Origin of the sequence: Flavobacterium sp. DG2-3 (assembly GCF_030730925.1) — a bacterium.
Lineage (GTDB): Bacteria > Bacteroidota > Bacteroidia > Flavobacteriales > Flavobacteriaceae > Flavobacterium.
Genome location: NZ_JAVAMB010000018.1, coordinates 1 through 96,239 on the forward strand (window position 1 = coordinate 1; position 96,239 = coordinate 96,239).

The window sequence follows — 96,239 nt, forward strand, 5'->3', positions numbered from 1 at the left end:
CCTTCGGATTCTTTTATATATGGACTTCTAATGAGCGGTTTTAATTTTTAAGATTTAAAAAATCCGTTTTTATCCGCGTTTTTGCAAAGCAAATCCGTTTTATCCGTGTTCCAATAAGCTAAAGTTTATTTCTCATCTTCAGGCAAAATCACTTTATTAAATTCCGCCTTTTCTTCGGCTCTTTTCTGTGCAGCTTTTCCTTTGCCAATCGGAATTCCCGCAGTAACATACAGTGATCGGTTATATTGGTTATTTGGACCATCTCCTTTCATTACCGTTACAAGCCCATAATAATACTGAACGGTAAGATTTAAGCCGTTTCCAACGTTTAGATGATAACCAGTTCCTACTGCAATTCCGGCATCAATTACATGAATCTGGTCTCGGATTTTCTTTTTGTAAATAACATCGTTATCGTTTATTTCGTTCTTAAACTCGTCAAAAGCTTTCGCAAGCAAACCAAACTGAGGCCCCGCTTTAAGATAAATATTGTTTTTAAATTGGTATTTAATCAATATCGGAACATTAAAATACCGAATTTCACGATTTACCCTTCCGCCCGCAAAAGTATTGTCCAGATTTTCATCATTCAAAGAATAAACAGGAATACCTTTCGCTCCCATAGGTGATTTTACAATTACTCCTGTATTAATCATCCAAGCTGGATTTTTTCTTGATCGAATATCAAAATAAAACCCAAGATTAAACCCCGGATTGGCCGCAGAAGAACCCATGTTAGAAATGGTAGAAAAGTTAACGCCGCCCTCAAGACCAAATTCCAAAAACTCCGAATTGAGTTTGTCTCCAAATATTAAGGAAATCAATACTTGAGACTGCAGCTGATTTATCGAAAACAGCATGAAAAGTACAAATAGAGCTTTTTTCATATCATTCGATTATAGTCCAAAACGATACTGAATGCCTCCTAAAGCTTGCGTACGGCTTCCTAAGAAACCAGCTTCAACCCTAAACATAATGTGTTTGTTGTATTGGAATTGAGATCCGATGATGAAATTCCACATATCTTTCGGCCTTTTCTGAAGAGAATATTGCACAGAAGAATTACCTGCAGTACTTAAAGCGCCATCTAAAGTAGCTAGGAAATTTCCAGCGCTTTCTAAAGCTCTATTGGCAGTATTATGTTTGACAACATTTGCTGGATTTTTTTGTTCTGTCGGCGTAAGTCCATCCCACCAAGTATCAACTTTCTGCTGATTTTCAGAAACTTTTTCTAAACCATCATCCACTTTTGTCTGGGCATTTGTCAAGTCAAAAATTTCAGAAAGCGGAATATTTCCGTTTGTATCACCATTAATGTGCACTCTGAATGCTCCAACCCAAACAGCAATATTTTTTTCAGGATCATGTAATTTAAATGTCTTTCCTAAACGCGGACCAAAAACATAAGAAAAAGCAGGTTTATCGAGTGAACTAATATCTGTCCATGCCATATTCATATCCAAAGCCAGCCAGCCACCGCCAATACCGACCGTTGGAGTCATTCCGAAACCAAATGTGGTAGCATTAAAATTGGCTTTTGTGCTAAAATGTGCAATCTGCGACCAGTTATTGTCTGCATCAGGAATATAGATTCCAGCATTAATTTTTGTAGCGGTATTCGCTTTTCCAAAAATTCCGTAGATGTTTAAAAATGGAAGCAGCCAAATATCAGGGCGAATCGTTAATGCACCGGCTTCTACAGAGGATTTATCGAAACGAACAATTTCATCCAGATTATAAAGTGGTCCATTGTTAAAACCAACTTGCAAATCGTTGATTACAATTTCAGAATCCTGCCAAAAATAATTTATTGAGAGTCCCGCAGAATAGGGGAGTTTATATCCTTTTTGAGCCACTTTTTCTCCCCAGATCGGTAAAGCGTAGGGATAGTTGGCAATTTTTAAACTGTCTTTTAATTCTTCATTTTTTTTGCCCACAATTTTATCGGTGTAAACCTGTGCGGAAATTTGCAAGCTGCATAAAAATAATAAGGCTGATATTAGTGGATTACATTTCATTATTATACTGTTATAAAATTAATTAATAAAACTGCGTAAATAAAATCTGTACTAATGTATTCTGAGGAAATTCGGGCTTATTTTGATTTTACAGGTGTATAGGAAATTTTAAAATTGAAAAAGAATTTGGAATAAATTTATCATGTTTATAGTGTTAAAGTTAATTCTTTTTTTTTAACATTTATATTTTTTTTGAAGAAAGTGAAATTGTAATAAAAAGCAAATCAGTTGGTTTGGATAAATAGAAAACTTTTTTCTTTTTTTATTCATTTCAATAATAATTGTGATGTCAAAAGAATAAAGTAGTATTTTTACAGCTGTGAAATGGATAGCAATTATATTATCAATTTACCTGATGGCACTTTCTAATATGCCTTGCGCAGATTTGGAAGTGAATAGCGCTATGCATAAAACGGCTCAGTTTGCTTCAGAAGACAATCATTCACACGATAAAGACAACGATTTATGTTCTCCGTTTTGCGCCTGCAATTGCTGTGGCGTGCAAGTCTTAAGTTATCAGACTGCAATAAGTTTTGAGTTTCCAAAAGCCTATACTCAAATTTCTATTCCTTTACCAAATTACAATTCTGTTTTTATTTCCAATTTCTACGGAAGTATCTGGCAGCCCCCTCAAATAGCATAATGATTGTGCCCGTTCCTGGTTAGGAATACGGGCGAGAGAGTTGTGGACTTTCCACACGTTTACAGACAATTTAATTGTCTCATTTCTCACGTCATTATAGATCCAAATGTTAGATAAAATCATTCAGTTTAGTATAAAGAACAAATTCGTTATACTATTATTTACCCTCGTGCTTATTGCATGGGGAAGTTATTCGCTTAAAAAATTACCGCTCGATGCACTGCCAGATGTAACCAACAATCAGGTGCAGATAATTACCACTGCGCCAACACTGGCGAGTCAGGAAGTCGAGCAATTGATTACGTATCCCTTAGAAAGAGCTGTAAAGACAGTTCCTGATGTTATAGAACTCCGCAGTATTTCCCGATTTGGACTTTCGGTTGTTACTGTCGTTTTTGAAGAAGATGTTGATATTTACTGGGCTCGCGAGCAGATTTTCCAGCGCTTAAAGCAAGCCGAAGAAAACATTCCAGATTATGTAAATTCTCCTGAATTGGCACCAATTTCTACAGGATTGGGAGAAATATACCAATATGATGTGTATGCCAAAAAAGGCTACGAAAACAAATACAGCGCAGTAGAACTGCGAACCATTCAAGATTGGATTATCATTCCGCAATTGCAGGGCATAAAAGGTGTTGCCGAAGTAAGCACTTGGGGCGGAAAACTAAAACAGTTTGAAATCGCCGTCAATCCAAATATGCTCAATAGTCTTGGCGTTACGATTACCGAAATTTTTGATGCTTTAGAAAAAAACAATCAAAATACAGGAGGCGCTTATATTGAAAAAGATCAATATACCTACTTTATTCGCGGTGTCGGAATGGCAAAAGGCGTTAAAGACCTTGAAAATGTAGTTGTAAAAAACCGAAATGGTTCGCCCGTTTTGGTTCGAAATGTGGCACAAGTTCGCGAAGGCGTGGCATTGCGCTACGGTGCATCAACAAAAGACGGAAAAGGCGAAATTGTTTCGGGAATGGTTTTGATGCTGAAAGGCGAAAACTCCAGTGCAGTTGTAGATCGCGTGCACGAAAAAATGGAACAAATTAACAAAAGTCTTCCAGAAGGAGTGGTTGCCGAAGCTTTTATCGACAGAGGGAAATTGGTCGATAATTCTATTAAAACCGTTGCTAAGAATTTATTAGAAGGAGCATTAATTGTGATTTTTGTTCTGATTTTATTTTTAGGAAACCTTCGTGCGGGACTAATCGTCGCTTCTGTAATTCCGTTAGCCATGCTGTTTGCCGTGATTTTAATGAATGCTTTTGGCGTAAGCGGAAACCTGATGAGTTTGGGCGCCATAGATTTCGGAATTATAGTCGACGGAGCCGTCATTATTGTCGAAGCTACGATGCATCATCTACAGCAATTCAAAAACAAAAAAGAATTGACTCAGGAAGAAATGGACGCTGAGGTTTATAATTCGGCTTCTAAAATCAGGAACAGTGCCGCTTTTGGCGAAATTATTATTCTGATCGTATATCTTCCTATTTTAGCACTAATAGGAACTGAAGGCAAAATGTTCAAACCAATGGCAATGACAGTCGGTTTTGCGATTATTGGCGCTTTTATTCTTTCGCTCACTTATATTCCAATGATGAGTGCTTTGTTTCTTTCGAAAAAAACAGAACATAAAGAAAACTTCAGCGATCGCATGATTGCTTGGCTCGAAAGCCGTTATACTCCTTTATTGAAAAAAGCGCTAGAGTTTAAAAAAGTAGTGCTTTCTATTGCCGTTGGATTATTTGCTTTGGCATTTATTGCTTTCCAAAACATGGGAGGCGAATTTATTCCGACAATCGAAGAAGGAGATTTGGCTATAAATGTGACTATTATGACAGGAAGTTCGCTTACGCAAATGGTAGAAACAACCACAAAACTGGAAAAGATTTTGAAAGATAAATTTCCAGAGATCAAAACAATTGTTTCTAAAATTGGAAGCGGTGAGATTCCAACCGATCCGATGCCAATTGAAAGCGGCGATTTGATTATTGTTTTAAAAGACAAAAAAGAATGGAAGGGCAAATACCGTAATTGGGAAGCGCTGGCCAATGCTATGAAAGAAGAAATGGAAGTAATTCCAGGTTCTAATATTGAGATTTCTCAGCCTATTCAGATGCGTTTTAACGAATTAATGACGGGAAGCCGATCTGATATCGCGATTAAGATTTTTGGTGATGATCTGGAAATTCTAGATGCGAAAGCGGCAGAGTTAATTTCGAAAATAAAAGGAATCGAAGGAATTGGAGATTTGAAAGCCGATAAAGTAACGGGGTTACCGCAGATTACAATTAAATACGATTACGATAAAATTGCCCTTTACGGATTGAATATTTCAGATATCAACCAGATCATCCGTTCTTCTTTTGCGGGAGAAGTGGCTGGAAAGATTTATGACGAAAGCAAAAGGTTTGATGTCGTAGTCAGAATGGACGAAAACAATCGAGGAGATATTACCGATGTCAGCAATTTATTCATTCCGCTTCCGAGTGGTCAGCAGGTTCCGTTGTCTCAGGTTGCTTCTGTTGAATACGAACAAGGTCCTGTGCAGGTCATTCGCGAAGACGGAAAACGTAGAATTACCGTTGGTTTAAATGTCCGCGGAAGAGATATTCAAAGTGTTGTAGAGGAGATTCAGACTAAACTCGATACAAGTTTCAAACTTCCTGCGGGCTATTATGTAACGTATGGCGGACAATTTGAAAATCTGATAGAAGCTTCAAAAAGACTTTCTGTAGCCTTGCCAATCGCTTTAGGATTGATTTTGATCTTGCTGTATTTTACTTTCAAAAGCGTAAAACAGGCTTTACTGATTTTTACTGCAATTCCGTTATCGGCAATCGGAGGTGTTTTTGCGCTTTCGCTGAGAGGAATGCCGTTTAGTATTTCTGCCGGAATTGGTTTTATCGCTTTATTCGGAATCGCAGTCCTCAACGGAATTGTATTGATTTCGTATTTCAATCAATTAAAATCAGAAGGCATTTCAGATCCGTTCCAGAGAATCTTAATCGGAACTAAAACACGTTTGCGTCCAGTTTTAATGACCGCAGCCGTAGCTTCTTTAGGATTTCTACCAATGGCATTGTCCACCAGCGGCGGAGCAGAAGTACAGAAACCACTAGCAACGGTAGTTATCGGGGGATTAATTTCAGCAACTTTATTGACGTTAATCGTATTGCCGATTTTGTATTTACTATTGGAGAGGTTTAATCGTGGTAGAATTAGTTAATGAGAAAATTTGATAATTAGATAATTTATTACTGTGCGCATAATAATTTCTCTCGCAGATTTAGCAGATCTGGCAGATTAATTTGAAAAGAAAAAAATTTGCTTAATCTGCAAAATCTGCGGGAGACAAAAAATAAATAAAATGACAACACAATATAAAACCTTTGCGAACTTAGCGATAAAAACCTTGCGAACTTTGCGGTTAAGCACGTTTCTATTAGCAGGAACAGCAACATTTGCACAACAGCCAATCAGCCTTGAAAAAGCAATAGAACTTGCCAAATCCAACAACATCGACTTAAAAATTGCTGATAAAGAAATCGAAAAACAAACCGTACTCAAAAAAGCTGCTTTTCAGCCCGATCCGTTACAAGTACAGTATCAGGGCGGACAATTCAATAGCGTTGATTTTGATCATAATGTTTCGGTGCAGCAGTTTTTTCCGTTAGGGAATATTACAAAAGCTAACAGACAATTGCAGGAAGAACTGGCAAAACTAGCCGAAAAACGAAAAGCATTGTCGGCTTATGAAATTGAAAAAGCCGTGACTTTGGCCTATTATCAATATTTATACGGCGTTTCGATTCAGAAACTTAATTCAGAACTCAATGCCATTTATACCAAATTTTTAAAGAATGCCGAATTACGTTTTAAAACCGGAGAAAGCGGCAACATAGAAGTAATTAGTGCCAAAGCCAAAGTAAAAGAGATTGAAACACAGAAAGCGCAATTAGAATACGATTTGGCAATTTATCAGAAACAATTGCAATTTTTCATTCAGACTGATGAAAATATTGTTCCAGATTCTAAGACCGCTTTGCAGTATACTTTTCTAGAAAATCAGGAAAATACAAAAGCGGAAAGGGTAATGACCGATTTGTATCAGCAGCAGATTTCAGTTTATCAAAAAGAAGCTGGAACCTTTAAAGCTTTGCGTACGCCAAAAGTCGGTTTGGGGTATTTTGCGCAGACCATCAATACCGAGTCTCTGTTTCAGGGTTTTACGGCAGGATTGCAGATTCCGTTGTTTGGAGGCGTTAATACCACCAAAGCAAAAGCAGCTGAAATCGGTATTTCGCAGTCGCAAATGGCTTTAGATAAAAACAAACTGATGCTGAATCTCCAAAGAGAAGAATTACAGAATAACTTCAAAAAACAGCAGCAAAACTTGGCTTATTTCCAAAATGAAGGTTTGCATTATGCCGATCAGATTATTGAAACGGCTCAGAAAAGTTATGCTAATGGCGATATGAGTTATTGGTCGTATATCAGTTTTTTAAATCAAGCGATTGACATTAAAAAGCAATTTGCAGAAGCTACGCACAGCTACAATCAAAGCGCTATCGAGCTTCAATTTCCAACCATCAAAAATTTCTAAAAATGAAAAATACATCTAGTTATTTAACCGCAAAGAGCGCTAAGGTTACGCAAAGAGCGCAAAGTTTAATTTCCCTGCGTGCTTTGCGTTTTGTCTTTGCGTGCTTTGCGGTTATTTCGGCAGTAAGTTGCAACGAAAAGAAAACCGAAGAAACACACGAAGAAGAAAAATCAACAACAGAAGTTGCTTTAACCGTTTCTCAGTACAAAACAGTCGGTATTGAAACAGGAATTGTGGAAGATCGAAATCTGAATAAAATCATCAAAGCAAATGGCTATACGACCGTTCCGCCACAAAATTCGGCTGAGGTTTCGACTTTAATTGGCGGAACTGTAAAAGATATTTATGTTTTGGAAGGCACTTTTGTAAATAAAGGAAAAGTTTTGGCAACCATTCAAAATCTGGAAGTAATTGAAATGCAGGAAGATTACCAGTCAGCTGTTGCTAATGTTGAATATTTACAGTTAGAATACAATCGCCAAAAAACGTTGAGTGATGAAAATGTGAATCCGAGAAAAGTGTTTCAGGAAGTAAAAGCAAAATTAGCAGCCGAAAGAGCCCGCGCGCAGGCAGCAAAAAACAAATTGGATGCTTTGCATGTTTCTACTAAAGGAACTACATCGGTTGTACCAATTGTTTCGCCAATAAATGGTTATGTGGGTAAAATTAATATTGCGAAAGGTGCTTTTGCCAATACAGGAGTTTCGCTTTTTGAAGTTGTTGATAACAGTCAGATGCATTTGGATTTGAATGTGTATGAGAAAGATTTAGGTTCGATTTCGATCGGTCAGGTAATTGACTTTGTATTGACAAATCAGTCGAATAAATCAATTAAAGGAAAGATTTTCGGAATCAATAAATCTTTTTCTAACGAAAGTAAAACCGTTGCTGTTCATGCCAAAATCGATCCTGCTGATGCAAAAGGTTTGATTCCAGGAATGTACGTTTCGGCCAATATTAATATTACGAATGCAACAGTTCCTGCTTTGCCAAAAGATGCTGTAGTGAGAAACGCCGATAAATATTTCGTTTTTATTCAGGAAGAAGATCACGCAGAAGAAAAACACGAACACAAGGAAGGGGAAAAAGAAGAAGTTCACGAAGAGGAAATTCATTTTAAAGCCGTAGAAGTGATTCCAGGAACAACCGATTTGGGTTTTACAGAAATTAAGTTCGTAAATGATGTTCCTGCTGACGCTAAAATTGTTACGAAAGGCGCATTTTATTTGCTTTCAGCGATGAAGGGCGGAGGAGAGCATACGCACTAGTTTTTTAAAGGTGCTAAGATGCTGAGCTACTAAGATGCTGAGTATTATGCTGGCAAAGAAGTGAAGTCGCAAAGTTTTTTTAGCCACGAAGGCGCTAAGACTCTAAGTTTTTTTGTTGCATTTGGTTTAATCTCGCAAAGACGGAAAGACTCGAAGTTTTTTTTATTTTTTAATCTCGCAAAGTCGCAAAGTTTTTTTGCCACGAAGTCGCTAAGAAGCAAAGTTTTTTATCATTTTTTGTCTTCCTGAGCGAAGTCGAAGGACAAGTAAGAAACTCTACAAAGATTGGCGATTTTGTTTGCGGAGCTACTTGCGGAGATCCTTCCTTCGTCAGGATGACAAAAACGAACAAAAACTTTGCGTCTTAGCGACTTTGCGAGCAATTTACAGCGCAACTTAAAAAACTTTGTGCCTTCGCGCCTTCGTAGCAAAAAAACTTTGAGGGAGAAAAAAAACTTAGAGTCTTTGCGACTTCGTGACAAAAAAACAACACAAAATGCTTAAATTTAGGACATTATTTTAAACAAAGTTTCAGAGAAACTAAAACCTGAAACTTGAAACCTGAAATTATAAAATGATACATCAAGATAAAGAAGTAAAAAGCACTAAAAATAAAGCCAAGCCTTCCTGCTGCTGTTCGCATGACGAGCCTGTTCATTCCCATAATGACGGTCACGATCACGAGGGGCACGATCATGAGCATAATGTCGAAGGAAGTTTCTTTAAACTGTTTCTGCCATCCATCATATCTTTCGTTTTACTGCTTATAGGAATTGGGTTTGACAATTATTTCCCGCAAGAATGGTTTTCAGGTTATGTTCGAATCGTTTGGTATGCTGTTGCGTATCTTCCGGTTGGACTTCCGGTTTTGAGAGAAGCTTATGAAAGTATTGTAAAAGGAGATGTTTTCTCAGAGTTTTTTCTAATGTGCATCGCCACAATTGGTGCTTTTGCCATTGGCGAATATCCTGAAGGTGTTGCGGTTATGCTGTTTTATACTATTGGAGAAACCTTTCAAGGGATGGCAGTTAACAAAGCAAAATCAAGTATTAAAAGCTTATTGGATCAGCGTCCAGATGAGGTTCATGTTTTAGAAAATAATGTTGCAATAAAAGTCAAAGCCAAAGAGGTGAGGATTGGAGCGATTATTCAGCTTAAAGCTGGAGAAAAACTGGGTTTGGATGGTGAATTGCTGTCAGATTCTGCTTCGTTTAACACAGCGGCTTTAACGGGAGAAAGCAAACCCGATACTAAAAAGAAAGGCGAAACAGTTCTGGCAGGAATGATAAACGGAAACACGATTGCCGAAGTAAAAGTAACAACAGCTTACAATGACAGTAAATTGTCTAAAATTCTGGAATTGGTACAGAATGCCACAACCAAAAAAGCGCCTGCTGAATTGTTTATTAGAAAGTTTGCTAAAATTTATACGCCAATTGTAGTGTATTTAGCAATTGCGATCTGTTTGATTCCGATGCTTTTTGTTGATAATTATGTTTTTAGCGATTGGTTATATCGAGCTTTGGTTTTCTTAGTTATTTCATGTCCTTGTGCATTGGTTATCAGTATTCCGCTTGGTTATTTCGGCGGAATTGGCGCTGCAAGTAAAAACGGAATCCTGTTTAAAGGCAGTAATTTTCTGGATAGTATTTCGACAATCCAAAATGTTGTGGTAGACAAAACGGGAACCATGACAGAAGGTGTTTTTAAAGTTCAGGAAGTCATTATAAAACCTGAATTTAATAAAGAAGAGATCCTGAAACTTGTTAATGCTTTAGAAAGCAGAAGCACGCATCCTGTTGCCACAGCCATTCACAATCATGTTGGAGTAATTGATTCTTCTATTGAATTGAAAAATATTGAGGAAATATCTGGACATGGTTTAAAAGCTGTTTATAACGGAAAAGAATTGTATGTCGGGAATTTCAAACTTCTAGATAAATATTTGATTTCATACGATATTGATCCTTCTACAATAGTTTACACCACAATTGCGATTGCTTACGATGGAAAATTCGCTGGCTATTTAACAATTGCTGATGAAATTAAGGAGGATGCCAAAGAAACGGTTTCTAAACTCAAATCGTTAGGCGTAAAACTAACCATGTTGAGCGGCGATAAGAACAATGTGGTTCAGTTTGTGGCTGATAAACTCGGAATTACAAAAGCTTTTGGCGATTTGCTTCCAGAAGATAAAGTCAACAAAGTCAACGAAATTAAAGCCAAAAACGAAACAATTGCCTTTGTGGGCGACGGAGTAAATGATGCGCCTGTAATTGCTTTAAGTACAGTAGGAATTGCAATGGGAGGTTTAGGAAGCGACGCAGCAATAGAAACCGCCGATGTTGTGATTCAGGACGATAAGCCAAGTAAAATTGCAATGGCAATTAATATCGGGAAACAAACTAAAAAAATTGTCTGGCAGAATATTGTTTTGGCTTTTGCCGTAAAAGCTTTCGTTTTAATCCTTGGTGCGGGAGGACTCGCTACAATGTGGGAAGCGGTTTTTGCAGATGTTGGAGTAGCTTTATTAGCGATTTTGAATGCAGTTCGGATTCAGAGGATGAAGTTTTAATAAAGAATAAATCTGCCTCATCTGCTCAATCTGCGAGCGGTAAATACTCTCACAGATTTGGCAGATCGTGCAGATAAAAAATAGATTTTCTATAAATTAAATCATGGAGATTATATCTTTCCATCTATTTTCAGAATGGAAAGTTTCAAACTCTTTGTTCGATAAAAGTACTTTCTTGTTTAAATCACCGCGAAGATAATTTAGGCTCAAAAAATCTAAAGAAATGCTTCGGTATTGTTCTTCGTTTGTCAGATTGTAAATTTTAGCAAAAAGTGCTGCCGCTTCAAAGTTTTGAGCACTTGTCATTCCCCCTAAAATCATCGAGGCATTGTTGTAGTTGTCATATACTTTCTGAAATTCTTTTGTTTGGTAATATTTTTTGGCTTCAGCAATAAGATTAAAAGTATCTTCCTGATCTTTTTTATCCTTTTTTGAAGCTTCTGCAGCTGTCGCAAGTATATATTTAAAGCCATAATTTAAAGCATAGATTCTTAAGGGAAGAAGTCCGAAAGCTACTCTTCTTTTATCGGCTTCATTTTCTTTAATGATGCCTCTAAAGCCTGAAGCTTCTCCGTTTTGTGTCCAGTTTACTTGCGTTCCGTAAAGCTGTTTATAATTTAAGTTGCATTGCACTCTATCGTACAGAAAAGCATAATTTTCCAGATCGAGTTCTTTTGTTGCTTTTAATTTTTCCATTTCGCGTAAAGCCGCTTTTTGAAAAAGAATATCCTGATCGGCATGCTGAACAAGAAGCCAGAAATTATGAGCGCCATCTTTTCCTATTTGAGATATTTTGGGCCAGCCCTTATTTTTCAGGATTTCTTTAGCAGCAGAAAGGTTTTTATAATCCAGTTCGTTAATCTTTTGCTGTAAAGCATTCAGCTCAGCAGGATCTGAAGTCTGAATTTTTAAATATCTGATTTTCTGATCTTCAATTCCCATTGCATTAACCTGTTTTCGAAGTTCGGGAAGTAACAGCGTCTTTTCGAATTCCTGTTCTTTTAAACGTGCTTTTTGCGTTATTGCATTCCATTCTTCCCGATAATTTTTTCGAATGAAATCAAAATACGGATCTATTATTAATTGCTCTGCTTCAGTCCAGCCTTTATCCAAAGAAATGTTTAGATATTTAAAAGATTGTGTTTTATTTCCATCTAAAGAATACATTCCAGCCGCTTTATAGGCATTTAACGCATCGGGTTGCTCAATTGAAAATGCTTTTTCCAGTTTCGGAATCGCTTTTTTATAGTCTTTTTGAAGATGCAGTAACGAGGCTTCTGCGATTAATGCTTCATATTCCAAATGGGTTTGTGCCTGAACAGTATAAAAACTAAATAATAGCAGTACAAACGCTTTGATATTATTTGAAATCATTTTCTGATGGTTTTGGAAGATGAAAATACAAAATTATATTTTTATATGTTTGATTTATAGCTCTTAAAAAACATATTCACATTCTAAAGTAGACCTTAAAAATGCAATTCGACTAAATTTTCATTGTTTTCCAAAGATATTTTCACAGGATTGCTTTCTGCAGGAGTTTGTGTAGGATACCAGTTTCGGTTTGGTCTAACTAAAATCAGTAAACCATTATCATCTCCAATAGCAGAGAAAAATTCACTGTTATCATTTTTAGAAAAGAAATGCAGTCCGTGTTCTTCAATTAATTGTTTTCCGAGTTCAAGCGGATTTTCGTTTACAATTCCGATTTCGCTAATATTTAAAATGGATGCCGAATTAAATTCACCAACTTGTTCGTTATTAAGATCATGTCTGGCAATGAATTCTAATAAATTTCCGTTGTTGTCGTAAAAATAAACGGCGTGTGCATTCCAGTTTTCAAAATGGGTAATAACTTTTTTATCTTCAATTAAAATCAAATCCACTTTGTTCTGGCACCATTCAATAGCTTCTTCAAGCTGGTTTTCAGGAATATTAAAGGCAAAGTGATAAATAGAATTAAACTGCGGATCTTCAACAAATTTTAGAATAGATTCTCCAGCCTGAATGGTGACGGAGTTTTTATCATTTTCTAAAATAAATAGTTCTAAAACTTCCTGATAAAATGATTTTGTTCTGTGAATATCTTTTGTGCTGATTTGAATCTGATCTATTTTCATAATGGTGTTTTTTATAAAAGAAATAACTTCTCTAGAGTGATAAACAAATTTAAAAATGCCAGTTTATATTATGAAAGCTTCGCTATTTTATGCTTCAATGAAATTATAGTAAATTACTATTTTAAAATGTATTTAGCAATAAAAAATCCGTTTCAGATAAATGAAACGGATTCTTAAATGTTTTAAAAAGAAGGGTTTAAGCCATATCGATTAATCCTCTTTTTACGACATAATAATCGTTATTTTTTTCTAGCTGAAATTGCGCAACAAATCCAGAAGGTTCGCCCATATAAGTTACGCTGACATCAAAATATCTTTTATCGTTTTCGTTTTCGTCTCCCCACATAAAATCATCCAGAATATCAAGGTTTCCAAGCCATTCTAAGTTCTTCAACCATTCTCTTCCTTCAAAGGATTCATCTTCAGCAATTTCGTGAATAAGATAATGATCACGCCAGATTACATGAATAGACTCTTCCCAATCGTCATATAAATGATCAACGCTGTTTTTAGCATTGTCTAATTCTCCTTTTTTTAAATAAGCAAAAAAATCTTCAACTGCTTTTTGGGCTTCAAGTTCGGTTGGTTTTTCTTTCCAGGTTTTAAAGGTTGCCATAAATTTTTAGTTTAAAATATTGATTTAGGGATGTTTAATAGCTATTTTGTTCTATGCAAATAAACTAATTTTTTATTGATTTAGATTATATCGAGATTCTTTTGCAATCATTTTTTTTATTCCATGAAAAAACTAACTGTTGTCTAAGTGCTAATAATTTTGAAATATTTTATTTATACGTATTTTCTTTCTTTTTGTATTTTTGCATTGAAAATGATCAGGATTTAAAATTAAAAAAGTTTCACTTTAGTGAAACTTAATTATATTTGTATGAAGAAACGAAGAGAAATTATATTTTTTAAAAACTATTTTGAAGAATTCTTTTTAAAACAAGGTGAGAAAGTTAAGGCAAAGATAATCTGGACTCTACAGCTTATAGAAGAGCTAGATAAAATTCCGGAAACTTATCTTAAGCATATTGAAAGTACTGATGGATTATATGAAATAAGGGTTCAGTATGGAAGTGATATATTTCGAATATTTTGCTTTTTTGAAGAGGGTAAATTAATAGTGTTGGCAAATGGTTTTCAAAAGAAAACTCAAAAGACACCAAAGAAAGAAATTCTGAAGGCACTTAAAATTAGAGAAGAATATGAAAATGAAAAATAATGCAGAAAGTAATATCACAAGTTTAGATCAATTTAAAGATAAGCATTACGGAAAAATTGGTTCTAAAAAACGTGATACTCTAGAGAAAGGTTATGAAAGCTTTAAAATTGGAGCGCTCTTACTTGAGGCGAGATTACAAAAGGGTATGACACAGGAGCAGCTTGCTGAGAAAACCGGAACCACAAAATCATATATTTCAAAAATAGAAAATAATGTAAAAGAAGTACGATTTTCAACACTTCAGAAAATTGTTGAAATTGGTTTGGGAGGTCAATTAGAATTATCAATCAAAATTTAATTAATAGCTAAACAAAAAAAGTCCGTTTCAATTAAGAAACGGACTTTAGCGATTTGCAGATTTTTGGGGCAATTTGCAAATCATCAACTAACTTATTTTGGCATTTCTGGAACCATAATTCTTCGTGTTGGAGTACTTAAAGTTTCAATAAAGGCTAGTAAATCGCCCATTTCTTCTTTACTCAAATCTAGTTTTCTCAACATTGGATCTGATTTAGGAATCAAAGAATCTCTTGCTGTACCTAAATATTTCTTTTGAACAGGAGACGGATTTCCTAAATTGTACAATTCGACAACATCCAATAAAGTAGGGAAGTGGCCGTGATGCATCCAAGGTTTTGTATTTACGACTTCGCGAAGTGTTGGTGTTCTGAATTTGCCAATATCTTTAACATCTTTGGTCACATTATAGCGTCCGAAATCTTCATTTTTGGTTCCGAATAAAGTCTGGCCATCATTATGAAACTGATTATCGCTGAAATACGGGGTATTATGACAGTTAATGCATTGCGCTTTGGTTCGAAACAAATGCATTCCTTTTACTTGCTGATCGGTATAAGCTTCAGATTTTCCGCTTACAAACTGATCAAATTTACTTTTCGGACTGTTAATAGATCTTTCGAAAGTGGCAATCGCATATTGAATTCTTTCTAAAGTCACTTTTTTATCTCCAAAAGCCGCTGTAAACAATGAATTGTAACCTTTAATTTTAGCAATCTTATCAACGGCAATCGTTAGTTTTTCATTCATTTCCAACGGATCTTGAACAGGAAACTGCGCTTGATCTTCTAGACTCGAAGCGCGACCGTCCCAAAATAAAGAAGTGGCATAGGCTGAGTTTAGAATTGTCATCGAATTACGTTTTCCCGTTTGACGGTCGTGTCCAAATGAACGCGTTAGATTGTCCGTCCAGCCCAACTCTGGATTGTGACAAGAAGCACAGGCAATTTGCCCGCTTCGTGACAAACGCGGATCAAAAAACAATACTTTTCCCAGACTTTCTTTTTCCTTCGAATACGGATTATAAGCAGGATAGGGAACCGCAGGAAGCACGCCAATATCTTGAAATTTAGATTTGTCGACATTTTCATGCAATTCTGCAGTGGGCCATTTTGAAGTGTCTCCGCTAGAGTACACTTTCCTCAGTTCCTGAATATCGGTATAATCAGGACCTTCAGAAGCCTTGTAAGCCGATAATCCGAGCAGGAATAAGACGGGTAAGATTAGTTTTTTCAATTCTATTTTGTTTTTGTTTTTGTTTTTTGTTTTTTTTGTTTCAGGTTTCAAGTTTCACGTTGCTCTGCAGACGTTAGATTTGAAACTTGATACGTTCTGAGCCTCCAAAAGCTTTGTCAAAGTTTAAAACTTGGACAAAGCTCTTTTAAGTTCCGCTACTGACCACTAGAAGCTGATCACTGACCACTAAAGCGTAACTTCTTTAGGACATGGAATGCTAAGAGCTGCAGGTTTTGGATACGCTCTATTGTTGTACATTCTGTATTGTGTCGAAACCGTTCCTCCAAACAGTTTGTCGTTTGTCAATTTTAATTCGAATGAAATTTCAAAAAGACCATTGCTGATTTCTTTATAAGTTCCTTCACCTGAGATTGCAATTTGATAAGTGTTGTCTTTATCTTTTCCGATGGTTAAATCTTGCGGAATTACTAAAACAGTTCCTTCCGTTTTGCTGTTTCCGTTTGCCGGGAAAAATTCTAAAGCTGAGGTAATGTTAAATCCAGGAGAAATAGCAGCTGAGTTGCTTTCGTTAGAAAACCACCTTTTTAAACCAAAAGAATTGACAGTATTGGTTCCGCTGGCAACGTTAAAACCAATTTTGAACGCATCGTGGTACACATCGTCATTTGGATTAGCAGTTCCTTTGTCGCTGTAAAGAATAGCATTTTCATTATCTTTTGAGACAATAATCGGGAAAGTTAAAGCATTAAATGTCTGCCATGCACAACCACTAGCATTACTAAACCAATGTTCGCCATAAGTCAGATAAAAAGCATTCGTCGGATCTGTAAATTTTGATGCAGGGTAGGCTTGAACATCTCTTGGAGATTTTATGGGTTTTACAATAGTTAAATTGATATTTCCCGTTGCAGTATAGTTCGGAATATTTACAAGTGTTAGTTTAGACTCGTATCGAACATCATCATTTTGAAGATCCTCTAAAAGAGTTAAATGATAGGTTACCGAAGTTCTGTTGTCACCATAATCATCATGCGTTAAAGAATATTCGAATCCGTTTTGGAATTTAAAAATAGAAGCATTTTCAATTTCTTCAGGGAAAAAACCATTCGGATAATTTACTTGAAAATCAATTTTTTCTCCTATTTCACCTTTAATATTGTATTGCGTTACCGGAAAAGTGTAATTAGTAGCAATGGTTCCTAAATCAATCGTGAAAGTATTGTTTGGATATGTAGAATTCAGGTTTCCAATATGAATATCAGGATCAGAAACGGTTTCTAATTTTAATGTAATATTTTGACTTTCAGTCCATCTTTTATCAAACGATACAAAAATAGTGTCGGTTAATCTACTGCCCTGAAAAGAAAGTTGATTGACAGGATTTACACGAAAACTGTCGCTTTCACCATTTGTTTCAGCACTAAAATTTGCTGTAACAGTTCCTTTTAATTCGCGCGCTGTTAAAGCTACAGGAACTTTTAATGTTTTGACAGATTTGTTTTCATAAGTAGACTGCGGAACTAAATTTCCGTTTACGGTAGGGTATTCTAGAGGCGTATTGTCACTTTTGACTAAAAAATTAAATCTTAAAAAAGGATCAATATCTGAGCCTAATTTGTAATCATCTTTAGAACATGAAATATATAATAAGGCTGTAAATAATATACTGAATATCTTAATACGAGTCATTTTGCTGCAAGTTTGGGTTAAGATTAGTGTTGAATGTTGGTATTGGCAGTACGTATTTTAATGACGGATAAGTCATACTACAAACCGTAGCGATACAACCGTCATTTCTAGAAATATCTTTATGCATTCTAGCAATATCAAAAAACAAGAAACCTTCAAAGCATAATTCTTTTCTTCGTTCTAAAAAGATGTTTTCTTTAAGATTGTCTGTATTGGTCAATAATGATGCATTGGCGCGCGCGCGAATGATGTTGATATCTGCCATTGCCAAATCGGCTCTGTTGGTTTCTAGCGCTGCTTCGGCACGAATCAAGTACATTTCGCTAAGTCTGAAAGCTACATAACCAGCATTGTTCTGGAATTTCTTGGTAAAATTGTACTCAAGATAAGTCTGAACGCCACTTACTAATGTAAAAAGTGATTTTGTTAAGAATAATTGCTTTCTTGAATCTGTGCTTTCGTAAAGATTAACTAAATCATTTGAAGCTGTATATTTTCCAAAATTTGAATCTGTGGTGTAACCATAAGTCTGACTCATCGATGAAGAAACACTTCCTTCAGTATCTTTTGGATTTGAAAATTCCAGTAAGATTTCAGACACTGGAAGATCTGGTTTTTCCCATTCTGAAATTAAAGTTTCTTTGCTAGTTAGCACAACGCCAGAATTGCTAATTACATCATTAGCCATTTCGTAAGCATTAGACCAATCTCCCTTTTGAAGATAAACTCTAGCCAATAATGCTTTTGTATTTTTTCTATTAAAGAAAGAATAATCGGCCCCAGAAAGCAGTGAAGAGTCTGCATAATTATCGATAGCGGTTTTTAAATCCTCAATAATTAAAGAATACGTTTCGGCAGCAGTTTTTCTGGCAGGATATTGTATACCAGATTTAATAGATTCTGCGCTGTAAACAATTCCTAAATGTGATGCATCTGGAGTATATTTATAATCTTGACTGTAAACAAGAGATAAAAGAAAATGTGTATATGCCCTTACAGCCAAAGCTTCTGCTTTTATTTGGTTTTTCTCTGCGTCGGTAGCATCGGTTAGGGCAGGAGTATATTCTAAAATTAAATTCGCCTGATTTATTATATCATAACTATTATCGTAAAATGATTTGAAATCACTCGTTAGCGCCACATCTTCAAAAGAATAAACTTGTTGAAGATTTGTCGCTGGAGAAATTTGTCCCCTAAGACTTCCCGTTGCAGTTGGAGTAAATTTTATATTACCGCCTTGCAAATCAGCATAAGCTGCGTAACGGTCTGGTCTTACATTAGCTTCTACTTCGGTGTAAAGACCAGTAAGTGCCTGCAAAACTCCTGTTTTATTCTGTAAAAGTTCGTCTATAGAAGTTTGTGTTCCAGGTTCTTGTTCTAAAAAGTCACTACAGCTTTGTAATGAAAGCATTAGAAAAAATATAGATAAGTATTTTGAATATTTCATTTTCTTAAAATTTAGCAGTTACTCCAAGCGAAATTGTTCTTGCCTGCGGATAGATATAACTATACTCTCGAATTCCGTTCATTCCTTTTGGGCTTTTTTCTTTATACCAATACGCCACATTTGTAGCATCGGCAAAAACAGAAAGAGCATCCAGAAAAGTATTTTTCAGTGGCACATTATAGCTTAAATTAATGTTACTGATTCTGATGTACGTAGCATCATAAACATATTTGGTTAAGTTGTTAAGAATTGGCGAAAGTGTTACTGCTGATTGTGAAACGTTGTCTCCAGGATTTCTCCAATAATCATATGCATTTACAGAAAGATTTCGGTTTGTTGTTACATTATATTGATCTATAAGAACACTTGAAGCCAAGAAGTCACCGCCAATTTGATAATCGCCTCTAACCGATAAAGTAAGATTATTGTAGAAAGTAAAAGTGTTGTAAAAACCTCCGTAGGCATCGGCTTGTTTATCTCCAATTGGTTCCCAGTCGGCAACAGTGAAGAGTTCGTTATAGGTTTTTGCATCGTAAATCTGACCATTTTTTTGAACCAAATCTCTTCCAGTTGCAGGATCTACACCAACCCAGTTTATTCCCCATAATGTTGTAGTACTGTAGCCTACTTTTTGTGCCAATGCAATATTAGCTTCAGAATAATCGCTTCCTAAACCTTTTAAATCGGTTACTTTACTGTCTATTGTCGAAATATTAAATGCTGTTGTCCATTTAAAAGCGTCGGTTTTTATCCATTTAATTCTTGTAGTAAGCTCAAAACCTTTGTTATACATACTTGCGGCATTTAATTGTACCGCACTATAACCCGTTTCTGTCGGAATATCTCTTCCAGCAATTAAATTGCTTTTATTGTCATAATAATATTCTAATGTCAATTCGATTCGCTTGAAAATATTAAAATCAAATCCAGCATTGAATTTTGTGTTTTTTTCCCAACTTAATCTTCCATTTGGTGCAGAACCTGTAGTTGCCCCAATAGAACCATTATATCCATTTTGGCTAATGTTGTACAAACCTTTTGATCTGTAAGAGCCAATTTTAGAATTTCCTGTTGTACCATAACTCGCTTTTAATTTCAAGAAATCAATCCAAGAGTTAGACTCTAAAAAGTTTTCATTGCTAATGATCCATCCAGCACCTAAACCTCCGTTATGAGCTACATCAGTATCGTCTCCAAAAACAGAACTCTGATCGCGACGGTAATTTGCCAATAAAAAATAGCGTTTTTTATAATTGTAATTTACCTGTGAGAATAAAGAAACTCTAGAATTGTAACTGATTTCATTTTTATAAGTCTGACCATCTTTCGATTCATCTTTTGGCGTATCCGGATTGTCATCTCTTATGGCATCTGTAACAGCATTAATATGATCAGGTTCTAAAAACCCTACACCAGATTTATAATTGAAATCGGTTTTATCTTCAGCCAATTCAAAACCTACAACACCGTCAATTTCATTGTTTTCATTCAGTTGTTTATTAAATAAAGCTTGTCCTTGCCAGTTCCATTTAGTTGAATTTCTTTCATTTATAAGACGGCGTCCCCAAGCGGAATGCGTAATTCCGTCCAAAACAAAAGTTCCATTAAACTGACCGCTTTCATTCGCCGCAGAAAAATAGCGATCTTGATCTTTATCTGTATAATCCATACCGAAAAGCGTCGAGAATCGAATGTTTTCGTTGAGTTTATAAGATAAATTTAAACTTCCTAAAAGGCCAAAAGTCTGCGCTTCGTTTTTGTTTTGTTCAATGGCCGCCAACGGGTTTCCTCTAGTTGCACCGCTTAAGCCTAAATCGGCATATGATCCGTCTGCGTTATAAACGGCAAGAGTAGGAAGGTAGGCAAAATTATAAAAAATGTTAGGCGCATCTTTTTGGACAAAACTTGGATTAAGCATTAAATTAATATCCCATTTTCCTGAGCTGTATCCTAAATTAATTCCTGCATTTAATTGCTTAGTCTCGTTTCCAATCTGCGGTTCATCAACTTTTGTGTAACTAACGTTAGTGCGGTAAGAGAATTTAGAAGTAGAACCCGAAACATTGAAATTATATTTGTTATAAATTCCCGCTCTGTTCAGAATATTAAACCAATCTGTATTTATTCCGTTGTAAGCAACAGGAACATAACCATTTGTAGTATTCTTCATGAATTCATTTCGCAATTCTGTGTATTGTTCTCCGTTTAAGTATTTAATTTGATTAATAGCAGAAGAAACCCCTAACTGATTAGAAAAACCAAATTGCGTTTTGCCCTTTTTACCTTTTTTAGTTGTAATTAAAATCACTCCATTTGCTCCGTCGGCACCATAAATACCTACGGCAGCAGCATCTTTTAAAACAGAAATGGTTTCAATGTTTTCTGGAGCAATTTTCATTAAAGGATTGGCTAGATTTTCAGAAAAATCGCCGCTTCCATTAAACAAACTGCTGTCAATTGCATATTCTTCGCTCATTACAACACCATCAACAATAATAAGTGGTTGTGATGAAGTTCCAGTAATTGCTCCGCTTAAAGAAGACAAGGTACCTTGACCGCGAATATTAATTTTTACGGGACCGCCAATGCCAGAAGTATTTTCTACCATAACTCCAGCAATTTGACCCGTTATCATTTTATCAAAACTTTCAGAAGCTTGTTCAACAGCAATGTCTTTTGCTTGTAATGTCGAAATACTTCCAACAATTTCTTCTTTTAGTTTTGTAGTTCCATAAGAAGAAGTAATAATTACTGGATTTAATTCGTCTGTAACTTCCTGAAGATAAAATACAAAATCTTTTTTATAACCAGCTGTTTGCGATTGCGATTCCATTCCTAAATAAGCAACTTCAAGAATCTGGTCTTTAATATTATTTCCTTTCAATTCATAAGCAAACTTTCCGTTAGCATCGGTTATAGCGCCCATTCCAGTTCCGCTTATGCGAATAGTCGCGCCAGGAAGAGGCTGTCTATCTTTTGCACTGTAAACAGTTCCTTTTATAACACGCTCCGTTTCTTGAGCAGCATCATTAGATCTGTCAACACGACTAGCATCTGTAAGCAAAACTTGCTTTTTCTGAATATAGTACGAAATATTGGTGCCTTTTAATAACTTCTTTAAAACAGTTTCTAAAGCCGCATTATCAACATCCAAATCGGCTAATTGTTCTGTATCTACTTTTTTTGCGTTATAAATAATTCTAAAATCACTTTGTTCTTCAATCGATTTTATGATAGAACTGATTGGTTTATTTTTAACATGTATGGTTATTAATTTATTCTGCGAAAAACCTTTAAAACCGGATATAAGGAGGGTTAAGAAAAACAAAGTTTTTCTTAAGTTATTGGGTATCATTAAAGTCATGTTTTATTTAGTTATGGAAAATTGGCGTAATTGTAATTGTTTTTTGTTTAATAGAATAATTAAAAGGCGTGTCACGTTTTAGCAGGTCTAAAATGTTTTCGACACTAGATTCGCTAATTTTAATGGTACCCGTAAAATTCTGTCTGGCCAAATCAGAATTTTCGTTGATAATCTCAACGTCGTAGGTACGCTGAATAATTTTAGCGATTGTAGAAAATGGGGTGTCTTTAAAAGCAAGTTCGCCTTTTGTCCAGGCAGCGTAAAAGGCAGGATCGACTTCTTTTAAAACCAGTTTTTTTGAATTATTTTGCCATGTCGCCATTTGGTTTGGCTCTAGCAAAATAGCGTTAGAAGGATTAATAGCTTCAGACATTCGGATACTTCCTTCAATTAATGTACTGTTAACTGTAGGGTTTTCAGGATAAGCGCTCACATTAAAAGTTGTCCCGAGAACTTCAATATCGGCCTGATTCGCATGCACGATAAACGGATGGGTTTTGTCTTTGGCAACTTCAAAAAATGCTTCACCGGTTAAGTAGACATTTCTGTTTCCGTTTAAACCAAATTGTTCCGGATAACGCAAAGTTGTTCCCGAATTTAAACTCACAACAGTACCATCTGAAAGTTTAAGTTTGAAACGTTTTCCGTATGGAACCGAAAGTGTATTGTAAATTACTTTCTCATCCTGAACTTTACCAAAATAAATAATTTGAGTCGGAAATTTTTTGGCAACCAAATCGCCTTTGTCATTTAACAAAGTAGTCTGCGTTTTTCCAGAGAAATATTCCATACGGCCGTCGCCTAATTCTAGAACAATTTCTTTTGGAGTTTCAGATTTGCTGTTAAATAAGTAAAAAGTCGTTCCTAAACCCAGAAACACTAGAAAAATCGCAGCGTACTGTAAATACGATCTGATTTTGTTTTTTGGCTTCATCTGGATTACTGGAACAGTTTCAATAGATAAATCAGAAGTAAGAGTGGTTAATGCCCAAATCTTCTTCATTTTTATAAATTGTTGCTTGTTTTCTTCTGATGCTTCGATCCAGTCAAAAAGTGCCTGAACTTCTTGTTCTGAAGCTTCGTTAGAAAGGTATTTGGTTATTATTTCCGATGTCATATATGCGTTTTAAAACTTCTCGCCATTATAAGTACACTTCAGAATTAAAATACCCTACCTTTATTCTTAATTATTATAAATAAGGATAAAAATTAAGAACAAATAATCGGATAATTTCGTCTTTAAAATCTTCAAAGCCTTTGTCATATGGGCTTCTACAGCTTTTAAAGAAACGCCTAATTCTTCTGCGATTTCTGCATTTTTTTTATTCTCAAAGCGTTTTTTTATAAAAACTTCTCTGGTTTTTGGTGGCAAATCACTGATAGATTCCTGAATTATACGTTCTAATTCGGTTAGCTCTAAAGTGTCAAACTGGATTGAATTTAAAACTTCGATATCCAATTCTCTTTCTTTGTGGTTTAAGAGGTCATTTTTGAATTTATCCTTTACTTTATTGTGGCGAATTAAATTCAAGCATTTTGATTTGGCATACGTAAATAAGAAAGCTTGGATTCCGTTAACAGATTCCACATTTTCTTTACTTTGCCAGAGGTGTAGTAAAGCTTCTTGAGCGAGGTTTTCAGCTTCGTCCTGATCATAAATGAATTGGACACTGAAAGATTGGATTCTTCTGAAATATTTATCGTAAAAAAACTTAAATGCAGTTTCGTCGCCTTCCTTAAAGGAATGGAAAAGATCTGATTCGAAACGGGCATTATTATTCATTAAACGAAATTTACTAAGGGAAAAGCAATATTAAAGTAAATTTTAAAAAATTCTCAATTTTGCTCAGAAAGCGGCAAATATAAAAGTTTATTTATATTAATTCTAAATAAAATAAAATTATTGAATGTTTCTCGAAAAATTATTCAGAAAAGGTTTGGTTTAGGTGTTTTTAAATGTTTTTTTACCGCAAAGGGCGCAAGGATTTTTGATATGCTAGGTCTATAAATAAACGCAAAGTTCGCAAAAAGCTTTGTGGGTACGTTTTGTGATTTTCTTTGGGAATAATTTTTTTTCTCGCAGATTTAGCTGATTTTTGGATTTTGTTACGGTTGAAAGATTTACGCAGATTTTCCCAGATTATGTGGATCTTTTTATTTTTTTAAGCTCAATAAATAAAGGTAGAGCAAATAAATTTTAGGAGTCAAGCAGATTTTGTTGCAGTTAAAAAAATCTGCGCAAATCTTCTCATCTCAATAAAAATCTCCATAATCTGCTAAATCTGCGTAAAAAAAAATCTAGATAAAGAGTAAAAAAATAACCGCAAATATTTTGAGTATTTTATTGCTTTTGAAAGATTTACGAAGATTTTTAAATAAACGCAGAGTAAATAATTTTTTGGAGATTAAGCAGATTTTGTTGCAGTTATAAAAATCTGCGTAAATCTCCTCATCTTAATAAAAATCTCCATAATCTGCTAAATCTGCGTGAAAAAAAATCTAGATAAAGAGTAAAAAAATAACCGCGAAGAACAAAAATTTATCGCAAAGTAAACAATGAGAAATTTCTTTGCGAACCTTGCGTAAATCTTTGCGCTCTTTGCGGTTAAAAAATAATTTAAGCAGTCGTAAGACTTTCTTTAAAAAGCTTTCACAGCTCCCAAATTAAAATGAACTTATATCACTTATATGGTTAAAAAAAAAAATTAAACAGTCTTACGATTAAAATTAAACCATCCAAAACCAATCAAAAGTAGATTGAATATCATTAATGGAAGAAACGCTTTTGCAAAACTTATTTTTGTGCTGTCGCTAAAAGTTTCCACTTTAAATTTCCCCCAATTTTCCTTTTCTACAGCTGCATTGTCAAATATTTTTGGATAGAAATACAATCTCAGTTTTTCGTGAAATTTAGAAGTTTCTTTCAAAAATAAAAGCTGATTTCCTAAATCGGCATGAGCAATTTCGTTCAGTTGCAATTGTGTGTGCAGTGTTGGGATAAATTGCGCAATGTTTTGACTGGCAAGGTTTCGCTGTTGAAGTTTGCTTTCTAGTTCTCGAGATTGCACAGCCGATTCGTCGTCACCCATTTGCTGCATGGCATAATACCAAAGCCAGGTGAATTCTTTGTCTGCCGGAATTTTATACGATCTAAACTGCGGATAATGTTTGTAAAACTTCTCCATTGTCTCATTTTTGTCCGTATCCCATTTTTCATGATACGCATTTCGCTGTTTCAAAGTCAGTTCCAAAGCTTCTGGAACTTTATATTTCGTAACGATATAAGCATTAATTCCAGCAGGAACAATAATAATTAGAAACAGCCATATCGTTAGCAAAATGACCGCATTAAAATTGGAATGCTTTTGCAGAGAAACAATAAAGAAACAAACGGCAAACCAGAATAGAATATACAAAATGGCAAGTCCGTAAAAGATAAACAAAGAGGTATCGAATGGAATATTTAAGAATAAAACCGCTATAAAAAGCAAAATACTAAGTAGTGCGATAAGACTTAAAATCCTGACATAGAATAGTTTTAAGATATAGAAAAAAGTATTCTGGCTTTGCGTTGCTACAATTTTCCAAGTGCCGCTTTCTTTTTCCTCAGAAATAAGATTGTAAGAGAAAGCAATAATCAAAAGTGGAAAAAGATAAATAAGAACAAAACTAAAATCAATATTTCCAGCCAAAAGATTATTCGGATTATTAAGCTCAGAATCATATTTCTGGCCTTCTAAACCGCGAATCGTTACATTTTGAATGGATGGATTAACATCGCGCTGTCCAATGGCTAAACTGTTTATAGGCAATGTTATATTGACTAGCGAAAATTTGATGTAATACAACAAAAGTCCGATTTCGTCTTTATGAAATGCCGCATTTCGGGCAATATGTTCTTTCTGATAAACCGATGCCTGTTCGATAGTCTGGAGCTGTTTATCCTGAAACTGTTTTCCGATTAATAAGCTGATAAAACCAATGAAGAGTAAGAAAAGCAAACCAATCTTAGTGCCTTTTGATCGAATGAAATTTTTGAATATTAATGATAACATATTAAATGGCTTTAAGTTTTTGTGCTGCAATTCGAATTAAAATGAAAAGAAGTGTAATCCATAAAAAAATAGAGATGATCGAAATGATTTCGTTTTCCAGAACTGTTCCAATTTTTTTAGGTTCATAATGAAAATCCTCAACGTCTGCCCAATGTTCCTTACTGATAGAATACGGTTTGTCTGTTGCTGAAGGCTTTTTATTGCTGATGTATTTGATTTGCAAAGCATTCATTTTCTGAGCCATCATATAACGATAATCTTCCGCTTGCTGCTGAAAATCAACATAAGATTCATAATCAGTATTCGAAAGTCCCATAGATAGATTTTTCATTGCGATGTAAGGATTCAAAAAAGAAACCGTTTTAGAAAAACTATTCTGTTTTTTGTAAATCTGAAGCAATTCGGCTAAATGTTCATTGTAAATTCTAGAACTTATTTTTTCGCCTTCGGTCATAATAAAACCAGAATAATTGAATGGAAGTTTCTGTACAGAATCGACTTTATAAACGCTTAGAAGCGAATCTTTTATCGCTTTATAATGCGGATCATTCGGATTATGACTATCGCCTTGTTTTAAAATATCTTTCTCAATATCGCTAGTAAACTGGATTTTTGAAGGCGCTTGATAAATATAAGCTCCAATGGCTTGTGTGGTTCTTGGAAGAATAATCGTAAAAAGAAGCCAGATGCCAATAAGCGTGATAAGTGCTTTTTTGGAAGTTTTGCTAATCGCGGAAACTAAAACGGCAATAACACAGAAAAATAGGAGATAAACCAAATGAAAAAGGACAAATAAAAGCATTTTAAAGGTTTGATCTACCGTGATAGAAAAGTCTTGAAGCAGTAGCCAAACGAATATTAAAATAACGATAGCAGGAACAAAAAGCATCACAATAATACTTGCAATTCCTAATGTTTTTCCAATTAAAAGCTGTTTCCAGTTGATTCCCTGCATTAAAAGTATTTTTAAAGTACCATTTTCGCGTTCGTAAGCAATCGAATTAAAACCTAGAAAAAAGATTAGCAAGGGTAGTAAAATCTGCAATACCAAAGCTATGCTGATTTCACCAAATCGGAGCATGCTGTTAGAAAAGCCAGCTTCAGAAAAATTGGCTGTATTTTGCTTGTGCGCTTCCAGAAAAATGGCATTTCCAAAAAAAGGTTCCATTCCGAATTCAAAAACACTTAAAGGCGTGCTTTTTCTGAAAGCAAAATTCCCGTAATGCGCCATTCTATGCGGATTCTTATCTGGATTTTTCAACCAGTCTTCTCTCGATTCGTGCTGGTATTTTTCGCTCGTTTCGTTTTGGCTTTTGTAGTTTTCCCAACCCGAAAATGTGGCGTATAAAAGCAAAATGCCTATAAAAATCGTGATGATAAAAACAGCGGAGTTTTTAAAAACAGAATGCCTTAAATGTTTGGCAATTAAAAGTTCTGAATGTAATATTTTCATATAAATTAGAATTTATAAGTTACGGTAAGGCTCGCATTTCTTGGACTTCCAGGAAATAATCTCAAATAGTTTTGAGCGCCTAACCAATAGGTTTTATTAAGCAGGTTTCCTGCATTTACAGCAATTTGTATATCGCTATTATTGGGTTTGTAATAAAGAGCAGCATCAAAAATGGTAAAGTCAGGAAGAGTGAAATCTCTAGTAAACCAAGGCACTTTACTGCTTTGGTACTGCATTCCGAATCCAATTCCGAAATCGTCTAGAACAGAATCTGAAGCAAAGTTGTATCGCGTCCATAAATTGGCGCTGTTTTTTGGCGTGTTTTGTTTTCGCTGTCCTATTAATGAAGCATCTGCATCATTGGTAATTTTAGCATCGATATAGCTGTACGAAACGTTAATTTGCCAATCTGGAGTAATATATCCAGCTAAATCACATTCGAAACCACGGCTTCTTTCTGAACCTCTCGTTACCAATAAATCTGGATTTACAGGATCATTGGCATTCATCAAAATATTACGCTGATTGATTTCGTAAACCGCAGCATTAAAACTTACGCTATTATTGAAGAAAACAGCTTTCATCCCAAATTCTTTTAAATCACTTTCTAAAGGTTTAAAAAGACTTCCGGCAGGCAGACTTCCCGTTTGCGGCATCAAAGTAGTGGTGTTCGATTGTGGCTGATAGCCTTCTAGATAAGTCGTGTAAACGTTTATCTCGTTGTTTATGGCATAAGTAACGCCAATTCTTGGCAATAAAGCTGATTTTTTAACGGTCAATTCATTATTGGTTTCATAATTAGTAACATCCTCAAACCATTCGCTTCTTAATCCCAATAAAAAACGGAATTTTTCCCATTGAATCTCATCCTGAATATAAACCGCATTGGTTGTTGTAAGAGCAGAAGGAAGCGCTGTACGGACATTTAAAACATAAGATTCTGTATCTCTTAAAGCGTACGAAGGATTATTCAAGTCAAAGAAATTGACATTTGGTTTTGGCAAAACAACGCCGTTTACTGTAACGGTCTGATAGTTGGAAGCATTTGCAGGAACAAAAGAACTGGCTACAGTGCCATCATTCAATAAATAGCCTCTCGCGGCATTTTGTCCGCCTCCTAGATTTTTATTCCAACTGCTTAAATCGTAACCTATCAATAGTTTATGATTGAGTTTTCCTGTCTTAAAGTCAAAGTTGAAATAAGCGCTCAAATTATCAATATCCCAATATTGTTTGCGTTGTACGTACTGCATCATCGCCAGACTTGTAACAGGCTGATTGTTCATATCTACCGCAAAGCCGTTTGTGGTGCGGTGCTCTTGAAGATCTTCTGTCCAAGTTTGTTTCATATACGAGGCATTGAAACCAATTTTTGACGAAAATTTATGCGCTAAATTCGTCATGAAAATCATTTCTTTCGACTTAAAATAATCGCCAGAAGCAGCCAGATTTAAGCTTATTGGCGTTTGTTTTAAGTTGGTTACACCAGCAACAGCGCCAAAAATAGGCTGTCCGCGATCTAGTGTTCCAGTCATGTCGCTCAGAATCAGTTCGGTGTTAATTGCTGTTTTCTCATTTGGAACATAACTGAACGATGGAGAAATTAGAAAAGACTTATTATTTACAAGATCTCGAAATGATTTCGCTTCCTGATATGCTCCGTTTACTCGGTATAAAAGTGTTTTGGATTCGTTTAAAGGGCCTGTAAAATCTAAAGTACCACGAATCGTACTGAAACTCCCAACCATCAGACTTACTTCTTTTCGGTCGGTTGCCAAAGGTTTTTTGGTCACCATATTAATGCTTCCTCCTGGATCGACAGAAGAAAACGTAGCACTAGAAGGCCCTTTTATAACTTCGACACGCTCGATATTGCTTGTTAAAGGCTGTAAGAAATAATATTGACGGGTTCGCATTCCGTTAATAATCTGGCCTTCTTCATTTTGACTAATTCCTCGAATTGTATATTGATTGTAAAAACTTGAAGGAATAACCCCGCTTGCCATTTTAACAACATCGGCCAGATAAATAGCGCCTTTATCGGCAATTAGCTCTTTTGTAATGCTCGAAATAGATTGCGGAATATCTTTATTTAAAGAAGCTGTTTTGGTTGCCGAAAACGAATAATCGCTGTTGTACTTTCGCGTCGAGCGACCAACAATTTCAACCGTTTGCAATTCATTTCGGTCAATATTTAATTCAATGTTTAAGAAATCGGAACTCGATTTTAGCTGAATGGTTTTAAAACCCGCAGCAGAAATTTGAAGCGTTCCTTGTCCGTCCAATGAAAAAGCTCCATTATGATCGGTTGTAGTTTCTTTATTCGAATTTAATAACTGAATAAAAGCATTCGGAATCGGTTCTTTAGTTTCTGCATCAATAATTTTTCCGCTGCTGTTTTGAGCATTTAGAAAAGAAAAACTGCTTACTAAAAATAGTAAGGAAAAAACATGTTTCATGGTATGGAATGGAAATCTAGGTTTCCTTTAAACCGTTTGTAAATACAAATTTTCTAATTCGTTTGCCGAAATTTTTTCCGCTTCAATTACGGTTACCAAATTTCCTTGTTTCATAATTCCGATATGAGAAGCCACTTCGCGCGCTCTGAAAATGTCATGAGTTGCCATTAAAATCGCTGTTCCGTCTGCAGAAAGCTCTTTTAAGATTTGAGAAAATTCGTTAGAAGCCTTAGGATCTAAACCGCTTGTAGGTTCGTCCAGCAAAAGCACTTTTGCTTTTTTGGCAATAGCAATCGCAATTCCGACCTTCTGGCGCATTCCTTTAGAATAACCACCCAAATTCTGATCGTGTGCTTTAGGTTGCAATCCTGCTTTGTTTAAAAAATAAGTAAGTTCTCCTGTAGTGTATTTAAAACCTGCGAGAGAAGAGAAAAATTTTAGGTTTTCCAATCCGGTCAGATTTGGGTAAAGTATTACCGTTTCTGGAATGTAGGCAACAAATTCTTTCGTTGTTTTGGCATTTAATGTAACCGTTATATCGTTGATGGTTAAAGTTCCATCGGTTGGCTCTATGAAACCTAAAAAGAGATTAATTGTAGTGGTTTTTCCAGCACCGTTTTGACCTAAAAGCGCGAATATTTCGCCTTCTTTAATCGTTAAATTTAAAGCATTCAAAGCAGTATGATCGCCATATTTCTTGGTCAGATTTTCAGCTGTAAGCATAGTGGTATTTTATTTGGATTAAATATTTGGAAATAATAATTCAGACTTCAGAACATACAGATTAGCATGCCTGAAATTCTTTTTTTTGAAATGAAAGGGAAAGTCTACAGTTGATTATCCGCGAAAGCGAAATAAGAAAACACAAAATGCTTCCTACTCTTTGCACTCAAAGCGAAAGTTTCTAAAAAAAGATAATCAAGTGACTAGAATAGAGCAGGAGGTGCCCTTAAAGCAAATAAACTGCCTTTGAAGAATGTGGAAACCGACTGCGTAAAAACATAGATCGGCTTAATGGTTATTTCTATTTTTTGAAAAACTACCGTTTGAAAAGCATTCGGAATATAAGTGCTAAAAGCAAAATGACAAATATGGCATTGCGTATCTGTCGCGTGGCTGTGCGTTATTTCCTTTTGATTTTCGCTGGTATGATGTTCACAAGGTTTTTCTGAAAACTGTTTAATAACATGCTCATAGGAATGTACGGTCTGAAACAGCATTGAGGCCAATACTATTAAAGACATTAAAAAATTAACAGCGATAATTCTTTTTTTCATTCCAGATTTTTCTATCCGTTTTTTATTATATTAAAACGCAACAGTGTTGCAAAGGTAGCGATCTAAATTTTAAAACCTAAAAAATAGGCGATAATTTTAAATTTGATAACATTGCAAAGCCTTATTCTACGCCCACTTTACAGGTTATTGTATAATAATTGAAGGGTATGAAAATCGGATGAACCGTCAAAATGTTTATGAAGGACTTCCTGAAAAATAGACTCTGAATTTTGTACGCTTGCAAACAAAGTCATGCAAGATTGCAATCTTTCTACATCAAGACTTTCGAAAATATCAGAAACATTTTCTTCTTTTTTAATAAGTTCTGAAGTGATTTCTACCAGATGCTTTCCTAAAATAGGGTGTTCTAGAAAAGCAATTGCTTCGTCGGCATTTTTGATTTCGTAAAATTTGGATGTATCGCTTGAACCCATTCCTTTTATCTGCGGAAAAATAAACCACATCCAAGGAGATTCTTTTTTGCCATTTTTGATTTCGTCCAGAGCTGTTAAATACAATTTGTTTTGAGCATCTAAAAAACGAAGTAATTCATTGTTATTGTAAGCCATTATTTACGATATTAATTTGGGGATATCAGGTGATAAATCTAGTTAAAATATGTTTACTTGTATGTGATGAAATCTTTTTTTTAAAGTCATTTTTTAACATTTTCGACGGAATAATTTAAAAGGATGATTAGATGCAAAATAGCATGTCGGAATTTTGTATTAACAGAAAAAGTAGTATTAATAATGGTTTTTATTGTTATAAAACAAAGTTTTTGTTGTCTGTTCTGTTATGATTTTCCTATTTTTATGGACAGACGTTTTTACAACTGTCGCAAAAAATAAAATTAGGATGATATTGACCTCTTTACAATATCAATATTTTCAACCGGGCATACTTCGCCTATAAAAAAATAAATGCTTATGAAAATAGGATTAATCGGATTCGGAAAGACTGGAAAATCAGTAGCTTCAATATTATTAGAAAATAACAAATTCTGTTTAGAGTGGGTTTTAAGACAAAGTACTGTTTTAGAACACAGATCGGTTCCAGAATTTTTTGGAGTGGAGTCAGAAGAACCCGGCTTAATCTATTCTAGTTCAAAAACTTCAATAGAAGAATTATTAGAAAAGCATCCTGTTGACGTTATTATCGATTTTTCGTCTCATCAGGGAATTTATACGTATGGAGAGGCTGCGGCAAAAAAAGAGGTGAAAATTATTTCGGCGATTTCGCATTATAAAGAGAAAGAGCTGGCATTTCTTAAAAAATTGGCTAAAAAAACTACTGTATTTTGGTCGCCAAATATTACGTTGGGTGTAAATTATCTTTTATTTGCTGCGAAATTTTTAAAGAAAATTGCGCCGTGGGTTGATATCGAAGTGAATGAAGAACATTTTAAAACCAAACAAGGAACGTCTGGAACAGCAGTAAAAATAGCCGAAGCACTCGATGTTGACAAAGAAAATATTAATTCGGTTAGGGCAGGAGGAATTGTCGGAAAACATGAAGTTATTTTTGGTTTTCCTTTTCAGACTGTGCGTTTAATACATGAATCTATTTCGAGAGAAGCTTTTGGAAACGGTGTTATTTTTGTTGCCGAAAATCTAAAAGAAAAAGAAAAAGGCCTTTACAATTTTGAAGATATTTTGTCTCCTTATTTTACGGTTTAGTTTTTTTGAAGGTGCTAAGGTTCTAAGATGCTGAGATGCTAATGTTTTTGCCACAAAGACGCTAAGACACGAAGATTTTATTGTAGACATTGTATTGTAGGAGACGCGCTGCAGTGCGTCTACGCAACGAGAGCAAGTACCTGAATGGTTTAAATCTCGCAAAGACGCAAAGACGCGAAGTTTTTTTATTTGTAAGGCATTAAGTTCTAAAGATGTGTGGGAAGTTAATAATCTCGCAAAGACGCAAAGTCGCGAAGTTTTTTTTTTATTAAGATTACAAATTAAACCTGACAGGTTTTAAAAACCTGTCAGGTTTATTATGGCTAATGATATGCTATGTCGAGCTACTTGCGGAGATCCTTCGTTCCTCAGGATGACAAACGTTATGTTAATTTAATTTACAAGATCTCCAAAATCAGCGAGAGAATTAAACTTAGCATCTTCGAAAATCAAAAAAAACTTTGTGCCTTAGTGTCTTCGTGGCAAAAAACTTACCACCTTCAAAAAAAAACTTTGCGACTTTGCGCGATTATAATTTTATCTCAATTCTTTACAAATTAAAAACCTTAGCGTCTTAGTGCCTTCGTGGCAAGAAAAAACTTAGCATCTCAGAACCTTAGCACCTTAAAAAAACTATTTCTCAATAATCATCGTAACCCCTTGTCCACCTGCAGCGCAAATCGAAATTAATCCTCTTCCAGAACCTTTTTCGTTGAGCAATTTGGCCATTACACCAATAATTCTTCCGCCAGTTGCAGCAAAAGGATGCGCGGCTGCTAAACTGCTTCCTTTTACATTTAATTTATTCCTGTCAATTGCTCCTAAAGCTTTCTTTAAACCGATTTCTGCACTCAATTCTGGACTTTCCCAAATTTTTAAAGTGGCTAAAGTCTGAGCTGCAAAAGCTTCGTGAATTTCGTAATAATCAAAATCCTGAAGATTTAGTTCTGCTTTTTCCAACATTCTAGAAACCGCAAATAACGGCGCCAATAAAAGATTCTGCTGATTTTTAACGTATTCTATGGCAGCAATTTCACCAAAAGTGATGTAAGCCAATATAGGAAGTCCTTGTTCTTTTGCCCATTCTTCGCTTGCCAGAAGAACACAAGAAGCGCCATCGGTAAGCGGAGTCGAGTTTCCTGCTGTCAATGTTCCGTTTACTTTATCAAAAGCAGGTTTAAGCTTTGCCAGTTTTTCTAGAGTAGAATCGGGTCGTAGATTGTTGTCTTTTGCAAGACCGTTAAAAGGAGTAACCATATCATCAAAGAAACCTTCATCGTAGGCTTTTGCCATATTCAAATGACTTTTTAATGCCAATTCATCTTGTTCTTCGCGAGGTATTTTATAGTATTTTGCAGTAATTTCGGTATGTCCGCCCATAGAAAGTCCAGTTTGAGATTCTTCATTTCTAGGAACCAAAGGCGTAAAATCTTTTGGACGAAGTTTCAAAAACGTTTTAATTTTTGCCCCCAACGATTTGGCCTGTCTGGCTTCTAATAACGTTTTTCTCAATTTCTCGCTTACCGCAATTGGCATATCGCTAATAGAATCAACACCTCCAGCAATTCCAGAATCAATTTGTCCTAATGCAATTTTGTTGGCAATATAAAGAGCGCTTTCAATTCCTGTGTCGCAAGCCTGCTGTAAATCGCAAGCGGGAGTAGCAGGATCTAGAGAAGTTTTTAGAACACATTCTCTAATAAGATTCATATCGTACGAATGCTTTATCACGGCACCACCCGCAACTTCGCCTAAAAGCTTTCCGTTCAAATTGTATTTATCAATAAGACCATTGAGCGCTGCGGTCATCATTTCTTTGTTTCCGACATTAGAATAAGCAGTATTAGCTCGTGCAAAAGGAATTCTGTTATAGCCTACAATGGCAACTTTTCTTATGGTATTTGATTTCATACAAAGTGTTTTTAAGTGGATATATTTTGAATTTTTGGAATGATAAAGATAGAAATAGAATTCGGTTTAAAACTTAATGTAGATTAATATTGGAAAGAAATAACTTAAAAAATAGGGGTTTTTAAATTTATTTCTTTGTTAAAGTATTACAAATTGTTAGATTTATTTAGAACGAATAAAAATAATTTGGAAAACCCAATATTTGAAATTACTTTTGCCGAACAATTATAAAAATCAATCCAAAATGAAAATAATTTTTAATACCAAAGCTTACTTTTTAGTGCTGCTTTTAAGTTCATTGCAAATGATGGCACAGCAGGATTTTGGGAAAGTAGCTGGAAAAATTTCGTTAAGCGGTAATACTGCTGCCGAGAATATCTCAGTGACGTTGAAAGGAACCAAATATTCTGACGTTACTACAGTTTCAGGACAATATGAAATTACAAGAGTAAAACCAGGAACTTATACAATTGTGGTTCGTGCAGTTGGTATTGCACCAATAGAAGATAAAGTTGTTGTAACAGCAAAACAGACTACAACTAAGAATTTTTCATTAAACGAAAGTCAGGAAGATCTTCAAGAAGTTGTCATTACAAAAAATAAATACAAGCAAGACAAGCCTTCCATGTCTTTACGTTTGCAGACACCAGTACTTGAGATTCCACAAAACATTCAAATTGTAAGTGCTCAAACTTTAAAAGACCAGCAGATTACAAGTATGAGTGATGGTGTAATCCGTAACGTGAGTGGTGCTGTACGTTTGGAGCACTGGGGAGATTTGTATACTAATATTACAATGAGAGGCTCTCAAATTCAGGCTTTTAGAAACGGATTTAATGTTGTTTCTTCTTTCTGGGGACCTTTAACAGAAGATATGAGTTTTGTAGATCACATCGAATTTGTAAAAGGACCAGCTGGATTTATGCTTTCAAGCGGTGACCCAGCGGGATTATACAATGTGGTGACTAAAAAACCAACGGGAGTTACAAAAGGAGAAGTTAGTGCTTTGGTAGGAAGCTACGATTTCTACAGAGTAAGTATAGACCTTGACGGAAAATTAGATAAAAAAGGAAAATTATTATACAGATTTAACGGAGCGGCTCAGAAAAAAGGTGCTGTACGTCCGTTTGAACACAATGACCGTTATGTAATTGCTCCAGTAATTTCATATCAGTTTGATGACAAAACAAAATTAACATTTGAGTACAATTTCCAATATGCAAATATGACTGAAGTTGGTTCTTACTATGTTTTTGGACCTGAAGCGGGCGGATATGCTACATTGCCACGCAGTTTTACAATGACAGCTCCTGGATTGCCAGATACTAATATTCAGGATCATAGCGGTTACTTGCAATTTGAACATAAGTTCGATGATAACTGGAAATTGACTGCACAAACTTCTTATTTCAAATATATTCAGCAAGGGTACAGCTCTTGGCCTGGGGTTGTAGGTCCAGGGCCTGCTGACAGAGATTTTGATGGTGTTCCTGAAGGAAATCTTGCTTATGGAGAAATCATTAGAAACGTTGGAATCTGGGATGCTGAAAGTAATATGTATTTAGGACAGATTTTCGTAAACGGAAAATTCAATACAGGATCTGTAAGCCACAAATTATTAGGAGGAGTAGATTTAGGAAGCAAAGATTATGCTGCAGATTGGGGACAATCTCATGATTTAGATACTGTTGACAATCCTTTTAACGTATACAATCCAAATTACGGAACGCCTTCAAACGGTTTCCCACAATTTGATCATACAACGCCGCTTTCTATTAGAGCAAAAAATGCAGGAGGTTTAATGAGTTCAGAATATGCAGCTGGATATATTCAGGATGAATTAGGTTTCTTCGAAAACAAATTGAGATTAACTCTTGCTGCTCGTTACACTTGGTTGAGCCAAGCAAGCTGGGGTGGAGATCCAATCTCAGACAGCCATGTTACGCCTCGTGTTGGTTTAAGTTTCTCTATTAACGAAAGCACAGCAATTTACGGATTGTACGATCAAGCTTTTACGCCTCAAGCTGGAATTATTAAAAACGGCGATAAAGTAAAACCGCTTACTGGAAATAATGTTGAATTTGGTATTAAAAAAGACTGGTTTGACGGATCTTGGAGTACTACTTTAGCAGCTTACAGCATTTTAAAGAAAAACGAATTAACATCTGATCCTGCAAATACTCCGGGAGAACAATATAGCGTTGTTTTGGGAGAAAAAAGAGCACAAGGAATAGAGCTTGATTTAAGAGGAAAACTTTTTGACGGAATGAATCTTATTGCTAACTACGCATTTACAGAATCTATTGTAAACAAAGTTGATCCTGCAGTATCTGCTGCAACAGGAATTAATGAAGGAGATATTGTTCCAGGATATTCTAAACATGTTGCAAATGCATGGTTAAACTATACCGTGCAGTCTGGAAAAATTAAAGGTTTTGGAGCTTCTATCGGTGGAACTTTCCTTGACGGACGCCAAACAGATACTTGGAGCGAAGGACTTCAAAGATTGCCTTCTTACTTCAGACTTGACGGAGGTTTATCTTATGAAATTGGTAAAGTGAAAGTTACAGCAAACGTATTTAATATTTTAGACAAATACTTATACAGCGGTTCATACTATTCTTGGTTAAGTGCTTACTACTGGCAAGCAGAACCAGGAACAAACTTCAGAGTTGGTGTATCTTACAAATTCTAATATGGTTTGTTTTCGTTGAAAAATTACAAATCACAAAAAAAAAGCATCTGTTAATTCAGGTGCTTTTTTTTTGAGGTTCTAAGGTGCTGAGATTCTAAGATGCTAAGGTTTTTTCCTCTTTTTTGTCATCCCGAGGAACGAGGGATCTCCATGAGTAGCTCGGCAAAGATTGTCGATTTAGATTGTGGAGTTTCTTGTGGAGATCCCTCGTTCCTCGGGATGACAAACTATGCGTAAAAATGCGTAAAACAAAATTGCCTGTTTATGTCAAAAAAACATATGACCTTAGCGTCTCAGTATCTTAGAACCTTTAAAAAGCTATCCTTTTTTAATCAACGGAATCAATTTTGTTCCAATCAATTCAATGGCGCTCATTAATTGTTTATGAGTCAATCCAGCATTATCCATTTGGAAAGTAAAACGGTCGACGCCACCAAGTGCTTCGCTGTGACGAAGGATTTTCTCTGCTGCACGTTCCGGGCTTCCGACAATTAAAACGCCTAAATCATCAATTAAGCCGTCAAATTTACCTTTGGTAACAGGAGGCCAGCCTCTTTCGTATCCTAATTTAGTCCATAATTCGGCATAACCTGGGTAATAATCGGCAACGGCACTTTCAGTTGAAGTTCCTACATAACCAGGCGAATGCAAACCAACTTTTAATTCGTCAGGCGAAAAACCTGCCGCTTTCCCAGCTTCACGATATAAATCGACTAAAGGTTTAAAACGATGTGTTTGCCCGCCAATAACAGCCACCATTAACGGAAGTCCAAGAGAACCTGCTCTAACAAAAGATTCTGGTGTTCCGCCGACTCCAAGCCAAATCGGCATTTTTTCCTGTAAAGCTCTCGGATAAACCGGCTGATTGTCTAAAGCTGGACGAAATTTTCCTTCCCAAGTTATGAATTCATTATCGCGAATTTGTAATAGCAATTCTAATTTTTCGCTGAAAAGCGCATCATAATCTCTAAGATTATATCCGAAAAGAGGATAAGCTTCTATTGCAGAACCACGTCCCGCTACGATTTCGGCTCTTCCTTTAGAAATCAAATCTAAAGTTGCAAAACTCTGATAAACACGAACAGGATCTGCAGCACTCAAAACCGAAACAGCACTTGCGAGTCGGATATTTTTGGTTCTTGCCGCCGCCGCACTTAAAATAACTGCTGTAGCAGAATCTAAAAACTCTTTTTTATGATGTTCACCAATTCCGAAAACATCAAGACCAGCCTGATCTGCAAATTCAATTCGCTGCAGTAACTGCTCCATGGCATCAACACTACTCAAAGTGTTGTTATCGCCGTACATTGCCGAAGCAAAACTGTCTATTCCTATTTCCATAAAATTTTCAATTTTATAAATTCCAATTTATAAATTCCAAATTCCAAAAATCTAAATTTATCTAATATATAATTATTTTTCAACACATAGAAACATAGAATTAGTGATGCTTACAAAGGCGTTTCACTTATTTGAATCCACATAGCTATGTGTTAAAATCTAGATTTTTTTTAATTTACTTTTTCGAAATTTAAATCTATGTTTCTATGTGTTAAAAATTGCAATTCGTTAATCTCAAATTCCAAATCCCAAGTTCCAAAAATCTAAAATTACCTGATATGTAATTATTTTTCAACACATAGAAACATAGAATTATTGATGTGTACAAAGGCGTTTCACTTATTTGAATGCACATAGCTATGTGTTAAAATCTAGATTTTTTAAAATTTACTCTTTCAGAAACCTAAATCTATGTTTCTATGTGTTAAAAATTGCAATTCGTTAATCTCAAATTCCAAATTCCAAATTTTCAATCTAAAATCTAAAATCTTCAATCTAAAATCACTAATGCGAGAATCCGAACGAAATACTCGTAATGATAATCATTATTACAATTAAAGTAATGCAGACATATAGATAATCTTTCTCTAATAAAAATGAGAAAAGCGAAAGTAAAACCCTTAAAACAGGCGTTAAAAACAAGAAAATAATTCCTGTAAAAATTAGCGATTCACCGTTCCCTTGAATTGCTCCGTTGTAGATTGCGGCGATAACTTCAAATATATTTCGGTCGTTTTCTTTGAAGACAGAATAATCTTCAATCTGATTTCCGTTATGAAGCAAATAAACAATTCCGCCAAGAAAGGCTACTGATAATGAAATCCAAACGCCATAGCGAAGCAAGTTTCCGATAATGGTTTGAAAATCTTTTTCTCCAAATTTTTCTTCCTGTACCATATTAGATTTTTCCATTTAGTCCGTTATAAATCATGTTAATTGCCAAAACAAAAATCAGGCAGGCAAAAAATATTCTCAATTTCTTCGGATTTGTTCGTACTAAAATTTTAGCTCCAGCCATTGCTCCGAACAAAACGCCAATAACAACTGGCATACAGATTCCTGGTTCGATATATCCTTTCTGAATATAAATTACAGAACTCGCCATTGCCGTAACACCCATCATGAAATTACTGGTTGTGGTAGATACTTTAAAGGGAACTCTCATAATATTATCCATTGCAATAACTTTAAAAGCACCGGAACCAATTCCGAGCAAACCAGACATCATTCCGGCAACGCCCATCATACTAAAACCGCCAATTACATTTTTGGTTCCGTATTTTACAACTTCGCCGTCGTGTGTTGGATAAGTTCCTTCTAATTTTAATTTTTTAGCCAGCGGACTCGATTCTAAAACGATATGTTCTTCTTTTTTTCGAAGCGAATTAATAGCCGAAAAAATCAAGGTTAAACCGAATAAAACGGCGATAAAAGAAGTAGGGGCAATAGTGGAAAGTAAAGCGCCGCAAACTGCTCCGATAGTAGTAGCGATTTCGAGGAAAATTCCCATTCGCATATTGGTAATTCCTTCTTTAACATAAGCAGCGGCAGAACCTGAAGAAGTAGCGATAACAGAGACTAAAGCGGCTCCAATTGCATAATGAATATCGACACCGAGAAGAATAGTAAGAAGCGGAATAATAATGATACCGCCTCCTAAGCCTGATAATGAACCAATAAAGCCTGCTAAAAAGGCACCGAGAATCATGATCAGCGTAAAGGTAAGTATTGTCATTTAAGAGATGTTTTTGTAATTGCTAATTTACGAATACATATCTGTTTTGAGAAAAATTAGGGGCTTAATAAAAGCTTAAAAATTATTTTTAGTGGTCAGTGGTCAGTTCTTTAGTATACAGTTTATCTTGGACTCTAGAACTAGAAGCTTTGTCAAAGTTTCAAACTTTGACAAAGTTTGTATTTACTGACTACTAAAAAACTGTACACTGAACACTCAAAAAGTGTTTATATTTGAAAATTCAATGGTTAAAAAATGAAGAATCAAATCCTGACTTATTCCTTAACGCATCATAAGAGTTTGTTTTCTCATGCCGATCAGAAGGAATATTTCTATATTCAGACGAGTGAGCATCCTTATATAAGCGAACCGTATCGTGCAGAAAGTTATGCGATTGAGTTTCTAAGAAAAGGAAGTATAGTGATGCATACGGGACTTGAAAAGAAATTGGTTCAAGCTCCAGCCATTATCACTTTAGCTCCGTCGGTTATTAGGAGTTTTTCTAAAAATGAAGAAGAAATTTTAATCGATATTCTATTTTTTAAACCGCAATTCTTTCTAGAAAATCAGGCCAATGTGTTTTTTCTAGCACAATACGATTTTTTCGAAAATAGTTCTAATCATTTTTCTCAGCTTACTAAAAAAGAAGAAAGCAAGTTTGAACGCATTTTTAGTTTAATTCAAGAAGTATCAGAAAAGCAGTCTAAACATCAGTCGGCTATTTTGAGAAGTTATCTTTACATTTTAATTTATGAGATTGATGCAATCCAAAAAGAAAAAGGTTCTTCAGAATTGCAAAATCCTTTATTTGAAAAGTTTAAAGAACTTCTTTTTAAAGACTTTCTGAATTTTAGAAACGTACAGCATTATGCTGACCAATTAAACGTCAGCCGAAAATACTTGTCTGAAGTCATAAAAAAGAACAGTGGTAAAACGGCAAGTGACTGGATTAACGAAATGGTAATTTTGGAAGCCAAAGTTTTACTGCAGAATAAAAATATGTCAATCAATCAGATTAGCGATATGCTTCATTTTTCTGATCAATCTATTTTTGGAAGATTTTTCAAAAACTCAGAAGGCATTTCGCCTTTAGAATATCGAAAAAAGCAGATAGACTAAAACATCAACGGACATTTTGCACAAAATTCAAGCCGTATCGCTCTTTTTTTAGATTGCGAATCTCTTCAATTTTGCTTTTTATTATTAAAGAAAAGAAATGAGTAAAATTGCAAAATTTGTTGTCATTATTAACGATAATGTCTTTTGGATGGAAGACAAAGCTGTTCAGTTTTATACCAATTTATTTGGAAAGGATTTAGGAGAAAAATATGCCGAGAAGCATTTGTCTCAAAAAGAATTGTTCAGAATTCAGAATGATTTTTCGATCGAAATTCTGATGGCATATCTCGGTGAAACTCCGCAAGCGTATTTAAAGCTGGATTCATCGAGAATACTAAATGAAAACCTTGGCGCATCAAAAGCAATCAATCTGGGTGAGATTATTTATTTTGATGAAGAAGATTTAACAGCACTTATTAAAAGAGCAGAAGAAATTGCTTTTCAGCGAAAACATGATTTAGTTTGGGTGAAAGTTTTCCCCGCAGATACTGGCTTGATCGAAAAATTACGATCATTAGATTACGAAGAATTTGACTGGACAGAAAGTGCTGAAGATCAATTTCCAGAACGAATTTATTTTCGAAAAGAAATGAAAAAGTAAGTTTTTAGTAGTCAGTGGTCAGTTTTTTAGTGTTCAGTTTAATCTAAATCTAGAAGTTTTGTCAAAGTTTCAAACTTTGACAAAGCTTAGCGAACATTAACCATAAAGAATGCAACTGAACACTAAAGAACTGACCACTGGCCACTAAGCCTATATTCTATTATCAACCGCAAAAGAGGTTTTTCCAATATTAGCAAGCAGTAAAGCAGCTGCGGCGCTTGTCCAAACCGAATAGTCTAGAGGAGCTTTTACCGAAACAGAAACTGACATGGCAAATGCAAAAGCGCACATTAAGAATGTAGTTCCAATAGCGGCAAGACGCGTTTTAAAACCAAATAACAATAACAAGCTTAGTAAAACTTCGAAGAAAGTGGCAATTCCGCCTAGAATTTCTGCTGTGGATTTGTTTGCCCATGGATTAAGAGATTGTGTGTAGATTACAAAATTTTCCCAATTTCCCCAAGCAACGGCGTTAGATCCCGGTGCGCCCCAAACTCCAAATCGGTCTGCTACGGCCGATAACATTGTGATTCCTAAAACTATTCTTAAAATTAAACCTGCTTCTAGTATTGTGATATTTTTCATTCTATAATTAATTTTTTATTTGGAGGTGTTCGAGGTTTTTTTTGACCAAGGTTTTGTTTCCAACTACTTTAAAACCAAGTTTTAAGTAGAGTTTTTTAGCACTCGGATTGTCTTCTTCAACCAATAGTCCTAAAACCTCTTTATTTTTATGAACGTATTTATCAATTAAAAATTGCAATAATTGAGAACCAATTCCTTTTCCTTGATATTTCGGATTTACGCCCAATGAATCGATATAATATTCTCCTTCACGCGTTTCAAATTCTGGATCGAACTCTGGATTATAATGTTTTCTCACGTATTCAATAATCGGATTTCGTAATTTCTCAATGTCTCCTCCGTTATAAATATTTACGGCGCCAATAATTTCGTTATTTTCCTCCGCAACAAAACAGTTTTCATACGAATATTGGTTGTTTTCCCTCTCAACAAAGTATTGCAGAAAATCTTTCGCGCAAGCGTAATCTTCCTTCGCAATAAATTTGTAGATGATATCTTCCATCGCCAATAATAATATAGGAGCGATATATACTGCGTCTGTTTTTTCTGCTTTTCTGATATTCATTTTGAAGTGTTTTTTAGCAAATTTACTTTAAATATTTTTCACGCAGATTAAACAGATAAGAGCAGATTTAATAAAGATTTTTTTATTCTCTCGCAGATTTGGCAGATCAAGCAGATTTTTTCTAATTGATAATCCTTTTTAATCAATCTAATCTGTGGCAAATAAAAATATTATTTAAATCTGCTCCAATCAGCAAAATCTGCGTGAAACAAAAGCATCTGCCGAATATCTACCAATATACACTCAATATATACCAATCAAGAGATTTTAACTACGCTTATATTTGTAGTATAATTTTAATTTAAACATTAAAAAAGAAAATGAAAGCAATAGGATTTAAAACCTCATTCCCCATAGAGAACCCAGAAAGTTTTATCGAATTTGAAACCGTAAAACCAATTCCGGGACCACACGATTTATTAGTTAAAATTGATGCGATTTCGGTAAATCCAGTCGATTTTAAAATTCGCCAGAATAGTGCAAAAGATACCGTTTTAGAAAGGCCTAAAATCATTGGCTGGGACGCTGTGGGCATTGTGCAGGCTGTCGGACAAAATGTTACTTTATTTGAAGTCGGCGATCCCGTTTATTACGCGGGAGATATTACCAAACAAGGAAGCAATGCCGAATATCAGATTATCGATGAAAGAATTGTCGGCAGGAAACCAAAATCATTGAGCATTGAAGAGTCAGCTGTAATTCCGCTAACTGCTTTAACGGCTTGGGAGATTTTATTTGACAGAATTAGAATTAGTGCCGATAAAGACAAAGGAAAATCGATTTTAATTATCGGAGGAGCTGGTGGAGTAGGTTCGATTGCCATTCAATTGGCCAAGAAGATTGCGGGTTTAACGGTAATTGCAACCGCGTCGCGCCCAGAAACAATTGATTGGTGCAAAGCGCAAGGAGCAGATTTTGTAGTCGATCATAAAGACCTAATTTCGTCAGTTCGAGAAGCTGGTTTTGAGCATGTTGACTTTATTCTAGATTTTGTAGACACCAACGCCTATTGGGATATTATGGTAGAATTGATCAAACCTCAAGGACATATTGCTTCTATTACAGGAAGCAGCGATCCTGTTGCGTTAACAAAACTGAAAAGTAAAAGTGTTTCTTTTTCTTGGGAATTGATGTACACACGTTCGATGTATCAGACCGAAGACATGATCGAACAGCATAATATTCTAAATATTGTAGCCGATTTATTGGATGATGGTATTCTAAAAACCACTTTAAATACAACATTAAACGGACTTACAGCCGAAAACTTGAAAAAAGCGCACGAACTTCTGGAATCTGGAAAAACCATTGGGAAAATTGCGATAAAATTTTAAGCATAAAACCAGTCTGTGATAGCTGTAGAAAGGTTATTTGGAATTGATTTAAATAATATTATTGTTAGATAAGAAAATTTTGTATTTTAGTCCACTTACAAGCCAAATTTGTATTTCATTTTTTTAACCTAAACAAAATTATTTATGATTTCAAAAAACACAGACCTCGGATTATTGCTATTGCGCATCAGTACTGGCGGATTAATGCTTTTTCACGGTGTTTCTAAACTGATTCACGGAATTTCGTTCTTAGTAGAAAACATGGGCGCATTTGGATATGCGGTTTATATTGGAGAAGTTCTAGCTCCAATTGCTATTTTATTAGGATTCAGAACTAGAATTGCTGCAATTCTTTTGGCTATCACTTGTGTAGTAGCAGTTGCAACGGCGCATTCTCAAGAAATTTTCTCAATTAGCGAGCACGGAGGTTATGCTTTAGAATTATTAGGACTGTACTTTTTTGGCGCTCTTGCTTTGTTTTTTACTGGAGCTGGTAAATATGCCGTTTCTAAAAACAATCAATGGGACTAATTTAAGGTTCATAATATAAATTATTAGAAAGCTCTAAATTTCGATTTAGAGCTTTTTTGTTTTCATTCCTTTCATTTTGATAGCTGGTCCTATCATTTTGATAAGCTTTTATAAAATGAATTAAAATATGATTTATTTATTTATTTATTTGCTTTATAATAAGGTTTTTACGAATGATATATTGCTCTGGCATGCCTTTTGTTTTTTACAGTTAACATAAAAAATATAAGCAATATGAAAACGAATAACAGAAGAAGCAAAGAAATCAGTAAGACCTATTTATCAAACAAATCAAGACGAAATAAAGATCGGTTTGTCAATTTAATGGTATTTACTACCGTTCTTTTTATTACTATTATGATAATTGCTAAAATAGTTTAGCTTTTACTATGAAAACCGCTCAGCTTAGAATGGAAACAGTCGTTTTTCCTTCTGATGAAAAGAGTACAGAAACTCATGATTTTATTATTGAGGAAACTAGCGTCGAACATGTTTTTTATATAAATGAAATCTGTAAAGAAACGCTATTGTCTGCAGCAGTCCGCGGAACAGGAATTTCTGGACGTCCACCTGAACTTTTGGCAAAAAAGATGAAAGAAGGCGAAGCCGTTATTGCTTTTACGCCAGATGGCAAATGGGCGGGTTTTGCTTTTATATCGTCGTGGGAAAACGGCCGTTATGTTTCTAATTCAGGACTAATTGTCGCGCCTGAGTTTAGACACACAGGTCTAGCTAAAAAAATCAAGAGAAAGGTTTTTGAACTTAGCCGTAAAAAATACCCGGAAGCATTCATATTTAGTTTAACAACGGGTCTTGCCGTTATGAAAATGAATCATGAACTCGGTTTTGAACCCGTTACATATGCTGAGTTGCCTAAAGATGAGCAATTTTGGGAAAACTGCAAAAGCTGTATCAATTGTCCAATTTTAGTAAGTAAGGAAAGAAAAAACTGTTTGTGCACTGCGATGCTTTATAATCCGAAAGAGAGGTAAATCTTCTAAAAATAAAGATTTTGTAAAATTAACAGGAAAAAATACTTTTTTATGCTATGTTTGCGCTCAAATTATTCAATCGGTTATCAAAATAGCAATGAAATCTGTATTCGCACTTATTCTTTTTGTTCTTTCTTTTTCTACTCAAGCGCAATCTGTAAATGGTATTGTTAATGACGCAGACGGAAAATCTGTCTCAGAAGTATTAATTCGTGATTTAACTTCAAAAACACACGCACATACCGATGGAGACGGAAAATTTACATTAGAAGGAGTGCAGGTTAATGACAGTTTAGAAATCACTAAAAAAGGATTTGCACCTCAAAAGATAAAATTGGCTTCTTTTAATTTTCTTACAATTTCGATAGACGAAAAACCATTTTTGCTAGAAGAAGTTAAGATTAGTAACAATTTAAAATACTTGAATACCATTTCTAAAATTGATTTGGAAATTCAACCGATTTCGAATTCTCAGGACTTATTGCGAAAAATTCCTGGACTTTTTATAGGTCAGCACGCGGGCGGTGGCAAGGCAGAACAGATTTTCTTAAGAGGTTTTGACTGCGACCACGGAACGGATATAAATATCACCGTAGACGGAATGCCTGTAAATATGGTATCTCACGCACACGGACAAGGTTATTCTGATCTGCATTTTGTAATTCCTGAAACGGTTGATAATATTGATTTTGATAAAGGAGCTTATTTTGCCGACAAAGGAGATTTTACAACTGCGGGATATGTTGGTTTTAATACCAAAAATGCGTTGCAAAACAGCTCTATTTCCTTCGAAGGCGGGCAATTTGATACTTTCCGTACTGTTGCCATGTTTAATTTATTGAATAAAGAAAACCAGTCGGCTTATTTTGCGGGAGAATACATGATGACTGATGGTTATTTTGATGCGCCTCAAAATTTTAACCGAATCAATTTGTTTGGAAAATATAGTGCTAAAATGGATAATGGAGATCGTTTGGCGTTATCGGTTTCGCATTTTAAAAGTCAATGGGATGCCAGCGGACAAATTCCAGATCGTGCTGTAAATGATGGAACGATTTCGCATTACGGAGCAATTGATTCTAATGAAGGAGGAAATACCGATAGAACCAACTTCAATTTGCAGTATGATGCCAAAATTGATGAAAATACACATATAAAAAGTAGTGCTTATTTAAGCAAATATGATTTTGAACTGTACTCTAACTTTACTTTTTTCTTAAATGATCCTGTTAATGGAGATCAGATTAAGCAGAAAGAAAACAGAACTATTGTTGGTTTTCAGTCAGAATACGACCAGAAACTGAACGATAAATGGCGTTTTAAACTTGGAGCTGGATTAAGAAATGATAATAATAAAGATGTAGAATTATCGCATACGGTAAACAGAAAAACGGTTTTAGAGTATTTGAGTTTAGGAAATGTGAACCAAACCAATCTTTTTACTTATACTAGTTTTGATTTTACATCAGGCAAATGGCTTATCAATACAGGCTTGCGTTTGGATTATTTCAAATTTGGATATGAAGATCAATTGTTAGAGACTTATGCCAATCAGACACAGACAAAAGCGATTGTGAGCCCGAAATTGAACTTTTTATATACGCAAAATGATAAACTGCAATATTTCTTAAAGTTAGGGAAAGGATTTCATAGCAATGATACCCGCGTAGTTGTGGCTCAAAAAGGAGAAAAAATTCTGCCAGAAACCTATGGAGCAGATTTAGGAATTAATTGGAAACCCTTTCCAAGAATGATTATCAATTCGGCTCTTTGGTATTTGTATTTAGCGCAGGAATTTGTGTATGTAGGCGACGAAGCGGTAGTAGAACCAAGCGGTAAAACAGAAAGAAAAGGCTTCGATTTTGGTTTTAGATACCAATTGACCAACTGGTTGTTTTGGAATACCGATTATACATATACGCACGCTAGAGCAATAGACGAACCAAAAGGCGAAGACTATTTACCTCTTGCTCCGAAAAACACTTTAATGAGCGGACTTTCGGTAAAAGATTTAAAAGGTTTTTCGGGTAGTTTGAGAACTCGTTTCTTAGGCGACAGACCTGCAAACGAAGACAATTCGGTTGTTGCCAAAGGCTATTGCATAACCGATTTTTCTGTGAATTATCAGATTAAAAAAGTTTCTATCGGCGTAAACATAGACAACATTTTCAATACAAAATGGAAAGAAACCCAATTCTTAACCGAATCTAGACTGGCAAACGAAACCGATTCTGTTGAAGAAATTCATTTTACAGCAGGAACACCTTTTAATGCGAGATTGATTTTGAAATACAGCTGGTAATTTTTAATGTGTCAATTTGATAATTAGTCAATTAGATAACTAGTTTGATTATGTGAAATTATGATCTGATTTGACAAGAATTTTCTTTTTTCACTTTGTTGAATTGATTTTTTGAAGTAATTTTAAGATTATAAATGCTAAAATTTCTTCAATATGAAAAAGATTGGAATGTTTTTAATGTTTACAGTTGCATTGTTCATAAATTACTCTTGCAGCAAGCATGATGACGAGGTAATTATAAATTGCTTTGCGGAATCTGTTTATATTAAATTGCATAATTCTACTGACGCTGCTAATCCAAAATTAATGAATTATTCCGTTGAATATTCTGGGACAGGAACGTTGACTTCAGTAAAATGGAATTTTGGAGATGGAACTACAGGGACAGGAGCTGCGGTTACCCATACTTATACCGCTGCTGGGGAGTACACAGCTACAGCTGAAGTAACGGTTAAAGTAGATGGGTCTGAATGCACCTCAATTCCGAAAAGAACTGTCACAGTGAATTAATTATTTAACTTCAAAATAATTTTGATTGATGGAATCACTGAATTAAAGTTAGAAGATTTTTTCTTTCTTTAGTTAGCCAATCATTCCATTATCTAATTTTCTAATTGGCAAATTGCCACATTAACTAATTACGCTTATCGGATAAAACAACACTTTCACAGATAAAAGCACGAGTTCTACCGACTGAACTTTAAATTGATATACTGTAGATATACTTTTGATTCAAATTAAAACTTTAAAATCAAAATTATGTCACTATTTACGCCTCTTCTGTGGATTTTATTAATTGCTCCGCTAATTGTTGCAGCTTATTTCAAATCAGAAAAAACAAATCTGAAATATTTAGGATTTTTCATTTTATACTTTTTGGGCGATGTGTTTTTGCAGGCCTCAGGAAAACAATTGATTGATCTTGATTTAAAGTTCAATTGGGTTGGAAAAGTCTTGAGTTTACTTTTGGGACTAATAATCATTTTTTCCGTTTCTAAAGAAGAAAGAATCAAAATCGGATTTACTTCTCAAACCAATTCCAAAAGCAATGTAAAATTCGGATTATTGGTTTTCTTCGGATTTACTTTTTTCGATATTATTTTCAAACTGATTTTATTTCCAAAAGGAGCACCATTTCATTTAGAAACCTTTCTTTTTCAAGCTACAATGCCGGGATTAACAGAAGAAATCCTTTTTAGAGGAATCTCTTTATGGCTTTTAGATAAGGCTTTTGCGCCAAAATGGAGCTACCGTGGCATACGATTTGGCTGGGCGTTTGTAATTGTAACGGTTTTATTTGGCGTTTCTCACGGTGCTGTTTTAGATCCAGATCTGCATTTAAAATTTGATATCATGACGATGGTTTATCTGACTTTAATCTCCTCATTTAGCGTCGGAGTTTTAAGAATGTTTTCTGGAAATCTTATTTATTCTATTCTGGGGCATAACACCATTAATTTGATCAATGCTGTTATCAGAATTCTATAAAACTTGCCAAATTAAAGTTATATTTGAAACTGCTTTATCACTCAACTAAATGCCAAATACTGCAACGACTTCAGGATATTTTTTAGATAAAATCGCTTCGCTGAATTTTGATCACTTTTTTACCAGAAGAAATCGAATTTTACTGCACGTTTTTATGTGGTCAGTGTTTTCAATACTGCTTTTTTTGAGTTATGTAATAGGTTATAAACTCCTATATTTTGATGGCGTTTTACTAACGATAAGAATGGCATTGGTCAACATGATCGTATTTTATATGCTGTTTTATCTTTTGTTGCCAAAGATATTTGCAGGAAGTAAGAGCAGAATCATAATCCTATTACTGCTTGTTTTTCCAATTTCGATTTTCGTTTGGATGGCTGCAACGTACTTTATTTCATTGGTTTATTACGCTTTAGGTCTCGAAATTACTTTCGGAGAATTAAAAGGCGTTATTAAAATGAGTGCGCAACAGACGTTTCTAGAAGCAGTTTCTCCCAAAAGAATGCTTTCGCAGACGATTATCATAATTTCGCTTCTTTCGCCTTTCTGCTTTGCTAAAATTTTAGTTAAAATCACAAAGCTTTATAATAAGAAATTTCAAATCGAAAGAGAAAAAGCGGCTTTAGAAATTCAGAACATTCAAATTGAGAAGGACTTTTTGAAAGCGCAGTTAAATCCGCATTTTTTGTTTAATACATTGAATAATCTGTACGGACTGACGGTTCGAAAAGACAATCTAGCTCCAGAAGTAATCTTGAATCTTTCGGATATCATGAGTTATACGCTCTACGAATCGAATACTGAAATTGTACGTTTGGAGAAAGAATTGGATTTCATTAAAAATTATATCGCTTTAGAAAAAATGCGTTATGATGATGAGACAGATATTCAAGTTATTATGGAAGGGCAAACCGCAGGACTTTTTATTGCGCCGCTTTTGACTTTTACTTTTATAGAAAATGCTTTTAAATATGGTTTAAAAAGCAAAAACGCCTTTATAAAACTAGATATCAAAATTGAAAACAATACATTTTGGTTTAGTTTGGAAAACGATTCGGAAGACAAGACAAATGATTCGAATTTTGGTGGAATAGGAGTAGAGAACGCCCGAAAACGCCTAGAATTGTTATATCCGAATCAATATGAATTAGAAATTAAAAGACTTGAAAATTCGTTTAAAGTCGATTTAAAAATAGTTTTACGAAAATAATGGAAAAGTTGAAATGCATTGTCGTTGACGATGAACCAATTGCAAGAGATATTATCGAATCTTTTATTGCTGAAATTCCGTTTTTGGAATTGAAAGCCTCGTTTGGAGAAGCCTCAAAAGCTTTGTTATTCTTGCAGGAAAATGAAATTGATATTATTTTCAGCGACATCGAAATGCCTAAGTTTAATGGTTTAGAACTGGCGCAATCGCTTACCAATGCTCCCGTTATTATATTTATAACCGCTCACCGTAATTTTGCTTTGGAAGGTTTTGAAACCGGAGCTGCAGATTATCTTTTAAAACCGGTTCGTTTTGATCGTTTTCTGAAGGCGGTCAATCGCGCCAAAGAATATCTTTCGTTAAAGAAAACAACTTCTGTCCATCAAATCAATTCGGATCGTATTTTTATAAAATCGGAAGGAAAATTAATTAAGATTCTCCTAAACGAAGTTCTGTATGTAGAAGCGCAGGGCGATTATCTGAAATTTGTCATTAATGGCGCTTCGTACACAACTCTCGGAACTTTAAAGTCTATGGAAGAAGTATTGAAACTCCCAATGTTCTTTCGCGTTCAGCGTTCTTTTATTCTAAATCTTGAATCGGTCAGAAGCTTAAACGGAAATATGGTCGAATTGACTGACGGAAAAACTATTTCGGCAGCTCTTAATAAAAAAGACGAATTGTATCAGCTGTTAGGAATAAAATGATCCAATTCAGTAAAAATGATGTTTCAAATTATAATTTGAAACATCATTGGCAACTTCGGGATTTTCTTATTTGGTAAATTTGAGATTGTTATTTCAAGTCCTACATTATGAGAAATTATTGTTTATGCCTTGTTTTCTTTTTTAGCTTTCATTTTGCAAATGCACAGTCTGATGATAATCAAGAATTGACTGTAGAAGAAATGAATAAAAAACGTCAAAATCCTGTTGAAGGACTTAGGAGTTTTTTCCTTCAAAGTGTTTTAATTCCAGACACAGGCGAGGGCGGAACGGCGCAATCGTATAGTATTCAGCCTGTTTGGCCATTTAAAGTTTCTGAACATGTCAAGTTAATGACATACACTATTATTCCGCTTCAATACATCCCAAAATTAGAACCCGCAGGCGAATCTGCATTTGGTTTAGGAAATATTCTTTTTAACGGATTTTTCACTCCTGTAGAAAAGAAAGGCAAATTTGTTTATGGTGCAGGGCCAGCAATTCAAATTCCGACTCGGACAGATGCCAATTTGGGTTCGAATACCGTAAGTTTAGGGCCATCATTATTACTATATTATGCTGGAGATAAAATTTCTGGCGGTGCTGTTGTGCAGAATTATTGGTCATTGGGAGGAACGGGCGCCAACAAAGTAGATCTTTTTAGTGTGCAATATATGGGATATTATAATTTCTCAAAAGGCTGGTTTGCATCTGCCAATAGCACAATCGAAGCCGATTGGCTAGCGCCTTCAGATCAGCGATGGCTGGTGCCGGTAGGAGGTGGAGCCGGAAAAACGTTTAAGCTGGGGCAAAGCAAAAAGTTTTACTGCGGCACGGCACAGCTTTTTTACAACGCTATAAAACCAGACTATGTGGGGCGTTGGGAAATTATCTTTCAGCTTCAAGTTATTTTATGATTTGAATTAACTAATTATCATTACATCAGCGATTCGCATTGATATAATCCGTTGGCGACATATTAAAATGTTTTTGGAAGTTTCGGCCAAAACTCGTTTGCGATTTATAGCCTACCATTTCTGCGATTTCATACATTTTAAAGTTCTCGTTTAACAGCAATTCTGCAGCACGTTTAAGGCGTACGATATTGATTAATTCGTTTGGACTTAAATTCGTAATGTCTTTAATTTTTCGATATAAAGTCGAACGGCTCATATTCATGATTTCGGCAAGCGATTCTACACTTAAATCCTGATCGGTAATGTTTTTAAGGATTTCATCGTCGAGTTTTTTCAAGAATTTTTCATCTGTTTTATTGTGCGCAATGCTTTTAATGTGCGAAAGCGGAGAACTGGCATAGTAATTCATAATCTGTCTTCGGTTTTCAATCAGATTATTGGCTTGCACTTTCAGATAATCCATTGAAAAAGGTTTTGCAACATAAGCATCGGCGCCGACTTCAAGTCCGTCGATTTGTGATTTTAGAGAGTTTTTAGCGGTCAATAAAATTACAGGAATATGGCTCGTTTCCAGATTGGTTTTGATTTTTTTGCACATCTCAATTCCGTCCATAATTGGCATTGTAACATCTGAAATTACAAGCTGAATGTTTTCGTTATGAATGATTTTCAAAGCTTCTTCGCCATTTTCTGCTTTTAAAATAGCATACGTTCCCGCCAATTCTGTTGTAATAAACTGCAAAAGATCTTCATTGTCTTCAACTACTAAAATCTGTGCTTTTTCGTTTTTTATTTCAACCGGCTCTTTTGGCTTTTCGTTTTCCGTCTGTTCTTTTTCAGCATCGGCGTAAAGCATAAATTCTTCTTCTTGATGCAAAGGCAAGATTAGTTCGAAAATATTATAATTTGGATCTTCGACTAAATCCAAACTTCCGTTATGCAATTGTGCGAGAGAATGCGCCAGCGAAAGTCCGATTCCTGTGCCTGAAGCCGTACTGCTGTTGTCAACCCTAAAGAAAGGCTCAAAAATTTTGTCTTTTAAATGAATTGGGATCACATTTCCGTCATTTTTTACAATCAAAGTCAGTTTCTTTTCGTCTCTAAATAAAGAAATGGATACTTTTTTGTTCGAATATTTGATTGCGTTATTAATCAAATTACTCAAAATCTTTTTGAAAGCTTCTTTGTCGACAAAAGCGTGAATGTCTTTTTCTCCTAATTCCAAATCAAATTCCAGTTTACGTTCTTCAATTAACTGGCTGAATCTCAAATGGAAATTTCGAACCATCGAAGAAATATTCGCTTCGACGAAAGTCAATTTCAAACCGCCAATTTCCGATTTTCTAAAATCCAGCAATTCATTCACCAATTTCAATAACCGAGAAGTATTTTTCTTCATAATCGAAAGATGCTGTGGTACTTCTTCCGATTCGTATTTCATTCCCAAAAGCTTTTCCAGCGGCCCTTTAATCAAAGTCAGAGGCGTTCTAATTTCGTGCGCTACATTTGTAAAGAAGTCAATTTTAGCCTGATAGATTTCTTTTTCTTTTTCGTCATTCAAATGCTTGATTTTGCGGTTATTCTTGATCTGAGTTAGATTTTGAGAATAACGAATAACATAATAAAAACCAGCGCAAATCAATATAAAATAGAGTAGATAAGCATAAGTGCTAGCGTACCAAGGCGGAAGAATTCTAATTTTCAGTTTTACTTCTTTGCTCCAAACCCCAAAGCTATTTAGCGATTTTACTTTAAAAACATAATCGCCTGGCGCCAGTTCGGTAAAGAAAACTTTGTTGTTTCTTCCTAAATAAACCCAATCGCTATTTACGTTTTCTAGCTGAAACCAATATTCCGTCAATTCTGGTGCAGTATAATTTAAAGACGCAAATTCGAGATTAAAAGACGACTGGCTGTTGTTCAATTCCAATTCGTCCAAAAAAGAAATAGACTGCGCAATAGGCGATTCTGGGCTATTTACCTCAATATCCTTATTATTAATCTGAAGATTGGTGATGTAAATAAAAGGCGTGTATTTGTTTTTACTGAAATGCTTCGGGTTAAAACTGATCATTCCGTTCAGGTTTCCAAAATACATATCGCCGTTTGCATCTTTAAAAGCCGAATTGTAATTGAACTGATCGCTCAATAGTCCGTTTGCAGTGGTAAAAATCTTGATCGATTTATGATCGGGACCAAATTTTACCAAACCTTTAGAAGTCGTCAGCCACAGATTTTTGGCATCGTCTTCTAAAATAGAATAGAAAACATTGCTTGGCATTCCGTTTTTGGTTGTGAATTTCGTGAAAGTATGGGTTTTTCGGTCAACGAGATTCAAGCCGTTTTCAGTCGCAATCCATAAATTTCGTGACGAATCTTCAAAAATGGCGTTAATCGTATTATTGCTAATGCCTTTCGGATTTTTATAATCATACGTAAAAACCTCTTTTTTCTTGGTTTTCGGATTATAAAAAAGCAATCCGTCGCGGTAACTTCCTGCCCAAAGATTTCCGTCGCTGTCTTCCCTCACATTGGTGTAATGATACGTTTCTGGAAAGAATTTCAGTATTTCAAAATTATCTGCCTGTTCATTATAACGATACAAACCAAAAGTGGTCACTACAATCAGGTCGCCATTTTTCATTTCGTAAAAAGAAAAAATAAAATTGCTGTGCAGTCCGCTTCTGCCATCGTTGGCGCTATAATGTTTGAGAACAGCACCCGAATTTCGATCTAAAACATCCAAGCCATGCTCAAAAGTTCCGACCCAGATTTTGTCTTTTCTCGGCATTAAAGCGTGAATGTTGTAATACGAAACATTATAAGAAGTGAATTTTTGCGTTTTCGGATTAAAACGATTCAAACCTGCATCTTCTGTTCCGATCCATAAATCGCCGTAATCGTCTTTATGTATTTCTCTGACTGCGCTTCCGCTAATGGAGTTTTGATTGTTCTTTGGGAAATACTTTTTAAACTGTGTATATTGTTTCTGATGGTAATTGACACCGCCAAAATAAGTTCCAATCCAGATTCCGTTTTCTTTGTCAATGGTAATAGAGTAGGCGGCATTGTCTGAAATCGCATACGGATCGTTATAGTTCTTTTTAAGATTAATAGCCGTTTTAGTTTTCAAATTATAAACATAAACCCCAGATTCGCTCGCAATCCAAAGTTCGTCGTTTCCTTTTTTTCTAAACTGGCGCACAAAAACAGGCTCTTTTATTCCAAATTGCAGTTCAGACGTAGTTTTGTTTTTTCTATTATATAGGAGCACGCCGTGATCTTGCGTTCCGATCACAATATTTTCCTGATCTACAGCATAAATAACTGTAATTCTAAAATTGATTTTATCTGAAGGCGGATTTAGCGGAATATTTTCAAAAGAAAAGTTTTCTTCAGAATAATGATAGATTTTATTGAGAGAAGAAGCCCAGATTTCTCCTTTATAATCTTTGGTAATCGAGGTGGTAACAAAATATTTGTTGGGGTTAAAAGTGGTCGTTTCTTTCTTTTTGGGTGCATACTTATACAAAATGTTGCCCGAAACAAACCAAATGTTGTCTTTTTGGTCGTGATTGATGTCGTTGATACGATCGTTTATAGCTTCATTCAAAATCGTAAAACGATCCAATTTTTTATCATAATGATACAAACCTTTATCGGTTCCGACCCAAATAGTGCCATTATGTTCGTGTAGCGATTGTATATAATTGCTCCCTAAACTATGAACGGGATCTCCATTATTTCTATATGTTTTAAATCGATAGCCATCAAAACGGTTCAGTCCATCTTTGGTTCCAAACCACATAAAACCGTCATTATCTTGTATGGAGGTCAAAACGGTATTGTTTGAAAGTCCTTCTTCAACCTGATAATGTTTGAAATAATAGTCTTGCGCATTCGAAAAATGTATCGAAAAAATGCTGGCACATAAAAAAAGAAAGAATTTACGCATAGTTGTGTTTTTTAGGCTAAAATCTAATTTTCTGCAAATCGTCTCAATATTCTACAAAATGTTGCAGCTGAATGAAATTGGGCTGTTTTTAATACAATTTGAATCATTTGAGAGAGATATTGACACAAATGAAGCATTTTATTTTGAATAAAAAGCGTCTACTTTGAATTTTCAAATAAGATATATTGATAAAATTTTAAGTATAAAAATATACTATCAATAAAATTAAGTTTGAAAAAATCAACCATTACTAATTTTGAAACAAAATGAACAATTTATTACAACTAAAGAATATTAGTTCTTTTTTTGTCCGCGTTCCGGACGATTAAATAATTCAATATTTCATTTAACCAAACCACAAAAAGAAATAAAACTATCTAAAATGCAAAAATCAATGAAAACAAAGTTCACTCACTTTTTAACGAAGAGATATTACCTCTTGGTTTTCTTTAGTTTATTACTGCAGTCCGCTTTTGCCCAGCAAATAACTGTTACGGGAAAAGTGACTACCGCAGATGGACAGGCAGTTCCTTTTGCGAATGTTTTAATAAAAGGATCCCAGAATGGTGCTGTTACCGATTTTGACGGGAGCTATAAAATTACAGCCAGTGGGAGCCAGACCTTAGTTTTTAGTTCGCAAGGCTATAAAACAGTAGAAGTTGCTATTAATAACCGTACAGCTGTAAATGTTACCATGGCAGAAGACGCCATGAAACTGGAGGAAATAGTTGTTGTAGGTTATGGGTCGCAACAGAAAAAAGACCTTACAGGAGCCGTTGCTTTAGTTAAACCTGATGAAATTCAGAAGAGACAAGTAACCACAGTAGCAGACGGACTTCAAGGTTTAGTGACGGGTGTTAAAGTTCGCGGAGGCGGACGCCCAGGACAAGAAGCGAATGTTGAGATTCGTGGTCTTAAGAATCTTCAAAATACAAATCCGTTATACGTAATAGACGGTTTAGTGACTTCTGCAAATAGAGATTTTAACCCGAATGATATCGAATCGATTCAGGTTTTAAAAGATGCTTCTGCAGCGGCAATCTATGGTTCTAGAGCGGCAAATGGAGTTATTATCATTACAACTAAAAAAGGTAAAAAAGGACCGCTTCAAGTTGAAGTGTCTGCAAAAAGCAGTTTTACCGTTATGCCTCGCTATGACTTAATGGGAACTGAAGAGTTTGCTAAATACAACAATATGGCATACGATAATGCTGGATTTACGAGACAAAACTTGAATATGGCAGTAGATACAGACTGGCAGGATGCGGTTTTTCAAACAGGAATGATTCAGGATTATAATGCGAGTTTTTCTGGAGGAAGTGAGAATTCAAGTTTCTTTATGTCTGGAAACTATTTTGGAAATGAAGGAACAGTTATCGGAACTGATTTTGACAGAATTTCATTTCGTGTCAATTCTAGCGGTACAAAAGGAATTTTCAGTATTGGAGAAAACTTAGCGATCAGTAATTCGAAAACAGATGAAATGTCTGGAAATCCAATTATTGACGTGTACAGAATGACGCCAACAATTCCGCTTTACGATCCAGCTAATCCAGGCGGATATGGCTACGGAAAACAGGGAGTTGCCGATACTTTTGGTACAAACCCTTTGGCGTTGGCTGATTTTTCTAATGTGAATAATGAAAACTTCAGAATTAGAGGAAATATCTGGTCAGAATTAAAATTTGTGCCTTGGTTGAAATACCGTTTCAATTTTGGTTATGAAACCAGTTTCGATTCGTACAAATACATGAGAAAAAAAGGAAGTTGGACATTAAACCAGCCACAAGATCCTTCTCAAACAGACCAAAACAAAGGAAGGTCAGAAACTTTGTTGTTTGAAAACACGCTAACTTTCAAAAAAGAATTTGGAAAACATGATATCACGCTTTTAGTTGGTCAAACGTATCAAAAAGACAATTACGACCAAATTTACGGAACAAAAAGAAACCTTCCGATGAACTCTGGAACGGGTGAATATTACGAAGTTTTAAATCAAGGAGATTCGCCAGTTGTTGGAGGTTTCATCAACGAAGCGGCTTTAACGTCATATTTAGGAAGGTTAGAGTACAATTACGACAATCGCTATTTGTTTAATGCTGTAATCAGACGTGACGGTTCGTCAAAATTCAGCGATGGCAATAAATGGGGCAATTTCCCTTCTCTTTCTGCGGGATGGAGAATCAGCAATGAATCATTCTTTAAATCAGAATTTATTAAAGATTTAAAAATTAGAGCAAGTTATGGAGAATTGGGTTCTGGAAATATTAGAGAATACGAATCTAAAAGCTTCATTAATAATTTCGGACAAATTGTTTTAGGAAAAGACCAGACTTTATATCCTTCTGCGGCTCAAGTAAAATTATCAAACTCGCAATTGCGTTGGGAAAAACTAAAACAAACCAATATCGGATTGGATTTAGGTGTTTTGAATAATGATTTACGTCTTACTGCAGATTACTTTATTGCACGTACGGAAGATGTATTATTCGGTTTCCCAATTTTATTGACTACAGGAAATGACGGCGGAAACCCAATTTCGAACGCTGCAACGGTAGAAAATAAAGGTTTTGAATTGGAATTGGCTTACAGCAAAAAAATCAATGACTTTTCTTTTAATGCTTCTGTAAACTTTACAAAAGTAAACAACAAACTGGTTTCTTTAGGAAACGGTCAAAACGAAAACATTATTGGAAACACCATGACTCGCAGCGGAAGTCCGGTTGGAATGTGGTATGTATTGCAAACAGATGGATTATTTCAAAATCAGCAGGAAATTAACGACTACAAAAATGCTGAAGGTAAAGTGATTATGCCAAATGCGGTTCCTGGAGATATTCGTTTTAAAGACAATAATGGAGACGGACAAATTACAAACGAAGACAAAACAATTGTGGGAAGTCCGTGGCCAGAATTTGAAATGGGTTTAAACGCTGGTGCTGAATATAAAGGTTTTGATTTTTCTATGAACTGGATTGCAGCCAACGGCGCTACAGTTTATAACGGATTTAGAAGTGTGGTTGATCGTTTTGACGATAACAGTAACTACAGAAAAGGCATTCAGCCTTGGACACCAGAGAATCCAAATACCGATTTTCCTAGAGTAACAAAAGGTTCTACTTTAAATTCAAGAGGAGATAGTGACCGTTTCTTAGAAAGCGGCAATTTCATTAGACTAAAATACATTGGTTTTGGATATAACTTGCCAAGCAGTGTTTTAGAAAAATCAGGAATTACAAGAGCAAGATTGACTTTGTCTGCACAAAATGTTATTACGATTACTAAATACAAAGGTTTAGATCCTGAGTTTAGCAACACGGGCGATAACAGAATTTTTGAAAGAGGTGTTGACAATGGTTCTTTCCCGAATCTTAAGACGTATTCTTTTGGTGTAGAATTTAGCTTTTAATTAAATAAAACAGCGTAATGAAAAAAATAATCATAATAACAGCCGCTTTTCTAGGTCTTGTTTTTACCGCTTGTGAAAACGAATTGGATCTGAACAGCCCAAATGATATCACAGTTGACCAATATTGGAAAACGGAAAGTGATGCGCAAGCAGGTGTAAACTCGATTTATGCCATGTTTTACAAAGATGGATTGTGGGCACGATGGATGTATTTCCGTTTAGATCTTACTTCTGATGAAGGTTATAGCGTGAGCCCATGGACAGAATTGGCAGATTGGACGAGATTCAACTACATCAATTATAATTTTTGGGAAGGAAATGCCGTAACGTGGAGAGATACTTATAAGGCTATTTTTAGATGCAATCAGGTTTTAGCCAATGTTCCAAATATTACTTTTCAAAATGAAGACGATAAAAAGAAAGTTATAGCACAGGCTAAATTTTTCAGAGCCTTACACTATTACTATGCAGCAGTGATTTGGGAAGATGTTCCATTGGTTTTAGATCCGTCTACGCCAGCAGATTTGCCTCAGCAGAAAAAAGTAGCTGAAATCTGGGCTCAAGTGGAAAAAGATTTGAACGAAGCCTTTGAAGATCTACCAAGAGATTGGACCGCAGACCAGTTGGGAAGACCAGATAAAGGTGCGGCAAAAGCTTTTCTTGCAAAAACATATATGCAGCAACGCAAATGGCCAGAAGCTAAAACGGCTTTGGAATACTTGATTACAGGTGCTGGAGCTAAATATTCTTTGGTTTCTAATTACAGAGACAACTTTACAGATGTAAACGAAAACAACGGAGAATCTGTTTTTGAAATCCAATTTGGAGACCAAAGAAAAGGAGGGACAGACGAAGCGCAAAATGCAGCAGTTTCTAGCAATCGTTCTCAGTTTTTTGCGCCAAGAGGAATCGGCTGGTCAGACGGACAAGCGCGTTTGTGGTTGGTAAATGCTTTTAAAGAAGAAAAAAACAAAGACGGCAATCTGGATATCCGTTTAAGATGGACTTTATATTATCCGCAATTATTGGCCGACTTTGGCGACAAAACCTACGACAGAAACTGGGAATGGAACAATGACGAAGCTTGGTTTAGAAAAGGAAGCCGCGATTATTACAGAAACAATGAAGATTACTACAGTCAGGTAAACTACAGACTGGTTCGTTATGCTGATATTTTATTGCGCTACGCAGAAGTTTTAAACGAAACTGGAAATACAGCTGCGGCGTACCAATATGTAGATATGGTGAGAGCTCGTGTAAACATGAATACATTAGCGACGACACATCCTGAAATTGGAAACGATCACGATAAATTCTTAGAGCGTCTAAAAACAGAAAGAGTTCTAGAGTTGGCAGGAGAAAGTGTTCGCTGGGAAGATTTAAAACGTTGGGGAGATTTAGATACTCAAGCTGCTGTAGATAAAATTGCACTTCGTGATTCAGATTTTAAAAACTTTACAGTTGGTAAAAATCACAGAATGCCAATTCCGCAAAGCGATGTAGATAATAATCCAAATCTAGAACAGAATTCTGGATATTAATAATCTGATAGTGTGAAAATTTAAACACATAGAAACATAGATTTTATTTTACTGTTAAAGGAATTAGAAAAAAGCTCGCTTTTCACACATAGCTAAACTATGTGAATTCAACACAAAGAAATCTATGTGAATTAAAACAAAGTGAAACGCCTTTTTACAGACAAAGAAAAACTATGATTCTATGTGTTTAAAAAAAACACTCAGCAAATTAAAAGCTATTTATTAAGGAATCGGAAAATCACCAAATTCCGATTCCTTTAATCACCAAAGAACATATGTTCTAAAATAATAAACCTATAATGAGAAAAGTAAAATTGTATCTGACACTTGTGTTGGCAGGGCTCGCATTGCTTGGCTGCAACAACAAAAAAAGTAATCCCGAAGAAAAGAAAAGCGAAACTACTTCTGTAGAAAAAAGAGAAATCTGGACTAAAGATCAAGCCAATAAATGGTACGCAGAACAGCCTTGGTTAGTAGGGGCAAATTATTCTCCTAGCACAGCTATAAATCAGTTAGAGATGTGGCAGGAAGATACTTTTGATCCAAAAAGAATTGATCAGGAATTGGGCTGGGCAGAAAATTTGGGTATGAATGTAATGCGTGTGTATTTGCACGATTTATTGCATGAGCAAGATGCGGAAGGTCTTTACAAAAGAATGGATACTTTTTTAGGAATTGCAGATAAACACCACATTAAAACGCTTTTTGTATTGTTTGATTCTTGTTGGGATCCGTTTCCTGCATTAGGAAAACAGCGTGCTCCAAAACCGCATACACACAATTCAGGCTGGATGCAGAGTCCAGGGCAAAAAGCATTGCAGGATAAAACACAATATCCTCGTTTAGAGAAATATGTAAAAGAAACGGTAGCAAAATTCAAAGACGATAACCGTATTTTAGGTTGGGACGTTTGGAACGAACCAGATAATATGACGGGGCCATCTTACGAAAAAGTGGAAATTAAAAACAAAGCGGATTTGGTTTTGCCACTTTTAAAAGATGTTTTTGCTTGGGCGAGAGAAAGCAATCCGTCGCAGCCATTAACTTCTGGCGTTTGGGTTGGCGATTGGAGTGATGAAGCTAAAATGAAACCAATGCACAAAATGCAGATCGAGCAATCGGATATTGTTTCTTTTCATAATTATGACAAGCCACAGGATTTTGAAAGAGTTATCAAACAATTACAGCGTTACGGAAAACCATTAATCTGTACAGAATACATGGCAAGACCAAACGGAAGCACTTTTGAAGGATTCTTGCCAATTGCTAGAAAATACAATGTAGGCATGATCAACTGGGGATTTGTTGACGGAAAAACACAAACCAAATATGCTTGGGACAGCTGGACGAAAATATACACTGCAGAGCCAAAAGTATGGTTTCACGAAGTGCTTCATACAGACGGAACGCCATACATAAAAGCTGAAACGGATTTGATTAAGAAAATGACGGCAGAAGCGAATCCGAAGAAGTAGTTAGATAATGTGGCAATTTGATAATTAGATAATAAAAAAATGTGCCAATTAGAAAATTATTTACCCACTCCCGATGGCTATCGGGATAAAATGATTAAATGGATTTTTTTTCTCAAGCTATAAAAACATAGCCCAAGGTTTCAACCTTGGGTACGCAACGTAAACATAACGTGATTTACAATACGTTTTCCAAGGTTGAAACCTTGGGCTATGTTTGAAAAAAAGATAAAAACAATTAGATAATGTATGTGGCAATTAGAAAATGTGCCAATTAGATAATTAGATAATTTTCGGAATGCACTAATTGACTAATTTTCTAATTGCCACATTATCTAATTATCAAATTGACTAATTGGACATTAAAAAAACAAGCTTATGAAAACATTAAAAAACATATTTTTTCTAGCAACAATAGTGATCGGTTTTTCTGCGAATGCCCAGCAGCCAGATCCGCCGGGGCAGGTAAAAGGAAACGAAAAAGCTAAAAATGAAGCCTATTTGTTTGCGCATATGACGCACAGCGATTATGGCAGATTGTATTATTCGGTAAGTCTGGACGGACTTCATTGGCAAAACCTAAACAGCGGAAAACGCGTTTTTGAAGAATACAAAGGTCATCCTGATATTTGTAAAGGTCCAGACGGAAAATATTACATCGCAGGAAATACTGGAGACGACGCTAAAGCGATCAATATCTGGGTTTCTGATGATTTGATTACGTGGAAAAAACATGCTGATTATACGCCAGATTTAAAAAGCACACCAGACTATTCAAACGCTTTACAGCGAATTGGCGCTCCAAAACTATATTATGATGAACCTTCGGGAAAATTCATTATGACTTGGCACACACCGCATTTAGAAGGAACTAAGGAAGATGGCGAGCGTTATTGGGCGAGTCAGCGAACATTATATGTTTTGGCTAAAGATTTAAAAACATTCGAAGGAACACCAAAACGCTTATTCGATTGGGATATGGGAACCATTGATGTTTTTATTCGTAAAGTCGGCGATTCCTACTACGCCGTGATTAAAGACGAAACCTACCCAACTCTGTATTGGACAACTGGAAAAACCATCCGAATTGCCAAATCAAAATCCCTTTTAGGACCTTATTCTTTGCCCCAGCAATCTATTAGTCCGAACTTTAGAGAAGCACCAATGCTGATTCCTTCTCCAGATGATAAAATATGGTATATGTATTACGAACAATATCCAGGAGTTTCATACGGCTTATCAATCGCAGATAACCTAAACGGACCTTGGTATCAAGCCTCAGGCTACACTTTTTTCTCTGATTGGGACAAATACAGTCTCCCAGAAAAAGTACGCCACGGCTGTATGATTACAATTTCTAAAAAAGAATACGACAGTTTGGTTAAGAAATTTGGCTTGACTGAGAAAAAATAAAAGTTTTGAACCATATAAGTCATGTAAGTTCATATTAAAGTTTTTTAATTGGCATGATAAATAAAAAACTTATATGCTCTTGACATAGTTTCAAGCAGCAGCTTAAATTAAAATGAACTTATATGACTTATATGGTTCAAAAAAATAAAAGAATTGGTTAGTTAAGTTAGTTTAGTTCTGCAATTATCGGGCTTATGTGGAGATGAGCCCGGTAATTCATTTTAGATTAAAAAGCATCACAGTAAATATTTTGAACCATATAAGTTATATAAGTTCATTTAATTTTATTGAGGAAATGCTTTTAAAGCAACTTAAATGGAAGTTCATATTAAGTTTTTTTGCTTAAAAATCAAAACTTATATGCTCTTGACACAGTTTCAAACATCAGCTTAAACTAAAATGAACTTATATGACTTACATGGTTTAAAAAAAAAATATTTACCATATAAGTCATGTAAGTTCATATTAAAGTTTTTTAGTTGGCGTGACAAATGAAAACTTATATGCTCTTGCCACAGTTTCAAGCTACAGCATAAACTAAAATGAACTTATATAACTTATATGGTTAAAAAAAAATAAAAAGATGAAAAGAAAAAATATACTATTTGTAGCCTTGTTTTCTGTTTTTATTGCCAATGCGCAATGGAAAGCGCAAGGAGATAAAATCAAAACAAAATGGGCTTCGGAGGTTAATCCTGCGAAAGTGTTGCAAGAATATCCGCGTCCGATTATGGAGCGAAGCCAATGGAAAAACCTGAATGGTTTGTGGAATTACAGTATTCAGGAAGCAGGAAAAGCAGCGCCTTCAAAATATGACGGTCAGATTCTGGTTCCGTTCGCGGCAGAATCCAGTTTGTCTGGCGTAATGAAAGAAGTAGGAGCTAAAAATGAACTTTGGTATGAAACCCATTTTTCGATTGAATCAGGTTGGAATGGCAAAAACATTCTGCTTCATTTTGGTGCTGTAGATTGGAAAACAGAAGTTTTTATCAATGATGTAAAAGTCGGTTCGCATACTGGCGGATATACGCCTTTTTCGTTTGATATTACACCATTTATCAAAAAAGGAAGCAATCAGAAATTGGTTGTAAAAGTTTGGGATCCTTCAAACGATGGGCCTCAGCCAAGAGGAAAACAAGTTAAAAATCCAGAAGGAATCTGGTATACTCCAGTTACAGGAATTTGGCAGACGGTTTGGATCGAACCTGTAAATGCTAAAAACATTACTTCATTACAAATCACTCCCAATATTGATCAAAACACCATTAGCATAAAAGCAGCTGTTTCGGGAGCGGAAAAAGGTGATTTGGTAGAAATCACCGTTTTGGATAACGGAAAAGAAATCGCCAAACAAAAAGCGGTTATAGGCGAAAGCAATGACATTGTTTTGAATGCGCCAAAATTATGGTCGCCTGAGAATCCGTTTTTGTATCAGACTAAAATTCGCTTAATCAGCAAAAATAAAATCGTTGATGAGGTAAAGAGTTATTTCGCTATGCGTAAAATTTCATCCAAAAGAGATGAAAACGGGATTATGAGAATGCAGCTGAACAACAAAGATTATTTTCAATTCGGGCCTTTAGATCAAGGCTGGTGGCCAGACGGACTGTACACCGCGCCAACTGATGAAGCTTTGAAATACGATATCGTTAAAACGAAAGAATTAGGTTTTAATATGATTCGCAAACACGTAAAAGTAGAGCCGGAGCGCTGGTACACACACTGCGATCAGTTGGGAATTCTGGTTTGGCAAGATATGCCAAGCGGAGACGACCAGCCGATTTGGCAAAACAGAAAATATTTTGACGGAACAGAATTACAGCGTTCGCCAAAATCTGAAGAAATTTATAGAAAAGAATGGAAAGAGATCATGGATCATCTGTATTCTTATCCAAGTATCGTAGTTTGGGTTCCGTTTAACGAAGCTTGGGGACAATTTAAAACGGTTGAAATTACAGAATGGACTAAAAACCACGATCCAAGCCGATTAACGAATTCTGCAAGCGGTGGAAACCATTTTCAAACTGGCGATATTTTAGACCTGCACAATTACCCAGGACCAGAAATGTATCTGTATGATGCTAGAAGAGTAACCGTATTGGGAGAATATGGCGGAATTGGTCTTCCGTTGGAAGGACATTTGTGGAGAGCAAATGACAACTGGGGATACATCAAATTTAAAAATCAAGGGGAAGTTACCGCTGAATACATAAAGTACGCTGAAATGCTTCGAAAATACGTTAAAACAGGATTCTCGGCTGCGGTCTACACTCAAACAACAGATGTGGAAGGTGAAGTAAACGGTTTTATGACTTACGATAGAAAAGTCGATAAAATGGATTTTAAAGCCGTGAACAAGATTAATACAGAAGTTATTAATGCTTTGAATTAAAAATAATTTTTTGTTTCACGCAGATTTAAAAAGATTTAGCAGAAAAAAAATCTGCATGATTTGCTAAATCTGCGGGAGAAAAATTAAACACATAGATACATAGATTTTTAAAGCGTAAAAAAGAGTGTAGAAAGAAACTAGTTTCTAACACATAGTATTGAAGAACATAGCCCAAGTTTCAACCTTGGGTACGCAAGATTAGCGATTATACAATTGACAGCTTTGTCAAAGTTTTAAACTTTGACAAAGCTTACCGCAAAGGGTGGTCGCAACGCTATGTTAATTTTAAACAAGTGAAACGCCTTTTGCAGACAAAGAAAAGCTATGCCTCTATTTGTTAAAAAAAATCAAGCCAAAAAATATTAAAATGAAAAAACACCTAATCCTTCTGCTACTCACAACCCTGAGTTTTGCGCAGCAGAAAACCTTCACAAATCCAATTTTGCCATCGGGAGCAGATCCTTACAGCACATATTACAAAGGCTATTATTACTACACCAATACGCTTGGCAATAAATTGACTTTGTGGAAAACAAAAGACCTTTCAGATATCAAAAATGCAGAAAGCAAAGTCATTTGGACTCCGCCAAAGAACACTAATTATTCCGCTGAGATTTGGGCGCCGGAATTTCATATCATCAACGGAAAATGGTATTGCTATTTTGCTGCAGATAATGGCGATAACAACAATCACCGCATGTATGTTTTAGAAAATAAATCATCAGATCCGTTTAAAGGCAATTTTGAATTTAAAGGAAAAATAGCGGCTAAAACTGATAAATGGGCCATTGACGGAAATGTATTCGAGCATAAAAAACAATTGTACATGATTTGGGCAGGCTGGGAAGGAGATACCAACGGACAGCAGAACATTTACATTGCTAAAATGAAAAATCCGCTTGAAATTGATGGCGATCGCGTGATGATTTCTGCACCGACATACGATTGGGAAACTCACGGAGCATTGCACGATGAGGTAAATCCGCCGCAGGTAAATGTGAATGAAGGGCCTCAGTTTTTAGAAAGAAACGGCAAAATCTTTATTGTCTTTTCTGCCAGTGGATGTTGGACAGATTTCTATGCTTTAGGCTTATTATCGTTTAATGGCGATGATAATTTATTAGATCCAAAAGCATGGGTAAAAGCGCCAGAACCGATCTTTAAACAATCAGAAAAAAACAAAGTATATGCTCCAGGCCATAATTCCTTTTTTAAATCGCCTGACGGAAAAGAAGATTGGATTTTGTATCACGCCAATTCAAATCCGGGAGAGGGCTGTGGAAATAAAAGATCGCCGAGAATGCAGAAAATCAGCTGGGATGCCAACGGATTTCCAGTTTTGGGCGAACCAGTAAGCGAAGGAACTCGCTTGGGAATTCCTTCAAAATAATTAATCAGAGGATTGCTTCGTTCCTCGCAATGACATAAAAAATGAAAAATATCCAAATAGCTGCAGTTTTGTTGCTGACAGTTTTTCAGTTTAGCTGTAAAGACGGCAAAAAAGAAAATGAAATTTCAAAAGAAACTGTTGAAATCAAATCAGATTCGATAAAAACGGTTTTAGATGCTAAAAATTTTGATACGATTATCGATGGCAAAAAAGTCAGTTTGTATTGGATCGAAAATAAAGGCATAAAAGCTGCTTTCACCAATTATGGCGGGCGATTAGTAGGTTTATGGATTGCTGATAAAAATGGAAAACAAACCGATGTAGTAGTCGGAATGAATAGCGTAAAAGGCTTTAAAAACTCAACCGAACCTTATTTTGGCGCTACAATTGGAAGAGTAGGCAACAGAGTTGCATTAGGTAAATTTACGTTGGATGGAAAGCAATATCAGATTCCGCTAAACAATGGAAAAAATGCTTTGCATGGTGGTGTAAAAGGCTTTCAAGACGTAGTTTGGAATGCAGAAAAGACAGATGGAAAGACTTTGGTTTTTACTTATGTTTCTCCAGATGGGGAACAAGGTTTCCCCGGAAACCTGAATGTAAAAGTGACGTATACGCTTACAGAGGACAAAACCGTAAAAATGGAATATGAAGCGACAACAGATAAAACTACCATTGTAAACCTGACCAATCACGCTTTTTTCAATTTGAATGGAGAAGGAAGCGGAACAATTTTAAATCACGAATTACAGATTTACGCAGATCAATTTACGCCAGTTGACGAAGGTTTGATTCCGACGGGAGAATTAAAAGCGGTAAAAAATACTCCGTTTGATTTTAAATCAAAACATACCATTGGAGAAAAAATCGAAACGAAAGACGAACAGCTGAAATTTGGAAAAGGTTATGACCATAATTACGTGCTGAATGCCAATAAAAAAGACGGTTTTGTTCATGCTGCAACGATAAAAGGCGATATTTCAGGTATTACTTTAGATATTTACACAGAAGAACCTGGATTACAGTTTTATAGTGGAAATTTTATGCAGAGTAAAAATGTCTTTAAGTCAGGTGCTAAGGATGATTTTAGAACTGCTTTTGCTTTAGAAACACAGCACTTTCCAGATGCTCCAAATCAGCCGAAATTTGCTTCGATTGATTTGAAACCGGGAGCGAAATATCATACGGTTTCTTTGTATAAGTTTTCTGTTTCGATGTAGAGGCGCACTGTAGTGCGTCTAACGCAGCGATTAATTTTACCGCAGAGTTCGCTAAGGATTACGCAAAGATTCGCAAAGTTTTTTGTTTAATGAAGGTCGCAAAGACAATGTCGAGGCGTACTGCAGTGGTTTCCGCAAAGATTTTTGTTTATTGAAGGTTATGTAGAAGCGCACCGCAATGCGTCTCACGCAAAGTAAATCCGCAAATGTAATTGTAGAAATAAATTGCCTTTTAGATCGCAAAAAAATGAAAGAATAGGAGCGTGCAGATTGTCAATTTTTGAAGAAACAAAATCAGATTTTTATCAAAGAGAATACGGAAATAGTTTTCCGAATTTCATAAAACAATTTCTGCTATAATTACGAGCAAAAATCAACTGAAAAGGGTAAAAAAATCGCTATAGTTTTTATCTATATTGAAAACTTAACTATTTAATTGTTAGTAATTAAAATAATTTTAATTCAATTAAAAAATTAACTTAAAATGAAAAAATATTTTAGCATTATAAGTCTGCTGTTTTTCTTTGTTTGCTGTTCGCAAGAGAAAGAAAATGACAAAAAAAAGGCTTCAAAAGTCAGCTCAATCTTGTTGGCGGATCCGACCATTTTTTATGAAAATGGAGTTTATTATTTGTACGGAACCACAACTGGAAATTTTCCTAACGGAGAAGGATTTCAAGTTTACACTTCGACTGATCTTAAAAAATGGAAAGGTCCAGTTGGAGCGCAAAATGGTTTGGCTTTAAAAAAAGGCGATGCTTTTGGAACGAAAGGCTTTTGGGCGCCTCAGATTTTTAAATTCAATGGAAAATATCAAATTATTTATACGGCTGACGAAAATATCGCGATTGCAAGTAGTGATAGTCCGTTGGGGCCATTTAAAAACGATTCTAAGGCTCCAATGTTTAATTCGGGCAAACAGATCGATCCGTTTGTTTTTGTTGATCAGAATGGTAAAAAATACCTTTATCACGTGCGTTTGACTAATGGGAACCGAATTTTCGTTGCAGAACTAAAAGATGATTTGTCTGGAATAAAAGAAGAAACGCTAAAAGAATGCATTTCTGGCGTGCTTCCTTGGGAGAATACGCAAAACGTGCCTTGGCCAGTAACAGAAGGCCCAACAGTTTTAAAACATGGCGATTTGTATTACCTGATTTATTCGGCAAACGATTTTAGAAATCCCGACTATGCTGTTGGCTATGCAACGGCAAAAAGTCCGTATGGGCCTTGGGAAAAAGCTGCGGATAGTCCGATAATCAGCCGTAAGGATGTTGGAATAAATGGAATTGGGCACGGAGATGTTTTTTATGATAAAAATGGAAAAATGAAATATGTCCTGCACACGCATTACAGCAATAGTGGGGTTTCCCCGAGAAAAGCAGGAATCATTGACATTGATTTTGAAGGAAATAAAATCAAAGCGAATGCTAAAAGTTTTGTCTTGCTAAAAGAGTGAAACTTGTGATTTTAGAGTTTGGTAACGTGAAAAGAGATGCTTCGGTGTCTCTTTTTTTTGTAATTAATAATTCGTTGATTTGTAAAGTTTTGGGGTTATATTGTTAGTGAATCTTTAATTTGAGTGTAAACAAATTTGTTTATATTTGTACTATGGAAAAAAAGTTTGAAAAATATAAAGGAATCCATCCAGGAGCTGTTCTTAAGCGTGAATTAGATAAACGCAATCTGGCACAGCGCCCATTTGCGCAATCTGTTGGTGAATACCCGCAGACACTCAACGCTATTATTCAGGGCAGACGAAATTTAACTACCAGTACGGCACTTAAAATAGAAAATGCTCTTCATCTTGAAGAGGGAACACTAATGATTCTTCAGGTATATTTTGATATTGAAAAAGAAAAGAAGAAACAGACAGTTTTGCATTATTATCCTAATGTAAAAGTTTTAAGAAAAAGTTTGTTTTGGGATACAGATATTAATAAAATAGAATGGACAAAGCAGTCTAATGCTGTTATCAAAAGGGTTTTTGAGAGAGGAAATATTAGCGAGAAAAAAGAAATGGTTAGGTTTTATGGTGCTTCCAAAATAAGACCAGTGCTGGATAAAATGATGGGTGAAAAAGAAGTTCGAAATACTAAAATGAAAAAGGATGATTCATTGGGAGACAGTTAATGATTTGCTTAAAGAGAGTCTTCTACAGTTAATGAAGGCTGAAGAATTCAAAGATTTCCGTTTGGTAGGCGGAACCGCGCTGAGTCTTCATAGAGGTCATAGGATGTCTATCGATATTGACCTTTTTACAGATGAAGACTACGGATCTGTAGATTTTGAATCAATTGAAAAGTATCTATTTAAAAACTTTGGTTATGTAGATCCAGGTTTTGGAGGTATTGTCGGAATGGGAAAATCATTTGTTATAGGAACTGACAAGGAGAATACTATCAAACTTGATGTTTATTACAGTAATGACAAGTTTATTTATAACCCTATCTTAACAAATGGAATAAGACTGGCGACCGTAGAAGATATTATTGCAATGAAACTTGATGTTGTTTTATATGGAGGTAGGAAGAAAGATTTTTGGGATCTTCACGAATTGTTGCCAGATTACACGATTTCAAATATGATTACACTGCATAAACAACTGTGAATTTACTCACGATGAAGTAGCTATTTTAAGTAATTTTGTTGATTTTGGTTCTGCAGATGAAGATTTAGATCCTATATGTCTTAAAAACAAATACTGGGAATTTATTAAAGAAGATATTGAGGAAGCGGTTAAAAGAGAGAATTTATAAAATTGGACAATGCTTAATAATTTTTAAACAGAGATATAATTTAAAACGTTGCTTATTTCGGGTCAGATTCGTACATTGTTGCAAATTACAGAAACATGACTAAAAAAATAGAAGATTTAATTCCGCATAGAGCTCCGTTTCTCTTTGTTGATGAAATTATTTCTTACACAACGGAATCAATCATTGGTTTAAAGACATTTACAGAAAAAGATGCCTGGCTTCAGGGCAGTTTTCCAGATTTTAATTTTGTGCCTGGAACTATTTTAATCGAAGCAATGGCGCAGTGTGGCGGTGCTGGAATTAAACTTTTAGGAATCGCAGATGGTGTTTTTGGGTTAGTGAGTATGGATAATGTGGAGTTTTTTGGTGGTGTGGAGTTTAATAAACTGGTTAAATTTGTCGTGAAAAACATTCGCACAAGCGAAAAAATAATCAAACAATCTGGCGAGGCTTTTGATGAAGATAGGCTGATTATGAAGGGGGAATGGATGTGTGTGAAGCTTCAGTAAGAGTCAAGATTATAGAAAATAGAAAATAGAGTATAGAGAAAAGAGACAAGAAGCAAGACTTCTGCAAGATTTAGATAAAAGAAAAAAGCGTCCTAGAATTATCTAGGACGCTTTTTTACATTTTGGTGATGATGAATTCGCTTCGGCGATTGATTTGATGCTGTGCTTCTGTGCAGGGAACTCCGTTGGAGCAGTTATTGATTAATTGGGTTTCGCCGTAACCAATGGCGCTTTCGATTCGTTCGGGTGCTACGCCTTGAGAAATTAGATAATCTCTCGTTGCTTTGGCTCTTCGGTCAGAGAGTTCTAAGTTGTATTGGTCGTCTGCGCGGGAATCGGTGTGTGATTCTATTTTAATGACTACAGAGTTATACTGATGCATTAAGAGAACTACTTTATTTAATTCTATTGCAGCATCATAACGGATATCGGATTTGTTTAAATCAAAGAAAATAATTCCGATTTTTATTTTTAAAAGTCCGTTTTCACGAACAATCAAGGCGGGGTCTAAACCAATCGGGACTTCTGTTATTCCAGAGTAATTTGGCATTATAACGGACTTATTACTGCTTTTGAAATTGTCTTTTGAAACTTCAATTGTATAAGTCGAATTACAATTTAAAGTGGTGCTGAATTGATATTTTCCATCAATCTGAGAAACCGTTTCTGCTATTTTTTCGCCATTTTGGTTTTTAAGAATTACTATAGCGCCTGCAATTTTACTGTTTGAAATGGCATCAAAAACATAACCATTGATCGATTGATTGCAAAAGCGCTCAAACGAATAAATATCGTCGTCGCCTTTTCCTGTTTTCCTATTCGAACAGACAAAACCGCGATTGGTTTCTTCATTTACAATAAAAGCAAAATCGTCAAGATTGCTGTTTAAAGGCGCTCCAAGATTGGAAGGAGAATCAAAATTGCCATCTGCTATACGGCTTTCAAAAACATCAAGTCCGCCCAGACCTAAAAATCCATCAGAAGCAAAATACAAGGCTTGATCGGTAATGTACGGAAACATTTCACGTCCAGTTGTATTGACTTTTTCGCCCAAATTTCTCGGATTAGAAAATTGATTATTGCCTAGAATGTCCACTACAAAAATATCGGTCGAACCAATAGTTCCAGGCATATCAGACACAAAATATAGTTTTTTGCCATCTTTGCTTACTGTAGGCTGCCCAACTGAATAATTGTCGCTGTTAAAAGGAAGTTCTTTCACCTCTTTCCACGAAACGGTTCCATTACTGTTTTCTACCGCTGTGGCTGAGAAAATCTTGAGGTTATTAATTCCTTTACTGTCGCGTTTTAATTTGCCGTTATAATTGTTTCTGGTAAAATAAATTGTTTTTTCGTCAGGCGAAAATGCCACGCAGGCCTCGTGATACTGTGTCGTAATGTCTTTTCCGAATTTTTCTTTAAAAGTAACATTTGATTGCGTTTCGCTAATTTTTCCCAATTGCATGTTGAGATAAGGCTGATCGTTCCAGCCGTATTTGCTTGTTTTTACATACGAAGAATCGATTGTGGTGGAATAAACCAAATCTCCTTTGTAAAACATTGGCCCAAAATCAGAATATGCGGAATTAATTTCAAGATTTTCTAATACAAATGAAGGTTTAATGTTCTCAATATCTTCAATTGTCACATTTTTAAGCGAATAATTCTGCGCTCGAACATCGGTAGTTTTTTGTTTAGCGGCAAAAGCTTTCATCCATTTTTTAGCCAATTCGTAATTTTGAATTCCCTGCAATGACTGGGCGTAACGAAATAGATATTCCGGAGCCACTTCATTCGGATATTCAGCAATCAATTTTCCGTACCAATTGCTGGCTCTTCGCATTTGCGTATTAAAATAGTGCGCATCGCCAATACGTTGCAGTATTTCTCTGGAGTTGTCGCCGCTGTTTATAGACATTTCATACGATTTTGCTGCTTCGACATAGTACATTTTGTCAAACAACGCATCGGCGGCCTTGTTTTTGGTCTGCGAAAATGCCATCTGAATGATGAGCAGTACGAGTATAGTAATTCTTCTTTTCATAGACGGTCGTATTAAAAGAATCTTGGTGATTTTAGTCCTTTTTTGCGGTTAACCAATTCAAAACGAAGCACGATTTCGTGAGTTCCGTTGTTGTAGTTATTCAGCTGTGTCGTGGTGTAATCATAAGAATATCCAACCATAAACATGGGCGAAATCTGTATTCCTGCCAAAGCACTTACCGAATCTGAAGTTCGATAAGAAGCACCAAGCGTAAAAGCATTATTAAACATGAAATTGGCTGAGAAATCGGCAATTATTGGCGCTCCGGAAACATATTTAAATAAAACCGCCGGTTTGAATTTGGTATGCGCCGAAAGATCAAAAACAATTCCTCCAATCAGATAAACATGTATTCTTTGGTTAACGAGATCATCACTGATATCATCATAGGTATAGCGTTCTCTGGTCATGAAATTAGGAACCGAAAGTCCTATATAATCTCTTTCTCCATGCCAGTACAATCCAGCACCAACAACAGGAAGAAATTTATTGGTAATATTTTCTCTAAACTCGGCATCTGGGTCTCGGTAACTTCCTTTTGTCCAGTCAATATTGATGACGCGTCCGCCTCCTTTAATACCAAAAGAAAGTTTGTGCGTTTCTCCCGATTGAATGGTATAAGAGAAGTTGGCGTCGAGATATTGTTCTTCTGAAGGACCAATTTCTTCATTGACGATCGAAATTCCTAATCCCAGATTTTTGGCGACTGGAGTGTCTAATGAAAAGCTCTGCGTATCTGGCGCGCCTTCAATTCCGACCCACTGCGTTCTTATAAGTCCGGTAACAGTTAAATGTCCTAATGAACCTGCATAGGCTGAGTTTACGGTCATGGTATTATACATATACTGCGTGTACTGCGGATCTTGCTGTGCCATTGCTCCAGAAACCGAAAGCAATGTGATGATGGCGAAAACCTTTTTTATATTTTTAATCATAGCCAATTTGAATTTTGGTTAATCCTATTTCTTAATTTGTAGTGCCCTACTGTTTTATTTTAGATAAAGCCATCCAGAGGTTTTTTTAGAACCGTCGCCTAAATCGAGAATATAGAAATAGGTGCCTTCAGGGAGTGTTTTGGCAGAGCCATCTGCTTTTCCGTCCCACGTATTGTCGTAACCTTTTTTATAGTAAACCAAATTACCCCAGCGGTTGAATATTTCGAGCTGATTGTCTGGATAGCGTTCGATACAGTCAATGTAGAACGTATCGTTTTGTCCGTCATCGTTTGGCGAAAATTCATTGTAAATCTTAAAGCAGTCTGCTTTTACGCTGGCGCTGTCTTGATTGTTGCTAGAATTGGTATCGATCTGGTCTAGTTTGGTTAAAGTAGCGGTATTTACATAGTCGTTAAAATCTACCACTTTTACAATCAATGTTAGAGTTTGTGCAGAACCAGGATTAATAGAAGGTATGGACCAAATTCCTGTTGAAGCATTGTAGCTTCCTGATGTAACGGTTGCGCCTACAAATGAATATCCTTTTGGAAGAACATCTTGAACTTCAACATTTGTCGCTGCGAGACTGCCTAAATTATCTGCCGTAATGGTAAAAGTGACTTCGCTGTTCATTGGCACATCTGTTTTGTCAACAGTTTTATTGATGGCTACATCAGTTGATGGAATATTGATGAATTCTGAATCTTCATCGTCTTCACTCTGATCTCCTTTATCGTTATTTGGCGTTGAATCAGGATCAAACTGATTGCTCGCGGTAACTTGCGCGATGTTTACATAATCGGTATGTTGCAGTCCGTGAGGATCTCCGACAACTGCTGAGTAGGTCAGGGTGATACCGCCAATAGGAACAGTTAAGCCAGTCCATTTGATGCTGCTCAGACTTAAAATACCGCCATTGCTGATGTTTGAAATGTTTTTGTAGCCAACAGGCATTACATCTTCAATACTTACACCAGTTGCTTCTGCAGGGCCTTCATTGCCAATTTGAAGAGTGAAATTAACCGTTTCGCCAACATTCGCATTTTGATTATTAACTGTTTTGTTGAGGCTTAAATCGGCTACGTTAACATTTATAGTAAGACTGTCGTAATCATCTTCTGTAGTGACACCGTTATTTGGCGTCGAATCTGGATCGGGCAGGTTACTGGCGGTGATTTCTGTAATATTGGTGTATTCTCCGCTTTGACCAGAAGGCGGATTTACACGAACGTATACTTGCAGAGTCTGTGTAGCGCCAGCATTTACAATTCCCGTATTCCAGTTTCCGGTAACAAAGTTGTAAATACCGCTTGTAGCCGTATAGGTAAGATAGGTAAATCCTTTTGGAAGCAAGTCTTTTACCATAACACCGCTGGCATTTCCTGGCCCATCATTACTAACGGTTACTTCGAATATAATGTTGGCGCCAACATCAAAAGAAGTATTTCCGCTGAGCGTTCTTTTTTCGATAGACAAATCTGCCTGAACAATTACTGGTGTCACAGCAATACTGTCATAATCGTCTTCTGTCGATATACCATTTCCAGGTGTACTGTCTGGATCATGCTGATCAGATGTCATAATTTCTGCAATGTTTAAATATTCGTTTGCAGCACCTGTAGGCGTTTTTACAAATACATTTAACAATAATGTGTGACTGTTTCCAGGAAGAATAATTCCCGGAGTCCATTCGCCCGTAATTTGGTTATAACTTCCAGAAGTAGCATTATAGAATATATAATCATATCCTGGAGGCAGAACATCTTTGATTGTCACGCCTGTGGCAGCGCTCGGACCCGAATTTCGCACCGTAATGGAGAATGATATTGGAGCGCCTACATCTGGCGTCAATATATTATTAACGACTTCTTTTTCTAAAGAAAGATCGGCAACAGCCACAACAGGAGTGAGCGTTTCAGAATCCATATCGTCTTCGCCTGCAACTCCGTTGTTTGGCGTACTATCTGGATCAGATTGGTCTGAAGAATATACTTCTGCTATATTTTGATAATTTCCTGCCGGATTTACAATTGCTGATACCAATAAGGTTTCCGAATCTCCGGCTAGAATAGTGCCGATATTCCATATTCCCGACGCATTGGCGTAATTTCCAGCGGTTGAGCTGTAAACTAAATAGTCATAACCACTTGGCAATAAATCCAGTATTTGCACTCCTGTTGCATTTTGTGGGCCATCATTTTTAACTGTAATTTCGAATGTCACTGTGGCGCCAAAAATCGGACTAAGATTACCGCCAACTAATTCTTTCGTTAGAGATAAATCGGCTTGAGAAGCAACTGGAACTGTTCCCACAGCCGCGTAATCGTCCTCAGTTGTGACACCATTATTTGGAGTCGAATCAGGATCAGGAAGTGTACTTGCGGTTACTTCTGCAATATTGAGATAATTTCCAGTTCCGTTTACAATAGCGGCCAACTGTAAGGTTTGTGAATCTCCGCTGATTAACGAACCAATTGTCCATTTACCGGTTGTACTGTTGTAAGTTCCTTTTGTAGCGGAGAAACTGCTAAAAGTGTAGCCATTTGGAAGAAGATCTGTAACTTCTACACCGGCAGTATTTTCTGGACCATCATTTTTAATGATAATTTCAAAAGTTACCGGGGTTCCAATTAAAGGCGTCGGATTATTGACTGTTTTAGTCAATGATAAATCAGCAGATTGAACTAAAGGATTAGTTGTTGCTGTATCGTAATCATTTTCACCACTAATTCCGTTACCTGTTGTAGAATTTGGATCTGGCAGGGCGCTAGAAGTTACTTCAGCAATATTTTCATAGTCGCCAGTTGGATTTACAACTGCTGTAATTTGCAATACGTGGTTGTCGCCATTAGCAAACGAACCGATATTCCAAATTCCTGTTGCTGGGTTGTAACTGCCTTTTGAAGTATTGTAGCTGCTAAAAGTATATCCAGAAGGCAGTAAGTCGGTTACGGTTACACCTGTTGTATTTTGAGGGCCGTAATTTTCAACTATAATTTCAAAAACAACAGTAGAACCGGTTAAAGGGGTTGGATTATTAACGGTTTTTGTTAAAGCCAAATCGGCAGATAATTGGTTTGGAACTGTAGTTGCTGATGCATAATCATTCTCTGTCGTAATTCCGTTATTTGGAGTAGAATTCGGGTCAGGAAGATCGGCTGCTGTAACTTCGGCAATATTCAAATAATCTCCAGAAGCGTTTACAATTGCTGAAATCTGTAAAGTTTCTGAATTTGCATTTAATAAATTGCCTATTGTCCATACTCCAGTTATAGGATCATAAGTTCCTTTTGAAGTGGTAAATGACGAAAAAGTATATCCAGACGGCAGTAAATCGGTTACCGCAAGTCCAGTATTATCATTTGGGCCATTATTTTTAACTACAATTTCAAAATTAACAATCGACCCAACTAAAGGAGTTGCATTGTTTACTGTTTTAGTTAAAGAAAGATCTGAAGATTGTGCTGTTGGAGTGGTTGAAACCGATGCATAATCATTCTCTGTCGTAATTCCGTTATTTGGAGTAGAATTCGGGTCAGGAAGATTGCTGGCGGTCACTTCTGCCACATTCAGATAATCTCCAGTTGCGTTTACCGTTGCTAGAATTTGCAGTGTTTCTGATTTTCCATTTTCTAAATTCCCTACAGCCCAAATTCCTGTTGTCGGATTGTATGTTCCGGTTGAGATCGTAAAGTTGGAGTAGGTGTATCCAGAAGGCAGTAAGTCGGTTACGGTTACTCCAGCTGTATCTTGCGGGCCATTATTAGTTACCACAACTTCAAAAGTAACTACAGAACCCAAAATCGGTGTTGCATTATTAACGGTTTTGGTTAACGATAAATCGGCATATTGCAGTGTTGGCGTTGTTATAGCAGTAGCATAATCATCTTCTGTGGGAACTCCGTTGTTTGGAGTAGAATTCGGGTCAGTAAGATCAGCGGCTGTTATTTCGGCAATATTCAAATAATCTCCTGTCGCGTTTACAGTTGCAGTAAGCTGTAAAGTTTCAGATTTTTGATTAACGATATTGGCCAGTGACCAAACTCCAGTTACAGGGTCGTAAGTTCCTGTTGAAATCGTAAAACTGTTGTAGGTATATCCCGAAGGCAATAAATCTGTTAATTCAACATTTGTATTGTCTTGCGGCCCGTTATTGGTGATAACAATTTCAAAAGTTACCTGAGAACCTACAAACGGAGTTGGATTGTCTACTTTTTTAGTCAATGATAAATCGGATGAAAGCGGAACTGGCGTTACGGCTGCGGTAGCATAATCGTCTTCTGTTGTCACTCCGTTATTTGGTGTAGAATTTGGGTCAGGAAGATCGGCTGCTGTTATTTCAGCTATATTTAAATAATCCCCTGTTGCGTTTACGGTTGCTATTATTTGAAGAGCTTCCGTTTTTCCATTAGGGATAATACCGATATTCCATACCCCAGTAACAGGATTATAAATTCCAGTTGAAGCATTATATTCGCTGTACGTATATCCTGAAGGCAATAAATCTGTTACCAGAACTCCAGGATTATTCTGAGGGCCATTGTTGGTTACGGCAATTTCAAAAGTAACTCTAGAACCAACTAATGGAGTTGTGTTATTGACTGTTTTAGTTAATGATAAATCGGATGAAAGCGGAATAGGAGTGGTACTGGCCTCAGCATAATCATCTTCTGTCGTTACTCCGTTGTTTGGAGTCGAATCAGGGTCTGGCGTGTCACTACTGGTTACTTCGGCAGTGTTTGTGTAATTTCCGGTGGCATTTACAGTTGCTATTAACTGTAAAGTTTCAGATTCTGTATGACGCAAAATATCCAAAGACCATACTCCAGTTGTACTATCATAAGTACCGCTAGTTGCATTAAAACTGCTCAAAGTATATCCAGAAGGCAGTAAATCTGTTACGGTGACGTTTGCAGTATCTTGTGGGCCATCATTTGTAGCAATTATTTTAAAGACGACAGTAGAACCAACCAACGGCGTCGGATTATCAACCGTTTTTGTTACAGATAAATCGGCAGACGGCTGGGTTGGGGTAATTGTTGCGTTGTCCTCATCATCTTCGCTTTGATCTCCGTCATCATTATTTGGTGTCGAATCTGGATCGGGAAGATCACTTGCAGAAACTTGTGCAATGTTGAAATAATCGCCAGTCGGCAGAACTTTTACAATAAGAATAAGAGATGCAGAGGCTCCATTATTCAGCGGACTTACTTTCCATATTCCTGTAGTATTGTCATAAATACCATCTGTTGAGCTGTAATTAATAAACTGATACCCTGAAGGCAGTAAGTCTGTAATTTCTGCCAAGGAGACATTGTTTGGACCGTCGTTTCTAACAATCAGTTCAAAAGCAATTTCGCTTCCTATTACAGGTGAAGTATTGCCGCCCACTACACTTTTTGTTAAAGATAAATCGGCAGAAGGGCCAATAAAAGTAATCTGCGCATTCGATTCATCATCTTCGCTTTGGTCGCCGTCATCATTATTTGGTGTTGAATCTGGATCTAATAAATCACTTGCGGTAACTTGAGCGGTATTGAGATAACTTCCTGTAGGGTTTACAGTGGCTTTAAAAGTAAGATTTAAGTTTGCTCCATTAGCCAAAGAAAGGTTTTTCCAGTCTACTGCGGCATTTGCGACTTGATACGTTCCTCCGTTTGAAACGGAACCAGGCAGCAGCGTATAACCTACAGGAATTATATCTTGAACTGCTACTCCAGTTGCATTTCCAGGGCCATTATTGCGTAAATTAAGTGTAAAATCGACTACATCACCAGCTTTTGCAGACAATGGTAAAACTGATTTTGTAAGTTCTAAATCGGCAAGTTTCAGATTGACCGTTGCGCTGCTCATATCATCTTCAGGAAGCCCATTTCCAGGTGTACTGTCAGGGTCAATTTGGTTGGCTGTTCTGATTTCAGAAGTATTGACATAATTGGCAGCTGTAGATACATTTACTTTAGCCGTAATCTGAAGTGCTATCGAGTTTCCGTTATTTAAATTTCCTATTGTCCATACGCCCGTTGTTCGATTGTATTTGCCTCCGCCATTGTCGCTGACATACGTATAGCCAGAAGGCAATTGTTCTGAAACTGTAATTCCTGAAGCATTATTTGGTCCGCTGTTTGTCACTCGAATTGTGAAGATTACATTATCGCCAATACTTACTGTAGATGGAGATACGGTTTTTTGAAGCGATAAATCGGCTACATCTAATATAACTGTTGCATCGTCCTGATCGTCTTCAGTTGCAATTTGATTATTGGGAGTACTATCCGGATCATATTGATCTGAAGCAATAACTTCGGCTACATTGGTATAAGAACCTGTTGATCGAATCGTAGCCTTATAAGTGAGATTTCTTGTTCCGCCGTTTGGAACTGTAAGATTGCTCCAAGTTATTGTATTGTCTCCAGCATTATACTGTCCAGCAAAATTGGCAGATCCTGGTACAATGGTATAACCGGTCGGAATATAATCTCGAACTGCAACACCCGTAGCATTTACGGTTCCTCCCAATGAATTGTTATTGTAAACCTGAAGGCTAAATGTCACAACATCCCCGGCGCTTCCCGTAACTGGTGTAACGGATTTAGTTAATTCTAAATCGGCAACAGACAATATAACAAGGGTCATAGTATCTGATGAGACAGCACAATTACCATTTGTTACAGTCCATTCTAAAACATAGGTTCCTGAAACAGTTCCTGCAATAGCTGTAGTTGGTGAAGTATTGTCAGCAAATCCCACAGTACTAGGCCCAGAAATTTGTGTCCAAGTTCCCGTACCCACACTTGGTGTTACGGCATTCATATTAACTGCTGTAAATTGAGGTACAACTTGATTTGGTCCTGCATTTGCAGTAGATGGAGGAGCATATATGGTAACTAAAACAGAGTCTTCAGATATACAGCTATTTGTACTGGTAACTGTCCAGAGAAATTCATACGTTCCCGGAATAAGGCCAAGCATAGGGGAATTTTCTTCATCTGGAGACCCGATGATAGCGGTATTGGGACCTGAAACCTGCGTCCATGCGCCATTTCCTGAAGTTACGATTTCAGCAGCCATAGTGGTAGTAGTCACATTACATAATTCCTGATCAGGCCCTGCATTTGCAATTGATGGCGGGATATCGGTAAATGTTATAGAAACTGTATCAGATGATGGCTGGCATAATGATGGACTGGTAAAAGGTCCATTGGTCACAGTCCATGTTAATACATAAGTGCCTAAAACATCTACATTTGACAAAGTAGTTACAGGACTATTTGGATTGTCGATTACAGCATTGGCTCCAGAAGGTTGTGAAGCGAATGTCCAAGTTCCGATACCAACTGTAGGAGGAACCGCAGCAGTTTTGTATGTCGTCTGACAAGCTACAGCATCGTCGGGACCTGCGTCGGCCGTGCTTGGCGGAGCATTCATTTCTATTCTGACAATATCAGAAAGGGAACGGCAATTATTGCTTTCAAATACCCATTCTAAAATATAAAGACCAGGAACAGTCAGGTTTGTAACCGTTGTTAGCGGGGCAGATGGAGTAGTAATTACGGCTACGCTTCCAGGAGGCTGATAAACAAATCGCCATTCAAATAAAGTCACGTCTGGATTAGGCACATTTCCGCTCATTGTAGCAGTGCCGCCTACATCATTAATACATAAAGTTTGATCTGGTCCTGCGTTTGGATCAAGGCTTGGGCCATCAAAAATGGTAACATTTACAGAATCTGCAGACCCTGGACAATTGCTTCCATCTGGAAAAGTTGTTGTAGTTGTAGTATAAGTAAAAACATAATCATTGCCCGGAACAACAGTTGCATTGGCAATATAACTGTTAGAAGGAGACTGTGTAATGAGAACATCGCCAGTATTTCCAGTTGTACTTGTAAGGGTCCATGTTCCTGTAGAATTTTCATTGGCAACAAGTTGAATACTAGTTACATCACAATAAGATTGGTCAGCTCCTGCATTGGCTGTAGGGGTTACAACAACAGTTACGTCGTCAAAACTGCCATCGCATAAAAAGATACTTTTGGCTGTGATGGTCCATCTAAAGGTGTAAGTTCCAGCAACCAATCCGTTAATCACGGTATTTGGATTTGAAGGATCAACAATAGTCGGCTGATTTGGCGCACCGGTAAGTACAGACCATTGTCCTAATTCGAAGAAACTATCGTAAGAGTTTCCAGCCATTGTAACGCTGGTACTATTACATACGTTTTGGTCGGGTCCTGCTACTGCTGGTTTCGGCGGAATTCCGACTGTAAGTTCAATATCATCAAATGCCTGACCGCAGACGTTAGCATCTACTGTCCATCTAAAAATGTAATAACCGCTATAACTAAAGGTAAATACCGCATTAGGATCATGTATATCGCTAATGGTATATTGTCCTACTCCAGAAATTCTTGTCCACGTGCCAATACCACCACCGCTGCTTGTGGCTGCCATATTAATGGTATCACCGCAAGTTTCTTGATCTGGACCTGCATCGGCAGTAGGAGGAGTATCTGCAATAGTTACCGAAACACTGCTTGAACTTGCTAAACAGTTTCGTATTAAAGGGTTTAAAGTCCAAGTAAATACATAAGTACCGTTTCCAGGAACAGTAACCAAAGTATTGGGATCAGTATTGTCTGTGATAATAACTCCAGCAGAAGGTGTTACCGTCCATTCTCCAGTTTCTAACAAAGTTGGTGTGTTTCCAGCCAAGTTAAATGAATTTACACCAGAAGAATAACAAGTATCTGGTCCTGCATCTGCGTTGGATGGTGCAGTGCTTGTATTGGTAAGAACGGTTACAGTATCTGAAACCGAAAGGCTACAGGAAGGTCCTGGATGAAGATACGAGATGGTCCATTGCAATTCATAAGATGATGCTCCTGTACTGAAACCGGTGGCAACCGCATTTGGATCATGAATATCAGAAAAAGTAATGGTATTTGGCCCCGAAATTTGGCTCCATTCTCCTTGTTCACCGCTTTGCGGAGGAGTGGCGGAAAGCGGTACCTGCGAGTTTATACAAACAACCTGATCTGTACCAGCATCTGTTGGACTTAATGAGGTTTCCGATACATAAACGGTAACTGTCGAAACAGAAAAACCGCATGTCGCTCCGCCACCTTTTGTTATATATTGAAAAACATAGGTTCCAGGAATAAGGCCGGAAACAGGTGTGTCTATAGCAAAATTATCTGCAATAACTGCCTGATTTGGACCAGAAAGCTGACTCCAAAAGTGCATTCCTTCTTCAGTGCTGACTCCAGAAAGTATAGTAGTCGTATCTCCGCAAGGAAGACTTACATCTGTACCCGCATTAGATGGCGTCGGATCTCCTGAAACTAAAATATTTAAGGTATCAAATCCGTAATCGCAACCTACGTTTAATGAGCCATTTTCACTTCTTATAAATTCTACTGTATAATCTCCAGAAGCAGTTAGCGTAAGTGTAACCGAATTTCCTATGGTTTGCAAAGCAGTTGGAAAAGGCCCAAGAGGAGAACTATCTGGCCCGCTCACAATTCTATATTGATTGATCCCAGCACCCGTTACCGTAAGCGGAATAGTAAAAACAGTCGCGTTACAGCTTCCTACGATATCATCGCCATTATTGGCGCTAATGGTTCGCGTAGGACCATTATATTGTATAATGTAATCTTTGCTAAAAATACATCCTGTATTACTATTGGTTAAAGTATAGCGAAATCTGTAAGGAGCTCCAGTACTGGAAATATTGGTTATCAAGGTAGTAGGGTTAGTAGGAGAAACAATCACAGCTCCAGCACCTCCAGAAACTTGAGTCCATTGAACGGTTTCTCCAGCGTATAATGGCGTTTGCGCTACAAGAGTTGCTTGTGTAATAGTATTGTCGCAAAAATTGATCACTTCATCACCGCCTGGAAGTGTTGTTACATCTTGGGTTGCCGCGGGAACTATTATATTTACAGTATCATTGCCAGCAGCACATGGTCCAGTAACGGTCCATCTAAAAGTATAAGTACCTTGCGTAAGATTAGAAACTTGCGTGTTATTAGAATTAGAATTGCTAATTGTCGGAGTGCTTGGCCCGCTTACAAATGTCCATTGGCCCGATTGTCCGTTTAAGCCACAGCCTCCATAAGTTGCAGTAAGGTTAGCAGTTTGAGTTGTAGTATAACAATTGCTCAATGTTTGATCAGGACCTGCATTTACGGGTTTAACACCTCCATAATTGGTAACCGTAATTTGAGATGTTGTTCTGCAGCGCTGTCCTGGTGCAAATTCTGGGCCTTCAATAACCCATTGAAGTGTAGACACGCCGCATCTTACTGCTGGAAGTGTGATGGTTGAGGTTGGCAAATTTGGAAAATTGATCACAACTCCCGCGTCATTAGCGCCTACAATCTCCCAATGTGCCGTTTCTCCAGTATTTTGAGGCGCATTTGCAGATATGGTTAAAGTCCCCGAACTGTTTGGGCAGCTGGCAATATTTACTCCAGCATTAGCCATAGTTATAGGCTTTACATTTACCACTTTATCCTGATACGATACAATGCCATCTCCACAAGTCGCGCTGTATCTAAAAATATAAGTATTTCCGCCGGTGTAACCTGATACGGTTGTAGAAGGACTATTTGGTGAGTTGATAACCACCGCCGGTCCAGAAATCTGTGTCCATAAAACCGTTCCAATTATCGGAGAAGGTGTGTTTCCTGTTAAAACCAAAGCATCTGTTTCGCAAAGGGTTACATTCAGAACTCCAGCATTTACTGTACAGTTTTGTGCATTTGCTTGAAAAGCAGCAAGAAAAATGAATAATGCAGTAAAAGCCAGTTTTTTAGATAAAGTATAAATTCTCCAGGAAAAGTAAAAATGTGCCATAAGCAATTGGGAATAAAGAGGCGGCACAGGAAATTTAAAACCACCTTAAATTAATAAATTGTTTTAAGCATTTTGCAATTAAGGTTTTAGTGTAATTTGGGGATACTCAAATTTAAAGAAAGATGGCTATGGAATATTTTTTTCGATGTTGCATATTATAAAATGAAACAAAAAAGACGTATGTGCAACATTCGAAAAGAGATTTTTAAAACAAAAAAGCTCTAAATTTTTGATTTAGAGCTTTTTTATGCTTTCTGAAATTTAAAATGCTTCGCCGATTCTGAAATAAATTCCCCAATCTCCTTTACCGACTGCACCGTCTAGGCCAACATTAAATTTTGATTTTTTAAAAGGATTGTACCGATAACCAACACCTCCGCCAGGATACATTTTCCAGTCAAAGCTTGGAGTGTCAGAACCGTAAATGGTTGCAATTCCAAAAAATCCGACCAAGCCCATTTTTTTGGCGAAATTGTAACGGTACTCACCTTGAATGTCCATTAATCCCGAACCTCTATATTTCCCGTCCGAATAACCGCGAATATCAGTTCCGCCAATAGTGCTTTGCTGTTCAAATGCAACGTTTCCAAGACCAAACTTGCCATAAAAACGAACCGCAATTACATCTTTGGCTTCGCGATTTTGGAAATATTTATTCGCTTGGAAAGAAATTCTATTCGATGCCAGTTGATTATCTAGAAATTTCGGATACGTAGACCAGTCCAATCTAATTTTATAACCTATAGTAGGATAATAAACAGCATCTCTGGTGTCGTACAATAAATTGAAAACTAATGCATTGCTGTGCGAAATCGAAGAAGGCGAAATATCATCTTCATAAATGGTATTATAATGCGCATAAGTATAAGAAAGTCCGCCATAGAACTTTCCTACGATTTTTCGCTGGCCTCCAATTCCCAATACCGTAGTTTTGGTTCCGTAATCATAAAAATCAGGCTGATCAATATCATCGACATAAAACTGCGAATTCTGATTTCCGGTAAAAAAGAAAAACTTCAAACGCCATTTGTCTTCATTCAAATACCATTTATTAAAAAGTGCCAAAGCATACGATTTATTTGTGGTATAAATAGCCGACATTCCAGATAATGATTTTGGCGAAATAGTATCTGCTTCATTAACTCTATACATCATCATCGGGATGGCGCCAAACATAAAATCGAGATTTCTGTTGTAACTCAGATAAGGCATTACTCTCAGTTCAATTTTCTTGTCTTTTGTTTTTTTCGAAGTAGAATCAGCTATTTTTTGTCCGAAAGAAGAATAAACAAAACCTGTAAACAATAATAGGATTAGAAAATGCCTCATGGTTGGAATGGTTTAGTGAAACTTATCGTGGGGTATAATTACTAAATAACATTTTTCGGGTTCTTGTAAATTTAAATAAAATATGTAAGTAATTGAAATAAAAACGATTAAGATTTGGCTGTTTTATTAAAGATAGAAAGCAGTTTTTCTAAAGCATTGGCGGCATGAAGCTGTTCGCCATTTTTTAAGGTGTTTTCTAATGCTTCTGCAGCTCGTTCCAGCATGCGCTTTTCAAAATGAGAAAGCGCTGTTTTCAAATCCAAAAATTCATTGTTGGTCAAAAAGTCTGAAAGTTCAAGAGCGTCAAGCATCGCCAGATTAGCGCCTTTTCCAGCAAAAGGAGGCATGCGGTGTGCGGCATCTCCAATGACAGTTATATTTTCCTGCGTTTCCCAAGTTTGATTTTGGGGAAAACAATATTGCGGACGCGGTATAAAGAACAGTTCGTTGCTCACAAAAAGTTCATGCCATTTTGGACTCCAATCTTGATACACTTTTTTAAACCAGTCGAAAATTTGAGCATTGTCTTTAAAATCCAGATTGTTTTCTAAAATCCAATTTTCGGGTATTTTACTGCTGAGCAGAAATAGTAACGAACCGTCTCCTTTGGTGCCGTACATAATGGTTTGTTCCTTTCCAAAAGCCAAAACTTTTCCGCCTTTCGAAAATTCAAAAAGCTTTGGAGCATTTTCTTTGGCATTATAAATAGTGCCTTCAATCATAGTAATGCCAGAATAAATTGGTTTTTGATTATTTATATAAGGACGAATTTTAGAATTTGCCCCGTCTGCACCAATAACCAAATCAGCATAAACGTTTTTTCCATTGTTAAAGAACAGACGCCAGCCTTCATTTTCTTTTTCCATAGAAAGAAAATGGCTGTCCCAAACGATGTTTTCGGGCAAAAGCGAATTCAATAAAACAGTTCGAAGATTAGAACGGTCTATCTCTGGACGAGGTTTTGAAATGTCTTGAAGGGAATCTGAATTTGAATTTGAAATTTCTTGAGAAGAAGTTTCAATAATAGCATGCTCATCAAATTTCAATTCAAAATTTTGATCTACAATTCGAGCTTTACTGGCATTCGGACGGACATTTTTATAGAATTCATCTAATAAATCGGCTTTACTCATAGCCAGTAAACCCGAATCTTCGTGTAAATCTAAAGGCGAACCTTGTACACGAACGTCTGCGTTGAGGTCTCTTTCGTATACTTTTACCTTTATATTGTGAAGCTGCAAAAGGCGGGCTAATAGTAAACCGCCCATTCCGCCGCCAACGATGGCAACGTGTTTATTTTCTAGTAACATAGTTTTGTGTTTAAAATCTATGTTGCAAAATTATTGAGACGAAAGAGCAGATAATAGTATAAATCGGTCGTTTTTATTTTGAAAAAGAGCTTTAGGAACCGAACCTGATATTTTCTTGATTTCTTTAATGAAATGCGTTTGATCTGAAAAATTCTCTTCTGGAAAAAGTTTGCCTTTTGCAATATGTTCCAAAGAAGTTCGGAAACGAAGAATAGAACAATACGCCTTCAGCGAAAGTCCAAAATACTGATTGAAATAGCGATTAATCTGGCGGCTGCTCCAATTCGATTGCTCCGATAATTCTTTTACGGACATTGCGCCATTGCTTTCGTAAATAAGTCGAAAGAGTTTTTGTTTCCGATTATCGACTTCCTTTAGTAATAAGGAATGAATTTTTGCAGCAGCTTTTTCGCTAAACAATTCGAAATCTTTCAAATCTGTTTCATTAAAATTCCAAAAGTCATTTTCTAATAATCTCCCAGAATTTAAAATTTCGGCAATGCTTTCATGAAAAATATATTCTACAGCAGGAAGTTTAAAGCTAATGGTAAAGGTTTTACTATTAGCCGGAATTGTTCCTTTTTCGTATTGCTGTGTACCTAGACCCAAAAGTCTGATTTGAAAAGAAGTTTCGGCAGTTTTTATTAGCGACAGATCGATTCGCCCGTCGGGAAGACCGATTGTTTCTAATGTTTGATCCGATTTATTCTCCATACACCAAAAACTATCTACAAAATCCGAAAGGTTTTTGCTGGGTTTTATGGTCTGATATTCTAAATCGTTGATCATTTTATCAAATTTAAAGCGAAATTATGCAATTTGTTAGTTGTTTATGTAAAATCTGTGCTGCTTTAAAATGGCTGTAAAGACGTTTCAAAAATCAAAAAAATCGCAACGAAAAACTTAACATTGGATAAGTGTTTGATTTTTAGTTAAATAAAAGCTGTTTTTGTTAACAATGAAAAACTTAACATTGGCGAATAGCTTTTTAGGTCTATATTTGTTTATTATTTTTTGATGTTAATTTAATGATTTAATAACATTCAAAATTAGTTTAATCCAAAATAAATTTAATCAATTTCTTAAAATTAACAGAATAATGGCAAAAGAAGTGCTTACTAATGAAATCGATCAGGAGGTAGAGGCTGTTCCAGTTATTTCTAACGAAGAAAACGTACAGCAGGACGTTCCAGCTTCTGAAACAGAATCGGCTGAAACTGAAACTTCAGAATCTAAATCAAAACCTAAAAGAGCTCCAAGAAAAGCAGCAGTAAAAGAAGTGTCAACAGAAGAAATCGTTGAAGAGACTACAGAAACTGAAGCAGGAGAGGAGACAGTATCTGAAACTGAAGAAGCAGCAGCTGAGGAGAACCAAGAAAAATCGAAATCTAAAAAGAATAAAAAAATGAAAGAAAAAGAAAAAGAAGAGAAAAAGAAAAAAGTAGCGAAGAAAAAAGCAAAAGCAAAAGATAAAAAGAAAGAGAAAGCGAAAAAAGCAAAACAAAAAGCGCAAGCAAAAAAGAAAGCAAAAGCGAAAAAAGCGAAAAAAGCGAAAGATAAAGCGAAAGCGAAAAAAATCGCAAAAAAGAAAGCAAAAAGATCTAAAGCTAAAAAGAATAGTAAAAAGAAATAATCTTTTAATTAGATAATTGGTCAATTAGATAATTAGATAATTGATTTTGCAATTGAAATTTTATAAAAAATGCTGTACAAAAGGATAGCCGTACAGCATTTTTTATTTTAACCCAAATTATTTTACAACGGTTGCTTCCAATTCTACTTTTAAGGTTTCGAAAAGGCTTTTTACTTCCAGCAATGTCGTGGCCTGTACAATATTATGTTTGTTGATCCAGTCTTGTAAAATGTTGAAATGAGGCCACAGTTCTGCTGTAGAAGTGGTGTAAATATTTAAACGCACGATTCCGTTGCATTCATATCCTGCTTCTGTAATAACTTGTTCTAAATTTTTTAGGGTTTGAATAATTTGAGATTCCATGTTCTCATTGCTCGAAATTCCATCTGCGCTTATAGCCGTTTGTCCAGATACATATAATGTTCCTTCAGGATTTTTTACTTCAACTGCTTGTGCGTAGCTGCGTTCGTCTTGCCATTTCCACGGATTTATAACTCTTTTTTCCATCTTTATTTTGTTTAAAATTATAAAGACAAAATTCAGACTTATCGCCGATTTAAGCCGTTGACATTCCTCACAAATAAAAAGTGATGTATGTCACATCAGGAAGAAAGCCGGCTCAGTGTTTCGCGCGATACTCCCAAATAAGAAGCAATTTGACTTTTAGAAACCCGTTGAAAAAGTGTCGGATATTGTTTTAATAGCTGTTCGTATCGTTCTTTTGAGTTTGAAGTGAGCCAGGAAATAATACGGCGCTGCGAACCTAAAAAACCAAAAGTAGCTTTCTCCAGAAAAAAACGTTCCATTTTTTGCAAACCATCGCATAGCTTTCTATAATCTTCGAGTGTGCAGCAAAGCACTTCGGTATCTTCAAGACATTCAAGAGACATAGTTGCCTTTGTTTGCGTGTAATAAGCATAAAAATCACTTTCCCACCAGTCTTCCATAGCAAAAGAAACAATATGTTCTTTTCCCGATTCATCAGTAAAAACTAATTTGACAAGCCCGCTAATTATAAAATAAGAATACGATACGGCTTCGTCTTTCTGGATAAGAAATTGATGTTTTTTGAATTTTTTGGTGCTGAAATGTGAGATGACAAAAGCAAATTCGTCGTCAGTTAAAGGAATGTTTTTTTCGATATGTGCTCTTAAATCAGCTTTCATGTTTAGTTTTGGTTTTCTTTTCCAAAGTCAGCTTGTCGATTTTCTGTAGAAATTCAGGATCAAATTCAGAATACGCTCTTAAGCGGTATTTTTCATCTCGAATTTTCATGACCAGACGAATTTTCTGCGCCATCAGCCAGATTGGTTCGTATCGCTTATGACCTAATAAATATTGAATTTTGAGTATGGATATTCTTCTGTGCGAAAGCGTCATCAATTCGATGCAAATCATCCAGTAGCGAATAGGAAGATTGGAATTTTCCATTACAGTTCCAGAACGGAGACTCATACGGCTGCCGCACTTACGGCATTGGAATTTCAAATCATTCTGACGGAAAGAATGCTCATTATGGCCACATTTTCTGCACAAAAGCCCGTTTTCTAAACGTTTGTTTTTGAGCTCTTCAATACAAGTGGCTTCATCAGAGTATTTTTCAAAATAAGCGCGTAATTCCATTGGTGCAATTCCTTAATTTACTTTTCGAAATATAAAAATATTTTAAAAGAAACGAATAGCAATTTATAGAAAAATAAAAAGGAATACTCAAAAGCGAATATTCCTTTTTAAAAGGGGCAAAATTGTGTTATAATTTAGCTACTATTTCTTTTTTGTACTTATTTAGGATCGATTTGGTCATACCTAAATTAGCTTTTGTAGAATCTACAGCCAGGTAAATAAAGTAATCCTGATTGTCAGAAACATCAATAATGTGAATTTGAGAACTTAATGTAATCATGATATTGTCAATAACCTGACCATTTAAATTCAGCGCTTTAATAGCGTTCATTTTTGCTTTAACTACTTCAAGGTTGTAGGCAGATGCCAATTCTGGGTCAAAATCTGCAGCAGCAGACTGTGAATAGTATGACATACCGCTAGCGATTTCAGCCACAGAAACTGCGATGAAACCTGGGACGTTCTTTTTTAGGTCTTCCCCAAATTGCGTTAAGAAATCAGACATAGTTCTTAGAATTTAATTTGTTGTGAATAAGAATGAATTGTTTTGGATAAAGCAAAATTAGTTATACGATATTATTTAATTATCCGCATTACGTACCTATTTTTAAGCAATATTAAAAAATAACATAAGTCTGAAAAAATCAGTTTTTTCTGTTCTTTTGAATTGGTTTGAAAATGAAATATTTAAACTAAAAATGCTTCTGAAAAAGTGTTGTTGCACCATTTCAAAAGCATTTTCATTAAAGCAAAAAAAAAATTACTTGATTTCTGTTATAAATTCATCGTGCGGAGTTCTCACTTTTTTCAAGTTTACCAGCCAGTCGCCAGAATCATCTCTGTATCCTAAAGGTAAAACTAAAACACTTTTAAGTCCAAGTTCTTCCAATCCTAAAAGTTTGTCCACTTCAGCAGGAATAAAACCTTCCATTGGAGTTGCATCTACTTGCTGTTCTGCAGCCGCAGCGATTGCTACACCAAACGAAATATAAGCTTGTTTTGCAGCATGGTTAGCGTGCCATTCTTGTCCAAGAGGCTCGTACATTCCCCAAAGTCTCTGTTTGTACTCGTCCATTGCATCAGTAGGAATTCCTCTTTCTGCAATTGTTCGGTCAAATACAGCAGAAATTTTTTCTAAACTGTAACCGTCCCAAGCAGCCCAAACCAAAACGTGAGAAGCATCTGTAACTTGACTTTGGTCAAAACTTACCGCTCTAAGTTTTTCTTTTAATTCTTTGTTTGTGATTACAAAAACCTTGTAAGGCTGTAATCCTGAAGAAGAAGGAGCTAATTTTGCAGCTTCAAGAATATAATCTACTTTTTCTTGCGGAACAGCTTGTCCGTTCATTTTTTTTGTAGCATAACGCCACTTTAGTGCATCTATTAAGGCCATTTTTTTTCTAATTGATTAAAATTGTATTCAAAGGTAAAAAGTTTAAGTGTATTTTTGTCATCAGATTACCAAAAGTAACTGTAACATCGAGGTAACCTACTAACACGACATGATAAAAGAACCTAAACACGATCCTCAACAATGCAATCAGCGAATTATGGCGGTGCATGATGCGATGTATATTTTAAACGGAAGATGGAAAATCTCTATAATTGCATCGCTTTGTTTTAATACTTTGCGATTTTCTGATTTGTTGCGTGAAGTCGAAGGCATTTCAGGAAAAATGCTGAGCAGAGAATTGAAAAACCTTGAAGAAAACCAATTAGTTACGCGAACTGTTCTAAAAACACAGCCCATAACAGTTGAATATCAATTAACAGAATACGGCCATACTTTAAAAGAAGTAATAGATTCTTTGGCAAAGTGGGGGCATAACCACAGAAAGAAAATTACTGGCAAAGAATAAAGGAATTAAAAACCAAAAATCAAATTCCAAATTACAATTTTTTACTCTGAGCCGAAGGACAAAAATCTAAATTTTAAGCTCTGCAGCTCGCTGAAAAAAGCCTTGAGTTGCCAATTTTTGCTCGGTTTCTTCAATGGCTTTCAGAAGATTGTTCTGATTATCGGTAATTTCGTTGAGCGTTTTTTTCATCACCGCCCAAACAGGCTGCATTTTTACGACAAGTTCTTTTCCTTTAGCTGTCAAAACAATTAGTCTTTTGCGTTCGTCTAGTTTGTCTTTTTTAGAACTGATTAATTTTTGCTTTTCCAATTCCTTCAATAAACTAATTGTTGACGGATGGCTATAGCCAATTTCACTTGCAATTTCGACAACGCTTAGCATTTCTTTAATGTGCAGCGTATAGATTACAGGAAACCATTTCGGTTCAAAATCAATGTCAAAAGACTTATAGATTAAAGCGCCGTCTTTGCGCAATTGCTCGCTCAGACGCTGCAATCGCGTTGATATGGCCAGTATGCCGATTTCGTCAATTATATTCATTTCTATTGATTTAGTTTTAAATGGCAGAAAACATTATCGGGTCTCATTAACGGAAAATCGATTGGAAGTGCTTCTTTCGGAATCGTTACAAAATCATTTTTTTCATAAAAACGCAAAGCCGCCTGCAACAGCGTAACCGTTCCTAAATATAAGTCTTTTATTCCTTTTTCTTTGCTGTAGGCAATTAATTGCTCTAATAATTGTTGGGCAATTTGAAATTCTTTACCTCTAAATTCTCTCTTGACAAACATTTTTCTGATGGCTCCAGCTTCAGCATTAAATTTCACCAAAGCAATTGTACCAACCAATTTATCGTCTATAAAAGCGCCAAGAAAGATTCCGCCCGGCTTATAGTAAAAGTTCTCGATGTCCAATAAATCCGGCTGATCTTCTAAAGTAACGGGAACATTAAATTCTTTTTGCTGAATGTTTAAAATCAAATCTACGATTTCATTTTCGTACTTGTTTTGTATAGGTTGAATGTGCATTTTATTGTATAATTATTAATTAAATTCCAATTTTTGAAATCCCAAATTCCAAAAAAAAGAGCGCAGCGATTTTTTTTGGTAAAATCTAAAATCTAAAATCTAAAATCTAAAATCTAAAATCTAAAATCTAAAATCTAAAATCTAAAATCTAAA

General features: G+C 36.0%; 69 protein-coding genes and 1 pseudogene. 33 read left to right on the top strand and 37 right to left on the bottom strand.

Features of this window, described 5'->3' with window-relative positions; all coding sequences use genetic code 11:
* Positions 1–125: 125 nt before the first annotated feature.
* Together Q9Q97_RS19170 and Q9Q97_RS19175 are read right to left on the bottom strand one after the other, a co-directional pair.
* Entirely contained in the window at positions 126–887 is a 762-nt protein-coding gene (locus Q9Q97_RS19170) for a porin family protein (RefSeq protein ID WP_306160050.1), read from the bottom strand.
* Positions 888–896: 9 nt separating this feature from the next.
* Entirely contained in the window at positions 897–2,018 is a 1,122-nt protein-coding gene (locus tag Q9Q97_RS19175) for a hypothetical protein (protein WP_306160052.1), read from the bottom strand.
* Positions 2,019–2,337: 319 nt separating this feature from the next.
* Here Q9Q97_RS19175 and Q9Q97_RS19180 point away from each other — a divergent pair, with 319 nt between their 5' ends.
* From Q9Q97_RS19180 to Q9Q97_RS19200, 5 genes are all read left to right on the top strand, one after another.
* Positions 2,338–2,661 carry a DUF6660 family protein gene (locus Q9Q97_RS19180; protein WP_306160054.1) on the top strand — a complete coding sequence of 108 codons (324 nt, stop codon included), beginning with the start codon at positions 2,338–2,340 and terminating at the stop codon, positions 2,659–2,661.
* A 106-nt stretch (positions 2,662–2,767) separates the two neighbouring features.
* Complete coding sequence (locus Q9Q97_RS19185; protein WP_306160056.1) at positions 2,768–5,890, top strand: efflux RND transporter permease subunit; 3,123 nt, start codon at positions 2,768–2,770, stop codon at positions 5,888–5,890.
* 141 nt (positions 5,891–6,031) lie between these two features.
* Positions 6,032–7,267, top strand: a complete 1,236-nt coding sequence (locus tag Q9Q97_RS19190) for a TolC family protein (RefSeq protein WP_306160057.1) — start codon at positions 6,032–6,034, stop codon at positions 7,265–7,267.
* Positions 7,268–7,269: 2 nt separating this feature from the next.
* The gene (locus Q9Q97_RS19195) at positions 7,270–8,535 is read left to right on the top strand and encodes an efflux RND transporter periplasmic adaptor subunit (protein ID WP_306160059.1); all 1,266 of its coding nucleotides are present in this window, start codon (positions 7,270–7,272) and stop codon (positions 8,533–8,535) included.
* Between the two features lie 574 nt (positions 8,536–9,109).
* Positions 9,110–11,110, top strand: a complete 2,001-nt coding sequence (locus Q9Q97_RS19200) for a heavy metal translocating P-type ATPase (protein WP_306160061.1) — start codon at positions 9,110–9,112, stop codon at positions 11,108–11,110.
* 96 nt (positions 11,111–11,206) lie between these two features.
* Here the strand turns inward: Q9Q97_RS19200 and Q9Q97_RS19205 are convergent, their stop codons facing one another.
* The 3 genes from Q9Q97_RS19205 to Q9Q97_RS19215 form a co-directional block, all read right to left on the bottom strand.
* On the bottom strand, positions 11,207–12,484 hold the full coding sequence (locus tag Q9Q97_RS19205; RefSeq protein ID WP_306160062.1) for a DUF6624 domain-containing protein: 1,278 nt from the start codon (positions 12,482–12,484) through the stop codon (positions 11,207–11,209).
* Positions 12,485–12,579: 95 nt separating this feature from the next.
* Positions 12,580–13,230 carry a VOC family protein gene (locus Q9Q97_RS19210; protein WP_306160064.1) on the bottom strand — a complete coding sequence of 217 codons (651 nt, stop codon included), beginning with the start codon at positions 13,228–13,230 and terminating at the stop codon, positions 12,580–12,582.
* Positions 13,231–13,426: 196 nt separating this feature from the next.
* Complete coding sequence (locus Q9Q97_RS19215; RefSeq protein WP_306160066.1) at positions 13,427–13,846, bottom strand: hypothetical protein; 420 nt, start codon at positions 13,844–13,846, stop codon at positions 13,427–13,429.
* 270 nt (positions 13,847–14,116) lie between these two features.
* On the opposite strand from Q9Q97_RS19215, the gene Q9Q97_RS19220 reads away from it, so the two are divergent.
* Positions 14,117–14,455, top strand: coding sequence for a type II toxin-antitoxin system RelE/ParE family toxin (locus Q9Q97_RS19220; protein ID WP_306160068.1), 339 nt, complete (start codon positions 14,117–14,119; stop codon positions 14,453–14,455).
* Positions 14,445–14,753 (top strand): helix-turn-helix domain-containing protein, encoded by a 309-nt coding sequence (locus tag Q9Q97_RS19225; RefSeq protein WP_371878225.1) that lies wholly within the window; start codon positions 14,445–14,447, stop codon positions 14,751–14,753. Before Q9Q97_RS19220 ends, Q9Q97_RS19225 begins: the two co-directional genes overlap by 11 nt.
* A 92-nt stretch (positions 14,754–14,845) precedes the next feature.
* Here the strand turns inward: Q9Q97_RS19225 and Q9Q97_RS19230 are convergent, their stop codons facing one another.
* From Q9Q97_RS19230 to Q9Q97_RS19285, 12 genes are all read right to left on the bottom strand, one after another.
* Entirely contained in the window at positions 14,846–15,988 is a 1,143-nt protein-coding gene (locus tag Q9Q97_RS19230) for a cytochrome-c peroxidase (protein WP_306160071.1), read from the bottom strand.
* Between the two features lie 186 nt (positions 15,989–16,174).
* Positions 16,175–17,638: a hypothetical protein gene (locus Q9Q97_RS19235; protein ID WP_306160073.1), complete on the bottom strand. Its 1,464-nt coding sequence runs from the start codon at positions 17,636–17,638 to the stop codon at positions 16,175–16,177.
* Complete coding sequence (locus Q9Q97_RS19240) at positions 17,625–19,085, bottom strand: RagB/SusD family nutrient uptake outer membrane protein (RefSeq protein WP_306160075.1); 1,461 nt, start codon at positions 19,083–19,085, stop codon at positions 17,625–17,627. Before Q9Q97_RS19240 ends, Q9Q97_RS19235 begins: the two co-directional genes overlap by 14 nt.
* A gap of 4 nt (positions 19,086–19,089) precedes the next feature.
* Positions 19,090–22,440, bottom strand: coding sequence for a SusC/RagA family TonB-linked outer membrane protein (locus tag Q9Q97_RS19245; protein ID WP_306160077.1), 3,351 nt, complete (start codon positions 22,438–22,440; stop codon positions 19,090–19,092).
* Positions 22,441–22,456: 16 nt separating this feature from the next.
* Positions 22,457–23,566 carry a FecR family protein gene (locus tag Q9Q97_RS19250; protein ID WP_306160079.1) on the bottom strand — a complete coding sequence of 370 codons (1,110 nt, stop codon included), beginning with the start codon at positions 23,564–23,566 and terminating at the stop codon, positions 22,457–22,459.
* 66 nt (positions 23,567–23,632) lie between these two features.
* Positions 23,633–24,232 carry an RNA polymerase sigma-70 factor gene (locus tag Q9Q97_RS19255; RefSeq protein ID WP_306160081.1) on the bottom strand — a complete coding sequence of 200 codons (600 nt, stop codon included), beginning with the start codon at positions 24,230–24,232 and terminating at the stop codon, positions 23,633–23,635.
* Between the two features lie 922 nt (positions 24,233–25,154).
* On the bottom strand, positions 25,155–26,504 hold the full coding sequence (locus Q9Q97_RS19260; RefSeq protein ID WP_306160083.1) for a DUF3526 domain-containing protein: 1,350 nt from the start codon (positions 26,502–26,504) through the stop codon (positions 25,155–25,157).
* Position 26,505: 1 nt separating this feature from the next.
* A complete protein-coding gene (locus Q9Q97_RS19265; protein ID WP_306160085.1) occupies positions 26,506–27,957 on the bottom strand; it encodes a DUF3526 domain-containing protein in 1,452 nt (483 codons plus the stop codon).
* A 5-nt stretch (positions 27,958–27,962) separates the two neighbouring features.
* On the bottom strand, positions 27,963–30,416 hold the full coding sequence (locus Q9Q97_RS19270) for a TonB-dependent siderophore receptor (protein WP_306160086.1): 2,454 nt from the start codon (positions 30,414–30,416) through the stop codon (positions 27,963–27,965).
* A 27-nt stretch (positions 30,417–30,443) separates the two neighbouring features.
* Positions 30,444–31,139 (bottom strand): ABC transporter ATP-binding protein, encoded by a 696-nt coding sequence (locus Q9Q97_RS19275; RefSeq protein WP_306160088.1) that lies wholly within the window; start codon positions 31,137–31,139, stop codon positions 30,444–30,446.
* 203 nt (positions 31,140–31,342) lie between these two features.
* Positions 31,343–31,693 carry a hypothetical protein gene (locus Q9Q97_RS19280; protein WP_306160090.1) on the bottom strand — a complete coding sequence of 117 codons (351 nt, stop codon included), beginning with the start codon at positions 31,691–31,693 and terminating at the stop codon, positions 31,343–31,345.
* Between the two features lie 137 nt (positions 31,694–31,830).
* Positions 31,831–32,262, bottom strand: a complete 432-nt coding sequence (locus tag Q9Q97_RS19285; protein WP_306160092.1) for a DUF1810 domain-containing protein — start codon at positions 32,260–32,262, stop codon at positions 31,831–31,833.
* Positions 32,263–32,622: 360 nt separating this feature from the next.
* On the opposite strand from Q9Q97_RS19285, the gene Q9Q97_RS19290 reads away from it, so the two are divergent.
* On the top strand, positions 32,623–33,372 hold the full coding sequence (locus tag Q9Q97_RS19290) for a 4-hydroxy-tetrahydrodipicolinate reductase (protein WP_306160094.1): 750 nt from the start codon (positions 32,623–32,625) through the stop codon (positions 33,370–33,372).
* A gap of 633 nt (positions 33,373–34,005) precedes the next feature.
* Here the strand turns inward: Q9Q97_RS19290 and Q9Q97_RS19295 are convergent.
* Positions 34,006–35,283 (bottom strand): acetyl-CoA C-acetyltransferase, encoded by a 1,278-nt coding sequence (locus Q9Q97_RS19295; protein WP_306160096.1) that lies wholly within the window; start codon positions 35,281–35,283, stop codon positions 34,006–34,008.
* A gap of 244 nt (positions 35,284–35,527) precedes the next feature.
* On the opposite strand from Q9Q97_RS19295, the gene Q9Q97_RS19300 reads away from it, so the two are divergent.
* Positions 35,528–37,978: a TonB-dependent receptor gene (locus tag Q9Q97_RS19300; RefSeq protein WP_306160098.1), complete on the top strand. Its 2,451-nt coding sequence runs from the start codon at positions 35,528–35,530 to the stop codon at positions 37,976–37,978.
* Between the two features lie 318 nt (positions 37,979–38,296).
* On the opposite strand, the gene Q9Q97_RS19305 is transcribed toward Q9Q97_RS19300, so the two are convergent.
* The 3 genes from Q9Q97_RS19305 to Q9Q97_RS19315 all read right to left on the bottom strand — a co-directional run bounded on the left by Q9Q97_RS19305 (position 38,297) and on the right by Q9Q97_RS19315 (position 41,054).
* The gene (locus Q9Q97_RS19305; RefSeq protein WP_306160100.1) at positions 38,297–39,319 is read right to left on the bottom strand and encodes an LLM class flavin-dependent oxidoreductase; all 1,023 of its coding nucleotides are present in this window, start codon (positions 39,317–39,319) and stop codon (positions 38,297–38,299) included.
* 504 nt (positions 39,320–39,823) lie between these two features.
* A complete protein-coding gene (locus tag Q9Q97_RS19310) occupies positions 39,824–40,231 on the bottom strand; it encodes a DUF1634 domain-containing protein (protein WP_306160102.1) in 408 nt (135 codons plus the stop codon).
* Positions 40,218–41,054: a sulfite exporter TauE/SafE family protein gene (locus Q9Q97_RS19315; protein WP_306160104.1), complete on the bottom strand. Its 837-nt coding sequence runs from the start codon at positions 41,052–41,054 to the stop codon at positions 40,218–40,220. Before Q9Q97_RS19315 ends, Q9Q97_RS19310 begins: the two co-directional genes overlap by 14 nt.
* Before the next feature lie 255 nt (positions 41,055–41,309).
* Here Q9Q97_RS19315 and Q9Q97_RS19320 point away from each other — a divergent pair, with 255 nt between their 5' ends.
* Both Q9Q97_RS19320 and Q9Q97_RS19325 read left to right on the top strand, forming a co-directional pair.
* Entirely contained in the window at positions 41,310–42,173 is an 864-nt protein-coding gene (locus tag Q9Q97_RS19320) for an AraC family transcriptional regulator (RefSeq protein ID WP_306160106.1), read from the top strand.
* A gap of 97 nt (positions 42,174–42,270) precedes the next feature.
* Positions 42,271–42,774, top strand: coding sequence for a hypothetical protein (locus tag Q9Q97_RS19325; RefSeq protein ID WP_306160108.1), 504 nt, complete (start codon positions 42,271–42,273; stop codon positions 42,772–42,774).
* Positions 42,775–42,924: 150 nt separating this feature from the next.
* On the opposite strand, the gene Q9Q97_RS19330 is transcribed toward Q9Q97_RS19325, so the two are convergent.
* Positions 42,925–43,359, bottom strand: coding sequence for a DoxX family membrane protein (locus tag Q9Q97_RS19330; RefSeq protein ID WP_306160110.1), 435 nt, complete (start codon positions 43,357–43,359; stop codon positions 42,925–42,927).
* Between the two features lie 7 nt (positions 43,360–43,366).
* A complete protein-coding gene (locus Q9Q97_RS19335; protein WP_306160112.1) occupies positions 43,367–43,924 on the bottom strand; it encodes a GNAT family N-acetyltransferase in 558 nt (185 codons plus the stop codon).
* A gap of 320 nt (positions 43,925–44,244) precedes the next feature.
* Here Q9Q97_RS19335 and Q9Q97_RS19340 point away from each other — a divergent pair, with 320 nt between their 5' ends.
* The 9 genes from Q9Q97_RS19340 to Q9Q97_RS19380 all read left to right on the top strand — a co-directional run bounded on the left by Q9Q97_RS19340 (position 44,245) and on the right by Q9Q97_RS19380 (position 53,402).
* Positions 44,245–45,258 carry a zinc-binding alcohol dehydrogenase family protein gene (locus Q9Q97_RS19340; protein ID WP_306160114.1) on the top strand — a complete coding sequence of 338 codons (1,014 nt, stop codon included), beginning with the start codon at positions 44,245–44,247 and terminating at the stop codon, positions 45,256–45,258.
* Positions 45,259–45,402: 144 nt separating this feature from the next.
* A complete protein-coding gene (locus Q9Q97_RS19345; RefSeq protein WP_306160116.1) occupies positions 45,403–45,789 on the top strand; it encodes a DoxX family protein in 387 nt (128 codons plus the stop codon).
* Positions 45,790–46,199: 410 nt separating this feature from the next.
* The gene (locus Q9Q97_RS19350) at positions 46,200–46,781 is read left to right on the top strand and encodes a GNAT family N-acetyltransferase (RefSeq protein WP_306160118.1); all 582 of its coding nucleotides are present in this window, start codon (positions 46,200–46,202) and stop codon (positions 46,779–46,781) included.
* 97 nt (positions 46,782–46,878) lie between these two features.
* Positions 46,879–49,083, top strand: coding sequence for a TonB-dependent receptor (locus tag Q9Q97_RS19355; RefSeq protein WP_306160120.1), 2,205 nt, complete (start codon positions 46,879–46,881; stop codon positions 49,081–49,083).
* 153 nt (positions 49,084–49,236) lie between these two features.
* Positions 49,237–49,593 (top strand): PKD domain-containing protein, encoded by a 357-nt coding sequence (locus Q9Q97_RS19360; protein WP_306160122.1) that lies wholly within the window; start codon positions 49,237–49,239, stop codon positions 49,591–49,593.
* A 249-nt stretch (positions 49,594–49,842) separates the two neighbouring features.
* Positions 49,843–50,571: a CPBP family intramembrane glutamic endopeptidase gene (locus tag Q9Q97_RS19365; RefSeq protein ID WP_306160124.1), complete on the top strand. Its 729-nt coding sequence runs from the start codon at positions 49,843–49,845 to the stop codon at positions 50,569–50,571.
* A 49-nt stretch (positions 50,572–50,620) separates the two neighbouring features.
* Positions 50,621–51,781, top strand: a complete 1,161-nt coding sequence (locus tag Q9Q97_RS19370) for a sensor histidine kinase (protein ID WP_306160126.1) — start codon at positions 50,621–50,623, stop codon at positions 51,779–51,781.
* Positions 51,781–52,488, top strand: a complete 708-nt coding sequence (locus Q9Q97_RS19375; RefSeq protein ID WP_306160128.1) for a LytTR family DNA-binding domain-containing protein — start codon at positions 51,781–51,783, stop codon at positions 52,486–52,488. Before Q9Q97_RS19370 ends, Q9Q97_RS19375 begins: the two co-directional genes overlap by 1 nt.
* Before the next feature lie 107 nt (positions 52,489–52,595).
* Positions 52,596–53,402, top strand: coding sequence for a hypothetical protein (locus Q9Q97_RS19380; protein WP_306160130.1), 807 nt, complete (start codon positions 52,596–52,598; stop codon positions 53,400–53,402).
* A 25-nt stretch (positions 53,403–53,427) separates the two neighbouring features.
* On the opposite strand, the gene Q9Q97_RS19385 is transcribed toward Q9Q97_RS19380, so the two are convergent.
* On the bottom strand, positions 53,428–57,357 hold the full coding sequence (locus Q9Q97_RS19385; protein WP_306160132.1) for a two-component regulator propeller domain-containing protein: 3,930 nt from the start codon (positions 57,355–57,357) through the stop codon (positions 53,428–53,430).
* A gap of 394 nt (positions 57,358–57,751) precedes the next feature.
* Here Q9Q97_RS19385 and Q9Q97_RS19390 point away from each other — a divergent pair, with 394 nt between their 5' ends.
* The 11 genes from Q9Q97_RS19390 to Q9Q97_RS19440 all read left to right on the top strand — a co-directional run bounded on the left by Q9Q97_RS19390 (position 57,752) and on the right by Q9Q97_RS19440 (position 73,462).
* On the top strand, positions 57,752–60,766 hold the full coding sequence (locus Q9Q97_RS19390) for a TonB-dependent receptor (RefSeq protein WP_306160134.1): 3,015 nt from the start codon (positions 57,752–57,754) through the stop codon (positions 60,764–60,766).
* 17 nt (positions 60,767–60,783) lie between these two features.
* Positions 60,784–62,307, top strand: a complete 1,524-nt coding sequence (locus tag Q9Q97_RS19395) for a RagB/SusD family nutrient uptake outer membrane protein (RefSeq protein ID WP_306160136.1) — start codon at positions 60,784–60,786, stop codon at positions 62,305–62,307.
* 299 nt (positions 62,308–62,606) lie between these two features.
* Positions 62,607–63,782, top strand: coding sequence for a cellulase family glycosylhydrolase (locus Q9Q97_RS19400; RefSeq protein WP_306160138.1), 1,176 nt, complete (start codon positions 62,607–62,609; stop codon positions 63,780–63,782).
* 375 nt (positions 63,783–64,157) lie between these two features.
* On the top strand, positions 64,158–65,192 hold the full coding sequence (locus tag Q9Q97_RS19405) for a glycoside hydrolase family 43 protein (protein WP_306160140.1): 1,035 nt from the start codon (positions 64,158–64,160) through the stop codon (positions 65,190–65,192).
* Between the two features lie 583 nt (positions 65,193–65,775).
* On the top strand, positions 65,776–67,584 hold the full coding sequence (locus Q9Q97_RS19410; RefSeq protein WP_306160142.1) for a glycoside hydrolase family 2 protein: 1,809 nt from the start codon (positions 65,776–65,778) through the stop codon (positions 67,582–67,584).
* 367 nt (positions 67,585–67,951) lie between these two features.
* Positions 67,952–68,974 (top strand): glycoside hydrolase family 43 protein, encoded by a 1,023-nt coding sequence (locus tag Q9Q97_RS19415; protein WP_306160144.1) that lies wholly within the window; start codon positions 67,952–67,954, stop codon positions 68,972–68,974.
* 41 nt (positions 68,975–69,015) lie between these two features.
* Positions 69,016–70,194, top strand: a complete 1,179-nt coding sequence (locus Q9Q97_RS19420; RefSeq protein WP_306160146.1) for an aldose epimerase family protein — start codon at positions 69,016–69,018, stop codon at positions 70,192–70,194.
* Between the two features lie 484 nt (positions 70,195–70,678).
* Positions 70,679–71,653: a glycoside hydrolase family 43 protein gene (locus tag Q9Q97_RS19425; protein WP_306160148.1), complete on the top strand. Its 975-nt coding sequence runs from the start codon at positions 70,679–70,681 to the stop codon at positions 71,651–71,653.
* A gap of 152 nt (positions 71,654–71,805) precedes the next feature.
* Positions 71,806–72,327 (top strand): helix-turn-helix domain-containing protein, encoded by a 522-nt coding sequence (locus Q9Q97_RS19430; protein WP_306160149.1) that lies wholly within the window; start codon positions 71,806–71,808, stop codon positions 72,325–72,327.
* Positions 72,305–72,805: a nucleotidyl transferase AbiEii/AbiGii toxin family protein gene (locus tag Q9Q97_RS19435; RefSeq protein ID WP_306160151.1), complete on the top strand. Its 501-nt coding sequence runs from the start codon at positions 72,305–72,307 to the stop codon at positions 72,803–72,805. The genes Q9Q97_RS19430 and Q9Q97_RS19435 overlap by 23 nt, the downstream gene beginning before the upstream one ends.
* Positions 72,806–73,048: 243 nt before the next feature.
* On the top strand, positions 73,049–73,462 hold the full coding sequence (locus Q9Q97_RS19440) for a 3-hydroxyacyl-ACP dehydratase FabZ family protein (RefSeq protein WP_306160152.1): 414 nt from the start codon (positions 73,049–73,051) through the stop codon (positions 73,460–73,462).
* A 115-nt stretch (positions 73,463–73,577) separates the two neighbouring features.
* On the opposite strand, the gene Q9Q97_RS19445 is transcribed toward Q9Q97_RS19440, so the two are convergent.
* The 6 genes from Q9Q97_RS19445 to Q9Q97_RS19470 all read right to left on the bottom strand — a co-directional run bounded on the left by Q9Q97_RS19445 (position 73,578) and on the right by Q9Q97_RS19470 (position 90,732).
* Complete coding sequence (locus tag Q9Q97_RS19445) at positions 73,578–75,506, bottom strand: OmpA family protein (protein WP_306160154.1); 1,929 nt, start codon at positions 75,504–75,506, stop codon at positions 73,578–73,580.
* An 11-nt stretch (positions 75,507–75,517) separates the two neighbouring features.
* Complete coding sequence (locus tag Q9Q97_RS19450) at positions 75,518–76,441, bottom strand: type IX secretion system membrane protein PorP/SprF (protein WP_306160156.1); 924 nt, start codon at positions 76,439–76,441, stop codon at positions 75,518–75,520.
* A 54-nt stretch (positions 76,442–76,495) separates the two neighbouring features.
* Positions 76,496–87,304 (bottom strand): gliding motility-associated C-terminal domain-containing protein, encoded by a 10,809-nt coding sequence (locus tag Q9Q97_RS19455; RefSeq protein WP_306160158.1) that lies wholly within the window; start codon positions 87,302–87,304, stop codon positions 76,496–76,498.
* A 261-nt stretch (positions 87,305–87,565) separates the two neighbouring features.
* A complete protein-coding gene (locus Q9Q97_RS19460) occupies positions 87,566–88,633 on the bottom strand; it encodes a BamA/TamA family outer membrane protein (protein WP_306160160.1) in 1,068 nt (355 codons plus the stop codon).
* 107 nt (positions 88,634–88,740) lie between these two features.
* Positions 88,741–89,943, bottom strand: a complete 1,203-nt coding sequence (locus Q9Q97_RS19465; protein WP_306160162.1) for an NAD(P)/FAD-dependent oxidoreductase — start codon at positions 89,941–89,943, stop codon at positions 88,741–88,743.
* Between the two features lie 30 nt (positions 89,944–89,973).
* Entirely contained in the window at positions 89,974–90,732 is a 759-nt protein-coding gene (locus tag Q9Q97_RS19470) for an AraC family transcriptional regulator (protein WP_306160164.1), read from the bottom strand.
* 310 nt (positions 90,733–91,042) lie between these two features.
* On the opposite strand from Q9Q97_RS19470, the gene Q9Q97_RS19475 reads away from it, so the two are divergent.
* Entirely contained in the window at positions 91,043–91,576 is a 534-nt protein-coding gene (locus tag Q9Q97_RS19475; RefSeq protein WP_306160166.1) for a hypothetical protein, read from the top strand.
* 117 nt (positions 91,577–91,693) lie between these two features.
* On the opposite strand, the gene Q9Q97_RS19480 is transcribed toward Q9Q97_RS19475, so the two are convergent.
* The 5 genes and pseudogenes from Q9Q97_RS19480 to Q9Q97_RS19500 form a co-directional block, all read right to left on the bottom strand.
* Positions 91,694–92,083 carry a RidA family protein gene (locus tag Q9Q97_RS19480; RefSeq protein WP_306160167.1) on the bottom strand — a complete coding sequence of 130 codons (390 nt, stop codon included), beginning with the start codon at positions 92,081–92,083 and terminating at the stop codon, positions 91,694–91,696.
* Positions 92,084–92,178: 95 nt separating this feature from the next.
* Positions 92,179–92,742: a Crp/Fnr family transcriptional regulator gene (locus Q9Q97_RS19485; RefSeq protein WP_306160169.1), complete on the bottom strand. Its 564-nt coding sequence runs from the start codon at positions 92,740–92,742 to the stop codon at positions 92,179–92,181.
* A pseudogene (locus tag Q9Q97_RS19490) lies at positions 92,741–93,208 on the bottom strand (transposase); the annotation flags it as partial. The gene Q9Q97_RS19485 and the pseudogene Q9Q97_RS19490, both read right to left, overlap by 2 nt.
* A gap of 118 nt (positions 93,209–93,326) precedes the next feature.
* The gene (locus Q9Q97_RS19495; RefSeq protein WP_306160171.1) at positions 93,327–93,704 is read right to left on the bottom strand and encodes a hypothetical protein; all 378 of its coding nucleotides are present in this window, start codon (positions 93,702–93,704) and stop codon (positions 93,327–93,329) included.
* A 255-nt stretch (positions 93,705–93,959) separates the two neighbouring features.
* Complete coding sequence (locus Q9Q97_RS19500) at positions 93,960–94,592, bottom strand: nitroreductase family protein (RefSeq protein ID WP_306160173.1); 633 nt, start codon at positions 94,590–94,592, stop codon at positions 93,960–93,962.
* Positions 94,593–94,701: 109 nt separating this feature from the next.
* Between Q9Q97_RS19500 and Q9Q97_RS19505 the strand changes: the two genes are divergently transcribed.
* Positions 94,702–95,058 carry a helix-turn-helix domain-containing protein gene (locus tag Q9Q97_RS19505; protein WP_306160175.1) on the top strand — a complete coding sequence of 119 codons (357 nt, stop codon included), beginning with the start codon at positions 94,702–94,704 and terminating at the stop codon, positions 95,056–95,058.
* Between the two features lie 66 nt (positions 95,059–95,124).
* Here the strand turns inward: Q9Q97_RS19505 and Q9Q97_RS19510 are convergent, their stop codons facing one another.
* Together Q9Q97_RS19510 and Q9Q97_RS19515 are read right to left on the bottom strand one after the other, a co-directional pair.
* Positions 95,125–95,598, bottom strand: a complete 474-nt coding sequence (locus tag Q9Q97_RS19510) for a MarR family winged helix-turn-helix transcriptional regulator (RefSeq protein ID WP_306160177.1) — start codon at positions 95,596–95,598, stop codon at positions 95,125–95,127.
* Positions 95,599–95,600: 2 nt separating this feature from the next.
* Complete coding sequence (locus tag Q9Q97_RS19515; RefSeq protein WP_306160179.1) at positions 95,601–96,086, bottom strand: GNAT family N-acetyltransferase; 486 nt, start codon at positions 96,084–96,086, stop codon at positions 95,601–95,603.
* Positions 96,087–96,239 lie beyond the last annotated feature (153 nt).

Bases quoted from the DNA above. Each gene is read 5' to 3' on its own strand.
- Q9Q97_RS19320 (WP_306160106.1), top strand. From the start codon at position 41,310: ATGAAGAATCAAATCCTGACTTATTCCTTAACGCATCATAAGAGTTTG.
- Q9Q97_RS19515 (WP_306160179.1), bottom strand. From the start codon at position 96,086: ATGCACATTCAACCTATACAAAACAAGTACGAAAATGAAATCGTAGAT.
- Q9Q97_RS19190 (WP_306160057.1), top strand. From the start codon at position 6,032: ATGACAACACAATATAAAACCTTTGCGAACTTAGCGATAAAAACCTTG.
- Q9Q97_RS19505 (WP_306160175.1), top strand. From the start codon at position 94,702: ATGATAAAAGAACCTAAACACGATCCTCAACAATGCAATCAGCGAATT.
- Q9Q97_RS19405 (WP_306160140.1), top strand. From the start codon at position 64,158: ATGAAAACATTAAAAAACATATTTTTTCTAGCAACAATAGTGATCGGT.
- Q9Q97_RS19325 (WP_306160108.1), top strand. From the start codon at position 42,271: ATGAGTAAAATTGCAAAATTTGTTGTCATTATTAACGATAATGTCTTT.
- Q9Q97_RS19225 (WP_371878225.1), top strand. From the start codon at position 14,445: ATGAAAAATAATGCAGAAAGTAATATCACAAGTTTAGATCAATTTAAA.
- Q9Q97_RS19295 (WP_306160096.1), bottom strand. From the start codon at position 35,283: ATGAAATCAAATACCATAAGAAAAGTTGCCATTGTAGGCTATAACAGA.
- Q9Q97_RS19245 (WP_306160077.1), bottom strand. From the start codon at position 22,440: ATGATACCCAATAACTTAAGAAAAACTTTGTTTTTCTTAACCCTCCTT.
- Q9Q97_RS19330 (WP_306160110.1), bottom strand. From the start codon at position 43,359: ATGAAAAATATCACAATACTAGAAGCAGGTTTAATTTTAAGAATAGTT.
- Q9Q97_RS19270 (WP_306160086.1), bottom strand. From the start codon at position 30,416: ATGAAACATGTTTTTTCCTTACTATTTTTAGTAAGCAGTTTTTCTTTT.
- Q9Q97_RS19360 (WP_306160122.1), top strand. From the start codon at position 49,237: ATGAAAAAGATTGGAATGTTTTTAATGTTTACAGTTGCATTGTTCATA.
- Q9Q97_RS19285 (WP_306160092.1), bottom strand. From the start codon at position 32,262: ATGGCTTACAATAACAATGAATTACTTCGTTTTTTAGATGCTCAAAAC.
- Q9Q97_RS19400 (WP_306160138.1), top strand. From the start codon at position 62,607: ATGAGAAAAGTAAAATTGTATCTGACACTTGTGTTGGCAGGGCTCGCA.
- Q9Q97_RS19455 (WP_306160158.1), bottom strand. From the start codon at position 87,304: ATGGCACATTTTTACTTTTCCTGGAGAATTTATACTTTATCTAAAAAA.
- Q9Q97_RS19345 (WP_306160116.1), top strand. From the start codon at position 45,403: ATGATTTCAAAAAACACAGACCTCGGATTATTGCTATTGCGCATCAGT.
- Q9Q97_RS19435 (WP_306160151.1), top strand. From the start codon at position 72,305: ATGATTCATTGGGAGACAGTTAATGATTTGCTTAAAGAGAGTCTTCTA.
- Q9Q97_RS19415 (WP_306160144.1), top strand. From the start codon at position 67,952: ATGAAAAAACACCTAATCCTTCTGCTACTCACAACCCTGAGTTTTGCG.
- Q9Q97_RS19395 (WP_306160136.1), top strand. From the start codon at position 60,784: ATGAAAAAAATAATCATAATAACAGCCGCTTTTCTAGGTCTTGTTTTT.
- Q9Q97_RS19370 (WP_306160126.1), top strand. From the start codon at position 50,621: ATGCCAAATACTGCAACGACTTCAGGATATTTTTTAGATAAAATCGCT.
- Q9Q97_RS19470 (WP_306160164.1), bottom strand. From the start codon at position 90,732: ATGATCAACGATTTAGAATATCAGACCATAAAACCCAGCAAAAACCTT.
- Q9Q97_RS19205 (WP_306160062.1), bottom strand. From the start codon at position 12,484: ATGATTTCAAATAATATCAAAGCGTTTGTACTGCTATTATTTAGTTTT.
- Q9Q97_RS19475 (WP_306160166.1), top strand. From the start codon at position 91,043: ATGGCAAAAGAAGTGCTTACTAATGAAATCGATCAGGAGGTAGAGGCT.
- Q9Q97_RS19220 (WP_306160068.1), top strand. From the start codon at position 14,117: ATGAAGAAACGAAGAGAAATTATATTTTTTAAAAACTATTTTGAAGAA.
- Q9Q97_RS19500 (WP_306160173.1), bottom strand. From the start codon at position 94,592: ATGGCCTTAATAGATGCACTAAAGTGGCGTTATGCTACAAAAAAAATG.
- Q9Q97_RS19340 (WP_306160114.1), top strand. From the start codon at position 44,245: ATGAAAGCAATAGGATTTAAAACCTCATTCCCCATAGAGAACCCAGAA.
- Q9Q97_RS19440 (WP_306160152.1), top strand. From the start codon at position 73,049: ATGACTAAAAAAATAGAAGATTTAATTCCGCATAGAGCTCCGTTTCTC.
- Q9Q97_RS19460 (WP_306160160.1), bottom strand. From the start codon at position 88,633: ATGAGGCATTTTCTAATCCTATTATTGTTTACAGGTTTTGTTTATTCT.
- Q9Q97_RS19380 (WP_306160130.1), top strand. From the start codon at position 52,596: ATGAGAAATTATTGTTTATGCCTTGTTTTCTTTTTTAGCTTTCATTTT.
- Q9Q97_RS19210 (WP_306160064.1), bottom strand. From the start codon at position 13,230: ATGAAAATAGATCAGATTCAAATCAGCACAAAAGATATTCACAGAACA.
- Q9Q97_RS19280 (WP_306160090.1), bottom strand. From the start codon at position 31,693: ATGAAAAAAAGAATTATCGCTGTTAATTTTTTAATGTCTTTAATAGTA.
- Q9Q97_RS19335 (WP_306160112.1), bottom strand. From the start codon at position 43,924: ATGAATATCAGAAAAGCAGAAAAAACAGACGCAGTATATATCGCTCCT.
- Q9Q97_RS19480 (WP_306160167.1), bottom strand. From the start codon at position 92,083: ATGGAAAAAAGAGTTATAAATCCGTGGAAATGGCAAGACGAACGCAGC.
- Q9Q97_RS19300 (WP_306160098.1), top strand. From the start codon at position 35,528: ATGAAAATAATTTTTAATACCAAAGCTTACTTTTTAGTGCTGCTTTTA.
- Q9Q97_RS19200 (WP_306160061.1), top strand. From the start codon at position 9,110: ATGATACATCAAGATAAAGAAGTAAAAAGCACTAAAAATAAAGCCAAG.
- Q9Q97_RS19425 (WP_306160148.1), top strand. From the start codon at position 70,679: ATGAAAAAATATTTTAGCATTATAAGTCTGCTGTTTTTCTTTGTTTGC.
- Q9Q97_RS19250 (WP_306160079.1), bottom strand. From the start codon at position 23,566: ATGACATCGGAAATAATAACCAAATACCTTTCTAACGAAGCTTCAGAA.
- Q9Q97_RS19255 (WP_306160081.1), bottom strand. From the start codon at position 24,232: ATGAATAATAATGCCCGTTTCGAATCAGATCTTTTCCATTCCTTTAAG.
- Q9Q97_RS19390 (WP_306160134.1), top strand. From the start codon at position 57,752: ATGAAAACAAAGTTCACTCACTTTTTAACGAAGAGATATTACCTCTTG.
- Q9Q97_RS19175 (WP_306160052.1), bottom strand. From the start codon at position 2,018: ATGAAATGTAATCCACTAATATCAGCCTTATTATTTTTATGCAGCTTG.
- Q9Q97_RS19310 (WP_306160102.1), bottom strand. From the start codon at position 40,231: ATGGAAAAATCTAATATGGTACAGGAAGAAAAATTTGGAGAAAAAGAT.
- Q9Q97_RS19305 (WP_306160100.1), bottom strand. From the start codon at position 39,319: ATGGAAATAGGAATAGACAGTTTTGCTTCGGCAATGTACGGCGATAAC.
- Q9Q97_RS19465 (WP_306160162.1), bottom strand. From the start codon at position 89,943: ATGTTACTAGAAAATAAACACGTTGCCATCGTTGGCGGCGGAATGGGC.
- Q9Q97_RS19495 (WP_306160171.1), bottom strand. From the start codon at position 93,704: ATGTCTGATTTCTTAACGCAATTTGGGGAAGACCTAAAAAAGAACGTC.
- Q9Q97_RS19185 (WP_306160056.1), top strand. From the start codon at position 2,768: ATGTTAGATAAAATCATTCAGTTTAGTATAAAGAACAAATTCGTTATA.
- Q9Q97_RS19375 (WP_306160128.1), top strand. From the start codon at position 51,781: ATGGAAAAGTTGAAATGCATTGTCGTTGACGATGAACCAATTGCAAGA.
- Q9Q97_RS19240 (WP_306160075.1), bottom strand. From the start codon at position 19,085: ATGAAATATTCAAAATACTTATCTATATTTTTTCTAATGCTTTCATTA.
- Q9Q97_RS19430 (WP_306160149.1), top strand. From the start codon at position 71,806: ATGGAAAAAAAGTTTGAAAAATATAAAGGAATCCATCCAGGAGCTGTT.
- Q9Q97_RS19195 (WP_306160059.1), top strand. From the start codon at position 7,270: ATGAAAAATACATCTAGTTATTTAACCGCAAAGAGCGCTAAGGTTACG.
- Q9Q97_RS19485 (WP_306160169.1), bottom strand. From the start codon at position 92,742: ATGAAAGCTGATTTAAGAGCACATATCGAAAAAAACATTCCTTTAACT.
- Q9Q97_RS19445 (WP_306160154.1), bottom strand. From the start codon at position 75,506: ATGAAAAGAAGAATTACTATACTCGTACTGCTCATCATTCAGATGGCA.
- Q9Q97_RS19315 (WP_306160104.1), bottom strand. From the start codon at position 41,054: ATGACAATACTTACCTTTACGCTGATCATGATTCTCGGTGCCTTTTTA.
- Q9Q97_RS19215 (WP_306160066.1), bottom strand. From the start codon at position 13,846: ATGGCAACCTTTAAAACCTGGAAAGAAAAACCAACCGAACTTGAAGCC.
- Q9Q97_RS19275 (WP_306160088.1), bottom strand. From the start codon at position 31,139: ATGCTTACAGCTGAAAATCTGACCAAGAAATATGGCGATCATACTGCT.
- Q9Q97_RS19365 (WP_306160124.1), top strand. From the start codon at position 49,843: ATGTCACTATTTACGCCTCTTCTGTGGATTTTATTAATTGCTCCGCTA.
- Q9Q97_RS19235 (WP_306160073.1), bottom strand. From the start codon at position 17,638: ATGACTCGTATTAAGATATTCAGTATATTATTTACAGCCTTATTATAT.
- Q9Q97_RS19170 (WP_306160050.1), bottom strand. From the start codon at position 887: ATGAAAAAAGCTCTATTTGTACTTTTCATGCTGTTTTCGATAAATCAG.
- Q9Q97_RS19450 (WP_306160156.1), bottom strand. From the start codon at position 76,441: ATGATTAAAAATATAAAAAAGGTTTTCGCCATCATCACATTGCTTTCG.
- Q9Q97_RS19265 (WP_306160085.1), bottom strand. From the start codon at position 27,957: ATGAAAATATTACATTCAGAACTTTTAATTGCCAAACATTTAAGGCAT.
- Q9Q97_RS19510 (WP_306160177.1), bottom strand. From the start codon at position 95,598: ATGAATATAATTGACGAAATCGGCATACTGGCCATATCAACGCGATTG.
- Q9Q97_RS19290 (WP_306160094.1), top strand. From the start codon at position 32,623: ATGAAAATAGGATTAATCGGATTCGGAAAGACTGGAAAATCAGTAGCT.
- Q9Q97_RS19350 (WP_306160118.1), top strand. From the start codon at position 46,200: ATGGAAACAGTCGTTTTTCCTTCTGATGAAAAGAGTACAGAAACTCAT.
- Q9Q97_RS19420 (WP_306160146.1), top strand. From the start codon at position 69,016: ATGAAAAATATCCAAATAGCTGCAGTTTTGTTGCTGACAGTTTTTCAG.
- Q9Q97_RS19355 (WP_306160120.1), top strand. From the start codon at position 46,879: ATGAAATCTGTATTCGCACTTATTCTTTTTGTTCTTTCTTTTTCTACT.
- Q9Q97_RS19260 (WP_306160083.1), bottom strand. From the start codon at position 26,504: ATGTTATCATTAATATTCAAAAATTTCATTCGATCAAAAGGCACTAAG.
- Q9Q97_RS19410 (WP_306160142.1), top strand. From the start codon at position 65,776: ATGAAAAGAAAAAATATACTATTTGTAGCCTTGTTTTCTGTTTTTATT.
- Q9Q97_RS19385 (WP_306160132.1), bottom strand. From the start codon at position 57,357: ATGCGTAAATTCTTTCTTTTTTTATGTGCCAGCATTTTTTCGATACAT.